Raw genomic sequence first — 112,627 nt, 5'->3', positions numbered from 1 at the left:
CCGTGATGGCGGTGCTCGCCACCCTCATCCCGGTGGCTTCCGTCAAGGGGTACGCCTTCCAGACCGCGGCCATCACCCCGGTCATCCTGCTGCTCTCCGACCTGCTCAACCACCAGGGCTTCCACCTGGTGCTGCCCCGGCTCTACGACTCGCTGATCGGCTGCGCCATCGCGCTGCTGGCCGGCTACCTGCTGTGGCCCGAGTCGTGGCACACCCGGATCGGCGACCGTTTGGCCGACGCCGTCCAGGACACCGCCTCCTACGTGTCGCTGGCCTTCACCACCGGGCCGGGGCGGGACGAACCGGCCCGCGCCCGCTACCGGCGGCGGCTGTACCGGGACCTCTCGGCGGTGCGCAGCGAGTTCCAGCGGGCGCTCACCGAGCCGCCGCCGGTCGGCACCCGGGCCGAGGCGTGGTGGCCGCTGGTGATCGCGGTGGAGCGGATCGTGGACACCACCACGGCGACCCGGGTGCGGATCGAGCACGGCGGGCCGGTGCCGACCGCGGCCGAGGTCCGCGCCGTCACCCGGGAGCTGACCGGGCTGGCCGAGGCGCTGCGGGCCGGCGCCCCGGCGCCCGGGGGCGACCCGGACGCGCTGCCGCCGGACTGCGCGCTGGCCCGGCTGCACCACGAGGTGCACGCGGCCCGGTCGGTGGCCTACCCGTGACGGCGGTGCCCGGAGTCAGTCCTGGATCCGGCGCCAGGGCCGGTCCGCCTCCAGGGCGAAGGCCAGCTCCAGCAGCACCCGCTCCTGCCCGTGCGCGGCCGACAGGTGCACCCCGATCGGCAGCCCGCTCGGGGCCGCCCCGGCGGGCAGCGAGATGCCCGGGCCGCCGGTCACGTTGTTGACCGGGGTGAAGGCGACGTAGCGCAGCAGCCGCTCGACCAGCTCGTCGAAGGCGACGTTCGGGCTGAGGTGCCCGATCGGCGGGGCGGTGTGGGCGAGCACCGGGGAGAGGATCGCGTCGTGCTCCCGGAAGATCCCCGCGTACACCGCCTCGGCCCGGCGCAGCCGCCGCAGCACGCCCGGGGTGCGCCGGAACTCGGCCCGGAAGCTGCGGCGCAGCCCGGTGGTCAGCCCGTCCAGCTTCCCGGCCCGGAAGCTCGGGTCGAGCACCAGCCGGCCGGTGACCGCGATCACCCAGGCGATGTAGCCCCAGTACGAGAGGAAGTCGCGGGAGAACTCCTCGCCGAACGGCAGGGTGGTGGGCACGACCCGGTGGCCCATCGCCTCCAGCCGGGCGGCGGTCTCCTCGACGGCCCGGCGGGTCGCCTCGTCGGTCTTGGCGATCGGCGAGTCGACGACCAGTCCGATCCGCAGCCCGCGCTCCCCGGGGCCCTCGACCAGGCCGAGCGGGGGCAGCTCCGGGTTGCGGTGGTGGCGTTCGGCGGCGGCGAAGAAGGCGGCGGTGTCGCGCACCGAGCGGGTCACCACCCCGTCGGTGACCAGGTCGATCGGCAGCTTTCCGCCCTGGGCGTTGGTCACCAGCCGGCCGCGGGTGGGCTTGAGGCCGACCAGTCCGCAGCAGGCCGCCGGGATGCGGATCGACCCGCCGCCGTCGTTCGCGTGCGCGATCGGCACCACGCCGGCCGCCACCAGGGCGGCCGCGCCGCCCGAGGAGGCGCCGGGCGAGTGCGAGGTCTTCCACGGGTTGCGCACCGGCTGGGCGGTGGCGAACTCGGTGGAGGCGTTCAGGCCGAACTCGGGCAGCCTGGTCTTGCCGAGCACCGCCAGGCCGGTGGACAGCAGCTGGTCGGTGAAGCGCGCGTTGCGGCGGGCCGGACGGGCGCGGAAGGCCTCGCTGCCCATGCCGGTGGGCAGGCCGCGCAGGTCGACGTTGTCCTTGAGGTAGGTCGGCACTCCCCAGAGCGGTCCGCCGATGCCCTCCCGGCTGATCCGGGGCCGGTCGTAGCAGGCGTGGGCGACGGGCATCAGCGCGCCGTCCATTCGTGCGGCACGGGCGGCGGCGGCCGCGACCAGCTCCCGGGGGTTGACCTCGCCGGCCCGGACCAGGGCGGCCAGTGCCACCGCGTCGTGCGCGCCGAGGGCGTCGTCGGTGAACGCGTGGGCCCGCTCGTCGGCCATCCCAACTCCCAACCGGTCGTAGCACGTCGCCGTACCGGCGGGTATACCGGCCGGTAATCGTACGGAGCTTCGCAGTGTAGGCGCGCGGCACCGCCCCCGGAAACCCCTGCGCCCGGCGGCCCCGGGCGAGCCGTCAGCCACCTTGGGGCGCACGGGCGTTCGGCACGCGCCCCCGCGTTCATCCCACCCGCCGGTCACACACCGTTTCGCCGCCGGGCGCCGGGAAAGATCCCGATCGCCCGATGAACCGGCCCATCCCAGAGGTGACGCCCGTGACCACCCAGTACCACCCGACCGCCCAGTACACCTCGGTCACCGCGCCCGGCGCGCTCCCCCTGCTCGGTCACGCCCCCGCCTTCATCCGCAGCCCGCTGGACTTCGTGGCCGGCCTCGCCGCCCACGGCGACCTGGTCCGGCTGCGGCTCGGCCCGCTCGACGCGTACGTCGCCTGCCACCCCGACCTGGTGCGCCGGCTGCTCACCGAGGACCGCACCTACGACAAGGGCGGCATCATCATCGAGAAGGCCCGCGAGGCCTTCGGCAACGGCCTCGCCACCTGCCCCGCCGCCGCCCACCGGCGCCAACGCCGCATGCTGCAGCCCGCGTTCCACCGCGACCGGCTGCCCGGCTACGCCGCCATGATGGCCGAGGAGATCGCCGGCACCACCGCCCGCTGGCGCGACGGCGACGTGGTCGACGTGCCCGCCGCGATGTACCGCCTCAGCACGGCCGTCACCGCCCGCTGCCTGTTCGCCGCGCACGAGCGGGCCGGCACCCTGCCCGTCCACGACTCCATGGACGTGGTCACCCGCGGCGTCGCCCGCCGGATGATGCTGCCGCTGCCCGGCGCCGACCGGATCCCCACCCCCGGCAACCGCCGCTTCCAACGCGCCCGGCGGGACCTGCGGGAGATCACCCGGCTCCTGATCGCCGACTACCGCGCGGCCGGCACCGACCACCAGGACCTGCTCTCCGTGCTGCTCAGCGCCCGCGACGAGCACGGCCGGGGCCTGTCCGACGGCGAGATCCACGACCAGGTGGTCACCTTCCTGCTGGCCGGCATGGAGACCAGCGCCGCCACCCTCTCCTGGGCCTGGACCCTGCTCGCCGCCAACCCCGCCGTCCGCGAGCGCCTGCACACCGAACTCGACACCGTCCTCGACGGCCGCCCCGCCCGCCACGAGGACCTGGCCTCGCTGCCGCTCACCGCCAGGATCGTCAGCGAGACCCTCCGGCTCTACCCGCCCGCCTGGATCCTCAGCCGAACCGTCACCGCCGACACCGAACTCGGCGGCCACCGCCTCCCGGCCGGCGCCACCGTCCTGTACAGCCCCTACCTGCTGCACCGCCGCGCCGATCTCTTCCCCTGCCCCGACCGCTTCGACCCCGACCGCTGGCTCACCACCGCCCGCCCCGCCCCCGGCACCTACACCCCCTTCGGCCTCGGCGCCCGCCGCTGCATCGGCGACGCCTTCGGCACCACCGAGGCCGCCCTCGCCCTCGCCACCATCGCCGCCCGCTGGACCGTCACCCCCACCCGCGGCCGCCCCATCCGCCCCCAGCGCAGCTCCTCGCTGTCCCCCCGCTCCTTCACCGCGACGCTCAACCGCCGCATCCGCTGACGGACACACCGAGCCGGCGCCCACCGGCGTTCGGTACTGTCCCGGGACGGGCGGTCGCATCCGGGCCGACCCGACCCTCCGCTCGACCGGGACACCATCAGCACATGAACCCTCGAAGCCCGTCGGGGCTCCTCACCGGGCCGCCGAACGCCCTTCGCACGTACCCGCGGCGCTCGCCGCTGACGCTCGTCTACGTCCTCCTGCTGCTGCTCGGACACGCCTGGGTCGAGTACGGCCTCTCCGGCCCGCAGGCCGACGACCTGCGCGGCTACATCAGCACCAACCTGGACAACCTGCACGACCACCCGGTCCGCGCCCTGATCGGCAGCGCCCTGCTGTACGACGGCACCCTCACCGACATCGCCTCCACCGGCTTCGGCGGCACCCTGATCACCCTCGGCCTCGGCATCGTCGTCGGCCTCGCCTGGGCCGAACGCCGCTACGGCACGCGCCGCGCCGCCGCGGTCTTCCTGGCCGGGCACGTCGGCGCCACCCTGATCACCGCCCCGGTGATCCTCCTCGCCCTCGACCAGGGCTGGTACCCGGCCGACGTACGGGAGGCCTCCGACTACGGCATCAGCTACGGCGCCCAGGCCGCCCTGGCCTTCGCGGTGCTCGCCCTCCCCCGCTGGGCCCGCCTGCCCTGGGCCGCCTTCGTCCTCGCCTGGCCCCTCGCCGGCAACCACGCATGGCCCGGCCCCATCCCCGGGTTCACCACCGTCGGCCACCTCCTCGCCGCCGCCCTCGGCTTCGCCCTCGCCGCCGCCACCGCCCACCGCCGCACCACCGCCCTCGCCCCCGCGAGCACCGGGGGGTGAACTCCCTCCGGGGCCGCCGGGAGGGTCACCGCGGGGGGCGGCGGTCGGCGGCGAGGGTGGTCAGCAGGTGCTCGATCGCCGCCAGGCGCTCCCGCAGCTCGTCGACATCGCCCTTGGTCGCGCTCTGTTCGGCCGCCTTGAGGGTGACCAGGAGCTGGCCGTCCGGCTCCAGGCGCGCCCGGGCGACGTCGCTGAGGTTGTCGCCGTTCTGCAGCCGGACGGCGTGCTCCAGCTCGGACGGGCGCAGCGAAAGCTCCCGCAGTGCGCCGGGCACCAGCTTGCCGTCGCGGACCACCGTGGTGGGCTCGCCCTCCAGGACACGGGCGGCGCGCGGGTCGCGGGCCAGCCAGCGGGTGACGCCGGAGTTCACCACGATCAGGGTGACGGCGCCGATGGCGCCGCCGAGCAGGCTGTTGTCGTTGCCGATGATCGCGTTCTGCACCACGTTGGAGAGCAGGAACACCACCACCATGTCGAAGGTGTTCAGCCCCGCCAGTCCGCGCTTCCCGGCGAGCCGGAACAGCGCCAGGATCAGCACGTAGACGGCGACCGTCCGGAGGATCTTCTCCACGATCGGAATCTGGACGACCACCAGGTCATGCCACACGGCCCCGCTCCTCCCACCACGACTTCCGGAACGGGGCCGACGCTACTCCGCGGTCCGCCTACGAGCGCCGCTTCGGCTTGCCCCGCCGGGCCGCGGCCGGGCCGCCACCCCGCCCCTTCTGCGGGCCCGCCTTCTGCGCACCGGCCTTCTGCCCGGCCGCCTTCTGGCCGCCCGCCTTCTGCCCGCCGGCCTTCTGCTGCTGGGGCTTGCGCGGCGCCGCCGCCTTCTTCGGCTGCGCCTCGGCCGCCTGCCCGGCCCCGCGGCCGCGCGAGCTGTTGACCGTGCGCCCGCGGACGATCCCGATGAACTCCTCCACCAGGTCCGTGGTCCGCTCCTGCGGCCAGGACAGCGCCACCTGCGACTGCGGCCCCTCCACCACCGGCCGGTAGGTGAGGTCCCGCCGGTGGTGGAGCCGGGCCAGCGACTGCGGGACGAGCAGCACGCCGACGTTGGCCGCCACCAGCTCGACCGCGTCCGCCGTGGTGTCCGGGCGGGCGATCGCCGGGCGCCCGGGCAGGGTGTCGGCGGTGAAGCCGAGGGTGTCGTCCAGCGGGTGGAAGACCACCTCCTCGGCCAGGTCGTCGAGGGCGACCTCCTCGGCGGCGGCGAGCCAGTGATCCTTGGGGAAGACCACGACGGTGGTCTCGGTGTACAGCGGGATCGCGCTGAGCACGTCCTTGTCGACCGGCAGCCGGACCAGTCCGGCGTCCACCCCGCCCTCGCGAACCGTCCGCTCGGCCTCGGTGGAGGGCACCGCGACCAGGTCGAGCGGGACGTCCGGGAGCCGCTCGACCCAGACCCGGGCCCATTTGCCGGGGGTCACGCCCGGGACGTACGCGAGCCGGAAGGACGGGTTCACCTGCATGTCTGTCACAGGGCAAGGCTACCGACCGTGACCGGAAGCGCCCGCGCACTCCCTTACCCTTGTCACCATGACATCGCTCAAGCAGAAGACCAGCCAGACCATGAAGCCGGCCACGGCGGCCAAGAAGCTGGGGATCTACCTCGCCGCGGCGCCGACCGACTTCCAGGAGGGCGTGGTCTCCCGCGAGGAGCTCAACGCGCTGCAGGCCTCGCCGCCGCAGTGGCTCCAGGAGCTGCGCAAGAACGGCCCGCACCCGCGCCCGGTGGTCGCCGCGAAGCTCGGCATCTCCATCTCGGGCCTGGCCCGCGGCGGCGTGACCGAGGCGCTCACCACCGCCGAGATCGACGCGATCAAGGCCGAGAACCCGCTGTGGCTCCAGCACGAGCGCGCCAACCAGGTCGACGTCCGCAAGGAGGAGGCCCGGATCAAGGCGAAGCACGAGAAGGAGGCCGCCGAGAAGGCCGCCAAGGAGTCCCAGGGCCGCTGAGCCCCCCGGAGTCCGGAATCCGGAGTCCGAAATCCTGAACATCGAATTCCGTTTCGGCGGCGGCGCGTTCACGACGAGCGGGCGGAACTCCTTTCCGCCCGCCGCGTATTGACCGCGCCGCCGCCGACTCCGAATAATCGCCCAATGACCGACCAGCCGGGCGACCGCCCGACCGCGCCCTCCGCCCAGGACGAACTCGCCGCCCTCGCCGAGGAGTTCTTCGCGGCCGAGAACGCCCACGACCCCTTCGAGGCCACCCTCAGCGGCACCGAGGGCCACGCCCGCGAGGTGCCCGACCCGTCGCGCGCGGCCGCGCTCCGCCACCGCGAGGTGCTCCGGGCCTTCGGCGCACGCCTGGCCGCGATCCCGCTGGACGGACTGACCGGCGAGGACCGCCTCACCCACCGGGTGCTCGCCCGGCTGATCGAGAACAACAGCGGCCGGATCGCCCACGGACTGGACGACTTCAGCGTCTCCGCGACCATCGTCGCCCCGCACAACACGGTCTTCGCCACCTTCGCCATGACCGCCGTCGACCAGGAAGGCACCGACGCCTACCTGGAGCGGCTGGCCGGACTGCCCGGCTACTTCGACGCCGTCCTGCAGCGCAGCCTGGACGCCGCCGCCGAGGGCCGGCTGCCGCTGCGCAGCGGGGTGGACGCCGCCGTGACCCAGTTGGACGGCTACCTGGCCGCCGACCCGACCGCCGACCAGCTGCTGCGCCCGCTCCAGGGCCGCCCGGAGTACGAGCGGGCCCGGGCGATCGTGCGCGAGGGCGTCCGGCCGGCGATGGCCCGCTACCGGGCCGGGCTGGCCCAGCGGCTGGCGCCGACCGCCCGTCCGGACACCGAGGCCGGGGTCTGCCACGTACCGGGCGGCACCGAGGGCTACGCCGACGCCGTGGCCCGCTTCACCAGGCCCGGGCTGGACCCGGAGGAGGTGCACCGGATCGGCCTGGAGGCGGTGGCGGCACTGCGCGAGGAGTTCGCCGAACTGGGCGCCAAGGTGCTGGGCACCGCCTCCCCGGACGCCGTGCTGACCGCGCTGCGCGAGGACCCCGCGCTGCGCTTCGGCAGCGCGGCCGAGCTGATCACCCTGGTCGACGACGCGCTGGAGCGGGCCCGCCGGGCCTCGGCCGACTGGTTCCGCACGTACCCGATCGCCGACTGCGTGACCCGGGAGATCGACCCGATCGAGGCGGAGACCGCGCCACTGGCGTACTACCAGCCGCCGGGCCCGGGCGGCCTGCCGGGCACCCACTGGATCAACACGCTGCGCCCGGAGACGCGGTTCACCTACGAGTACGAGGCGATCGCCTTCCACGAGAGCATCCCCGGCCACCACTTCCAGATCGCGGTCGCCCAGACCCTGCACCACCTGCCGCGGTTCCGGCAGCGGGCGACGGCCGCGCTGACCGCCCACGTCGAGGGCTGGGGCCTGTACACCGAGCGGCTGGCGGACGAGATGGGCCTGTACAGCTCGGAGCTGTCCCGCTTCGGCATGCTCTCGATGGACGCGCTGCGGGCGGTACGCCTGGTGGTGGACACCGGGATGCACCACTACGGCTGGTCCCGCGAGCGGGCCATGGCCTACCTGCGGGAGAACACCGCGACCCAGGAGTCCAACGTCCGCAACGAGATCGACCGCTACCTCGCCTGGCCGGGCCAGGCCACCGCCTACCTGATCGGCCGTCGGGAGATCGTCCGGCACCGCGAGCGGGCGCAGGCCGCGCTCGGCGGGCGCTTCGACGTCCGGGAGTTCCACCACGAGCTGATCGGGCACGGCAGCCTGCCGCTGGACGTGCTGGACGACGTGGTCACGGACTGGATAGCGGCCGCCCGGTAGCGGCTGCGGTGCCGGGGGGCCCACGCACCGGGTCGACGTGCCCGAGGTCAGGGAGAGGGTGTGCCCGTCCTGCCCGAGGAAGGCGTCGGTGACCGACGGCAGGCCGAAGTCGGTGACGGTCTCCCCGGGGACGGCCGAACCCGCCACCGCGTCCGTCGGGGCCCGGTGGATCGTTCGAACCCGGTCCGAACACGATTCCTTCACGGCTCGGACAGATCGGGAACCGGCCGCGCCGGGGCGGCGGCGAACCTGTCGGAGCGTCAAGGATGCGGAAACGATTCCGCGCGCCCGCCACAGTCCTCCAGCGCCGTACGTGGCGTCACCCGTTCGGCCCCGTCGACACGGTAGTGTCCGCTGACGCGGCCTCCGGCACCCTCGCCGGCGGGCCGCCCGTACCACCGCAACGACCTGGAGGAACTCCGTGCCGGCTCCCGCCCGAGGCGCCCTCGCCATAGCCGCGGCCGTCCTGCTCGCCGCAGCCGCCGCAGGCTGCTCGTCCGGCGGCGGCCACACCGCCAAGGACGGCGCCCACGGCACCGCCCCGGCGGCCGCGGGCGACGCCGCCCAGCCCGCCCCGGCCAAGATCGTGACCGGGCCCGGCCCGAAGAGCTCCTACGACGCCCAGCCGCAGCCTGCGGCGGGCAGCTGCCACTACCGCTACGCGGCGGACAAGCAGCCCCTGCCCGACCCCGCCTGCACCCCGGGCGCGATCAGCCCGGCCGTCAACCAGGGCAACATCAACGACACCATCTGCAAGCCGGGCGGCTACACCTCGACCATCCGCCCGCCGGCGAACGTCACCGGCAAGGAGAAGGCCGAGAACGCCAAGTCCTACGGCTACACCGGCCCGATGGGCGACGCCGAGTACGACCACCTGATCAGCCTGCAGCTCGGCGGCGATCCCAACGACCCGCGCAACCTGTGGATCCAGCCGCCCTCCCCCGGCCACGTCCCGGGCAAGGGCCCGAACAACCCCAAGGACTCGGTGGAGACCCACCTGCACACCGCGATCTGCAAGGGGCAGGTCACCCTGGCCGCCGCCCAGCAGGCGATCGCCACCGACTGGACGACGGCCGAGGTGAAGCTCGGCATCAGCAAGGGCGCCACCGCCGCGCCCACCGCGGAGGCGGACGCCGACGGGGACTGACCCGCCTGACGTCCTCCGGCCGGCTTCCCGCGGCGAACCGTTTCGGCCCTCGCGGCGGCCGGTCGGCCGGTGCGCCACCCGGTCGGGCGTCGCCGCCCCCGCTCAGCCGGTGCCGCGCCCCAGCGTTTCGACCAGCTCGGCGATGGTGTCGAACGGCCGGTACTCCGCGAACTCCGCGCCCAGCGCGCGGGCCCGCTCGCGGAACCGGCCCTCGCCCAGCACCCGCTCGACCGCCCGGCCGACCGCCTCCGGGGCCGGGCGGCCGGTGCGCAGGTCCAGCCCCACGCCGGCCCACTGCACCCGGGCCGCCACCTCCGGCTTGTCCTCGCTCGCCCCGGCCACCACCAGCGGCACCCCGTACCGCAGCGCGGTCTGCACCCCGCCGTAACCGCCGTTGCTCACCAGCACGTCGGTGTGCGGCAGCAGGCGGTCGAACGGGACGTACCCGGCGGCGCGGACGTTGGCCGGCAGGCTGCCGCCGAACAGTTCGGCCAGCACCCGCGGGCCGTCCGGACGGGCGGTGGCGGCCACCACCAGCACGTCCCGCTCGGCCAGGGCGCCGACCGTCGGCGCCACCAGCTCGCCCAGGTCGTCATTGGCCAGCGTCCCCTGGGTCACCACCACGACCGGACGCCCGCCGTCGGTGACCTCGTCCCACCACTCGGGCAGCGGCCGGTCCTCGTCGACGTTCCCGGGCAGCGCGCCGATCAGCCGGTACGAGGCGGGCGCGTCGCTGCGCGGGTACTCGAAGCCCGGCACGGTCAGCTGCAGGAACACGTCCGGCACCGACACCTGGGCCCGACCGCGCGGTCCCTCCGGCAGCCGGACGCCCACCTCCGCGAACACCTTCTCCGCGTACCGCTGCAGCGGCTCACCGCGCCGGTCCGCCTCCTCCCGCAGCTCCCGCAGCCGGGCCCGGCCCTCCTCGCCCGGCAGCGGCGGCACCCCGAGCCCGAACGGCGCGGTGTCCACGCTCGGCAGCATCGACGGGCTGATCCCGACCCCGATCAACGCCGGGCGCTCCGCCCGCGGGCGGCTCAGGGCCAGCGGCAGCGCGCCCTGGACGAAGGCGTCGGCGATCACCGCGTCGGCCGGGAACTCCTCCAACAGCGCGAGCAGCGCCCGGTACTGGTACGGGATCGGGTCGAGGAAGACGTGCTGCACGTCGAAGGCGATCCGGGCCGGCCCGGGCGGCAGGTCCGCCCGCCCCGGGAAGGACGCGTCGAGGTCGCGGTCGTCCCAGTCGGCCTCGGCGGGCAGCGCGGCGAAGCGCACCCCCGCCCGTTCGGCGGCGGGCGCGAAGCGCGCACCGCCGAGGAAGACCACCTCGTGGCCGCGCGCGGCGAGGTCGGCGGAGATCGCCAGCAGCGGGCTGACGTGCCCGTGCGCGGGCAGGGCGGTGGTGATGATCCTGGACATTCGGAGACTCCTGCGTTCGGGCCCGGTGCGTCCTGCTCCTTGCCGGAACTCACCGTGGGCGGGGGCGGTGGACAACCGATGAACGGCTCATCTGCCCAGAACCGCACCGCCGTTCAGACCGATCACCTGCCCGGTGAGGTAGCCGGCCGCCGGGGAGGCGATGTAGGCCACCGCCTCGGCCACATCGGCGGGGGTGCCGGCCCGGCCGACCAGGGTGTCGGCGACCTTCCGGGCGTGGAACTCCTCGTTCCGGTCCGCCCCGAAGATCTCGGTTCCCACCACGTATCCGGGCGCCAGCACGTTCACCGTGATCCCGTCCGGCCCCAACTGCCGGGCCAGGCCGAAGGCCCAGCCGTGCAGGGCCGCCTTCGCCGCCGCGTACGAACCCGCCGAGTGGGGCCCCGCGCCACCGCGCTGGGCGGCCGCCGAACTGATCATCACCAGTCGGCCGCCGGGACGGCGCAGCGCGCCCTGGAGCGCGGTGGTCAGCAGCACGGCGGTGAGCAGGTTGGTGTCCAGGTCCCGCCGCCAGGAGGCGGCCAGGGCGGCCAGACCGTCGTCCTCGGGCGGGGTGATGACGGCACCCGCGTTGTTCACCAGCACGTCCACCGGCCCGAGTTCACCGACCCGGGCGGCCACTCGCTCGACCGCCGCCGGGTCGGCCAGGTCCCCCGCCACCGGCACGACCGCCCCCGGCCCGGCGTCCCGCTCGATCTCTGCCCGGGCCTCCTCCAGCACCGCGGCGCGACGCCCGAGGACCGCCACCCGGTAGCCGTCCCGGGCCAGCCGCGCCGCGATCGCCCGCCCGATCCCGGTGCCCCCACCGGACACCACCGCGAGCCGCTCGCGCGTCACCGCTCGCCCCCGTCCTGGTAGGAGGAGCGCATCAGCCCGGTCGACCACGCGAGCCGGCGGACCTCGCCGCGCGGCCCGAACTCGGCCAGGTACGGGTTCTTGCCCCGCCGGGCGAAGATGCCCACCGGCGGCACGTCGGTGTGGCCTCGCGGGTGCCGGGCGCCGCTCTCGGCCTTCCCCTCCGGGGCGGGGTCGACGTGGTACACCACCTCCGGGTGCGAGAACTCCGCCGGCCCGTACGGCGCCTCCGCGGTGAACTGCCCGCCGTCCAGCCGGATCACGGCCGCGACGCTCCCCCCGCCGTCGCCGCGCACCTCCTCGCGCCCTCGACCACCCGGGTCCACCGGACGTACCGTCACTTCCCCCATGCCGCTTCCCCCTTCGACGTCGAACAGTTCACTCGGTACGGTAGCGATCCGAACACGCGGACGACCGAGGGGGGCGGGCCCGGGTGCCGGAAACCACGGTCGAGTCCACGCCGCACCGGCGCCGGCGTTGCGCGATGCTCGGCGCGCTGAGCTCGCACCTGCTGCTGCCGCAGGGCCGCCGGTTCCCCGCACCGGCGAGCCGCCGAGCGCCCCGACCCGCTTCAGACCGCCAACTTCCGGGCGATCCAGAGCAGTTCGGCCGCCCGCAGAACCCGGCCGCCGAACCCCGGCAGCGGTACGTGCAGCGGCCCGGTCCAGCGCGACGGGATGGCCGCCAGGCCGTAGCGGGCACCGGCCAGGCCGCCGGTGACGGCGGCGACGGTGTCGGTGTCCCCACCGAGGTCGACGGCGGCGCACAGCGCCTGCTCGAAGCCGTCGGTGGTGCGCAGGGCCCAGACCGCCGAGCCCAGACAGGGCCAGACGGCGCCGTTCGCCTCGGTGGCGCGGTCGGGGTGCCAGTCGGGGGCGAGGACGGTGGCGTAGCGCTCGCGGTGGTCGGGATGGACGGCGGCCAGCACGGCGGGGAGTTCGCCGAGCGGGTCGGTGCCGTCGAGGGCGACGCGGACCAGCTCGTGGAAGATCGCCGTCCCCTCCCAGGCGGCCCGGTCCCCGTGGGTGAGCGCGGCGATCCGGCGGGCGGCGTCCATGGTCGCCTGCCGTCCGGCGTGCGCGAAGGCGACGGCCGAGGTGGCGGCGCGCATCAGCGAGCCGTTGCCCGCGGCGCGCAGGGTGCTGTTGACGTGGATGGCGGCGGCGAGGTCCCAGGGGTCGCCGCTGGTGAGGACGGACTCGGTCTGGATCCCGATGTCCTTGGGCTCGGCGGCGGCCCAGCGGCGGAACCGGTCGAAGATGTCCGGGAGGTCCAACTCCCTGCGCTCGATGAGTGATTCGGCGACCAGGACGGCCATCTGGGTGTCGTCGGTGGCCTCACCGGGCTCCCAGCCCCCACCGGCGACCAACTCGGCGCTCCCCGCGGGGAAGCGGGCCGAGAGGCCGCCGGCCGGGCCGAACTCGTAGGGGGCGCCGAGGGCGTCGCCCACGGCTGCTCCGAGTACGGCACCGGCCGCGCGGCCGTCCCGGCCGTCCGGGTCCGCCAGGTCTGTCGGATCCGCCGGGCCTGTCGGGTCCGCCGGGTCGGCCGGGTCGGTCACACCTGGCCCGGGACGATGGGCAGGCCCCGCTTGTGCTCGGTGCGGCGGTAGTGGCCGACGACGGTGTCGAAGACCTGCTCGCTGACCTCGCGGCCCTCCAGGAAGTCGTCCAGGGCCTCGTACTCGACGCCGAGCGCGTCCTCGTCGGGCTTGCCGGGGGCCAGGTTCTCCAGGTCGGCCGTGGGAACCTTGCCGACCAGCTCCGCAGGAGCCCCCAAGTGGGCCGCCACCGAGCGGACCTGACGCTTCGTCAGACCGGAGAGCGGCATCACGTCGGCCGCGCCGTCGCCGAACTTGGTGAAGAAGCCGACGGCGGCCTCGGCCGCGTGGTCGGTACCGACGACCAGCCCGCCGGCGGCGCCCGCGGCCGCGTACTGGACGACCATCCGCTGGCGGGCCTTGATATTGCCGCGCACGAAGTCCTCGTGGGCGTGGTCACGGAAGGTGACACCGGCCGTCAGCAGGGCGTCGAAGGCCGCGTCGGTGGCGGGCTTGATGTCGACGGTGAGCACCTCGTCGGCCCGGATGAAGTCGAGCGCGCGCTGGGCGTCCGCCTCGTCCGCCTGGACGCCGTACGGCAGCCGCATCGCCGTGAAGGCCGCCCGGTACCCCTCGGCGCGCAGCCGCTCGACGGCGAGCTGGCAGAGCCGCCCGGTGGTGGTGGAGTCCACCCCGCCGCTGATGCCCAGCACCAGGCTGCGCGCGCCGGAGGCCCGCAGCTGTTCGGCGAGGAAGGCCACCCGGCGCTCGGCCTCCTTCGCGGGGTCGGCGACGGGCACCACCCCGAGGGCCAGGGCGATCTCGCGCTGGACGTCCGCGGGCAGGGTCTCGGTCATGGTCGGCTCCTTCAAGTCGGTACCACGACATCATCCACCCGGGCCGCGGCCGGGCCGTCGGCGCCCCCGGGTCCGCCGGGCCCCGGTCCGCCCCGGGCCTCAGCCCGCCGCCCCCGGGCCTCGGCCCGTCGTTCCCGGGGCCGGCTCCGCGGACGGACCCGTGACCCGACCGGCGTCCGGCTCCGCGCCCAGGACCCGTCCCGCCTCCGGTGCCGGGTGCCCGATGATGTCGAGCACCACGCGGCCGTCCACGGTCTCCTGGGCGACCAGCAGCGCCGCCAACTCGTCCAGGTGGTGCCGGTGTTCGTGCAGCAGCCCGACGGCCCGGCGCTCGGCCCCGCGCAGCAGGGCGGCCACCGCCTCGTCCACCGTGCGCTGGGTCTGCTCGGAGTAGGGGCGGCGCAGCAGGTCGTCCGGGTGGTCGCCGAGGTACTGCGGGGAGCCGCTGGAGTAGCCGACCGGTCCGAGGTCCGGGGAGAGGCCGAACTCGCGGACCATCCGGGTCGCGACCGAGGTGGCGTTGGCGAGGTCGTTGGCGGCGCCGGTCGAGCCCTCCCCGAAGACGACCAGTTCGGCGGCGCGTCCGCCGAGCTGGACGGTGAGCAGGTCGGTCAGGTAGCTCTCGCTGTACAGGTGCCGTTCGGCCTCGGGGAGTTGCTCGGTGGCGCCGAGGGCGACCCCGGCCGGGAGGATGGTCACCTTGGCGACCGGGTCGGCGTGCTCGCACAGCGCGGCCATCAGGGCGTGCCCGGATTCGTGCACGGCGACGGCGTGCCGCTCCTCGGGCAGCAGCGCGTTGGAGGACTCCCGGCGTCCGAGCAGCACCCGGTCGCGGGCCTCGTCGAGGTCGGCGGCGGTGATGGTGGCCCGTTCGGCGCGCACGGCGTTGATGGCGGCCTCGTTGACCAGATTGGCGAGGTCGGCGCCGGAGAAGCCGGGGGTGCCGCGGGCGATCCGGTCCAGGTCGGTGTCGGGGGCGAGGGTCTTGCCGCGGGTGTGGACGGAGAGGATGGCCGCCCGTTCGGCCTGGTTGGGCAGCGGCACGGTGACCTGCCGGTCGAAGCGGCCGGGGCGCAGCAGTGCCGGGTCGAGAGCGTCGGGCCGGTTGGTCGCGGCGATGACGACGATGCCGGTGCTCTGGTCGAAGCCGTCCATCTCGGAGAGCAGCTGGTTGAGGGTCTGCTCGCGCTCGTCGTTGCCGCCGATCCGGGTGCCGCCCGCGCGGCGGCCGCCGACGGCGTCGATCTCGTCGATGAAGATGATCGACGGCGCGCGCTTGCGGGCCTCCTCGAACAGGTCGCGGACCCGGGAGGCGCCGACGCCGACGAACATCTCGACGAAGCCGGAGCCGGTCACGGAGAGGAACGGTACCGAGGCCTCCCCGGCGACGGCCCGGGCGAGCAGCGTCTTGCCGGTGCCCGGCGGGCCGACCATGATCACCCCGCGCGGTCCCTTGGCCCCGGCGGCGGCGTAGCGCTCGGGGCTGCGCAGGAAGTCGACCACCTCACTGACCTCCTGTTTCACCCCCTCGTACCCGGCCACGTCGGCGAACCCGGTGGCGGGCCGCTCGGCCTCGATGATCTTCGCCCGGGAGCGGCCGATCGCGCTCAGCCCGCCGCCGAGCGAGCGGGCGGCCATCCGGCCCGACCAGAGGAACAGTCCGCCGAAGATCAGCAGCGGCAGGAACAGCAGCAGGGTGGACCAGATCGAGCTGCCGCCGCCGCTGCGGCTGCCGGTGACGTTCACGTGCTGGTCGGAGAGCGCGCGGCTGAGCTGGGAGGTGTCCAGGGCGGTCGGGATCTGGCTGGTGAAGTGGGTGCCGTCCTTGAGCGTGCCGGAGACGCCGCCGGTGTCGGTGACGTCCACGGTCTGCACCTGGCCGGTGTCGACCCGGTTCAGGAAGTCGGTGTAGCCGTAGCGCGGGCCGGTCGGGGGTGACTTGGCGAAAAGGACCAGGAGGAGCAGGGTCACCAGCACCGCGACGGGCAGCAGCCAGCGGCGCAGCGGGGGCGGGGGCGGCTTGGGCGGAGTGCCACCGGGGCCGGGCCCCCCGCCGGGGCCGGGGCGCGGCCCGCCCCAGGGGTCGCGGCCGGGGCCGGAACCCGGCGGGGTCGCGGGATGGCGGAGGGCGTGCAGCCGCGTTCGTCCGGTCATCCACGCTCACCGCCTCTCGGCACGCCGCCCGGGCCCTGCTCCGGGCCTTCCTCTCCATGGTCGACCCCTCGGGGCCAGGACGGGAGTCGAGCGGGCACCAGGTGGGCGCGGGGCCCGGTCCTCCCGCTCGGCTTCCGCCGCACCCTGCGGCTGCCCGGCCGGCGGGAAACCGCCCGGAACGCGGTGCGGCCGGCCGGGCGTCGGCAGGGGCCCCGGCGCGCCGGACGGGTGTCAGGAGAAGTCGAGCGACCCCGTCCGGGTCCGCTTGAGCTCGAAGAACTTCGGGTAGCCGGCCAGCAGCCGCACCCCCTCGAAGACCCGCAGCGCGTCCTCGCCGCGCGGGATCGCGCTCAGCACCGGGCCGAAGAAGGCGACGCCGTCCACGTGGATGGTCGGGGTGCCGACCTCCTCGCCGACCGGGTCCATGCCCTCGTGGTGGCTCTTGCGCAGCGCGATGTCGTACGCCGTGCTGTTGGCCGCCTCGGCCAGTTCCTCGGGCAGTCCGGCCGCCACCAGGGCCTCGCGGATGACGGTGTCGTCGGCCTCCCGGTCCTGGTCGTGCAGGCGGGTGCCGAGCTCGGTGTACAGGTCGCGCAGGACGTGCTCGCCGTGCTGCTCGGCGGCGGCGATGCAGACCCGGACGGGACCCCAGCCGGTGGTCATCAGGCGCTGGTAGCGCTCCGGCAGGTCGGTGCGGCCCTCGTTGAGGACGGACAGGCTCATCACCCGGAAGTTCAGGTCCAGCTCGCGCTGCTTCTCGACCTCCAGGATCCACCGGGAGGTGATCCAGGCGAAGGGGCAGACGGGGTCGAAGTAGAAGTCGACCTTGGTGGTGTTCTCGTTCGCTCGCGTGTTCACGTCGATGATCATAGGGCGCGATTGGACCACTCTCCAGAGCCAATCATCAGCCTCGGCCCTGGGCCACTTCTCAGCTCCAGGCGGCCCCGGCCGAAGGTGGTCCAGCCTCAGGGGCAGGTGGGCCGCCTCAGCCGCAGGGGCCCGGTCTCGGCCGCAGGGGCCCGGTCTCGGCCGTACGTGGCCGGTCTCAGCTGCAAGTGGTCCCGTCCGCAGGCACCGTGCCGTCCAGCAGATAGGCGTCCACGATCTTCTTCAGGCACGGGTTGCCGGTGTTGTAGCCGCCGTGGCCCTCGCCGTTCAGGGTGACGGTGACGCCCACGCCCGCGCCCAGCTGCTGCGCCATCGCGTGGGCGCCCTCGACCGGGGTGGCCGGGTCCCCCGTGGTGCCGACCACCAGGATCGGGGCGGCGCCCGCGGCGGAGACGTCCGGGTGGTCGGTCTTGCCCGGGACGGGCCAGCCGGTGCAGCCGGTCAGGCCCCAGGCGGTGAAGGCGCCGAACACCGGGGAGGCGTTGCGGAACTGCGGCAGCCGCTGCTCGACGTCCTGGTCGGAGTACCGCTGTCGGGCGTCCACGCAACTGATCGCCCGGTTGGCCGCGTTCAGGTTGTTGTAGTGCCCCTGCGGGTCGCGGCCGAGCAGCGAGTCGGCCAGCTGGAGCAGGGTGTCACCGGTGCCCTGCTGCATCGCCTGGGTGAGGCCGGAGGCCAGCGCGGGCCAGGTCTGCTGGCTGTACAGGCCGCCGGCGATGCCGGTGATGGCCAGGCTCTCGGTGAGCTTGCGGCCGCTGCTGGTGGGCAGCGGCGACTGCGAGAGCTTCTGCAGCAGGTCGGTGATCTTCGCCGTACCCGCGGCGCCGCCGGAGCCGGTCGGGCAGGTGGGGTCCTGGGTGGCGCAGGCCTTCATGAAGTCGTCGAGGGCCAGTTGGAAGCCCTGGGCCTGGCCGAGCGCGCTCTGCTCCGGGTCCTTGGTCGGATCGACCACCGAGTCCAGGACCATCCGGCCGACCTCCTGCGGGAACAGGTGCGCGTACACCCCGCCGAGTTCGGTGCCGTAACTGATGCCGAAGTAGGAGAGCTTCCGGTCGCCGACCACCTGCCGCATCAGGTCGAGGTCCCGCGCGGCGCTCTCGGTGTCCACATAGGGCAGCACCGGGCCGGAGTTGTGCTCGCAGGCGGAGGCGAACTGGGCGTTGCTGTCGTCCAGGGCCTTGACCTCGGCCGGGGTCTCCGGGGTGCTGTCGACGGCCGCGTTGGCGTCCATCGCCGGGTCGTCCAGGCACTTCACCCCGGCGCTGTCGCCGACCCCGCGCGGGTCGAAACTCACCAGGTCGTAGCGGGTGTTGAGGGAGGCGTAGGCCGGGGCCAGGGCGGGCAGGGTGGCCACGCCGGAGGCGCCGGGGCCGCCGAAGTTGAAGAACAGCGAGCCGATCCGGTGCTGTTCGTCCGTGGCCCTGCTGCGGATCAGCGCGAGGTCGATGGTCTTGCCGTCCGGCTTGGCGTAGTCCAGCGGGGCCTTGAGGGTGGCGCACTGCCAGTCGCCCGCGGGCGGGGTGCCGCCGCCCTGCGCTGCGCTCGGGGCCGGGCACGCACGCCAGTCCAGCGGCTGGCTGGCCAGGCCGGAGAGGCTCGCGCCGGGGGCCGCGGAGGTCGGCACGGGGTCGGCCACGGAGCGGCCCTCGCCCTGGCAGCCGGAGACGGGGGCGAGCAGCAGCGCGGTCAGGCCGAGCGCGCCGGCGCCGCGGACGACGGTGTGCATGGAGCGGTCCACCTCTCGTGTCTTCCGGACGCGCTTCCGGACTGGGGTTCCCGGACCCACCGGCGCTCGGCGGGACGGCGTGCGCCCCAGTGCGTCGGGACGGCGTGCGCCCCGGCGCTCGGCGCCGTCGGCGCACCACAGACCCTAGGGGCCACGGGGCGGCGGCGCCCGTCGGAATCCCCGGACGGGGGGATCGCGCCGAACGGACTGTCACCGGCCGACCGGGTGAGGGTTCAACCGGCCCACCGGGTGGCACCCTTACCGCCGGGCGCGGACGCGTCGTGGGGGCGGCTCCGAACTGGATGTGGCGAGCACGGAGTACAGGGAGCGCACGTTGAGCACCGTCACCGGAACCGATACCGGAACCGACAGCGACACCGACACCGACTTCGTCAGCGTGGACGTCTTCATCACCACCGGCCGGCAGGAGGTGCTGCTGCAACTGCGCGACGACCGGCCGGACATCCGGTGGCCCGCCTACTGGGTCGTCCCCGGCGGACACCGCGAGCCGGGCGAGACGCCGCACCAGACCGCCGTCCGCGAACTGCGCGAGGAGACCGGTCTCCACGTACCCGACCTGCGTCCCTTCCACCCGGTGCTGGCCGAGAGCGACCGGCGCGGCCCCCGGCGGCGCGCCTTCCACGCCCAGGTCGACGTCGACCCGGCCGAGCTGGTCCTCGGCGAGGGCCAGGAACTGCGGCTCGTCCCGTTCGCCGAGGCGCAGCGGATGAAGATGCCGCCCTCGCTCAAGGGCTACCTGCGCCAGCTGGAGGCCCGGCTGACCGCCGGGCGGACCCCGGACTGGGCCGTGGTCGACGACATCCACCGCCACATCTCGGCCCATCGGGCGGGGCTCGGACTGTCGCTGCTGCACCTCCAGGTGGTGAAGATCCAGGAGGAGGCGGGGGAGGTCGCCGAGGCCCTGCTCGGCGTGCTCGGCGCCAATCCGCGCAAGGGCGCCAGTCACACCATGGCGGACCTGCAGGGCGAGTTGTGCGACGTGATCACCGCCGCCATGGTCGCGCTGCGCGAGACCACGGCCGACCCGGGCGCCGTCCTCGCCGAACACCTGGCGCACTGGCGGCCGTCGCGACCGGACCGGGAGGAGTAGCCGCCGGCTCCGGCTCCTCCCTCGCAGTGGATCCGCCGTCATCTCCCTGGCCGGCCGATCGGCACACCTGTCGAGGGAATTGGAGGGTCGGAACCTCCCGATCGGCACATGTGGGGGTGGTGTGCGGCACACGAGGATGGCGGTCATCGGGGCCCCGCCGCTGGGCCCCCGGAAAGGAGAGCCCCGCCATGACCGCCGTCCTCGTCTCGTCCCCGAACCCGCCCCTGCTCCTGTCCCTGCACGTGCCCCTGATCTCGTCCCTGCTGCCCTCAGCGCGGTTCCAGCTCCGGCCGGCCGCGCACCACGTAGGCCGGCAACCGCAGCTCGCCCAGCACCGCCCGGGGCAGCCGCAGCCCGAAGCGCCGCCCGACCGCACCGAGGGTCCGCCGACGGACGCCCGGGTACGGCACGTCCCCGGCGGCGCAGCGGGTGACGCCGTCGGCCTCCAGGACGTTCGCGGCGACCAGTTCCGGCACGAGCAGGTCGGGCTCCTGCCCCCAGCGCCAGCGCTCCTCCCCCAGGCCGAAGCCGCACAGCACGGCGCCGTCCCGGGCGTAGTCAAGGAGGGCCTGAGGCTGCTCCGGCATCGGCCGGAAGTGGACGACCTCGACGCCGCCGCGCGCTATCTCGGTGAGCAGTTCGCCGCCGGTCGAGTCCCCGTACTCGATCGCGAAGGACCACCCGTCCGCCACGCCGACCCGGATCACACCGTCGCCGTCGTCACCCGGGCGGTAGACCTCGATCTCCAGGCCCCAGATCTCCCTCCCGCTGATCGGGCCGGTGGCGGCAGCAGGGTCGGCGCCCATCCGGCGGGCGAGTTCCTCGGGCGGGATCCCGCGCGCGAACACCACGCCGTCCACTTCCCTACCCGCGTCCGCCAGCCACTGGATGCCCTCACCGTCCTGATCCTCGGCCTCGCGCGAACCGTCACCGATGACGCCGATCATGACGCCCCTCCCCTCGCGCCGGCCCTGCGATGGCCAGGCGCAGCCGGTCCGCACCCTAACCGAGATCACCGACACACATCGCCGAAGCCGACCGGTCACCCTCCCAGGCCACCGCCTCACCTGGCCGCGCCTCGCCTCTCCCCGCCAACGTCGGCACAAAGTATGAGAGTTGACTCTCACACATTATGAGATAACACTCTCACAACATGGAGCACGGGAATCGCCTGGGCGATATCGAGATCACCGACCCGAAGGCCATGCGAGCGCTGGCGCACCCGGTGCGACTGGCCATCCTCGAACGGCTGCAACGGCACGGGCCGGCGACGGCTACCCAGCTGTCACCGGATGTCGGAGCCACCCCGTCCGTGACCAGCTGGCACCTGCGACACCTGGCGGGCTTCGGGCTGGTCCGCGACGCAGAGGCCGCGACGGACCGCCGGGAGCGACGGTGGGAAGCCGTGGCACGGGGCTTCCGCTTCGGGACGCCGGAGGACGAAGCGGGCCAGTCCGCCGCCCGGATGCTGTCCCGGGAGATGTTCGCCCGCTCCGCCGACCTGCCGCACCGGTGGGTGACCGAGACCGAGCCCGAACTCGATCCGGCGTGGCGCCGGCCCGCCGGGCTGGCGAACACCCGCGTGGTGGTGTCCCCGGAGGAACTCGCGGCCATCGAGGACGCGATCGAAGGCATCCTCGCGCCCTATGTGACGCGTGATCCGGCGCAGCGGCCGAGCGGAAGCCGTGGCGTCCGACTGCTGCGTTACGTCCTCCCGGAGGCCGGCGAGGACCGGGCGGGTGGGACGGCGTGAACTCCTTACGGGACACAGCCGCTCCGGTGTCGCTGTGGCGGAACGGCCACTTCGTCCGCTTCTGGGCCGGGCAGTCGGTCTCCCAGATCGGCGACCGGATCTCGGAACTGGCGCTACCCCTGATCGCCGTGGTGGCGTTGGACGCCTCGGCCGGCCAGGTCGCGTGGCTGACGGCGCTCGCGGGGATTCCGAACCTCCTCGCCATCGTGCTCGGGGCCTGGGTGGAGCACCGGCCCCACAAGCGCCGGCTGATGGTCGCGGCCGATCTGATCCGCGCGTGCGTGCTGCTCACCCTGCCCGCGGCCTACTTGTGGGGCGCGGTGACGCTCCTCCACCTGTACGCCGTCGCACTGCTGACCGGCGCCGCGACGGTGCTCTTCAATACCGCCTACCCGCCCTTCTTCGCCCACCTCGTGCCGCACTCCTCCTACGTCGACGCCAACAGCAAGCTCAGCGCCAGCCGTTCCGCCTCCTTCGTCGCCGGCCCCGCCCTCGGCGGCGCCCTCGTCCAGGCGTTGACGGCACCGGTCGCCGTGGTCGCCGATGCCCTGTCCTTCCTGGCCTCCGCCGCCCTGCTCGGGCCGAGCCGGGTCGACGAACCAGCCGTCCCCGCCGAGGGGACGGCGGAGCCCTCCCTACTCCGGCGGGCCGGCGAGGGGTTGGTCTTCGTCATCCGTCACCCGGTGCTGCGGGCCAGCCTCGGCTGCGCGACGACCCTCAACTTCTTCACCTTCATGTCCGGTTCCGGCCTGACCGTCCTGTTCGCCGAGCGGGAGCTCGGCCTTTCGGCCGGCACCATCGGGCTGGCCTTCGGCCTGGGATCCATCGGAGCCCTCGCAGGCGCGGTGATCGCTCCGAGGATCTCCCGACGCATCGGCGTGGGACGCAGCATCGCGGCGGGCGCCGTCCTGTTCCCGGCCCCCATCGCCATCGCCGCCGCCGCGAGCGGCCCCATCTGGGCCCGCGCCGGTGCCGTGGTGCTCACCGAGTTCCTCTCCGGAATCGGCGTGATGCTGTTCGACATCAACCTCAACTCTCTGCAAGCCGCCGTCATACCGGACGGCATGCGAAGCCGTGTGGCCGGTGCCTACAGCACAGTGAACTACGGCATCCGCCCCCTCGGCGCCCTCACCGGAGGCCTGCTCGCCACCTTCCTGGGCCTCAGACCCACCCTGCTCACAGCCGCCCTCGGAGGAACCCTCTCCCTCCTCTGGCTCCTCCCCTCCCCCATCCCGCACATCCGCTCCCTCACCCCAACCCCCGCCACCTCATAATCCCGACACGCCGCCGCCGCTCGCCACCTCAGCGCCGTTTCCGCCAACTGCTCGGCAAGCCGACGACACCCACCGACGGACACACCGCGCGCAGGAAGTCGGGCCCGCCGACTTCCAGCGCACGCCTCAACCACCCCCAGCACCAAGCCCCTTCCCGCCAGCCGCCCCCAACGGACACACCGCGCGCAGGAAATCGGGCCCGCCGACTTCCAGCGCACGCCTCAACCACCCCCAGCACCACACCCCCTCGCGCCAGCCACCCCCAACCCCACCGGCCACCCCAACACCACACCCCCCAGCGCACGCCTCAACCACCCCCAGCACCACACCCCTTCCCGCCAGCCACCCCCAACCCCACCGGCCACCTCAACACCACACCCACCAACGGACGAACCGCGCGTAGGAAGTCGGGCCCGCCGACTTCCAGCGCACGCCTCAACCAGCCCCAGCACCAAACCCTTTCGCGCCAGCCACCCCCAACCCCACCGGCCACCTCAACACCACACCCACCAACGGACGAACCGTGCGCTGGAAGTCGGGCCCGCCGACTTCCAGCGCACGGCTCACCCCCCCGGGGTCAGGCGCTGTCGCGGGCCGGCGCCGAGCGCCGCATCAGTGGGGCGTAGACGGCGGCGGATACCACGATGCCCACCGGCAGGGCCAGGTCGACGCCCGTCAGGGCGGCTACCGGGCCGGTGTAGAGGGTGTCGACGCAGAGCGCGGAGGCGGCCACGCCTGCGGCCAGAGCGAGGGCGCCGACCGGGTTGATGCCGGCGCGGTACCAGAAGGGGCTGTCCGGGGTTTCGTCGGTGAGGGCCCGGCCGTCGTAGTGGTTGCGGCGCAGCAGGATGTCGGTGGCGTAGATGGCGGTGCTGGGCCCGAGGAGGACGACGGTCAGCTGGAGCACGTTGCTGACGGTGTCGAGGAAGTTGGAGACCAGCAGGGCGTAGAGGGTCAGCGCGACCGCGACCGCACCGTCCACGAGCACGCTGAGCGTACGGCGGATGCGAATGCCGACGGCCTGGAGGGCGAGGCCGGCGCTGTAGGCGGTGAGGGCGTTGACAGCGATGGTGCCGACGACCAGGGAGAGCAGGAAGACCGGGTTGAACCAGCCGGGCAGGATCTTCTGGAGCGCGGCCTGCGGATCGGTCATGTCGACGGCACTGGCCCCGAGCACTCCGAGCCCGCCGACCACGACGCTGGGCATGAACCCGCCGAGGGCGGTCCAGCCGAGGACGGCGCGCGGGGAGGTGGTGACCGGCAGGTAGCGGGAGAAGTCGGCGCTGGTGGTGTACGAGAGCGGGCCGGAGGCGATCAGGGTGATGCCGGCCAGGACGGCCGCCCACAGTCCGCCGCCGGTGAGCGGTTGGGGCTGGCTCCAGCCGTAGTCGGCGTGCCGGAGGATCTCGTACCCGACGACGGCGAAGGCGGCGGCGAGGGCCAGGGTGATCGGCAGGTAGAGCCGCACGATCATGGCGTGCCCGTAGACGCTGATGGTGAGGGTGACCACCACGACCGCGATCACGATGGCGACCTTGATCGGGGTGTTCGGGGTGATCCCGACCTGTTCGGCGAGGGAGAAGGCCGCCACGGCCGCCGCCGCGAGGTTCAGCGCGAAGTAGCAGACGGAGATCATCCACCCGGTGACGGCGTTGTTCGCCCGGTTGCCCCGGACGCCGTACATCGTGCGGGTGATCACCTCGCTGGGTGCTCCGGCCGCCGGTCCGGACACGGCGAGCAGCCCGGTGCTCAGCCAGAACAGGTTGCCGACCACGACCACCGCGAACGCCTGCCAGAGGCTGAGGCCGGTCAGCACGAGGGCGCCGCCGACCACCAGGTTGAGGTAGTTGACGTTGGCCGCCGCCCAGACCGAGAAGAGTTCCCGGGCGCGGCCGCGGCGTTCGGTCTCGGGGATGTGGTCGATGCCGTGGACCTCGACCCGCCCGCTCCGCTCCTGCTGCGGCACAGAGGGCGGGGAGGGCGGGGAGGGCATGGAAAGCGAGGACAACGGGGGCTGCTGGGCCGGTGATCCGGCGGGGGAGTCGGACTGGGGATGGTCCGGGAGTGTGGACGCCATTGGGGGCCCTCCGTGGGGGTGTCGTGCCCACCTGCTTGCTTATTGGTCGCACACTCAATAGCATCCGGCACATGACGTCAAGCGTTCAGCGCAAACGGATCCGGAAGTCCCCCGACGACCGCCGGGCGGAGATCGTCGAGGCCGCGGCCGCCGTCGCCCTCACCGAGGGCCTGGAGTGCATCACCCTGCGCCGGATCGCCGAGCAGCTGGACGTCAGACCGGGCCTGATCAGCCACTACTTCCCGGCCGTGGAGGACCTGGTCGCCGAGGCCTTCGGCAGCGCCGCCACCGCCGAACTGGAGACCCTGCTGCCCGCCGACCCGCCGGACGGGTCCCCGCTGAACCACCTCGCCCGCTTCTTCGCCCGCGCCACCGGCCCGGCCTACGACGACATGAGCCGGCTCTGGCTCAACGCCCGCCACCTCAGCCGCTACCGACCCGTCCTGCGCGAGCGCGTCCTCGGCCAGGAGTCGCTGTGGCGGGGCCGCCTCACCGCCGTCGTCGGGGCGGGTGTCGAGCAGGGTGAGTTCCGCACCGAGGATGCCCAGCTGACGGCCGTCCGCATCCTGGTGGTGATCGACGGCCTCGCCTCCCACGCCAACACCGGTCTGGGCAACCACCCGGCGTCCGTCACCCGGCTAGCCGCCGCCACCGCCGAACGCGAACTCGGCCTGCCGGACGGCACCCTCGTCCCGACCTCCTGACCCGCCTCCCCGCCCCGACCTCCTGACCGCCTCCCCGCTCCCTCCCCGCTCCCTCCCCGGCCCCTCCCCCACCCGCTCGCCCGTCCCCCGGTCCCCGCCTCCCCACCCCCGCACCAGCGCTGGAGCCGAAGTGCGCACCTCCCTCGTCCTCCTCTCCGCCCGTCTGCTCGATCCCGCCTCCGGCGGCTTCCTCCCTCAGACCGCGCTCGCCGTGGTCGACGGCCGGATCGCCGCCCTCGGCGACGACCGGACGATCCGCGAACTCGCCGACGCCGCGACGACGGTGATCGACCTCAAGGGCGCCGTGGTCACCCCGGGCCTGGTCGACGGCCATCTGCACCCGGTCACCGGCGCCGAGCTCACCCACGGTCTGGACCTCTCCGGCTGCACCGACCTGCCCTCCGTCCGCGCCGCCCTCGCCGCCGAGGTCAAGACCCTCGCCCCGGGCGCCTGGCTGCACGCCTGGGGCCTGGACCCGAACGCCTTCGGCGACCGCCCGGTCGGGGCCGCCGCCCTCGCCCCCGTACTGGACGGCGTCCCGGCGCTGCTCCAGCTGTTCGACGCCCACTCCATGCTCGCCAGCCCGCGCGCCCTGGAGCTGGCCGGCGTCGACGGGCCGCGCACCTTCGCCCAGGCCGCCGAGGTGGTCTGCGACGCCGGGGGCCACCCGACCGGCCTGCTGCTGGAGGACGCGGCCTGCGAACTGGTGGAACGCGTCGCCCCGCAGCCCACCCGCACGGAGCGCCGCGAGCGCCTGGCCGCCGCCCTTCGCGCGATGGCCGCGAGCGGCCTCACCGGCGGCCACGCGATGGACGCGGGCGGCGACAGCCTCGACCTCTACACCGAGCTCGACCAGGCCGGCGAACTGCCGTTGCGGCTGCGCGTCGCCCCCTGGAGCCAGCCCGGAGTGGACCGGGACGGGCTGCGCGAGCTGGTCGAACTCCAGGGCCGGGGTGGGGAGTTGTGGCGGGTGGACGGCGTCAAGCTGTTCATGGACGGCACGATCGACAACGGCACCGCCTGGCTGGAACGCCCGGACTGCCACGGCGAGTCGACCCACGCCTTCTGGCCCGACCCGGCGCACTACACCCAGGTGATCGGGGACCTGCACCGGGCCGGGGTTCCCACCGCCACCCATGCGATCGGCGACGCAGCCGTCCGCCACGCCCTGGACTCCGTCGCCAGGGCCACCGCGAACGGAACCACCGCGAACGGAACCACCGCGAACGGAACCACCGCGTACGGAACCACCGCGTACGAAGCGAGCGGGACCACCCACCAGACCACCGACGGGTCCACCGTCAACGGGACGACACCCCCCGTCCGCCACCGGATCGAGCACATCGAGACCGTCCCGGACGACGTGGTGCGCCGCTTCGCCGAGCTCGGCGTGATCGCCTCCATGCAACCCACCCACTGCTGCGACTTCACCCGCGCCGACCACACCGACAACTGGTCCCGCCGCCTGGGCGAGGAGCGCGCCGACCGCGCCTGGCGCTGCCGCGACCTCTGGGACGCGGGCGCCACCGTCGTCCTCGGTTCCGACTGGCCGATCGCCCCCTACCCGCCGCTGGGCGTCATGGCGGGTGCCCGCCACCGCCGCCCCACCCGCGACCTCGCCCAGCCCCCGCACAACCCCGGCCAGGCACTCACCGCCCTGGAGGCGCTGCGCGCGATGACCGTCAACGCGGCCTTCGCGGCGGGCGAGGAGCACGTCGCGGGCCGGCTCGCCGTCGGCCACCGAGCCGACCTGACCGTCCTCGCGGCCGACCCGCTCTCCACCCCCGCCACCGAACTCGCCGGGGTCCCGGTCCTGCTCACCGTCCTGGACGGCCGCCCCACCCACCGCGCCGCCCGGCTCTCCTGACTCTGGCCGGCCGAAGCCCCGAAGCCCCGAACCCCCGGAGCACCCGGAGCACCCGAAGCACCCGCAGCACCCGGACAACGCGCCCGCTACCAGCATTCCGCCCAGCCGTCCAGGTGTCCCCAGGGGAACCGTCCCGGTGCCCCCAGGGGCCCGGGGCGAGTAGGGAAGCCCCCCGGGAAACCTGGCGGCCCGCCCCAGCGCGCCGCACCCCCTCCTCGGCGGAGGATTCTCTCACCGGCCCACTCAGCCGGACGAGTTGAACCGACGAGCCGAGGAGTGCCCATCATGACCGTGACCCAGGAGTCCACCCGGCGACGGACCCTGCTGCTCGCCACCGCCGGCAGCGCGGCCGCCGCGACCGCCGCCCTACTGCCCCCGGCCACCACAGCGACGGCCGCAACCGCCGCCACCGGCCCGCAGGCCACGAGCAGCCCACGGACGGTCCCACCAACCTTCACCGTGACCGAGGAACTGGACCGGATCGCCCACCCCCTGCGGTCCACCGAGCCCGACGCCCCGACCGGCGGCCTGCGGGCACTCGGCGCGATGATCGGCGACGCCCGGGTGGTCGGCCTCGGCGAGGCCACCCACGGGTCGCACGAGTTCTTCACCATGAAGCACCGGGTGTTCCGCTACCTGGTCGAGGAGAAGGGCTTCACCATCTTCGCCCTGGAGGCCAGTTGGTCGGCCGGCCTGCTGATCGACGCCTACGTCCAGGGCGAGGGCGAGGGCGACGCCCGTCGGCTGGTCCGCCGCACCCTGGCCGGATCGCCGTGGCAGCGACGGGAGTTCGCCGACCTCATCGACTGGATGCGCGCCCACAACCGCAGCCACCCGCAGCGCCGGGTCCACTTCGTGGGAACCGACCTCGGCCTTCCCGGCATCGGTGAGCAGCCCTTCGCCGAGGTCACCCGCTACGTGCGGAAGGCCGCGCCCGCCTCGCTGTCGAGCGTCGAGCAACTGTACGCCGGACTGCGGCCGTTCGACGACGCCATCGGCTACCTGACCCGGGTCCCGGTGGCCGAGCGGCAGCGCGACGCGGACCTGGCCCAGCAGGCGCTGGACCTGGTCGCCGCCGCCGGGAAGGACGGCGACGCGGAGTACGAGTGGGCCGTCCAGCACGCCCGGAACATCGCCCGGACCTTCGCCTTCGCCACCCTGCGGACCGACGACGCCCCCTCCGTCACCGCCGCGCAGCTGCTCCGCGACCGGGCGATGGCCGAGAACACCCTGTGGTGGCAGCGCCGTCTCGGCGGCAAGGTGCTGGTCTCGGCGCACAACGGCCACGTCGGCTACCGGTCCGGCAACCCGGCGCTCTACCCCACCACGCAGGGCGCCCACCTGCGCGACGCGCTCGGCGCCGGCTACGTCTCGATCGGCTTCACCTTCGGCGGCGGCTCCTTCCTCACCGGAACCGACCCGTTCGCCGGCAACTGGCGGAGCACCACGGTGCCCCCGGCCACCCTCGGCATGAACGAGTACCTCCTGGACCGGGTCCGCCCCCGCGACTACTACCTCGACCTGCGCCAGGCCCCGCCCGCGGCCCGCAGCTGGCTGGACACGGCCCGTCCGACGTACGACGCCGGGACCACCTTCAGCCGCGACCCGCTGCCCACCCTCGCCCTGGGCGCCGGCTACGACGTGCTCATCCACCTCCACCGGGTGCGCTCGGCCGAGAAGCTCTGACGGGCACTCTCCCGGTTCACACGCCGAGAACCACTCGTCCCCCTCACGGCCGGCTCCCCTTCACCCCCGCCTTCGGACTCACCCCCGCTTTCGGCCCCGAGCGCGCCGCCGCGGGCCGGCGCCTCACCCGCCACCCGACCTCCGACGCACCGCCGCACCGACGCACCGACGCACCGCCGCACCGACCCCCGCCGCACGCTGACCCCAAATGGCCACCGGCACACCGCACTTCGAACCGCAGCCGGCCACCCCCTCCCACCACCGCGGTCAACGAGCACCGGGCCAGGGCACGTCGGTCTCCACCGCGGCGGAGTAGTCGACCCCCGGCACCGAGAACCCGTACAGCCGCCGGACCTCGGCGCGGAACCAGTCGAGGTCGGCGAGACCGGCCACGGTGTCGGTCGTGGCCGCCTCCCAGCGCTCGGCGACGGCCGCCTGGACGTCGTCGGCGAGTTCCCAGGTGTCCAGCCGGATCCGGCCCTCGTCGTCCAGCACCAGCGGGGCGGAACCGGTGAGCTGGTCCCACAGGGAGGCGAGCTGACGCACCGGAGGGACCATGTCCTCGCCCAGGACGCCGCGCAGCAGGCCGGTGTACAGGGCGATCCCGGGGACGGCGGTGGAGGACTGGGTGACGGCCGCGCCGTTGACGGAGGTCACGGCCCGCCCGCCCACCGCCCGGCCGAGCCGCTCGTCCAGCGTCCGGGCGGTGGCCTCCAGGTGGACCTTGGCCGCGCCGATGGTGCCCTGCCGGTAGATCGCCGCGGTCAGCGGCGAGCCGATGTACGACAGCGCGGCCGTGGCGAAGCCCTCGCCGAGCAGGCCCCGACCCGCCAGGTGGTCGATCCAGCGCTCCCAGTCCGTGCCACCCATCACGGCCACGGTCTGCTCGACGTCGTCGCCCTCGGCCGGCCCGGTCTCCACCTCCCGCACCTCGGGAACGCCGTGGTCGTCGAAGAACAGTGTCCTGGTGCGGTTCGCCCGGCCGATCGGCTTGAGGACGGAGGCGTACGTGATGCCGGTGTCCGGGTCGGTGCGCCGGGGCGCGGCCACCGAGTAGACCAAGTAGTCCAGCCGGCCGCCGAACCGCTGCTCGATGAGCTCGGCGACCTGCTCCTTCATCGGGTCGGAGAACGCGTCGCCGTTGAGGAGGACCAGGTCACGGCCGGCGGTGCGGGCGAGTTCGGCGGTGGCCGCGCTGCGGTACCAGCCGGCCGTGGCGGTGCGCCGCCCGGAGGGGGCCTTCTCGTAGCAGACCGCGATTCCGCGGATGCCGGCCCGCTTGAGGCCGGCCACGGTGGCCGCCAGCCCGTACCCGGCCGAGGAGCCGATGATCAGCGCCACCGGCCCGTCCTCCTGCGGGAGTTCGGCGGGTCCGGGGCAGGCCTGCCACATGTCCGTGACCAGCCGCTCGCAGCCCGCCGGATGGGAGTCGAGGAAGAGGAAACCCCGGTGACGGGGGGTGAGAACGCGCTCGCTCACGATGGCAGTCCTTGGTTCCGGGCCGAGGCCGCGGCCACCGACCGGGCCGCGACACCTGAAAGTCTGTGCCAGGACGGCCGCGGCCCGTGGCCCCCGCCAGGAACAACGATCAAGGGCCGATCTTGGCGCCTTCCGCCACTTCCACCGCGACGGGGAGAAGGCTACGGCCGGCGGCGAGCACGCGGTGTGCACGCGTAGGTGCAGGGGTAGCCGTTCGCCGAGCAGCACCTCCTCGGCGAACGGCTCGACCGCTCACCACCGACGGGCCCCGAGCCCGAACGCACCGCCGGGGAAGGGGTTCAGCCGCCCAGGCCCGGCAGGCTGCGGAGTTCGCCGATGCGCAGCAGCCGGGCGAAGCCGAGGAACAGCAGGGCCATCACGATGCCGCCGGCGGCGAGGGAGACGGCCGGCGTCCAGACGGCCGGAGCCCAGGTGCCCGGGGCCGGCAGGCGGGCGCAGCCGCGGGCCACGACCCAGCCGGTGGCGGCGGCCGCGGTGGCGGCCGCGGTCAGCTTGGCGTAGGAGCGGCAGATGCGTCGCCCGTCGAGCAGGCCCCCGGTGCGGCGCCTGAGCCGCAGGGCCGTGAGCAGCAGGCCGACGGCGTAGGAGAGGGCGTAGGCGGCGGCCATGCCGGTCACCGCCCAGCGGGGGGACAACAGCAGGTGGCAGGCCACGGCCAGGGCGATGTCGACGGCACTGATCCACAGCGCCATGCGGAACGGCGTGCGGGTGTCCTCGAAGGCGTAGAAGCCGCGCAACAGGAGGTACTGGGCCGAGAACGGGACCAGCCCGAGGCCGAAAGCCTGCAGCATGTGACCGAGCGGAGCGGTGGTGGCGACGTCGGCGGCCCCGTGGGCGAACAGCAGTTGGGCGATCTGCGGGCCGAAGGCGGCGAAGAAGAAGGCCGCCGGGACGATGACGACGCCGCTGACCCGCAGCGCCCGGGAGAGGTCGGCGCGCAGCGCGTCGGGGCGGTGCTCGGCCACGGCCCGGCTCATCCGCGGCAGGAGCGCGGTGACGAGGGAGACCGTGACGATCGACTGGGGGAGCATCCAGATCTGCTGGGCGTAGCTGTAGGCGGTGTAGCCGACGCCGTCCTCGGGCAGGGCGGCGTCCGCGGCGGAGGCGAGCCGGGTGACCACGGTGCTGGCGACCAGGTTGACCAGGACGAACAGCAGGGTCCAGCGCGCCGCGCTCACGCTCCTGCGCAGGCCGACGCCCCGCCAGTCGAAGCGCGGTCGCAGCCGGAAGCCGGCGGCGTGGGCGTACGGGACCAGGGCGAGCGCCTGCAGGGCCAGGGCGAGGGTGGTTCCGATGCCGAGCAGCCTCACCTGGGCGTCGGTGATGTCCGCGACCTTCTCGGGGACGGTGACCAGGCAGAGGTAGAGGCCGAACATCGTGATCAGCACCAGGTTGTTCAGGACCGGGATCCACATCATCGCCCCGAAGCGGTTACGGGCGTTGAGTATCTGTCCGAAGATGCTGAACACGCCGTAGAAGAAGATCTGCGGGAGCAGGAAGCGGGCGAAGACCACGGTCAGCTCGAACGCCTCGTGGGTGGCGGGCGTGTCGCGCTGGTAGATGCCGATGATCTCGGGGGCGGCCCAGGTCGCCAGCGCGCTGCCGATGCCCAGGACGCACAGCACCAGCGTGACCAGGCGCTGTTCGAACCGGACCCCGCCGTCCGGGTCCTCCGCCCGGGCCCGGACCAGCTGGGGGACCAGGACGGAGTTCAGCGCGCCGCCGATCAGCAGGAAGTACAGGCTGGTGGGCACCGTGTTGGCCTGGTTGTAGGTGGTGGCCAGCAGTCCGGTGCCCAGCGCCATGGTCTGCAGCACCTGGCGGATCAGTCCGGTGGCGCGCGAGACCACCGTCCCGGCGGCCATCAGCGCGGACGACCGCAGCACGCCGCCGTCAGCGGCCCGCGTCGGGGCCGCGTGCCTCCTGCGCCGCACGGGCGATCGCTCCGACGTGCCGGACGAAGTCTCCTCGATCATGGAGTCAATCTACGGTCCAACGCTCGTCGGCGCTGCGAGAGTTCGAATACGACGGACGACGCGGTACGACTCAGAAGCAGCACCGGATGTTCGGATTGCAGCCGCCGCCCCCGCCGTCGGTGGCCTTCTGCTCCGGCGCGGCGTCGGCCGGTACGGTGACGTTCCGTCAAAGCGTCGGATCGCGCCGGTCGCACCCTCCGGCGTACGGCCGGTCGGCGCAGCGCCCGCCCGTGTGCTGCGGCCCGGCCGGACGACGCACCTATCGTGGACAGGTGACCGATCATCGGACCGCCCAGCCCGCACTCGCCCGAACCGGCTACCTCCTGGCCGCCTTCGCCTTCGCCGTCTGCATGGCCGGCACCACCCTGCCCACCCCGCTGTACGGGCTGTACCGGGAGCGGATCGGCTTCTCCGAACTGACCGTGACGGTCGTGTTCGCCGTCTACGCCTTCGCCGTCATCGGCGTCCTGCTGCTGGTCGGGAACGTCTCCGACGCGGTCGGGCGCCGTCCCGTCCTGCTCTGCGGACTGGTCTGCGCGGCCTGCAGCGCCGTGGTCTTCCTGGCTGCGGACAGCGTGCTGCTGCTCTGCCTCGGCCGACTGCTGTCCGGACTGTCGGCGGGCCTGTTCACCGGCACCGCGACCGCGTACGTCCTGGAGCTGGCCCCGCCGGAGCACCGCGGGCGGGCGAACTTCGTCGCGACCGCCGCCAACATGGGCGGCCTCGGCTGCGGGCCGCTGCTGTCCGGCGTGCTCGCCGAGTACGCGCCGCACCCCCTGCTGCTGCCCTTCGCCGCGCACCTGGCGCTGCTCGCCGTCTCCTTCGGGCTGCTCCTGCTGCTGCCGGAGACCGTCGCCGACGCCCGTCCGCTGCACACCGCCCGCCCCAACCTGCCCGAACTGCCGCCGGAGGTGCGCCAGGTGTTCCTGCCGGCCGGGATCGCCGCCTTCGCCGGGTTCTCCCTGCTGGGCCTGTTCACCTCGGTCAGCCCGGCCTTCCTCGCCGAGGGCCTGGACGTCCACAACCGCGCGGTCGTCGGCCTCGTCGTGTTCGCGGCCTTCTTCGCCTCCACCATCGGCCAGTTGCTCGTCCCCCGGCTGGGCAGCGCCCGGGCGATCCCGCTGGGCTGCCTGGTGCTGATCGCCGGACTGGCGCTGCTGGCGGGCTCACTCGCCTGGACCGTCCTGGCGCTCCTGGTGCTCGCCGCGCTGGTGGGCGGCACCGGGCAGGGCATGGGGCTGCGCGGCGCGGTGGGCGAGGTCGCCGACGCGAGCCCGGCCGAGCATCGCGGCGGCGCCCTCTCGGCGCTCTTCGTGGTCGCCTACTTCGGCATCTCGATCCCCGTCATCGGCGTCGGCCTGCTCACCGGTCCGCTCGGCCTCACCCACGCCGCCCTGGTCTTCGCCGCCTGCATGGCCCTGCTCGCCGCCACCTCCGGCCTCTATCTGCTGCGCCAGGCGAGCACCGAGTCCTGAACCCGCGGCGTACAGGCCCCGGTCACCCCCCGGCCGGCCGGGCGGCCGACCCCCGGGCGGCGCCCCCGGCGCGGATCCGCTGGCACAGGAAGAGGGCGGCCCGGTCCAGCGCCTCGTCCGCCTCGTCGAGGACGCCCGCGAACGCCTGGAACACGTGCGGCACATCGGCGGTGACGTCCAGGACGACGTCCACGCCCGCGGCCCTCGCCCGGGCCGCCAGGCGGACGGAGTCGTCCAGCAGCATCTCGTTGGCGCCGACCTGGAGCAGCATCGGCGGGAAGCCCGTGAGGTCGGCGTGGAGGGCCGGGCTGAGCAGCGGCTGGCGGGGGTCGGCTCCGCCGAGGTACATGGCCCCGGTGTGTTCGAGGGCCGCGCGGGTGAAGATCGGGTCGGCGTCCTCCTTGGTCGTCATGCTCTCGCCGGTCCTGGTCGCATCGAGGCCCGGCGAGAAGGCCAGGACGGCGGCGGGCAGCGGGAGGCCCGCGTCCCGGGCGGCGAGGCAGGTGGTGACGGCGAGGCCGCCACCGGCCGAGTCCCCCGCGAAGACGACGGCGGAGGGGTCCTCACCGCGGTCGAGCAGGTCGCGGTAGGCGCTCAGGGTGTCCTCGATCGCGGCCGGGAAGGGGTGTTCGGGGGCGAGCCGGTAGTCCACCGAGTAGGCCCCGAGGCCGGTCCTGGCCACCAGGTTCCCGGTCAGCGAGAGGGCGGTCCGGGGCGAGCCGAAGACCCAGCCGCCGCCGTGGAAGTACAGGATCGTCCCCGCACCTGGGCCGTCCTGCGCCTCCGTGTCCGGGCTGTCCTGTGCCCCCGCGTCCGGGCCGGTCCTCGGTTCGACGCGCAGGGCGGGGCGACCGCCGAGGGCGGTGTCGACGGTCCGGATTCGGCTGTGGGGCACGATCATCCGGGCCATCAGCTCCCGGAAGCCGGCCCGGATCTCCTCGACCGTCCTGGGTCCTTCCGGTTCCGCTCGGCGCAGGATTCCGTCGATCCGGATGCGCTGTTCCCTGCTCATGGGCACACTCCTGCCACAAGTAGCTTCCCGTACACTATATGCCGTGGAAGATACATTGAACGGGGGTCGCGCCGCAGCAGGGCTCCGCGACCTCTTCGCCGACCTGGTCAGGTGCGAGACCCGGCTGTACAACGCCCTCAACGACCGCCTGCGCGAACGGCACGGGATCGTCACCTCGCAGTACGAGTTCCTCGACTACCTGCGGCGCCACCCCGGCTGCCGGGTCGCGGACATCGCCGCCGAGTTCGCCATCGGCGTCGGGGCGACCAGCAAGGGCGTCGACCGCCTGGAGAAGCTGGGATGGGCCACCCGCCGGCCGAACCCCGCGGACCGCCGGTCCTCACTGCTGGCACTGTCCGCCGACGGTACCCGGCTCGCCGAGGAGGCGCAGCGGACCTTCACCGACGCCCTGACTGAACTCCTCACGGGACCCCTCGACGACGCCTCGCTCTCGGCGACCGCCCGGACCTTCGCGACCCTGCGCGCCGCCCTCGAACGCGACCGGATCGGCACTCCCACCGGCTGAGAGCCGCACCCTCCCCCATTCCGCTCCCGCCCGCTTGACCTCAAGTCGACTTCAACTTCTAGGGTCGGCCACACCGAAGTGATCGACGAGAAGGGGCGGATCGACCGTGGAGTACTCGCACAGTGACGACGAACTGGTCAAGCAGCCGATCGGATACTGGAGTTGGGCCGCGTACAAGGCCGTCGTGGGCCGGACCCGGGGCGCGCTGGCCGAGCTCGGCACCACCCAGCCGCAGTGGTGGGTGCTCGCCCAGCTCGCCCGCGCCGAGGAGCCGAGGACCCGCGACGACGTCTGCGCCGTCCTGCGCGGCTACCTCGACACCGGGCAGGACACCATGGAGACCGAGGTCGACGCGACCGTCGAGCGCGGCTGGGTCACCGAGTCCGCCGGGGGCCGGCTCGAACTGACCGCGGAGGGCCGGGCGTTCTTCGACAAGGTGGCGGCCGTCCAGGGCGAGCTGTGGGCCGAGCGCCACGCGGGCATCTCGGACGAGGAGTACCTGACCACGCTGAAGGTGCTGCAGCGGTTCGTCCACAACACCGGAGGCGCGGCCTGGCACCACTGAACACCCGTCGTGCCCTGCCCGCGCACGGCTTCTACGACCAGCCCGGCACCGGCGGCAACGGCCAGCCCGGCAGCAGCGGCAGCGGTCCGTCCGCGCGCAGTCCCGCCGCCGGGCCGCGTCCGGCGAACCAGGTGAGCAGTTCGCGCCCCGGGCCGCTCACCACCGGGCCCGCTCCGCCGACCACCCAGTCCCGGCCGAGGTCCTCCGCCTCGACCCGGGCCAGCGGAACCCCGCGCGCAGCCAGCGCCGCGGCCGTCTCCGCCAGGGCCGTCCGTACGAATTCCTCCGGCCAACTCGCCGTTGTGCGGCCGGTGTTCAGGTCGACGTGGTGTACCTCCAGCTCCCGCCAGGCCCGCCACAGCAGGTACCAGGCCGGGTGCCGCCAGCCCGCCAGCGCGGGGATCAGCACCGTCCTGCGTTCGACGGGCAGCGCCGCCGCGTCCCGCAGCAGCCCGTCCAGGCTGTCCCGCAGGTCCGCGGCCAGCACGCGAGCCTCACGCCCGGCGCCCTCGACCAACTGCCGTTCCAGCTCGGCGGCGTCCGCCCGCGGCCCGGGAGCGGTGCCGGTCCGGGCCAGGGCGAGCATCCACCGGTAGGCGTCGGCACTGCGCGCGAGGTGGGTCAGCACATGCCCTCGGCTCCAGCCGGGGAGCAGGGACGGCTCGCGGGCCTGCCGGTCGGTCAGCGCCTCCGCGTCCGCGCCGAGGAGCGCCGCTGACGCCCGGACCTGCCGGAGCAGCTCGTCGAACTCCATGGCGTGGGCTTCTAACTCGGTTTCTCAGCGAGCGACTTGACGCCCTCCAGGGTGGCCGTCATCCCGCTCCGCAGTTCCCCCAGCCGGAAGGCGACGATCTTCTCCTCGACCTCCGGCCGGGTCTCGATGGCCAGGGTCACGCCGCTGCGGCCCGGGCCGATGACCACCGAGTGGCGCAGCCGGGTGCCGCCGCCCTCGGGAATCAGGTCGAAGCGCCAACGGGCCAGTGCTCCGCCCACCTCCGACACCGGGTCGCCGAACCGGCCGTCCGCGTCCATGACGGCCCAGGCGAAGGCGCGGTGCTCGGCCAGTTCCACCACCTCGGAGACCGTCCGCCAGTCGCGCATGTCCGGCCGGCTGTTGAACCCCTCGAAGTGCGCTCCGAGGGCGGGGCCGTCCGCGCCGTCCAGCCAGGCAACCCGCTGGAGCTCCGGGCTGAGCCGGGCGGGCAACTCGATGTCCGTCACCAGCGCCCAGACGCGCTCCACCGGCGCCTCGACGAACACCTCGCACTGCGTACCCGGACCATCGGCGTACCGCATACCGCTCCCCCTCCACTGCCTGACGTACTCGTCCGTACGGGTCGACACCCGCCGCGCCCCCGCCTGAGCGTCCGGAACGCGCGAAGACAGCGGGCGGGTTGCCGCCCTTCTCGCGGGCCCTGCCACCGATGATCGATCCTGGCGAACATCCAAGTCAATCCACCGATTTGCTGGGAAACCTCCAAGCCCTGCCTTGGATCTGGGCCTCTGGGGTGCGAGCCCGGACGCGCGTACCCTGGGCGCTCGTGACCCTCGACGACCTCCGCATCTTCGCCGCCGTCTGCCGGGCCGGCTCGCTCAGCGCCGTCGCCCGCGAGCTGGCCTGCAGCCAGTCCGCCGTCAGCCAGCACGTGAAGCGGCTGGAACGCGAGCTGGGACTCACCCTGATCGAACGCCACCCGCGCGGCGTGGTGCCCACCAACGCCGGACGCCATCTGCAGACCGCCGTGGCCAACGGCCTGGGCGGCATCGACCACGCCCTGCGCACCATCGCCGAACTCGCCCGTGGCGAGGGCGGATCGGTGCGGATCACCACCGGCGCCACCAGCATCCGGCACTTCATGTCCGCGGCCGTGGTGGATTTCCGCGAGCGCCACCCGCAGGTCAACCTGGAGTTCCAGACCGGCGTGTCCAGCCGCAGCTGTCTGGAGGCGCTCACCGCCGGCCAGGTCGACCTGGCCTGGATCACCCTCGGCACGCCGGTCCGCGGCATCGAACAGCGACCGGTGGCCGACCTGCCCTGGGTCCTCGCCGTGGCGGCCGGCGACCCGCTCGCCGCCCGTTCCCGCATCGAACCCGCCGACCTGCAGGACGCCCGGCTCATCGGGCTGCCGCAGAACTCGGTGTCCCGCTCCCAACTCGACGACTGGCTGGGCAAGTCGGGCATCCGACCGGTCTTCGACACCAGCGTCACGGACTGGGACACCGCGATCCTGCTGGCCGAACTCGGCCTCGGCCACGCCGTGGTACCCGCGCTCCCCGAGTGGCAGGGACCCGGACACCCCGGCCTGCGGCTGGTCCCGCTGCCCGACCTGCCCGGCCTCACCGTCGGCTGGGCCGCCCGCGAGTGGGACACCCTGGGCCCGCTCGCCCGCGCCTTCGCGGACACCGTCGCCACCCACTGCGCGAGGCCGCTCCCGGCCGGTCCCGCGCCCGTTCCCGCTCCCACTGCCTGACCGGGGCCACCCCGCCCCACTCCAGCGACGCCACCGCCCCCGGCGCCACCGGGGCCACCCGGCGCGGAGCCCACCGGCAGGACGTCCAGCGAGCTCGGCGCCCAACTCGCCGACGGCCTCACCGCACCGGCCGGTTCGTCCGACCGATCCGTGCGGTCGGCCCCTGCGGTCAGCTCGTGTGGAAGGAGTGGCTGCGCCCGATCTCCGTGAAGCCCCGGCGCGTGTACCACTCGCGCGGCCAGCCGTCCGCCTCCGCGAGCAGGAACAGCTGCGGGATCCCGGCGGCCGCCGCCAGCGCCAGGCCGCTGCCGAGCAGGGTGTCCCCGTGGCCCGCGCCGCGGTGCGGGGCCGCGGTGACCAGGTCCTCCACCTGGGCCAGCCCGGCAGCCGGTTCGAGGTAGAGGTCCACCCAGGCCGCGACCTCGCCGTCCGCCGTCCGGGCGGTCAGGAAGTGCACCTGTTCGGCGCCGCGCAGCCGGGTCGGCCGGCGGTCGGTGAGCTGCCGGATCAGCTCCTCGCCCTCGTACCACTCCGCCTCCTGCCGCAGCACGGCCTCCCGCATGTCGGCGAACTCCGTGGGCAGCGCGGCCGGTTCGGGCAGTTCACAGCCCGCCGTGCCCCGGGCCAGGACCACGACGGTGCCCCGCTCGTACCCGGCCCCGGCCAGCACCGGCGCGGCCCGTTCGCCCCACTGCTCGTCCAGCACGGTGACCGCGTACCGCGTGCGCTGCCCGAGCCAGCGGGTGGCCAGACCGGGCAGCGCCGCCGGGTCGGTCCCGGGCCCGGTGACGATCAGCTGGTTGTGCTCGTGGGAGAGGACGTAGTCCGCGTTCCGGACCGCGAAGACCCCGGGGAACTCGGGCAGTTCGACGATCTCCGCCGCATGGCGGCGGGCGAAGGAGGCACGGAAGGCGTTCACGCGCTCAAGCAGATCGGACATCCCGCCATGATCGCCCGGATCCCGGCTCCGTCCAAGCGAATTCCGAGCTTCGAGCGGAGGTCGACGAGCCTGGGCCCGGGTACGGTCGATCGGGAAATGCGTGGCGTGTTGCCGAGGATGTCGGGATGCTGTCTCGGTGACCCGTGCTGAACTGCCTCAGCTGCTTCGACCTCGCGCCCTGGCACCCGGAGATCTTGTCGTCATCGCGTCGCTGTCCGGGCCGCTCCATGTCGGATACGCGCCCGATCTTGACCGGGCGGTGGCCGAGCTCGAACGCATGGGATTCCGCGTGCGTCTCGCGCCGCTGCTCGAAGCCGGGCGGCAGCACTGGTGGAGCGCGGCGCGGCCGGTGGAGATTGCCGAGGAGTTCAACTCTCTTCTGCGTGATCCCGAGGTGCGCGCGATCATCGCGCATGACGGTGGCCAGACGGCGCTCGGTTACCTCGATCTGATCGACGTCGAGGCGATCAGGGCCGACCCCAAGCCGATCCTCGGCTACAGCGACATCTCGCTGCTTCATCTGGTGCTCCACGCCCGCACGGGTCTGGTCGGGTTCCATGCCGACCTGGCCACACCCGGATTCGGCGGGCACTGGCAGACGGCGCCCGCGGCGCGCAGAGCGGAACTTGAGAAGCTGTACTCGACGCTGCTGACCGGCACGGAGCCGATCGGCGAGCTGCCCACCGGTCCGTCGTGGGAGTGCTGGCGGCCTGGTCGTGCCGAAGGCCGGCTGATCGGCGGGGTGATCAACCGCATCGTGCTGGCGCAGGCGACGCCTTACGCGCTGCCGATCGAATCCTTCGACGGCGCCGTGCTGTTCTGGGAGGAAATGGGCGGCCACGCCTCGTACGTGTGGAGCTACCTGCAGGTGATGCGGCACTGTGGCATCCTCGACCGGATCTCCGGGATGGTCGTGGGCGTTCCGCAGGCGATCGACGGACTCGACACGCCCGACGCGTCCCCGACCCTGGCCGAGATAGTCCTGGACGTCCTCGGGGACCGCGACATCCCGGTCCTGGGCAACGTCGAGTTCGGCCATGCCGGCCCGAATCTCCCGATGCCTGTCGGCATCCGCGCAGCCCTCGATGCGCAGCAGCGGAGTTTGTCGCTGCTCGAACCGGCGGTACGACCGCACATGCTGACCGGACCGGCCGGCTGAGCACTACTGGTCAGTGAGCCTTCGCCGTCTTCGAACGTGCTGTCCGGAGCTGCGCCCGGTCGAAAGCACTCCTGCTGGTGCGGAGTTCGGCGAGGACGCGCCAGGCCTTCAGGTGCGCGCAGCCGTGTCCGACGGGGGCGCGTCCGGCGGCCAGGAGCCGGTGGGCCTGAGCCGGGAACCGGGGGGCGGGCGGGGTGCCGGGAGGGGGTTCTACTGGGACGCGCGGGCGAAGCGGGTGGACCATTCGGCGATGAGGGTGCGGAGTTCGGGTGGGTGGATGACCTGGAACTCGGCGGCCAGGGAGCCGAGGGCCATGGCGGGCCAGTCGAGGGAGTCGGCGGTCATCCGGAGGCGGCAGTGGGTGGGGTCGACCTCCTCGACGTCGCCCCAGCGGCCGACGTGGGCGCGGACGCGGTCGGCCGGGGCTTCGACCAGGGCCTCGATGCGGGTGGACCGGGGCGTGGCGTTGAGGCCCGCGCGGACGTACTCGGCGGCGTCGGCGGCCGGGAGGGTGCGCGGCGCGAAGCGGGTGCCGGTGCCCTCGGCGGTGGTGAGGCGGTCGAGGCGGAAGGTGCGCCAGTCGCCGCGGTCGAGGTCGTACGCGACCAGGTACCACCGCCGGTCGAGGCAGACCAGCCGGTGCGGTTCGACGTGCCGTTCGGTGCGGGCCGAGGTGGCGGCAGTGTAGGAGAAGCGGAGCCGTTCGCTGTCACGGCAGGCGAGGGCGACGGCCGTGAGGGCGTCCGGGTCGACGCCGGAGCCGGCGGAGGCGCCCCAGTTGACGGGGACGGTGACCGCGCGCAGCGCCTCGACCCGGCGGCGCAGCCGGGCGGGCATCACCTGCACCACCTTGGCCAGGACCCGTACGGAGGCCTCGGCGACGCCCTCGACCGGGCTCTCGGCGGCCGCCTGCAGGCCCACGGCGAGGGCGACCGCCTCCTCGTCGTCGATGACCAGCGGCGGCAGGGCCGCGCCCGCCGCCAGTTGGTAGCCGCCGTCGACCCCGCGCTGGGCTTCGACGGGGTAGCCGAGTTCGCGCAGCCGGTCGATGTCGCGGCGCAGGGTGCGCACGGAGACGCCGAGCCGGTCGGCGAGTTCGTCGCCCGGCCAGTAGCGGTGGGTCTGGAGCAGGGAGAGCAGTCGCAGCGTTCGGGTGCTGGTGTTCGCCATGCCTCGATTCTGTCCTGAATTCAGGACAGAAAGTGGCCGCAATGGCCGTTAGCGTTGTTCTTGTCCAAGGGAGCAGGAACCGAACGGAAGGCCCGAGCCATGACCACGAGCACGACCACCACTGCCGACACCGCCGCCACCACCGCCCCCGTCACCGGCGAGCGCGCCGATCTGCTGGTGGCGCTGGAGAAGCAGCGGCACTTCCTGCGGTTCACCACCCGCGACCTCACCGACGAGCAGGCGGGCCTGCGGACCACCGCGAGCGAGCTGTGCCTCGGTGGCCTGGTCAAGCACGTGACCGCGGTCGAGCGGGTGTGGGCGAACTTCATCGTGGAGGGCGCGTCCGCGATGCCCGACTTCTCCACCTGGACCGAGGCCGACTTCGCCCGCCGGGCCGACGAGTTCCGGATGCTGCCCGGCGAGACGCTGGCCGGTGTCCTCGCCGAGTACGCCGAGGTCGCCCGCCGCACCGACGAGCTGGTGGCCACCCTGCCCGACCTGAACGCGACCCAGGCGCTGCCGAAGGCCCCTTGGTTCGAGCCCGAGGCCGAGTGGTCGGCCCGCCGGGTGCTGATGCACGTCGTCGCCGAGACCGCCCAGCACGCGGGCCACGCCGACATCATCCGCGAGGCCCTGGACGGTGCGAAGAGCATGGGCTGAGCCGACCGGGGGCTGCCTGCCGCGCCTGGGCCGGCAGCCCCCGTCACCGTCCGGATTCAGATCTCGCCGACGAGGGTGAACCCGGCTCCGTCCACCGCGCTGCGCACCGCCGCCGCCTCCAGCGGCCCGGCGGAGGCCACGGTGACCCGGCCGGTCGGCGCGTCCGCGACGACGTCGGTGACGCCGGGGATGGCGGCCAGCCCGGCGCTGACGGTCCGCTCGCAGTGGCCGCAGCTCATGCCGTCGACGGTGAGGACGGTGGTGATGGACATGGCGGTGCCTCCAATGGCGTGTCAGGGACGATCGGCCTGCCAGGGGTGATCGGCGAGCCGGGGTGATCGGCGAGCCGATCCGGAACCACCACCACAGCGGAATCCCGACGCCGCGCCCAGGGACACGCCGCCGGGATGGCACCATCGAGTGGTTCCGGGAACCGGCCGGGCCCCGCGCCCGACGGGGGGCCGTCGGTGGGTCCCGTCGGCCCGGGCTGGTGCCCGAACCCCCTCGCACTCGCCCCCGCCTGAACCGCCACCGCTTGAGCCACCCCCGCCTGAACCACCCCCGCCCACCTGCCCGTTCCTCCTGACGAACCCTTTCGCCCCACCGCAGGAGCTGTTCTGCCACCATGAAGCGCTGGAAGCCCTGGCACGGTGCCCTCGCCCTGGCCCTGGTCGGGACGGTGACCGCCGGACTGCTCCGGTGGCAGCCCTGGCACGACGAACCCGCGCCCCTGGCCTTCACCACCGCCCCCGGCGGCTCCGCCCGCTTCGGCACCGGCGAGCACCTGTACCGCTACAAGGTGCGGGTGGAGGACGGCATCCAGGAGAGCCCCGAGCAGTTCGCCGCCGAGGTGGACACGATCCTCGGCGACACCCGGCGCGGCTGGGCGGCCGGGAACACCGCGTCCTTCCAGCGGATGCCCGCCGACCCGGTGGACTTCACGGTCTACCTGGCGACCCCCGCCTCCACCGACCGGATCTGCGGCCAGTACGGCCTGGACACCGGCGGCTGGGTCAACTGCGGCGTCCAGCACCAGGTGGTGATCAACCTCAGGCGCTGGACGGAGCTGTCCGAGTTCTACCAGGGCCGCCCCGAGCTGTACCACGCGCTCGCGGTCAACCACGAGGTCGGCCACATCCTGGGCAACGGCCACGTCGACTGCCCGGGCCCGGGCGCCCCGGCGCCGGTGATGATGCAGCAGATCAAGGGCCTGCACGGCTGCGTCCCCAACGGCTGGCCCTACTCCGACACCGGCACCCTGCTCACCGGCCCGCCCGTCCAGGCGCCGAGCAACGCGCCGTAGGCCGGGTCGGCGCCCGCCGGACACGAGCACTCCCCCGAGCACGGATAATCACTGGTCGGACCGGGTGTCGCCGTACGACGGCCCCCGGTCCCGCTGGTGTCCGTACCCGTCCGTCCGTGCGTGGAGTGAAGAGCCTTGAACGATGTGGAGAACCTGGACTTCCCCGTCCTGCTGGAGGCCGCCGAGGCGGCCGCCCGGGCGACCACGGGCCGGGGCCACGTCGCCGACTACATCCCGGCCCTCGCCGAGGCCGACCCGGAGTCCTTCGGCATGGCCGTGGCCACCGTCGACGGCGAGCTGTACGGCGTCGGGGACTGGGAGCAGCCGTTCTCCGTCCAGAGCGTCTCCAAGCTGTTCTCGCTCGCCCTCGCCCTGGCCTACAGCAGCGACGGCGGCCAGGCGCTGTGGCGGGGCGTGGGCCGCGAGCCCTCCGGCAACCCGTTCAACTCGCTGGTGCAGCTGGAGACCGAGCACGGCATCCCGCGCAACCCCTTCATCAACGCGGGCGCCCTGGTGGTCACCGACCGCCTCCAGTCGCTGACCGGCGACGCCTCCGGCGCGGTACGGGAGTTCCTGCGCCGCGAGTCCGGCAACCCGCTGCTGGGCACCGACCCGGTGGTCGCCGCCTCCGAGGCGGCGCACGGCCACCGCAACGCCGCGCTCGCCCACTTCATCGCCAGCCACGGCAACCTGCAGAACCCGGTCGAGACCGTGTTGGAGCACTACTACGCCCACTGCGCCATCGCCGCCAGCTGCCGCGACCTCGTGCTGGCCGGCGCCTTCCTCGCCCGTTACGGCGTCCGCACCGACGGCACCCGTCTGATGACCCGCAGCGAGGCCAAGCGGATCAACGCCGTCCTGCTCACCTGCGGCACCTACGACGCGGCCGGCGAGTTCGCCTTCCGGGTCGGCCTGCCCGGCAAGAGCGGCGTGGGCGGCGGCATTCTGGCGATACTCCCCGGCCGGGCCGCGGTCTGCGCCTGGGGCCCCCGCCTCGACCAGGCCGGCAACTCCGTCGCCGCGGTGACCGCCCTGGACACCCTCACCACCCTCTCGGGCTGCTCGGTGTTCTGACGGCCGAGCGGGCCAGGTCGCGAACGTCGTCGCGACCTGGCCCGACTGCCCCACCCGGAGCGGGACTTACTCGACCGTCACGCTCTTCGCCAGGTTCCGCGGCCTGTCCACGTCCCGGCCGAGGGCGACCGCCGCGTGGTAGGCGAGCAGCTGGAGCGGGATGTTGAGGAGCAGCGGGTCCAGCTCGGGCTCGCTCTTGGGCACCAGGATGCAGTGGTCGACGAGCTTGTCCTCCGGTCGCCGGTGGGCGACGGCGATGACCCGGCCGGAGCGGGCCTTGATCTCGCCGAGGGTGGTGAGGTTCTTGTCGAGCAGCTCGTCGTCCGGAACCAGGGCCACGGTGGGCAGTTCGGGGCTGATCAGGGCCAGCGGGCCGTGCTTGAGCTCGCTCGCCGGGTAGGCCTCGGCGTGGACGTAGGAGATCTCCTTGAGCTTCTGCGCACCCTCGCGGGCCACCGGGTAGCCGCGGACCCGGCCGATGAACATCATGCCGGTGGAGTCGGCGTACTCGGCGGCCAGCTTCGCGATCGCCTCGCTCTGGTCGAGCACCTCGCGGATCTGGTCGGGCAGCGCCTGGAGGGCGGCGACGATCCGGCGGCCGTCGGCGGGCGAGAGGTCGTGGATGCGGCCGAAGTGCAGGGCGAGCAGGGCGAAGGCGACCACGGTGGAGGTGAACGCCTTGGTGGAGGCGACGGAGACCTCGGGCCCGGCGTGCAGGTAGATGCCGCCGTCGCACTCGCGGGCGATCGCGCTGCCCACGGTGTTGACGACGCCGAGCACCCGGCCGCCCTTGCGCTTGATCTCCTGGACGGCGGCAAGCGTGTCGTAGGTCTCGCCGGACTGGCTGACCGCGACGTACAGGGTGTCGGCCTCGATCACCGGGTTGCGGTAGCGGAACTCCGAGGCGGGCTCGCTGTGCGCGGGGATCCGGGCCAGCTCCTCGATCAGCTGGGCGCCCATCTCGCCCGCGTAGTAGGCGGAACCGCAGCCGAGGATCTTCACCCGGCGGATCTCCCGCAGCTCCCGGGCGTCCAGGTTGAGTCCGCCGAGGTGGGCGGTGCTGAAGCGCTCGTCGAGCCGGCCGCTGAGGGTGCGCTCGACCGAACCGGGCTGCTCGTGGATCTCCTTGAGCAGGTAGTGCTCGTAGCCGCCGGTGTCGAAGGAGTCGATCTCCCAGTCGACGGTGGACGGCTGGCGGTGGGTGGTGCGGGCGTCGGCGGTGAAGGTGCGGAAGCCGTCGGCCCGGACGGTGGCGAGCTCGCCGTCCTCCAGGTGCACGACCTGGCGGGTGTAGCGGACCAGCGCGGAGACGTCCGAGGCGGCGAACATCTCCTTCTCGCCGATGCCGAGGACGATCGGGCTGCCGTTGCGGGCGACCACGATCCGGTCCGGCTGCTCGGCGTCCAGCACGGCGATCCCGTAGGTGCCGACGACCAGGCCGAGCGCGGCGCGGACGGCGTCCTCCAGTTCGACGCCCTCGGCGGTGTGGGCGGCGATCAGGTGCGAGAGCACCTCGGTGTCGGTCTCGGAGCGGAACACGGCGCCGTCGGAGGACAGCCTGGCGCGCAGCTCGTCGGCGTTCTCGATGATGCCGTTGTGGACGACGGCGATCCGCTCGGCGTTGTCCAGGTGCGGATGGGCGTTGGCGTCACTGGGGACGCCGTGGGTGGCCCAGCGGGTGTGGCCGATGCCGGTGCCGCCCTTGAAGCGGGCCGGTACGGCGGCGGCGAGGTCGGCGACCCGGCCCTTGACCTTGCGGAGCTTGAGCCCGCCGGTGCGCCCGGCGACGGCGACGCCGGCCGAGTCGTAGCCGCGGTACTCCAGCCGGGCCAGTCCCTCCAGCAGGAAGGGGGTCGCGTCCTTGGGGCCGATGTAGGCCACGATTCCGCACATGCGTGGGCTCCTCCAGAAATAGGGACAGGGAACGCGCCGGGCTCAACCGCAGCCCGGACTCAGCCGGCCCGAACTCAGCCGGCCCGGACTCAACCGGCCCGGACTCAGCCGTAGACGATCCGGCGCAGCTGACGGGCCGAGAGTTCCGGCGCCGCGACGCGGCGGGCGGGCAGTTCCTCGGCGAGCCGGGCGAAGATCCGTTCGTTGGTGAGGCCTCGGGCCTGGAGCTCGCCGTGACGGCGACGGACGTACTCCTCGGTGGTCTCGGAGAAGTACGCCAGCACCTCCGCCACGACCCGCGCCGCTTCCCGGGGCCCGAGCGGGCTGGTCCGGGCGAGGTGGGCGAGGAGGTCTTCGTGGGGGTGGGGTGAGTTCGGCACGAAGGAAGACTCTAGGTCGCGCCGCTCACCGAAGCCAAAGATCCTGCCCGATATCGGGCAGACTTCACGACTTTCGGCCCAGATAACCCCCAGGACCCCCTCCCGCCACCTCCCCGACAGGCTCTTGATGCCGCGCCGACTCCGCCCTTAGCGTGATCTCCGGCACACCTCGCCGAAGACCGGAGGGCTTGCTGATGTGCGGGATCACCGGATGGGTCGCCTACGACCGCGACCTGACCGCCGAACGGAACGTCCTCGACACGATGACGGCCACCCAGGTCTGCCGCGGCCCCGACGCCGGGGGCGTCCGCCTGGAGCCGCACGCCGCGCTCGGCCACCGCCGGCTCGCGGTGATCGACATCGAGGGCGGCCTCCAGCCGATGGCCGTCGAGCACGACGGCCGCCCGCTGGCCGTGCTCAGCTACAGCGGCGAGGTCTACAACCACCGCGAGCTGCGCGCCGAACTGGAGGCGGCCGGGCACCGCTTCCGCACCCGCAGCGACACCGAGGTCGTGCTGCACGCCTACCTGGAGTGGGGCGAGGGCCTGGCCGAGCGGCTGAACGGCATGTTCGCCTTCGCGGTCTGGGACGCCCGGCGCGAGGAACTGCTGCTGGTGCGCGACCGGATGGGCGTCAAGCCGCTGTACTACCACCCCACCCCCGACGGCGTGGTTTTCGGCTCCGAGATGAAGGCGGTCCTGGCCCACCCCTCGGTCCGCGCCGTGGTCGACCTGGACGGGCTGCGCGAACTGCTCGCCCACACCCGCACCCCCGGCCTCACCCCGTACCGGGACGTCCTGGAGGTCCGGCCCGGGCACGTGGTGCGGGTGCGCCGCGGCGGCCTCTCGGTGCGCCGCTACTGGGCGCTGGAGGCGCGCGAGCACGCCGACAGCCTGGAGTCGACGATCGCCACCGTCCGGGCGCTGCTGGAAGACATCGTCCACCGCCAGCTGGACGCGGACGTGCCGCTCTGCTCACTGCTCTCCGGCGGCCTGGACTCCAGCGCCGTCACCGCCCTCGCCGCCGGGACGCTGGCCGCCGCCGGCGCCGGCCCGGTGCGCTCCTTCGCGGTGGGCTTCGCCGGGCAGCCGCAGGACGTCCACGCCGACCCGGTCCGGCAGTCCCAGGACGGCCCCTTCGCCCGGCTGCTCGCCGACCACGTCGGCGCCGACCACAGCGTGATCGAGCTGGACGCCGCCGAGCTCGCCGACCCGGCCCTGCGCACCGCGACGGTGCGCGCCCGCGACCTGCCCAACGGCGTCGGCGACATGGACGTCTCGCTGCTGCTGCTCTTCCGGTACGTGCGCCGCCACTCCACCGTCGCGCTGTCCGGCGAGTCCGCGGACGAACTCTTCGGCGGCTACCGCTGGTTCCACGATCCCATGACCGTCGCCACCGACGACTTCCCCTGGGCCGCCACCGTCGCCGCCATCGCCGGCTCCGGCTCCGCCCCGCGCGAGCGGCTGCTCGACGCCGACCTGCTGCGCAAGCTCGACCTGGAGGGCTACCGCCGGGCCCAGTACCGGGAGGCGCTCGCCGAGGTCCCGCACCTGGACACCGCCGACCCGCTGGAGCGGCGGATGCGCGAGATCTCGTACCTCAACCTGACCCGCTTCGTCTGCATCCTGCTCGACCGCAAGGACCGGATGAGCATGGCCAACGGCCTGGAGGTCCGGGTGCCCTTCTGCGACCACCGGCTGGTCCAGTACGTCTTCAACACGCCGTGGGCGATGAAGTCCTTCGACGGCCGGGAGAAGAGCCTGCTGCGCGCCGCCGTCCGGGACGTGCTGCCGGCCGAGGTCGCCGACCGGGTGAAGAGCCCGTACCCGGTGTCGATGGACCCGCTCTACCCGGCGCAGCTGCGCTCCGAACTCGCCCGGCTCGCCGCCGGGCGGAAGTCCCCGGCCCTCGACCTGCTCGACCGCCGGCGCCTCACCGACGCGCTGGCCCCGGACACCGACCCGCAGTCCGTGCGGCTGGCCGTCGACCTCGCGCTGGACCTCGACGCCTGGCTCACGGAGTACCCGGTGACCCTGGAGCTCTGACGCCCCGATCCGGACGGCGCAACGGCCCACCCGGGCGGGCCGTTGCGCCGTCCGGGTGAACGGCCGGAACCGGCGCCCCCGGCCGGCGGTCGGTCTCCCGGCACCGCCGCTGACGCACGATCACCCGGAACCGGCCCGGCGCGTCGGGGCGTACGGGCGATGCGGTAGCGTCGCCGACACCTCCCGAATGGCGGGCGAAAACGCGGAATCCCGCCTCCCGTGCCGTCAGGATGGGAGCGAACCGTTCACCTCGATCCGCCGGGGGATCCCGTCATGCAGCCGCGATTCTTCGCGATTCTCACCGCCCTGCTCCTGGGCGTCCTGGGCCTGTGCTCGGTGGCCGTCACCGACTGGTCGCCCGCGGCGGCCGACACGGCCCCGGCCTCCTCGACCGCGCCGGGAGGCGGTGCGAGCGCCCGGCCGGCCGTCGGCGGGGCGGGCGCCACCCCGACCGGGGACCCGGCGGTGTGGACCCGCTCGACGCTGCGCAACAAGATGATGGCCGAGATGGACGCCACCGACCCCGGCGTCGCCCTCGCCGACCTCGACAGGATCACCAAGGAGAAGCCGTACACCGTGCGCTTCTGCCACCCGATCGCGCACGAGCTCGGCCACGCGGCGGTCAAGCGCTACCACGAGGACTTCCAGAAGGTCATCTCCTTCCCGCACGAGACCTGCGCGGCCGGCTACCTGCACGGCGCGGTCGAGGAGATGCTCAACGCCTCCACCCAGCCCGAGGTGGACCTGCTCAAGCTGTGCGCGCCCAAGAACACCGGCCCCTGCATCCACGGCGTCGGCCACGGCACGATGTTCGTCGCCAAGCAGGACGTCGCCAAGGCCCGCGACCTGTGCAACAAGTTCACCACCGAACAGAACCGGATCCGCTGCTCCGAGGGCCTGTTCATGCAGCTCTTCGGCCCGGACGAGGAGGACGAGCAGGCCAAGGCCAACCTGCCCGCCGACAAGCTCGCCCAGGACCCGCTGTACCCGTGCAAGGACCAGCCGTCGCTGTTCCAGTCCGCCTGCTACTTCTACGCCCCGACCTTCTACCTGTCCTCGCACGACTACCCGAACCACCCCGAGGTCTACGCCGACGCCCTCAAGTGGTGCCTCAACGGCAAGGCCAACGGCGGGGCTGTGGACTGCAGCCGGGGCGTCGGCTCGCGGACCATGAAGTACAACCTGGACCGCGAGGACTGGGCCGCCCAGCAGTGCGCCACCGCCGCCGACGGCTGGCAGCGCAAGGCCTGCGCGGAGGGGCTGGTCAGCTACTACACGGTCAACTACACGGACGGCGGGGCGGCCGGGCGGCTCTGCGCGAAGATCACCAACAAGGAGATGCAGGGGTACTGCCGTTCGGCGGGCGGTCTGTCCGGCTCGCTGGACTGACCGCCGGACCGGTCGGCGAACCGGTCGTCCCCGTCCCAGCTGCTGGGCCCGCGCCGCACGGCGCGGGCCCGCTTGCGTAGGATCACCCGACCATCGCCCGATCAGGGTCGCGTCGAGGAAGCCGCGCCCGGCCCGGTCCCACCCACGGCCTCCCCGGAGCACGCCATGACCACCGAGGACTTCCGCAGCGCCGCCCGCGCCACCGCCGACCTGGTCTCCGACTACCTCGCCGAGCTGCCCGCCCGCCCGGTCTGGCAGCCGATGGGCGACGAGGCCCGGCAGGCCCTGCTCGACGCCCCGCTGCCCGCCGAGGGCCGCCCGCTCGGCGAACTGCTGGCCGCCGTCGAGCGGGACGTCCTCCCTCACCCCATGGGCAACGGCCACCCGCGTTTCTTCGGCTGGGTCAACTCCGCCCCGGCCCCCGCCGGGGTACTCGCCGCCCTCGCCGCCGCCGCGATGAACCCCAGCTCGGCCGGCGGCGACCACGCCGACGTCCACCTGGAACGCGCCGTCGTCCGCTGGATCGCCGAACTGGTCGGCTTCCCGCACCCGGCCGGCGGCGGGCTGCTCACCTCCGGCACCTCGATGGCGACCATCGTCTGCCTCGCCGCGGCCCGCAACCGGGCCGCCCGCCGGGCCGGGCACGACGTCCGCGAGGACGGCCTGGCCGGGCTGCCGCCGCTGGTCGGCTACGCCACCGGCGAGACCCACTCCTGCGTCCGCAAGGCCGCCGAACTCCTCGGCCTCGGCAGCAGGCACCTGCGCACCGTCGCCACCGGCCCCGACGGACGGCTCGACCCCGCCGAGCTGCGGGCGGCCGTCGAGCGCGACCGCGCGGCCGGACTGCTGCCCTTCCTGGTCGTCGCCTCGGCCGGCACCGTCGGCACCGGTGCCGTGGACGAGTTCGGCCCGATCGCCGACCTCTGCGAGGAGCAGGGCCTGTGGCTGCACGTGGACGGGGCGTACGGCGCCTTCGGCCGCCTCGACCCCGCGATCGCCCACCGCTACGCCGGGCTGGAGCGCGCCGACTCGCTCGCCCTGGACCCGCACAAGTGGCTCGGCGTCCCGGTCGACTGCGGCTGCGCGCTGGTCCGCGACGCCGGCGAACTGCGCGCCGCCTTCAGCCTCGTCCCGTCCTACCTGCGCGACGAGGCAGCCGGGGCGCTCGGCTGGTTCTCCGAGTACGGCACCGAGCAGACCCGCCCGTTCCGCGCCCTCAAGGTCTGGGCCACCATCGCCCACCGCGGCCGCACCGGCCTCGCCCGGGACATCGCCCGCTGCACCGCCCTCGCCCGACGGCTCGGTGAACTCGTCGAGGCCGACGAGGAGTTGGAGCTGCTGGCGGAGGTGCAGACCTCCATCGTCGCGTTCCGCCACCGGGCCCCCGGACTGGACGGGGCCGGACTGAACGCCCTCAACCGCGACCTGCCGGTCGCCGTCCAGCGGCGCGGCCGGGTCTTCGTCACCGGCGCCCGGTTCGACGGGCGGGAGATGCTCCGCGCCTGCCTGCTCAACGCCACGACCACCGAGGAGGACCTCCACCTCCTGCTCGCCGAGGTGAAGGCCGCCGCCCGCACGCTGCTGCCGTAACACACCGTGGTGGGTCTTAACCACCAGGTCACGGCCGCTTCGCGATCAGGAAACACCGCTCGGGCACGGTGGAGGCCATGGAGCACACGAAGCCTTCCCTCCACCGCGCCCGCCGCTGGCGCCGCGACACCGTCGAGCTCGCCGCCGCCTTCCTCTCCGTCACCGCGGCCGACCTGATCGCGAAGGTCGTCCTCCACGGTTCCGACGGCCCGGTCGTCCTCGCCGGCTCCGCCGTCGCGCTGCTCGCCGCCGCCCTGCTGCACGCCTGGTGGTCCCCGCACGCCCCTCCCCCGACCGTCCTGTGGCGGGTGCGCACCACGGCGCTCGCCCACACCGCCGCCACCCTCGCCGAGCACCGGATCACGCTGCTCTCGTTCCACCCCCACCCGGCGGCCGACGAACTCTTCCTCCGCACGCCGCACACCTTCACCCCGACCGCCCTGACCGCCCTCCTCACCAGCAGCGGCCACAGCCTCCAGGACGTCCCGACCCGGATCGCCTGACCCGGACGGGGCTCAGCCCTGGTCGGCCGGACGGCTGCTCGTTCTCCATGTCCGCCGTGTCGGCTCCTTCGCGCAGACAGATGTCCACCGGATCGCCGGATGACAGGTCGGCACCCGACTCGCCCGCGTCCATCACCGGGATCCGGCAGCAGCCGGGGGCCGAACACGACGGACCGGCGGCGGGTGCCTGAGCAGGCATCCGCCGCCGGTCCGTTCCCGTCCGCTCAGCCCCGGGTCGCGGGCTGGATCACGCACACCGCGTTGCCCAGCATGCTGCCGAAGCCCCCGAGCAGGGCGCCGGTCACGGCTCTGCAGGTGGCCGCCTCCTCGGGGGTCTTGGGGCCGTTGTTTCCGGTGTTGCTGGTGCTGTTGACGCTGGTGCCGGCGGCGGCCGACTGGGCGAGGGCCATCGGCGCGGCCAGCAGCAGGGCACAACAGACGGCGGCGAGTGCGGAGTTCTTCACGGACATCGGGGAGCCCCTTCGGATCGGGATGGGTTCGGCGGAGAAGCCGAGCCATCCCTATCCGAAGGGGCTCCCACGGTCACGGACCCTGGGCCATCCGTGAGCGTGTCCGGTCAAGACCCGGTCAGGCCGCGCTCCGTGCCACCGCCCGGATGGCGGCGGCGAGTTCGAGCACCCCGTGCTCCTTCAGCACCCCGTAGTGGTCCCCGGCCAGTTCCACCACGGTGGGCGGGGCGGCCGAGTAGCCGGTGCTGCCCTCGATGAACGAGTAGTCGTCGCCCGAGGCCTTGAAGACGGTCACCGGCGCCGCCAGCCGCCGCTCGGCCAGCTCGCGGAAGCTGTACTCGAACTCGTACGTCCCGCCCACGATCCGGGTGATCCGGCGGATCACCTCCTCGCCCAGCGCGGGCAGCATCCGGTGCACGCACGCCACGAAGGTGTCCTCGTCGACGGTCTCGGCCAGGCAGCGTTCCAGCTCGGGCCCGCTGATCGCGCCCGCGAACACCGAGAACAGGACGGTCACGTACCCGGGGTCGGCGTACGAGGCCTCGCGGCCGTGCCGCCGCCCGTCGGCCCGGCGGACCTCCGGGTTGCCCGGGCAGATCAGCAGGACGTCCGCGACCTCGTGGCCGGCCCGCTCCAGCTGCCAGGCCGCCTCGAAGGCGACCCGGGCGCCGAAGGAGTAGCCCCACAGCGTGTACGGGCCCTCCGGCTGCACCCGGCGCAGCTCGGCGACGTCGGCGGCGGCCGTCTCCCGGATGGTGGCGTACGGGGTCTCGCCCTCGTTGATGCCGTACGCCTGGACGCCGTAGAAGGCGCGCCCGTCGCTCGCCTCCCGGCCGAGCAGCCGCAGGTTCATCGGGTAGCCGCCCAGCCCGGGCCAGCAGAACACCGGCCGGCCCCGCTCCCCCGTCCGCAGCGGCACCAGCCGGGAGGCCCCGGCCGCGTCGGCGCCCGCGCCCGCGGCGGCGGCGTCCGCGATCCGCGCCGCCAGGTCGCCCAGCCGCGGACACTCGAACACCACCTGGAGCGGCAGCGAGGTCCCGAACTCGCGGTTGACCCGGTTGACCAGCGCGACGGCGATCAGCGAGTTGCCCCCGACGGCGAAGAACTCGTCCGCCACCGACACCTCCTCGTACTTCAGCGCCTGCCCCCAGACCTCGGCCAGCCGTCGCTCGTGCTCGGTGCGCGGGGCGACGTACTCGCTGCGGGCCCCGGCCGTGCGGACGGCCTCGGAGGCGGCGAGGACCTTGAGATCGACCTTGCCGTTCGCGGTGAGCGGCAGGGCGTCGACGATCAGCACCCGGTTGGGCAGCATGTAGTCGGGCAGCAGGTTGGCGAGCTCGTCCTTGATGATCTCGGCCGGTCCCTTCATGTGCACGGTGTCCTCGTGCATGCCCTCGCTGCGGATCTGCTCCTCGCTCACCCTGCCGCCGAGGAAGAAGTACGACGGGCCGGCGGCGATGCCGAGCGAGTCGAGGATCCCGTCGATCCGGCGCGCCGCGGGCAGCGGGTGGCCGGACCTGGAGCTGTAGCCGGAGGACATGAAGCCCAGACCGAGGCCGTTGCGCTGGAGGTGGTGCAGCTTGCTGCCGAGCGCGACGTACTCCAGCCAGTCGGCGCAGCCGCGGCTCACCGCGGTGATGCCGAACGCGGCCCGGGCGTACACCGCCTGGTTGATCGCGATGACCTGCCGGGACTCCACCACCTCGTCCGCGACCCGGGTCAACTCGCCGTCGGCGTACCGGTAGAGGCCGGCCGGCAGGCCGTCCACCCGGTCCTCGTGGGCCTGGACGTACAGCTCGGTGTGCTCCTGCGGCGCCCGGCCGCGGTTGCGGTCGACGGTGAAGCTGCCCAGGTAGTGGTCCTCCTCGGCGACGTCCAGCCGCCGCTTGACGGCCGGTTCGAAGCCGAGCGGGCGCACCTCCAGCCCGTACTGGGGCAGCACCTCCTCCAGGACGCCCAGCATGTGGCCGGTCTCGAACTCCAGCACCTCGCGGATGTTGTTCCGGTACACCGGCTCGATCGCGCCGGTCTTCCCGGAGAAGTGCAGCGTCAGGTACGGCTCCGCGCCGGTGGTGGCGTCCCCGATCCGGATCAGGCCGTGCTCGACCGGGTGGTAGTAGTACAGCCCGGCCGCCAGCCCGTCCAGGCCGCCGGTCTCCAGGTAGAGCTGGGTCGCGTACAGCGCGCCGGGCGAGGCGTAGGCGTACTTGGGCAGCAGCCGCTCCTCACTGTGGAACTGGCCGAACCAGCGCAGCAGGTGGCCGAGTTCGGGGAAGCTCAGCAGGCCGAGTGCGCGCCCGAAGGGGCCGGCCGGGCGGGGGGCGAGCAGCGCGGTGAGGTCCTCGCGGGTGACCGGGCCTCCGTCGTAGAAGCGGTAGGTCTTGCGGGCGAACACATCCCGGCGCTGGGCCTCGCCCTCGCGCCGGCCGGGCAGTTCGACCTTGGGCCGCCCGGCCAGCTGGGCCGGGTCGCGCACGCCGGGGTCGGACAGCTGGGCCCTGACCTGCAGCCGGCTGGCCTTGGACTGGTGGTGGCCGCCGTGGTTGCCCTGGTCCATCAGGGCGGCCTCGCGCGGGTTGAGCTCGACGCAGGCGACCAGGTCCTGGTGGCCGGTGCGCTCATCGCCGGTGACGACGGCGGCCGAGCGGCGGACCCAGGTGTGCTCCTCGATCGCCCGGGCGATCTCGTCCAGTTCGACCCGGTAGCCGCGCAGCTTGACCTGATTGTCGACCCGGCCGGCGAACTGGAGGGTGCCGTCCAGGTTCCAGTGCACCAGGTCGCCGGTGCGGTACAGCTTCTCGGCCGGGGCGAACGGGGACGGCACGAAGCGCTCGGCGGTCAGCTCGGGCCGGTGCAGGTAGCCGCGGGCCAGCTGGACGCCGCCGATGTACAGCTCGCCGACGTCCCCGAGGCCGACCGGGGCCAGCCGCTCGTCCAGGACGTAGCACTGGGTGTTGTCCACCGGCCGCCCGATCGGCACCGAGCCGGCGCCCTCGCCGAGCGCGGCCGGGTCGACCACGTGCGCGGTGGCGTTGATGGTGCACTCGGTCGGGCCGTAGAGGTTGACCAGCGAGGCCCAGGGCAGCGCGCCGCCCAGCTCCCGGGCCAGCCGCAGCGAGAGCGCCTCGCCGCCGGAGAACAGCCTGGTCAGGCCGGTGCAGTCGGTGAAGCCCTCGGTGTCCAGCAGGGCCTGCAGCAGGGTCGGCACGCACTGCAGCGCGCTCACCCCGTGCCGGCGGACGGCGGCGACCAGCGCCGCCGGGTCCCGGTACAGGCCGGGCGTGCCCGCCACCACCCGGGCGCCGACGGCCGGGGCGAGGATCTCCCACTGGGCGGCGTCGAAGCTCATCGGGGTCTTCTGCAGCACGGTGACCCCGGGGTCGAGGTGCCCGGCGGTGAGCATCCAGCGCAGCTGGGAGACCACCGCGCCGTGCTCGATCTGCACGCCCTTGGGGCGGCCGGTGCTGCCGGAGGTGTAGATCACGTAGGCCAGCGACTCCGGCACCGGACCGCTCCCGTCGGTGCGGTCGTGGACCGTCGGCGCCTCCTCGAAGGTGAGGATCGCGGTGCCGGCCGGGACCAGTGCGGCCAGCCGGTCGCGCAGGTGCTCCTGGGTGAGGACGATCCGGGTGTCGCTGTCCTCGATCATGTAGCGGAGCCGGTCCTCGGGGTACTCGGGCGACAGCGGCAGGTAGCCGGCCCCGGCGTACAGGACGCCCCAGGCCCCGGCGATCAGGTCGACGGAGGGTTCGACGTACAGGCCGACGCAGCCGTCCGGCCCGGCGCCGAGTTCGCGCAGCCCCGCGGCCAGGCCGCGGGCCCGCTCGGACAGCTCAAGGAAGGAGAGGTGGTCGTCCTCGCCCACCACGGCCGGGGAGGCGGGCCGGGTGCGGACCTGCCGGTCGAGCAGTCCGGTCAGCGCGGTGCCGGCCGGGGCCCGGCGGGCGTGCGGGAGGGTGGCGGCGTCGGCGGCGGCGGAGGTGGTGGGGACGGCGGTGGTGTCGCGCATGGGAAGGCCTCAGGTGCGTGGGATTCGTGGACGTACGGTCCCCGGCGGGCCTGCTCACCAGGAGCGCCGGGCACGGACTCCACCGTCGGCCGCCCGCTGTCCCGGCCGCATGAGGCACCGGTCTGGACCTGTGACGGGGTCGTCCCGGTGGGGCGGCCGCGCGCACCCGCGGGCATTCGTGCGTTCACGATCACGTAACCGGCCGGAAGCGAGCTCTCGGTAGCGTCGGCCCCATGACGGCATCCCGCACTCGCCTCGAACGGCTCTGGCACCGGCCCTTCCGCAGGTCGAACCGCAGGTGCGCGGCGCCCGAGACCCAGGGCGCCCGGCTGCCCGGGCCCGCCGGCGGTCCGTACCGGCCGGCCCGCCCGCACCCGGCCCCGGCCGCGCGGGCCGGGGAGGCGGCGTCCCGGCTGTCCCTGCCGGACGGGACCGGGCTGGTGCTGCGCCCGGCCGGACCGGCCGACAAGGCGGCGGCCCTGGCGATGCACCGCCGCTGCTCCCCCGCCGCGCTGCGGCTGCGCTACCACGGGCCGGTCCGGGACGCCGGCCGCTACCTGGACCACCTGCTGGACCCGCGGCACGGCCGCAGCCTGGTCGTGGCCGCCCCGGACGGGCAGGTCCTCGCGCTCGGGCACCTGATGTGGGACGACGGGGAGGCGGAGCTGGCCGTCCTGGTCGAGGACGCCTGGCAGCGGCGCGGGCTGGGCCTGGCCCTGCTGCGGCGGCTGACCGCGACGGCCCGGGCGACCGGGATCGGCACGGTGTACGCGGTGACCCAGGCCGCCAACGCCGGGCTGATCGCCGCGATGCGCCGGCTGGCGGCGCCGCTGGACTTCCGCGCCGAGGACGGCACCCTGGTGATCACCGCCACCCTGGCCGCCGGCGCCGCGGCCGCCCCCGCACCCTTCCCGGGCCGCTGATCATTTCTTCACCACATCCTCACCGGATGCCCCGGGAACCCGGGACCGGCGGCGGAGCGTCCCCGGGGGAACGAAGGTCCCTCCGTACACCGCCGTTCTTGACGGGCCGTCAGTGGCCCCCGCGGCCGCGTCGCAGCAGGCGGCGCGGGATCCGGATCGTCCGGTCGGGCGACGGAGTCGGTAGGCTGACCCCGTCCCCGCCGCCCGACGGCCCGTTATCCGGCCACCGGGCGGTGCCGCAGCAAGGAGGAACCACTGAGCATGGCAGGCACCGAATCGGAGCCCACAGGCGCACGCGACGCCTCGCTGCCGGCCCGCGCCAAGATCGCGGTCACGGCCGGCAAGGTCGCCGCCGCCGTGTCCCGCAAGGCCGGTCGCGGAAGCGGCTCGGTGATCGGCGGCAAGGTCGCCCTCAGGCTCGACCCCGATCTGCTCGCCACCCTCGCCGACCACCTCGACGTCGTCCTGGTCAGCGCGACCAACGGCAAGACCACCACCACCCGCCTGATCGCCGAGGCGCTGCGCGCCGCCGGCCCGGTGGTCTCCAACGCCCTGGGCGCCAACATGCCGGCCGGCATCACCTCCGCGCTGGCCGGTGGCACGGACGCCCGCTTCGGCGTGATCGAGGTCGACGAGAAGTACCTGGCGACGGTCGCCCGCGACACCCACCCCAAGGCGATCGCCCTGCTCAACCTCTCCCGCGACCAGCTCGACCGCGCCGCCGAGACCCGCATGATGGCGGAGAAGTGGCGCGAGGGCCTCCAGGACACCGAGGCCGTGGTCATCGCCAACGCCGACGACCCGCTGGTGACCTGGGCCGCCTCCTCCTGCAAGAAGGTGGTCTGGGTGGCCGCCGGACAGGCCTGGAAGGAGGACGCCTGGTCCTGCCCCGCGTGCGGCGGTGTGATGCAGCGCCCGGGCGACGACTGGTTCTGCCAGGAGTGCGGCTTCCGGCGCCCCAACCCGCACTGGGCGCTCCAGGGCACCCACGTGATCGACCCGCAGCGCGGCGCCTGGCCGATCCAGCTGCAGCTGCCCGGCCGGGCCAACCTGGCCAACGCCACCAGCTCGGCCGCCGTCGCCGCCGTGTTCGGCGTCTCCCCGCAGGTCGCGCTGGAGCGGATGCGTTCGGTGACCGCCGTGGCCGGCCGCTACGACGTGGTCCAGTACCAGGGCCGGGACATCCGACTGCTGCTCGCCAAGAACCCGGCCGGCTGGCTGGAGACGTTCTCGCTGATCGACGGCCCGCCGGCCCCGGTCCTGCTCTCGGTCAACGCCCTCGACGCCGACGGCACCGACACCTCCTGGCTGTGGGACGTCGACTACGAGCGCCTCGCCGGGCACCCCGTCTTCGTGATGGGCCAGCGCAAGCTGGACCTGGCCGTCCGCCTGGAGGTCGCCGGACTGCAGTTCCACGTGGTGGACACCCTGGAGCAGGCCGTCCGGATGGCCCCGCCCGGCCGGATCGAGGCCATCGCCAACTACACCGCCTTCCAGCAGCTGCGGAAGGTCGTGGCCGGCTGATGCCGCGCCCGCACACCAGTCTTTTCGTGACGGAAGGCCTTCGAGGATGAGTGAGAGCAGCCTGCGCGTGGTCTGGGTCTACCCCGACCTGCTCAGCACCTACGGCGACCGGGGCAACGCCCTGGTCGTGGAGCGCCGGGCCCGCCAGCGCCACCTCAACGTGACCCGGATCGACGTCCGGTCCGACCAGGCGATCCCCACCAGCGGGGACATCTACCTGATCGGCGGCGGCGAGGACCGTCCGCAGCGGCTGGCCGCCGAGCGGCTGCGCGCCGACAGCGGCCTGGTGCGGGCCGCCGAGAACGGCGCGATCATCTTCGGCGTCTGCGCCGGTTTCCAGATCATGGGCCACGAGTTCGTCAACGACCTCGGCGAGCGCGAGCAGGGCCTCGGCCTGCTGGACGTCTGGACCACCCGCGGCGAGGGCGCCCGCTGCGTCGGCGACGTGCTGGCCGACATCGACCCGCGCCTCGGACTGCCGCAGCTGACCGGCTTCGAGAACCACCAGGGCGTCACCCACCTCGGCCAGGGCGCCCAGCCGTTCGCGACCGTCACCGTCGGCCGGGGCAACGGCACCGGCGACGGCACCGAAGGCGCCTGGCGGGACACCGTCTTCGGCACCTACATGCACGGTCCGGTGCTGGCCCGCAATCCCGCCGTCGCCGACATGCTGATCCGGCTGGCGCTGGACGTCAACGCCCTGCCGCCGGCCGACACCACCTGGTACGACGCGCTGCGCGCCGAGCGCATCGCCGCCGCGACGCGCCCCGCGTAGTACCGGGCGGTAGCACGCGGTAGTACGCGGTGAGTACCGCGGTAGTACCCCAACGACGCACCCCGCGTCGTACGACCGGACGCCCGCCCGGGTGCCCGCGATGCGGTCACCCGGCCCGCGGGCGGCCCCGGACGTACGACAATGGGGCTGCCGGCTGCACACCCTCCTCGGCAGCAGGCCGCAATTCCGCGCGGGGGCGCCGACGGCGCCGCCCCCGCGTCGGCTCCTGCCCGGCCGGACCAGGGGCCGTATGCTCGACTTCACGGCCGTTTTCGGACCTTCTGTCCGGATCGGCCGGTCCTTCACCCCGCGGCCACCTCCCCGCCATCCCGGTGTGGGAACGCCTCGTTACGGTGTCGGCTCGTCGTCCCAGCCTGTGGTCCGGCCGTTCCTCGGTTCTGCTCGGGAGTTGCAAAGCTAATGCGTATCGGAGTGCTGACCAGTGGCGGTGACTGCCCCGGCCTGAACGCGGTGATCCGTTCCGTGGTGCACCGGGGGGTGGTCGACCACGGCGACGAGATCATCGGGTTCGAGGACGGTTGGCGCGGTTTCCTGGAAGGGCACCACCGCCCCCTGACCCTGGACTCGGTGAGCGGCATCCTCGCCCAGGGCGGCACCATCCTCGGCTCCTCCCGGGTGCAGCCGAGCCACCTGCGCGACGGCGTCGAGCGGGCCAAGAAGTACTGCTCGGACCTCGGCCTGGACGCGGTGATCCCGATCGGCGGCGAAGGCACCCTGAAGGCCGCCAAGCTGATGAGCGACGCGGGCCTGCCGATCGTCGGCGTGCCGAAGACCATCGACAACGACATCGCCGCCACCGACGTGACCTTCGGCTTCGACACCGCCGTGTCCGTCGCCACCGAGGCCCTGGACCGGCTGAAGACCACCGCGGAGTCCCACCAGCGGGTCATGGTCGTCGAGGTCATGGGCCGGCACACCGGCTGGATCGCGCTGAACGCGGGCATGGCGGCCGGCGCCCACGCCATCGTCGTCCCGGAGCGCCCGTTCCACATCGAGAAGCTCACCGCCGTCGTCCGCGAGCGCTTCGACCGGCAGAAGAAGTTCGCCATCGTGGTCTGCGCCGAGGGCGCCAAGCCCGAGCCCGGCACCATGCACTGGGAGGAGGGCACCAAGGACATCTACGGCCACGAGCGCTTCACCGGCATCGCCACCCAGCTCTCCCGCGAGCTGGAGCACCGCCTCGGCAAGGAGGCCCGCCCGGTGATCCTCGGTCACACCCAGCGCGGCGGCACTCCGACGGCCTACGACCGGGTGCTCGCCACCCGCTTCGGCTGGCACGCCGTCGAGGCCGTCCACAAGGGCGCCTTCGGACACATCACCGCTCTGCAGGGCACCAACATCAACCTGGTGCCGCTGGCCGAGGCGGTCGCCGAGCTGAAGACCGTCCCGCAGGAGCGCTACCAGGAGGCCGAGACGGTCCTCTGAGCGTCGGCCGTCCGCGTGCGGGAACCCCCGGTCGCCCGGCCGGGGGCTCCCGCACGCCCGGCGGGCGGTCCCGCCGCCCGCCGGTTAGCGTGGGCCGGGGCGCGTGCCACCCGCCCCGGGAGCCCACCGGAGGGACGACGGCCCATGGAGATCCTGGCGTACGGAGTGCAGGCCGACGAACGGCCGCTGCTGGAACGGGCCTTCGCCGGCCGGCACGGGCTGCGCTGCCTGGACGTGTTCCTCAACCGCGACACCGCCCCGCTCGCCGCCGGGGCCCCGGCCGTCAGCAGCAGCGTCAACGCCGTGCTGGACGCCGAGACGCTCACCCTGCTGGCCGCCGGCGGCACCAAGCTGATCGCCCAGCGTTCCACCGGCTTCAACAACATCGACCTGGAGGCCGCCGCCGACCTCGGCCTCACCGTCGCCCGGGTCTCCCACTACAGCCCGTACGCCGTCGCCGAGCACGCCTGGGCCCTCGCCCTCGCCGTCAACCGCCGCCTCACCCGTGCCGCCAACCGCACCCGCGAGTTCGACTTCCGCCTGGACGGACTGCTCGGCCGGGACGTCCACGGGATGACCGTCGGGGTGATCGGCACCGGCAAGATCGGCGAGTGCTTCACCCGGATCGCGGCCGGCTTCGGCACCGAACTGCTCGGCTGGGACATCGCCGAGAACCCGGCCTGCCGCCAACTCGGCATGCACTACACCGAGTTGCCCGAACTCCTGTCCCGCGCCGACCTGATCAGCCTGCACGTCCCCCTCGTCCCGGCCACCCACCACCTCATCGACACCGCCGCCCTCGCCCGGATGAAGGACGACGCCATCCTCATCAACTCCAGCCGCGGCGGCCTCATCGACAGCGCCGCCCTGGTCGAGACCCTGCGCGCCGGACGCCTCTCCGGCGTCGGCCTGGACGTCTACGAGGAGGAGACCGGGGTCTTCTTCACCGACCGCTCCATCCACGGCATCACCGACGACACCCTCGCCCGCCTGGTCACCTTCCCCCAGGTCCTGGTCACCAGCCACCAGGCCTACTTCACCCACACCGCCGTCGGCCAGATCATCGACGCCACCGCCCGCAACATCGACGACTTCGCCGCGGGCCGGCGCAGTGCGAACGTCCTGGTGCCGAAGGCATGAACGGATCCGGTGCACGGTCCGGGTGCGGGTGCGGGTGCGGGCGGCCGCGTATATCGGCTGTAGATCAGCACCTGGGAAGGTCCTTCCCGTCGGCCGAACGGATCCGACGGATCCAGGCAGGAGGACCCTCACCATGGACTCCCAGCTGCTCTCCCCCCGGGACCACCGACCCGGCCCCGGTGAGCGCGAACTCCCCGAGTACGCACCGGAGATCGCGTCCCTGCGCTACGCACCCGACTCCCCCGAACACCGCTTCCGGCGCTACCGCGACACCCGGGTGCGGCTGCTCGCCGACGAGCCGCTGCGCGTCGCGGTGCTGCGGGCGCTGCTGAGGACCGGCTGCCGGGACATCGAGGTGGTCGCCGAGCCGTCCCGGTTCGCCGAGCTGAGCCGGGCCGCGGAGCAGGAGCGGCGCGACCCGGACCAGTGGGTGCACCTGACGGACGGGGCCGACGCCCCCGACGTGCCGGGCGTGCCGCACACCGGGGCCGTGCTGCAGGTCCGCACGGTACGCGGGGACTTCGAGACCGCGCGCCGGGCGCTGATCGCGACCGCGGAGCACTGCGCCGCCGCCGGTCTGACGCCCGCCCAGCTGCTGGTGGCCGACGACGAGGTCTGGTACGGGCCCACCCGGGCCCGGGCCGCGGCGGCCGGCTGGCACCGGCTGCTGCCGCCCTCCGCGGACGCCCGGCCGGTGCCGCTGGGCGGTGCCGACCCCGGCCTGCTCGCCGACCGGCTGGTCCTCGGCCTGTTCCGCGCCCTGACCGGTCCGGACGACCCGCCGCCCGCGCCCGGCTCCTCCGCCGACCCCGTACTGTCCCGCACCGACCTGCACACCCTCGCCGACTCCCGGCACCCGGCCCTCCCCCACCCGGCGGCCGTCACCGCCGGCCTCCGTACCGGGGGCGCCGACCCGACGCCCTCCGGGGACCCCGGCGCGGACCTGCTCACCCGCGCGGCACGCGTCGTCGACGCCCGGACCGGCCTGCTCGGCGCGGTCGACGAGGCGGACTTCGCCCAGTCGCCGCTCCGGGTCTGCCGCGCCGTCCCGCACGGCTACCGGGGCGGACCGCTGGACGCGCCGGCCATCGGCTCGGGCCTGGAAGCGGACGAGGCCCGGCTCGCGGCCGTGCTGGCCGGCCTGGCGGCCTACGCGGCGGACGCCGCCGCCTGCCGGACCGCCGACGAGGGCCGGGCCGCCGTCGAGGGCGTGGACCTGGCCGACGGACGGACGGTGCTGATCCCGGCCTCCGCGGCGTTCCCGGAGCGCGCTCCCGGGACCCGGCTGCGCGGTGCGGCCGGCGGCCGGTCCCCCGCGGAGGCGCACTGGCACGGCCTCGCCGACCAGGTCGAGGCGCTGCTCGCGCTGCCCGCCCACCCGGCCGGGCGGATCACCGCACTGGACCCGACGGACTTCGCGGCCGACCCCCGCACCGGCCACCTGCTGCGGCTGCTCGAAACGGTCGGCGAGCCCGCGCTGTACGACCTCACGACGGTGACCGGCGTGCCTGCCTGCGCCACCCGGCTCGGGCCCGCCGGGCAGGGCCCCGGCGCCGAGACCGTCGCCGCCGCCGGACGCGACCTGGCCGAGGCGGTCGCCCGCTCGGCCGAACGCGCGCTGCTGGCCCGGCAGTCCAGGAGGGAGGGGCAGCCCGCGTACCGGCCCGGGACGGTGCCGGGGATCACCGCGCTCGTGCCCGTGGCCGCCGCCGCGCAGCGCTCGGACGCCCCGGGCGCCGACCCGGCGGCCCCGCGCACCGGCCTGGCGGCCCTGGCCGCCGCCCTGCGGGCCACCACCGGCCTGCGGGCCGTCGCCGTCCCGCTGGACCGCGATCCACTGGCGACCGCCGTCCTGCCCGACCTCACCCGGGTGGTGCTGCTCCGTGACTGACCGGGCCCGGCCGGTGCTCGGCCTCCCGGTGCGGCGGGGCGCGAACCGAAGGCGTTGATTGTTCGTCAACCGGCGCCTGGGAAGCTGAGCGGGCGCGCACACGCCGTGCGCCTCCCGACCGATCAGGAGCCCCGATGAGCCTCGTTCCGTCCGCCGCCAAGCGTGCCGCCGTTCTCCTGCTGGGCCTCGCCGCCGGTGCGGCCCTGTTCTCCGCCACGGCCGGCGCGGCCTCCCCCGCCCCGGCGTCCACCCACCAGGCCGGCGGCTCGAACACCAAGCCGAACCCCGCGGAGTGGAACACCATCGCCTCCGTGGTGGTGCCGCCCCAGCAGGCCTGATCCGTCCGGCGACAGCGCGAGCGGCGGAGGCCCTGAAGTCCCCGGGCCTCCGCCGCTCGCGCTGACCGGCCGCCCCGCGCTCAGCCCCCGGACCGCACCCGGTCGCGGAACTCCCGCAGCTCCGCCGCCTCCGGCAGCCCCAGCGCGCTCAGCAGCTCGTACGCCCGGGCGGCGTGCTCCCCGGCCGCCGCCCGGTCGCCGAGCTCGGCCTCCGTCCGGGCCAGCACCTCCAGGGCGTACGCCCGGTCGCGTTCGCCGTCGCGCGCGGACTCCAGGTGGGCCACCGCCGACCGCGCCTGCGCCAAGGCCTCGTCCAGCCGCCCGACCGCACGCAGGGTGTCGGCGCGCCGGTAGCGGGTCATCGCCTCCTGGCGGGGCAGCCGGGCGGTCCGGCACAGTTCCAGGCACTCCCCGTAGGTGGCCAACGCCTCGTCGTGGCGGCCGAGTTCGTGCAGCGCCCGGCCGCGCAGCCCGAGCGCGTGGGCGGCCCCGTGGCTGTCCGGCGCGTCCCGCAGGGCGCGCAGTTCCTCGTCGCAGATCGCCACCGCCTGCGCGGCGTCGCCGTTGCGCAGCCGGGCGAGGGCGGCGTTCAGAGCGGTGGCGAGCGCGCCGGAACGGTGGCCGAGGCTGCGGGCCAGCAGGAGCGCCCGGTCGAAGCTGCGCACCGCGTCGGCGTGACGCTGCTGGAACAGGGCGATGACGCCCAGGTCGTTCCAGGTCTGACGGAGGATCACGGTGTCGTCGGCCCGTCGGCACGCCTCCGCGGCCCGGGTGGTGTGCTCGCGGGCCTCGTCGAGCCGGGTGGCCTGGAGCGCCACGTTGCCGCAGACGAAGCGGGCCCGGCCGGCCGCCCGGTCGTCCCCCGCCGGTTCGGCGGCCTCGGCCACCTCCCGGGCCACCGAGCCGAGCCGGGCGGACGGGACGTCCCGTCCGAAGGCACTGCACGCGACCAGCAGGTCCGCGGCGACGCCCAGCAGGGCGGGATCGGCGGCGGACCGCACCGCGACCCCGATGGCGTGGGCGATGCCGTCGAACTCCCGGACCAGCCAGGCCCTGGCCTCGGCCAGGTCACTGAACCGGGCGGCGTCCTCGACGGCGAAGGTGGTGCCGACCGGGTCCCCCGGCACCCCCCACTGAAAGGCCGCGACGGCACCGGCCAGCAGGAAGCGGAGCAGCCGGGCGGCCACCTGCGTCCGCCCGCGGTCGGCCAGCCGCTGCTCGGCGTAGTTGCGCAGCAGTTCGTGGTAGCGGTAGCGGCCGGGCTGCGGCGACTCCAGCAGCGCGGCGTCCACCAGGGACTCCAGCACCTCCTCCGCGTCCTCCCGGCCCAGGCCGAGCGCGGCGGCCGCCGAGTCCAGCGCGATCGTGGGCCAGGTGAACGGCGCGAGGGTGCGGAAGGCGTACGCCTGGACTCCGTTCAACTGCCGGTAGCCGTGCTCGAACACGGTGGTCACGGCCAGGCCGCCGACCCGCAGCTGGTCGATCCGGTGGCGCTCGTCGGTGAGCGCGGCGACCAGCCGGGCGAGTGCCCAGCGTGGACGGGCCGCCAGGCGGGCGGCGACGATCCGTACGGCCAGCGGCAGTCCGCCGCAGAGCTCGACCAGCTCCACGGCGGCGGCGGGCTCGGCGGCGAGCCGGTCCTCGCCGACCACCTGCCGCAGCAGTTCGAGGGCCTCGTCGGCGGCGAAGACGTCCAGGTCGACGTGGGCGCGGGCGGACAGTCCGGGCACCCGGGTGCGGCTGGTGACGATCACCGCGCAGTCGGCGGAGCCCGGCAGCAGCGGCCGCAGCCGGTCGAAGTCCCGGGCGTCGTCGAGCAGGAGCAGCACCCGGCGGCCGTCGAGCAGGCTGCGCAGCAGCCGGGAGCGGTCCTCGACGGCTCGCGGCAGCTCGGCGGCGGCGACGCCGAGCGCGGCGAGGAAGCTGCCGAGGACGGCGCCGGCGTCGGCGGGTTCGCCGCTGCTGCCACGCAGGTCGGCGTGGAGCTGGCCGTCGGGGTAGTGGTCCCGGACGGAGTGGGCGACCCGGACGGCCAGCGTGCTCTTGCCGATACCGCCCATGCCGCTGATCGAGACCACCGCGAGGGCGGCCCGGCCGGCCCCGGTCAGGGCCTCGGCCAGCTGTCGGACGGCGTCCGCGCGGCCGCTGAAGTCCGATATGTCCGGAGGGAGTTGGGCGGGCCGGACACTGCCGTCCCGCACCGCCGACGGGGCGACGGCCGCCGACGGCAGCAGCCCGGGATCGCCCGCCAGGATCCGGCCGTGCAGCTCGCTCAGCTCCGGGCCGGGGGCGAGTCCCAGCTCCGCGTCCAGCGTCCGCCGGGCGCGGGCGAAGACGGCGAGCGCGTCCGCCTGGCGCCCGGCTGCGTACAGGGCCTGCATCAGGAAGCCGGAGGCCCGCTCGCGCAGCGGGTGCTCCCGGACGAACGCGGTGAGGTCGGCGACCAGCGCGTCATGCCGGCCGCGCGTGAGGTCGACGGCGAAGCGCTGCTCCGTCAGCGCCAACCGCAGCTCGGCGAGGCGGGAGCGCTCGGTCTCGGCGAGCGGCCCGGGCACTCCGGCCAGCGGCTCACCCTGCCACAGTGCCAGCGCGTCGGCGAGCAGCGCGGCGCACTCCTCCTGTTCCCCCTGTCGCCAGGCCCGGGCGGCCGCCTCACCCAGCCGTTCGGCCCGGTGGGCGTCCACGGACTCGGGCGGTACGGCCAGCCGGTAGCCGTCACCGATCGAGGCGAGCAGCTGCACCGCGGGATCGCCTCCGTCCGGGGCCGCCAGCCGCTGGCGGATCCGCCAGGCGTAGGTCCGCAGAATCGTCACGGCGGACGACGGCGGGTCCTCGCCCCACAGCGCCCCGAGGAGTTCGTACAGGGTGACGGCGCGGCCGGCCCGCAGCAGCAGTACGGCCAGCATGGCCTGTTGCTGCGGCGGCCCGGGCGGAACGGGCCGTCCCTCGTTCTCGATGCCGAGCGGCCCGAGCAGGCTGAACCGCAACCGCGGCGCCCCGCACTCCTGTAGCACGTCCGTTCCCCCTGCCCCCCGACAAAGTTCGTCCACCTTACACACGGCGGAACTTTCTGCCAGGAGCGCCACAACCTGGCCGGACCCGGCCTGCGGGGTCTGCTACCGTCCGCACATGGTCAAGATCGTGCCGTTCACCGGCGGTGAGAAGGAAAGCCTGTACACGGCTCTGGACCGGCACCGCGACGCGGTGCTGTGGAAGGTCCAGGGCCTGGACGACGAGCAGCTGCGCCGCCCCATGACGCCCTCGGGAACGAACCTGCTGGGCCTGGTCAAGCACCTCGGTGGCGCCGAACTCGGCTGGTTCCGCCAGACCTTCGGTCTGGAGACCGGCCCGATGCCGTTCGACCTCGACGCCGACGAGAGCTCCGACATGCGGATCGAACCGCACGAGTCGACGGCGGACGTGCTGGCCTTCTACGCCCGCGCCCGGGCCGCCGCCGACGAGGCGATCGACCAACTGGAGCTGGACTCCCTGGGCACATCCTGGTCGGGCCGGACGGTGTCGCTGCGCTGGGTGCTCATCCACATGGCCACCGAGACCGCCCGGCACGCCGGGCACATGGACATCCTGCGCGAGCTCACCGACGGGGCGACCGGGGACCACGACCGCAGCTAGGGCCTCACTCGGTCGGCGCGAGCTCGCCCGCCAGTTGGCGCAGCTCGTGCCCGAACTCGGGGTTGGCGAGCGCCGCGGCGAACTGGGCCCGCAGGTAGGCGGCGGGGTTGCCGGTGTCGTACCAGGTGCCGGCGATGACCTGCCCGTAGACGGCGCGGCGGGCCGCGTAGGCGTTGATGGCGTCGGTCAGGTAGACCTCGTCCTCCGGCTTCTCGTGCCAGCGGCGGGTGAGCTCGCGCAGCTCGTCGACGATGCCGGGAGTGATGACGTACCCGCCGATGGCGGCGTACGAGGACGGGGCGTCGGCCGGCTTGGGCTTCTCCACCAGGCCGGTGATCCGCAGCGATCCGCCCCCGAGGTCCTCCTTCACCACCGGCACGCCGTAGCGGTAGGAGTCCTCGGGGGCCATCGGCATCAGCGCCAGCACCGGCGCGTTGGTCTGCTCGTACGCCCTGATCAGCTGCTGCGCGCGGGGCACCTCGGCCACGAACACGTCGTCCGGCCACAGCACCAGGCAGGGCTCGTCCCCGAAGTGCCGGGCGGCGTTGAGCACCGGGGTGCCGTTGCCGTACGGGCCGTGCTGGTAAAGGTAGCTGATGTGCCCCCTGCGGGACAGCTCGCCGACCTCCTCGACGGCGTCCGCGAACGCCGCCTTGCCGTCCCGGCGCAGCTGGTCGACCAGCACCGGGTTGGGGCGGAAATGCTCCTGGATCAGCCCCTTGTCGCCGTTGACGACGATGGTGATGTCGGTGATGCCGCTCTCGATCAGCTCGCGCACGGTGTGCTCGATCACCGGCTTGTCACCGACCGGCAGCATCTCCTTCGGGGTGGCCTTGGTCAGCGGCAGCAGGCGGGAGCCGAGTCCGGCGGCGGGGATGACGGCTCGGCGGATCGTCCTGGGGGCCATGTGATGCTCTCTCACGTCGACGGTGCTGCGCCGCGGTTGAGCGGCGGCGCGACCGACGCTACCAAGGATGACGGCATGATCACCCACCGTGGGCGCGGGGAGTGGCGGCCTCCTCGCTGCTCATCGTTCCTTCCCCTCCGGTGGATGTCGCGTTCGTCGCGGCCCGAAGGCAGGACCTGACACGGGTGGCAGGTTCAAGCCCGTTCGTAGGCGGGCGCCTCCTTCTCCCGTTCCTCCTCCGCCTCGTTCCCGGCCGGCGCCGCGCCCTTCGCCGGGCGCATCGCCACCGTCAGCACGGCCAGCGCGCCGAACAGCGCGGCCGCGACCAGCCCGTTGACGTGCAGCGCTGCCGTGAACGCCGAACGAGCCCGGTGCAGCAGTTCGGCGCCCGGCCCGGCCGGCAGCTGCCGGGCCGCCTCGACCGCGCCCGCCAGCGAGTCGGAGCCGCCGCCGGTGCGGCCGCGGTAGACCACCGACGCGACGGTGCCCAGCAGGGCGAAGCCGAGCGAGCCGCCGAAGTAGTTGCCGGTCTCCGACATCGAGGCCGCCGAGCCCGCCCGCTCCGGCGGCACCGAGCCGAGGACCAGCCCGGTGCCCAGGGCGAACAGCGGCCCGGTGCCCAGCGCCAGCACCGCGATGCCGGTCATCACCAGCGGCAGCGAGCCCGCGTCCTGGTCCACGGCGACCAGCAGCAGGGCGCCCAACCCGGACAGCGCCAGCCCGCCCGCGATCGCGGTGGTCCGCTCGACCCGGCCGGCCAGCCGCGGCGCGGCCATCGTGCCGACCGCCACCGCCAGGCCCATCGGGGCGAACAGCACGGCCGAGGCGAACGGCGAGCGGCCCAGCACACTCTGCAGGTACTGGGTCACCAGCAGGCCGGTGCCGGCCATCGCGACCCCGGCCAGCACCAGCGAGACCAGCACCGCCGTGAACGGGCGGCCGCGCAGCAGGCGCAGGTCCAACAGCGGCCGCTCCGAGCGCAGTTGCCGCCGGACGAAGACGTACCCGACGCCGGTGCCCGCCAGCAGGGACGCCACCGGGACCAGCGGCGCACCCCCGAGCGGCAGCTGCTTGACGCCGTACAGCATCAGCAGCACCGCCACCAGCGACAGCCCGACCCCGGCCGGGTCCAGCCGCCCGGCCGTCCCGCCACGGAACTCCGGCAGCACGACCGGGCCGACCGCCAGCAGCAGCGCCATGGCCGGGACAGCGGCCAGGAACACCGAGCCCCACCAGAAGTGCTGGAGCAGGAACCCGGCCAGCACCGGGCCCAGCGCCCCGCCCGCGAACTGGCAGGTGGCCCAGACCGCGACGGCCCGACCGCGTTCGCGCTCGTCCCGGAACATGTTGGTGATCAGCGCGAGCGTGGACGGCGCCAGCGTCGCCCCGGCCACGCCCAGCAGGGCCCGTACGACGATCAGCATCAGCGGGTCGACCGCGAAGGCGGCGAGCACCGACAGCACGCCGAAGGCCGCAGCGCCGCAGAGCAGCAGGCGCCGGCGGCCGATCCGGTCGCCCAGCGTGCCCATGGTGATGACCAGCCCGGCCACCATCAGGCCGTAGCCGTCGCTGATCCACAGCTGCTGGACGCCGGAGGCGCCCAGGTCGGCGCTCAACCTCGGCAGGGCGAGCAGCAGCGCCGTCATGTCCATCGCGACCAGCAGGGTCGGCAGCATCAGCAGGGCCAGCCCCAGCCGTGCCCGGTTCACTCTCATCTCGGCGACTCCTCCGCCTCGGAAACCTTCCGCCGGGCGGTCGGAGCGGTCGCCGGATTCTTGACACCGGCTTCCCGGCGCCGGCTTCTCGGCGCCGGCTTCTCGGCACCGGCTTCTCGGCGCCGGCTTCGCGGCAGTGGTGAACGGTGCGACGCGAGCGGAGTCGTGGGAGATTTCTCCGGCGGGGATGTCAAGACGGCCGCACCGGCTCCGACCGTACGGTCGAGGGGCCCGACCGGGGCCCGACCACGACGAGGAGTACGCCATGAAGTTCCTGATCAGTCTGCACATCAACCCGGCCGTGCTGGACGCGCTGACCGACGAGGAGAAGGCGGCGATCGGCGCCGGGCACGGGAAGTTCATCGAGGCGCTGAAGTCCTCCGGCGAACTGATCGTCACCCAGGCTCTGGTCGACCCGTCCCAGGCCGCCGTGGTCACGGTGCGCGACGGCCAGCCGGCGGTCACCGACGGCCCGTTCCTGGAGGCCAAGGAGTTCCTGGGCGGCTTCTACCTGGTCGACTGCGAGGACAAGGAGCGGGCGATCGAGCTCGCCGCGCAGATCCCGGACGCCGCGATCGAGGGGCTGGGCGTCGAGGTACGCCAGGTGATGTTCTCCGACGGACACTTGGAGGCATGACAGCACCGGACTTCGAGGACCTGCTGCGTGATCTCACGCCGCAGGTCCTCGGCACCTTGGTACGACGGTACGGCCGCTTCGAGGGCTGCGAGGACGCCGTGCAGGAGGCCGTCCTCGCCGCGAGCGTGCAGTGGCCCGAGGAGGGCGTGCCGGACAACCCGCGCGGCTGGCTGGTCACGGTCGCCTCCCGGCGGCTGGTCGACCAGATCCGCAGCGACCACGCCCGCCGCGAGCGCGAGAACGCGACCACGGCCGCCGAGGTGGTGCCCGAGGACGTCCCGGACACCGACGACACCCTGCTGCTGCTCTTCCTGTGCTGCCACCCCTCGCTCACCGCCGCCTCCCAGACCGCGCTCACCCTGCGCGCGGTCGGCGGGCTGACCACCGCCGAGATCGCCCGGGCCTTCCTGGTGCCCGAGGCCACCATGGCGGCCCGGATCAGCCGGGCCAAGCAGCGGATCCGGGCGGCCGGCAGCTCCTTCACCCCGCCCGAGGGCGCCGAGCGGGAGGAACGGCTGCGAGTCGTCCTGCACGTGCTCTACCTGATCTTCAACGAGGGCTACACGGCCTCCTCGGGCAGCGAACTGCACCGCGCCGACCTCGCCCGGGAGGCGATCCGGCTGGCCCGGATGGTGCACGCCCAGCTGCCCGAGGACGGCGAGGTGACCGGCTTGCTCGCCCTGATGCTGCTCACCCACGCCCGGCGGGCGGCCCGGACGACGGCGGCGGGCGACCTGGTGCCGCTGGGCGAGCAGGACCGCAGCGCCTGGGACCGCGACCTGCTCGACGAGGGCACCGCGCTGGCCAAGGCCGCCCTGGCCGGCCCCGAGCTGGGCCCGTACCAGCTCCAGGCCGCCATCGCCGCCACCCACGCCGACGCCGTCACCGCCGAGGAGACCGACTGGGCGCAGGTGCACGCCCTGTACCTGATCCTGGAGCGGATCGCCCCCAATCCGATGGTCACCCTCAACCGCGCCGTCGCCCTCGCCGAGCGGGACGGCCCGGAGGCCGGGCTCGCCCTGCTCGCCACCCTGGACGGGAACCAGCGGATGGCCGGGCACCACCGGCTGCTCTCCGTCCGGGCGCACCTGCTGGAGCGGGCCGGTGACCGGACAGGCGCGTACGAGCACTACCGCCGCGCGGCGAAGGCCACGGCGAGCCTGGCGGAGCAGCGGTTCCTGGAGGCGCGAGCGCGGCGACTGCAGGCGTAGAAGCTACGGGCGCAGTGGCTACGGCGCAGCGGCTACGGGTTCCTGGACACGACAGCTGCGGTAACCACAGGCGCAGTGACTACAGGTGCAGTAACTACAGCCGTCGTAACTACAGATGCAGTAACTACAGCCGTAGTTAGTGGCGTCCGCAGTCGACGCCGCCCGGCTTTCAGCCCGCCCCCAGCGCCGTCCGGTACCAGGGTGCCGCCCCCGCCAGACGGGCCAACGGCCCCGGGCCGGGCGGGCAGGCGGCCAGCCGCCAGACCTCGTGGCTGCGGTACCAGTGATCGCGGGCGATCATCGCCAACTGGCGCTCGGAGACCTGCCCCGGCGTCTTCGCGAGCAGTCGGCGGCACTCCTCCCAGGACAGCGCCGGGCCGTCCAGGGCGGGCAGCAGGCCGAGCCCGGCCAGCGCGTCGAGCAGGTCACCGCTGCGGACCGGCTCCGGGTGGGCCGCGTGGTGGACGCCCGCCACCGGGGCCGGCGCGTCCAACGCGAGCGCGGTGATCAGCCGGGCCAGGTCCGTGCGGTCCACCAGGGAGATCCGGACGTCGCCGCCGGCCCAGCGGCCCGGTACCCGCCTGGCCAGCTCGGCCAGGCCGGGCACCACCCAGCGGTCACCCGTACCGGTGACCAGCGCGGGGCGCAGCACCACGGCACCCGCCGCCAGGGCGTGGCCCTCACCGACCAGCCTGGTGCGGCTGGCCTCGGACAGCGGCGCGGCGGGCACCTCGTCGACGCCGATGCCCGCGTGCGGGCCCTCGCCGTACACCGCCGTCGTCGACAGGTGGACGATCCGGCCGATCCCGGCCCGGCCGGCCGCCGCCATCACCGCCGCCGCGCCCCGGTCGTTGACCGCCGCGCACTCCTCGGCGCCGCCGCCGACCAGCGAGGCCAGGTGGAGCAGCACCCCGGCGCCCGCGCACAGCTCGGCCAGCGCCGCCCGGTCGGCGAGGTCGCCGCGCACCCAGGCGGTGTGCCCGTCCGCGACGGGCTCCCCGCGTACCAGCGCCCGCACCGGGACGCCGCGCGCCGCGAGGGCCGCCCGTACGGCCGAGCCGATGAAGCCGGTCGCCCCGGTGAGTGCGACCGTGGTCCGTGCCCCGGGCCGCTGCGTCGCCGCCATGGCTGATTCCTCCCTGCCGACCGGCCGGTCAGTCTAGTCACGACGCCGCGCACCGGAGAGCCGCCCGGGGAGCCGCCGGCGAGCCACCCGCGGCCGCTCGCACCGGGCTTGCGCGGATCCCGTACGGAGCCCGTACGGAGCCCGTACGGAGGGGGCGGCGGTACGGCCGAGGTAAGGCCCACCTAGGCTGTATGCCAAGCAAAACGGGCGAACCGGACCCCCAGCGGGGACCACGAGGACGGAAAGCGGGACCCGCCGATGGGCGACGGAATGTCAGGAATGCACCACCACGGCGGGATGACCCGACTAGGCCCGTTCAGCCTCTCCCCCGTGTGGACCTGGTCCCCGGACTGGGTGTTCCTGCTCGGCGGCCTGGTCGCGCTGGCGCTGTACCTGGTCGGCGTGGTCCGGCTGTACCGGCGCGGCGACCGCTGGCCGGTCGGCCGGGTCATCGGCTGGGTCGCGGGGATCGCCAGCATGCTGCTGGTCACCTGCAGCGGGCTGAACGACTACGGCATGGTGCTGTTCAGCGCGCACATGATCCAGCACATGGTGCTGTCCATGCTGACGCCGATCCTGCTGCTGCTCGGCGCCCCGATCACCCTCGCCCTGCGCGCGCTGCGCCCGACGGGCAAGGGGCGGCCGCGCGGGCCGCGCGAGCTGCTGGTGGCGCTGCTGCACAGCCGGTACGTCCGGGTGGTCTCGCACCCGGCGTTCACCATCCCGCTGTTCATCGCGAGCCTGTACGGGGTCTACTTCACCCCGGTGTTCGACATCCTGATGGAGTACCGCCTCGGGCACATCTTCATGATGGTCCACTTCCTCATGACCGGTCTGGCCTTCTTCTGGCCGATCATGGGCGTGGACCCGGGCCCGCACCGCCCCGGGCACGTGATGCGGATCATCGAGCTGTTCATGGGGATGCCGTTCCACGCCTTCTTCGGCGTGGCGGTGATGATGGCCAGCCACCCGCTGGTCTCCACCTTCACCGTCCAGGGCGCGCCACCCGGGACGGACCTGCTGGAGGACCAGAAGCTGGCCGGCGGCATCACCTGGGCGTTCGGCGAGATCCCGACCGCGCTCGTGCTGATCGCGCTGGTCTACCAGTGGATGGGCTCCGAGCAGCGGCAGGCCCGCCGCCGCGACCGCGCCGAGGACCGCAGCGGTGACGCCGAGCTGGAGGCGTACAACGCCTACCTGGCCTCGCTCCACAAGGGCGGCGGCCGACGCCCGGCGGCCCCCGCCACCCCGGCCGCCCCCGCCACCCCGGCCGCGCCCGCCACCCCGGCGGCCGACGCCGGCTGAGCCCCGCCGCCCGGAGCGCCCCGAACGTCCCGCCCCCTGGAGCCCACGTCCTCGCCGAGGACGTGGGCTCCGTCCTACCGCCCTCCCCCACGCCCCGGAACGGTGCCTCCACCGGCCGCGTTCGAGGGGTATGCGCGCCCTGCTCACACCCGCCGCCCTGCTCGGCGGGTACGTCCTGCTCTGGCTGCTCGGGTTCCTCGTCTGCGCGCTGCACCAACGCCTACGGCGGGTGCCGGTCGGCACCGACTACCTGGTCGTCCTGGGCGCCGCGCTGGACGGTTGCGTACCCGCGCCGACCCTGGCGGCCCGGCTGGACGCCGCGCTGGACCGCCTCGCCGCCGAGGAGGCCGCCGGGCACGCCCCGCTGCTGCTGGTGACCGGGGGCAAGGGCCCGCACGAGGAGTGCACCGAGGCCGGCGCGATGGCCCGCTACCTGGTCGTCCGGGGCGTCCCGGCCGAGCGGATCCGGCGCGAGGAGCGGGCTGTGAACACCGCCGAGAACCTGCGCTTCAGCGCCGCCCTGATGGCCGCCGAGCGCCCCGGCTACCGCTGCACCGTCGTCACCAGCGGCTTCCACACCGTCCGCTCCGCCGTGGCCGCCCGCCGGGCCGGCGCCCACGGCCGGGTGCTCGGCGCGGACGGGCCGCTCGCGCACGGCCCGTACCAGCTGCTGCGCGAGGCGGTCGGCACGGCCCTCGCGCTGCCGCGCGCCAACGGCGCGGCGCTCTTGCTGCTGACCGGTACCGGGGTGGTGCTGGGGCTGGCCTGAACGGGCCATTGGATCATGCCGCCCGGTCGGTCAGTATGAGGACGGAATCCGAGCGCGCAGGGGGCGGCCATGGCAGAACCGGAGAACGGCTGGAGCCCGCTCCAGCGGGTCGGCGGCGCGATCAGCGTACTGGCCTTCGCCACGGCGGTGGTGGTGGCGGCCATGGCCGCCCGGGACTGGACGGTGGACGACCCGGCCTGGCTCGGCGCACGCCTCTGGGTGGTCGGTCTGGCGCTGCTGGCGGGTGTGCTCGGCCTGGTCCCGGCGGTGGGCTGGTTCGAGGCGGGCACGGGCCTCGTGCTGTTCCTGTTCTTCGCGGTCCCGGCCGTCCTCGACACCGCGCTGACCACCAAGGTCGTCCAGGACGTCCGGCAGTGGCTGCGCACCGACCGGTCGGTCACGGTCACCCTCAACGGCTGCCACCACTCGGACACCCGGACGGACATGGTCGACAACTACCCGGTCACCAGCGAGGTCTACACCTGCACCTACTCCTGGACGACCGGCGGGCGGAGCTGGGAACAGGTCCGCCCGGCCGACGGGGACCACCGCGACGGCTACCGGACACGGATGTGGACGGACCCCTCGACCGGGGAGCTCGCCGACCACGACGCCCTCGACATCGCCGTCAAGGTCGTGCTGACCGGCATCGTCGCGGTGCCGGCCCTGGTCTTCGGCCCCGGAGCGGTCCTCGCGATGCACGAGTCCCGGCTGCTCCGCCGGCCCGCCCGGAAGGTCCGCGACGCGGCCTGACACGCGGGGAGGCCCCCGGATCCGCCGCAGCGGACCCGGGGGCCTCCCGGTGCTTCAACCCGCCCGGTGTCAGGCCAGGCTGGCGATCGCCTCGTTGAAGGTCTTCGACGGGCGCATCACCGCCGCGGCCTTGGCCGGGTCCGGCTGGTAGTAGCCACCGAGGTCGACGGCCGCACCCTGGACGGCGATCAGCTCGTCCACGATGGTCTTCTCCTGCTCGGTCAGCGCCTTGGCGAGGCCGTCGAAGGCCTTGGCCAGCTCGGCGTCGGCGGTCTGCTTGGCCAGCTCCTGGGCCCAGTACATGGCCAGGTAGAAGTGGCTGCCGCGGTTGTCGATGCCACCGAGGCGGCGGCTCGGCGACTTGTCCTCGTTGAGGAAGGTGCCGGTCGCGCGGTCCAGGGTGTCGGCCAGCACCTTGGCGCGGGCGTTGCCGGTGGTGGTGGCCAGGTGCTCGAAGCTGGCGGCCAGCGCGAAGAACTCGCCCAGGCTGTCCCAGCGCAGGTAGTTCTCCTTGACCAGCTGCTGGACGTGCTTCGGGGCGGAGCCGCCGGCGCCGGTCTCGAACAGGCCGCCGCCCGCCATCAGCGGGACGACCGACAGCATCTTGGCGCTGGTGCCCAGCTCCAGGATCGGGAACAGGTCGGTCAGGTAGTCGCGCAGCACGTTGCCGGTGACCGAGATGGTGTTCTCGCCGCGGCGGATGCGCTCCAGCGAGAACATGGTGGCCTCGACCGGGGACTTGATCTCGATCTGCAGGCCGGTCGTGTCGTGCTGCGGCAGGTAGGTCTTGACCTTCTCGATCAGCACGGCGTCGTGGGCGCGGTTCTCGTCCAGCCAGAACACCGCCGGGTCGCCGGTGGCGCGGGCGCGGGTGACGGCCAGCTTGACCCAGTCCTGGATCGGCAGGTCCTTGGTCTGGCAGGCGCGGAAGATGTCGCCCGGCTGCACGGCCTGCTCCAGCACCACGTTGCCCTCGGCGTCGACCAGCCGGACGGTGCCGGCCGCCTCGATCTCGAAGGTCTTGTCGTGGGAGCCGTACTCCTCGGCCTTCTGGGCCATCAGGCCGACGTTCGGGACCGAGCCGATGGTGGCCGGGTCCAGGGCGCCGTTGGCGCGGCAGTCGTCGATGACGGCCTGGTACACGCCGGAGTAGCTGTGGTCCGGCAGGACGGCGAGGGTGTCGGCCTCCTGGCCGTCCGGGCCCCACATGTGGCCGGAGGTGCGGATCATGGCCGGCATCGAGGCGTCGACGATGACGTCGCTCGGCACGTGCAGGTTGGTGATGCCCTTGTCGGAGTCGACCATGGCCAGGGCCGGGCCCTCGGCCAGCTCGGCGTCGAAGGAGGCCTTGATCTCGGCGCCGTTCGGCAGCTTGTCGAGGCCGGCCAGGATGCCGCCGAGGCCGTTGTTCGGGTTCAGACCGGCGGCGGCCAGCGCCTCGCCGTACGCGGCGAAGGTCTTCGGGAAGAAGGCGCGGACCACGTGGCCGAAGATGATCGGGTCGGAGACCTTCATCATGGTGGCCTTGAGGTGCACCGAGAACAGCACGCCCTCGGCCTTGGCGCGGGCGACCTGGGCGGCCAGGAACTCGTTCAGGGCGGCGGCGCGCATGACCGAGGCGTCGACGACCTCGCCGGCCAGCACCGGGACCTTCTCGCGCAGCACGGTGGTGGCGCCGTCCTGGGCGACCAGCTCGATGCGCAGGGCGCCGTCGGCGGCGATCACGGTGGACTTCTCGGTGCTCGCGAAGTCGTTCTCGCCCATGGTCGCGACGTTGGTCTTGGACTCGGCGGTCCAGGCGCCCATGCGGTGCGGGTGGGTCTTGGCGTAGTTCTTGACCGACTGCGGGGCGCGGCGGTCGGAGTTGCCCTCGCGCAGGACCGGGTTGACGGCGCTGCCCTTGACCTTGTCGTAGCGGGCGCGGACGTCCTTGTCCTCGTCGGTCTGCGGGTCGTCCGGGTAGTCCGGCAGGGCGTAGCCCTGAGCCTGCAGCTCGGCGATGGCGGCCTTCAGCTGCGGCACGGAGGCCGAGATGTTCGGCAGCTTGATGATGTTGGCGCTCGGGGTCTTGGCGAGCTCGCCCAGCTCGGCCAGGGCGTCGCCGATCCGCTGGGCCTCGGTCAGACGCTCCGGGAAGCTGGCGATGATCCGCCCGGCCAGGGAGATGTCACGGGTCTCCACCCGCACACCCGCCGTCGAGGCGTACGCCTGGACCACCGGCAGGAACGAGTAGGTCGCCAGGGCCGGAGCCTCGTCGGTGTGCGTATAGATGATGGTCGAGTCAGTCATCGGTACTCCGCTTCACGTCTCCAACGTCTTGACGTCAAGATATCTCGTCCCGGGCCCCTCGCTCCACCTCCCCCCGCCCCGGAGCGTGCGCCGGTCGGTTCCGGGGGCGCCGGGAGGGCCGACTCCACCGTCGTCCGCGAGCGCCCCGGGGGCAAGCGGAGGGCTCCTGGTACGTCCCGGTCAGGCGGCGGACGGCCGGCGTTCCGGAACCCGTCGGGTGATGTTCGGCTGCCCGGGACAGAGGCGTAGTCCAATCGAATGAGTCGGGTGTCAGGAGTGCGTCAATGCACCACGCCATTCGGTCAACGCTGCGTCAGGACCGGCGACGCGCGGCCCGACCCGACCTAGCGTCGGGACAGAACAGTTCCGGCAGCCACCACCACCCCACCCGGGAGCATCCGCATGGCCCGCGTCGTCTGGCACGTTCCGGTCACCACCAACGCCACCGGAAGCACCACCACCCTCCGCCTCTTCCGCACCCGCGACGGCCGCCGCTGCGCGGTGGGATTCAGCAGCCCCGAGGCCCTCGCCGCGCTCCTCGGGCCGGAGCAGGCCTACACCGAACTCGGCGAGCCCGCCCTGCGCACCCTCACCAGCCCGCTCGGCGTCGACACCCTGGTGCTCGACCCCCGCCTGGTCGCCCCGCCCGTCCCCGCCTCCGCCACGGCACCCGCCGCCGCACCCGCCCCGGCCCCGGCCACCCAGCTCCAGCCCCGGTGACCGCCCCCCTCCACCTCGTCCCGGACGGCTTCACCCCGGCCCCGGGACGCCCCGAGCAGGCCCGGGCCCTGCACGCCGTCGCCCGGATCAGCCACGGACCGGTCCCGCTCGACTTCGACCGCCTCGCGGCGGAGTTCCCCGCCGTGCAGAGCGGCCTCGCCCTCGCCGGCGACGCCGACCTGGAACTCCGCCTCGCCTGCTCCGGCCCCGATGAACTGCGGGCCGTCGCCGCCGCCCTCCACCGCGCGGGCGCCACCAAGGTCCGCATCGACCTGGTCCTGCGCGCCCTGACCCCGACCCCGGTAACCCTGCGGCCAGTGCCGTAGCCCGCCGCCCAGCCGCCCCCGCCCCTCACCGGAGAGGGCCGGGGGCGCTCACCACTTCCGCCCCGGCCCCTGTGGGGGCCCAGCGGCTCCACACCGGGCGGCGGTTCTCGGCGCGACCGGAGGCCGACTACCGCCGTGTGTCACTCGAAACCGGGGCGCGGGTCCGGGTTGACCGCCTGGCCGTCGATCTCCGCGCCCCAGGCGTCCTCGCCGCTCGCGTCCACGCAGTAGCCGCTGCCCTCCACATGGCCGCCTGCGGCCCGACAGGTGTCGGCGGTGACATCGCGCCGACCGCCCGCCGCCGCATACGCGGCCGGCGCTGCGGCGCCCACGGCGAGGAGGACGGCGATCGCGGTCGTGACGGCCACCCGGGCCGCGCGTGAGGTTTTCATGCCGCCACGACAGCACGGCACCCGGCGCCCGGCGACCACAGCTCGCCCGCCCGGGTGGACACCACGCCGGACCGGCGACGGACGACCGCACGGCCCCGAACCGCCCCGAGGGCCGGAAGCCCGGGTGCCCGTCGGCCGGGCCGCCGGGCAGCGCCGGCCCGGAGCCAGGAGGCCGCGAGCGAACGGGGCCGCAAGCCGGAAGGCACGACAGCCAAAGGCACGACAGCCGCAGGCACGCCGCCGGGGGCGTGCCTGCGGCTCCGCAGCCCGTCAGGGCCGGGTCAGCGCCGCGATCGCCGCCAGCAGCAGTGCGGAGCCTGCCGCCAGTCCCAGGGTGAAGGGCTCACCGAGGAAGAGGACGCCGATCACCGCCGCGGTGGCCGGCTCCAGCAGGACCAGTACCGAAGCGGTGGTGCCCGGTACGGTCGTCAGGCCGCTGAAGTACCAGCGGTAGGCGAGCAGCGTCGGCACGGTTCCGAGGAAGAGCAGGGCTCCCCCGGTCAGCGCCGGCCGGCCGAGGGTCGGCAGCAGGCCCTGGAGCGCCGCGAAGGGCAGCAGGCAGAGCAGTCCGGTGGTGAAGGCGCCCGTGCTCGCGCGGGCCGAGCCGCCGCCGCGGGCCCACAGGGTGAGCCCGCTCTGACCGGCGCCCGCGAGCACCGCCAGGGCGACGCCGAGTGCCGGGCGCGGTCCGGCGGCGGGTGCGGCGACGAGCAGGGCGAGCCCGCCGAGGGCGAGCACGACGGCGGCCGTCGACCGCCGGGTGAGGCGTTCGCCGAGCAGCAGGTGGGCGCCGAGGCTGGTGAGCACCGGTCCGGCGCCGATGGTGATCAGGGTGCCCAGCCCGAGGCCCGCGTAGTGGACGGAGCCGAAGTAGGCGCACTGGCTCACGGCCAGCCCGAGGCCGGTCAGCACGGTGGATCCGGGCTTCCCGGAAGGGCGTTCCGAGGGCAGCAGCGCCAGGCAGAGGGCCGCGACGCCGAAGCGCCAGCAGGAGACGGCCACCGGGCCGAGTCCGCTGGTGCGCATCAGCAGTGCGGCCACGGCTCCGCCCACCCCCCAGGCGACGGCGGCGGCGGAAATGGACAACAGGCCGTGCCGGAACGGCACGGCGGCGTGCGAGGTCATGCGTCGTACTCCACGATGGTTCGCCGGTTCTGGTCCGCGGGGTACGCGGGCGGCAGCCATCGCCCCGGGCACCGAGGGGGCTCTCCCGCTCGGCCGGGTCAGGTGGGTACGCCGCCCGCTAGCGGGCCGGCGGGGGGAGGATCACGAAACGCACGGGTCCAGGCTACGCCCGCCCGTCGGCGATCTTCTCGGGCCCCTTCCGCCGCACTACGGTCGGTCCGGACGACCGATCCGCACCCCACAGGCGAAGGAGCCGACGATGGAGCAGCTGACGTACGACGAGGTGGAGGCCGCCGGGCGGCGGATCGCCGGGCGGGTGCGGCCGGTCGCGGTGGCGCCGGGGGACGACGGCGGCAGGACGTGGCTGGCGCTGGAGTTCCTGCAGCACACCGGCAGCTTCAAGGCGCGCGGTGCGCAGAACTTCCTGCTCGCCCACGCCGAGGCGGGCACCCTGCCACCGGCCGGGGTGACCATCGCCTCGGGCGGCAACGCCGGGCTCGCGTGCGCCTGGGCCGCGCGTGAACTGGGCGTCCGGGCCACGGTGTTCCTGCCGGAGACGGCTTCGCCGGTGAAGCTGGACCGGCTGCGCTCGTACGGGGCGCAGGTGAGGCTGGTGGGCCGGGAGTACGCGGACGCGCTGGCGGCCTGCGAGGAATTCGCTTCCGGCAGTGGGGCGTTGGCCTCGCACGCGTACGACCACCCGCTGATCGCGGCGGGTGCGGGGACGGTCCTGGACGAGATCCGCGCCAGGGTCCCCGGCCTGGACACGGTGGTGGTGTCGGTGGGCGGCGGCGGGCTGTTCGCCGGGGTGGCGGTGGCGGCCCGCGAGCACGGGGTGCGGGTGGTCGCGGTGGAGCCGTCCGGGAGCCGGGCGCTGAACGCGGCGCTGGAGGCCGGTCGCCCGGTGGACGTCCCGGTGGCCTCGGTGGCCCAGGACGCGCTGGGCGCCCGCCGGGCCACCGCGCTCGCCGTGCAGGCGGCCGGGGCGTCGGCCGGGCATGCGGGGGTGCGCTCGGTCCTGGTGGAGGACGGGGACATCGTGGCGGCCCGCCGCCGGCTCTGGGAGGAGCGCCGGATCGCCGTGGAGTACGCGGCCTCCACCGCGCTGGCCGCCCTGGACCGGGTGGAGGGCGAGCGCATCGCCGTGCTGCTCTGCGGCGCCAACACCGACCCCTCGGACCTGCTGGATTGACACTCCGTCAGGGCGGAGCCCCGGGCGCCGGCGGATGACTATGCAGCGGCCGTCATTCTCATAAACGCCCGGGGTGGTCAATGGTGCATGATCGAATCGCGAAGCTCAATTCCCGCTCAGATGGCGGACCTACTGGCGAGTCACGTAACAGACAACTGAACAGAATGCCTCCTACCTGCGCGGATATCAGGCAAAGAAAGTAAACATTCAGTAATGAAATCTGTGCAGAGGTCTCTGAATAGCCCTACTGTGTGGCAACTCTCCGCGCTCCGACCCACTCCCCGGAGCCCCCACACACAGAGAGATCGCCCATGGCTTCCCTCAACCAGATCTCGCCGCCCGACCAGGGCTCCGGCACCGCCGGGACCGCACACCGGTCGCTCAAGCGCCACGTCGGGCTCGTCGGCCTCATGTGGGCCTCGGTCGGCTCGATCATCGGCTCCGGCTGGCTCTTCGGCGCCAAGAGCGCCGTCACCGCCGCCGGACCGGCAGCCGTCATCTCCTGGGGCATCGGCGCCGTCGGGATCGTACTGCTCGCACTCGTGCACGCCGAGCTCGGCGGGCTCTTCCCGGTCTCGGGTGGCACGGCCCGCTATCCGCACTACGCCTTCGGCGGCCTGGCCGGCATGTCCTTCGGCTGGTTCTCCTGGCTCCAGGCGGCCACCGTGGCACCGATCGAGGTCGAGGCCATGATCGGCTACGCCAAGGACGCGCCCTGGGCCAGCGGGCTGCAGAACGACAACGGCACCCTCACCACCAGCGGTTTCATCGTCGCGACCGCGCTGATGGCGGTATTCGTCGCGGTCAACTTCCTCGGCGTGAAGGTCCTCGCCCGGACCAACAGCATCGCCACCTGGCTGAAGATCTTCGTTCCTCTGCTCACGATCTTCATGCTGGCGATCACCAGCTTCCACAGCTCCAACTTCACCTCGCACGGCTTCGCCCCGTTCGGCGCCAAGGGCGTGCTCGCCGCGATCAGCACCAGCGGCATCATCTTCGCCCTGCTGGGCTTCGAGCAGGCCATCCAGATCGCCGGTGAGAGCCGCAACCCCAAGCGCGACATCCCCCGCGCCGTGCTCGGCTCGGTCGCCATCGGGACCCTGATCTACACCCTGCTGCAGGTCGTCTTCATCGGCGCGCTGCCGGTCACCGCCTTCGCCGACGGCTGGGCGAAGCTGGACTTCCCCGGCATCGACGGCCCCTTCGCCGGTCTGGCCACCCTGATCGGCCTCGGCTGGCTGTACTACGTGCTGAAGGTCGACGCGGTGATCTCCCCCGCCGGCACCGGCCTGATCTACACCACCTCCACCTCGCGCATCTCCTACGGCCTGAGCCGCAACGGCTACGCGCCGCAGAAGTTCGAGCAGCTGGACAAGAACGGTGTGCCCTGGTTCGGCCTGATCCTGTCCTTCGTGACCGGCGTGATCTGCTTCCTGCCCTTCCCGAGCTGGCAGCAGCTGGTCGGCTTCATCACCTCCGCCAGCGTGCTGATGTACGCCGGCGCCCCGCTGGCCTTCGGCGCCCTGCGCCGCCGGCTGCCCGACCGCGAGCGCTCCTACCGCCTGCCGCTGGGCAACGTGATCTCCCCGGCCTCGTTCGTGGTCGCCAGCCTGATCATCTACTGGGCCGGCTGGCAGACCCTGTCCCGCCTGGGCCTGGCCATCGTGCTCGGCTACGCCCTGCTCGGCGGCTACGCCGCGTACGCGATCAAGAAGGGCCTGCCGAACGCGCCGCGGCTCAACTGGAAGGCCGCCCAGTGGCTGCCGGTCTACCTGGTGGGCCTCGGCCTGATCTCCTGGCAGGGCGGCTTCGGCGACGGCACCGGCCGGATCCCGATGTGGTACGACATGGGTCTCGTGTCGGTGTTCTCGCTGGCCATCTACTACTGGGCGATCCGGGTCGCCCTGCCGGCCGAGGAGATCGAGCGCGAGGTCGCCGACGTCGAGGTGGTGGACGCCGGCGGGCACTGATCACCCGATCACCCGATCACGCCATCATGTGATCACCTGATCGACACCTGACGGGACGGGCCCGCCGGTCGCTGAGTCGACCGGCGGGCCCGTCCGCGTGCGCTTCCCTACAGGTCCAGGACCGCCCGGAGGGCGGCCTCCACCTCGGCCTCCGGGTCGGCGGCCGGCCCCGGCGAACGCCAGGCGACGAAGCCGTCCGGGCGCACCAGCAGCGCGCCGCCGGGGTCCAGGCCGTGCAGCGCGGCGAAGTCCGTACCGGGCTCCGGGGCCAGGTCGTCCTCGGCGCCGTCGCCGATCCGGTAGGCGTCCAGCGGGACGGCCAGCCGGTCGGCCGCCCGCCGGGCGCCCTGCTGCCAGGCCGTGCCCCCGGGGCCGGTGAGCAGCACCATCGCCTGCTCGTAGAGGTCCAGCGTGGACAGCCGTACGCCCGCGCGCAGCAGCCACTGGTGCGGGGCGCGGCTGCCGGGCTCGCCGTTCGACTCGAAGGTCTCCGGGACGACGGCGCCCGCCGGATCGGTGCCGAGCACCGCGCCGCGCGGATAGCGGTAGCCGAGCGCCACGGCCAGCACCCCGGCCTGGCGGCCGACGCCCGGGACCACCGCGTAGCCGGGGTGGCTGTGCTCGGCGGAGCGGGCCGAGGCGCGCTCGCTGGTGACCTCGGCGACCGGGCGGCGCTCCTGCCCGTACGTCTCCAGCAGGCCGGGCCCGGCCCAGCCGCACAGCACGGCGGCCAGCTTCCAGGCCAGGTTGTGGGCGTCCTGGATGCCGGTGTTGGAGCCGAAGGCGCCGGTCGGGGACATCTCGTGGGCGGAGTCCCCGGCGAGGAAGACCCGGCCGACGCCGTACCGTTCGGCGACCCGTTCGGCCGCGTGCCAGGGCGCCCGGCCGGTGACCTCGACGTCCAGTTCGGGCAGGCCGACGGCGGTGCGGATGTGCCGCTCGCAGCGCTCGTCGGTGAAGGCCTCCAGCGGCTCGCCGCGCTCGGGGTGCCAGGGCGCGTGGAAGACCCACTCGGTCTGGTTGTCCACCGGCAGCAGCGCGCCGTCCGCCTCCGGGTTGGTCAGGTAGCAGGCGATGAAGTGCCGGTCACCGACCACCTCGGCCAGCCGCTTGGCGCGGAAGGTGATGCTGACGTTGTGGAACAGCTCGCCCTTGCCGGTCTGGCCGATGCCGAGCCGGACCCGGGCCGGGCTGCGCGGGCCGTCCGCGGCGATCAGGTACTCCGAGCGCACCACCCGCTCCTCGCCGGTCTCCCTGCTGCGCAGCAGGGAGGTGACGCCGTCGGCGTCCTGCTCGAACGAGACCAGCTCGGTGCTGAAGCGCACGTCGCCGCCGAGCTCGCGGGCCGCCCGCAGCAGCACCGGCTCCAGGTCGTTCTGGCTGCACAGGCACCAGCCGCTGGGGCTGAACCGGGCGAGCCTGCCGCCCGGGTCGATCTCCCGGAACAGCCACTCCTGCTCCTCGCCGGTCAGCGAGGGTGCCTGGAGGATGCCGTGGTTCGGGGCGAGCACCGAGGCCGCCTCGCGGATCGCCGGCTCGATCCCGGCGACCCGGTACAGCTCCATCGTGCGGACGTTGTTGCCTCGCCCGCGCGGGTGATGCGAGGTGTCCGCGTGCTTCTCGACGAGCAGGTGCCTGACACCCAGTCGGCCGAGGAACAGCGAGGCCGACAGCCCGACCAGGGAGCCGCCCACGATCAGGACCGGCACCCGGTCGTCAACCTTCGGATTCATCAATTGCTCCACCCTGTAAGGGGATTCCGCGGCGCGGCAGCTGGAATCGGCGCCGCCCTCGACGGGCCCGCTCAGCCCGGGGCCCCTCTCTTCCATCCCCCACCCGAGGGGGGCTGTGCCGCCTCTTCGCCCGGATGGCCCGCAAATCTCGCGCCGCGCCCGGTGGGCCGCTCACGATCGACCTCAGGCCTGGCGCCCAGGGCCTGTCCTCGAACTCCTGTCGTCCGCCCGAAGCCCCGCAGACGGGAGTGAGAAGACAGGCCCTGGGCCCGGGCCGACCACCACCGCACCCCCTCCCCCAGGCCGGGAGCACCCGCCGGACGCGGCCGTCAAGGGCCCGCCGCGAGCGGCCGAGAGCAGAAAGTGGATCATGACAACTCTGTCCGAACCGCAGCCGAAGCAGCACGAAGAGTCCGACACCCGGCTGAGGGTGGTGCTGATGCTGGAGATCCAGGACGGCGCCCAGCAGCGTTTCCTCGATGTCTACGAGCAGCTGCGCCACCAGGTGGCCGCGGTGCCCGGCCACGTCAGCGACCAGCTGTGCCAGTCCATCAACGACCCCCGCCAGTGGCTGATCACCAGCGAGTGGGAGGACCAGGAGACCTTCCTGGAGTGGGTGGACAGCCCGGCCCACCGCGAGATGGTCAAGCCGATGCACGGCTGCGTCAGCGACAACTTCCGTTCGCTGCGCTACGCCGTCCTGCGCCAGACCTCCGCGGCCGGCTCCACCGGCGACCGGGCGCCGATCGAGGTGCCGCCGGGCATGCCGCGCAGCGAGCCCGCCGGACACGTCGGCCCGCCCAGGGCCGAGCCGGGCCCGGACGGCGTGGTGCGCCACGCGCTGACCTTCACGGTGAAGCCCGGCACCGAGGCCGAGGTCGCCCGCATCCTGTCGGCGTACGCCTCCCCCAAGGCCGAGGTCGACGAGCACACCCGGCTGCACCGCACCTCCCTGTTCATGCACGGCAACCGGGTGGTGCGGGCCGTCGAGGTGGTCGGCAACCTGGGCGACGCGCTGCGCCACGTGGCGATGCAGCCCGAGGTGCGGGCGGTCGAGGAGGAGCTCAACCCGTACCTGGAGGAGGCCCGGCAGTTGGGTGACCCGCAGGCCGCCCGCGCCTTCTTCGCCAAGGCGGCGCTGCCCGCCCGGCACCAGGCGATCGCCAGCTCCCCCACCTCCGGCCGGCTGCACCGGCACGCCGTGCTCTACCCGGTGCGCCCGGGCCGCGGGCAGGCCGTCGCCGAGCTGCTCTTCGACCACGACAACCTCGCCACCGCCGACCCGACCGGCCCGGTCGCGGCGGCCACCGTCTTCCAGCGTGACGACATCGTGGTGCGCCTGGTCGACCTGCGGGTGCCGGCCGAGGCCGACCCGGCCGCCGCGCTCGGAGTGGCGGGTGACCAGGAGGCGGCCGAGCTGGCCGGGATGCTGGAGCTCGGCCCGAACGGTGACCTGCGCACCGTCGCCGGTCTGAGCGCCTTCCTCGCCGCCCGGGCCATGAGCCCGGTCACCGACCGCAGCTCGCTGAGCGACTGACGCCCAGCCGACCCCACCGGAGGAACACCATCATGACCACGCAGTACCCGAGGATCATCAACGTCGACGAGGCCCCGGAGAACCGCCGCCACGGCGCCGAGCTGCGCACCATGCTCACCCCTCCCAGCTGCGGGGCGACCAGCGGCTTCATGGGCCTGGCCATCATCAAGCCCGGGGAGCAGATCAACGAGCACTACCACCCGTACTCCGAGGAGTTCGTGTTCGTCGTCTCCGGCGACCTGGAGGTGGACCTGGACGGGAAGGCGCACCCGCTCAAGCCGGACCAGGGCCTGATGATCCCGATCAACATGCGCCACCGCTTCCGCAACGTCGGCAAGACCGAGGCCCGGATGGTCTTCCACTGCGGCCCGCTCGCCCCGCGCCCCGACCTCGGCCACGTCAGCACCGAGGAGTCGGCGACCTCCGGTCCGCCGGAACACGCCAAGGTGGGCTCGTGACGCGGCGCGTCGCCGTCACGGGGATCGGTGTGGTCGCGCCCGGAGGGATCGGGATCCCGGCCTTCTGGGACCTCCTGACGGCCGGCCGCACCGCCACCCGGGGCATCACTCTCTTCGACCCGACCGGGTTCCGCTCCCGGATCGCGGCCGAGTGCGACTTCGACCCGCAGGCCCACGGGCTCGGCCCCGAGGACGTCCAACGGGCCGACCGCTACGTGCAGTTCGCGATGGTCGCGGCCGCCGAGGCGGTCGCCGACGCCGGGCTGGACCTGGCCGCCGAGGACCCGTGGCGGATCGCCGTCTCGCTCGGCACCGCCGTCGGCGGCACCACCCGGCTGGAGCACGACTACGCCCTGGTCAGCGCCGGCGGGGCGCGCTGGGACGTGGACCACCGGCAGGCCGAGCCGCAGCTGCACCGGGCCTTCGCGCCCAGCACGCTGGCCTCCGCGGTGGCGGAGCGGGTCGGCGCGCACGGCCCGGTGCAGACCGTCTCCACCGGCTGCACCTCCGGCCTGGACGCGATCGGCTACGGCTTCCAGGCGGTCGAGGAGGGGCGCGCCGACATCTGCGTCGCCGGCGCCTCCGACTCCCCGATCTCGCCGATCACCGTCGCCTGCTTCGACGCCATCAAGGCCACCAGCGAGCGCAACGACGATGCGGAGCACGCCTCCCGCCCCTTCGACGCCCACCGGGACGGCTTCGTCCTCGGCGAGGGCGGCGCCGTCCTGGTGCTGGAGGAGCTGGAGCACGCCCGCCGCCGTGGCGCCCGGATCTACGGCGAGGTCGGCGGCTTCGCCACCTTCGGCAACGCGTACCACATGACCGGCCTCACCAAGGAGGGGCTGGAGATGTCCCGGGCGATCGACCACGCGCTCGACCACGCCCGGGTCAACCGCACCGACGTCGACTACGTCAACGCGCACGGCTCGGGCACCAAGCAGAACGACCGGCACGAGACCGCGGCGGTCAAGCGCTCGCTGGGCGACCACGCCTTCGCGACGCCGATGAGCTCGATCAAGTCGATGGTCGGGCACTCGCTCGGCGCGATCGGCGCGATCGAGGTGGTCGCCTGCACCCTGGCGCTGGCCCACGGCGTGGTGCCGCCCACCGCCAACTACGAGACGCCGGACCCGGAGTGCGATCTCGACTACGTGCCGCGCACCGCGCGTGAGCTGCCGCTGAGCCACATCCTCTCGGTCGGCAGCGGATTCGGCGGATTCCAGTCCGCCGTCGTGCTCAACAGAACGGGGTGAATGCCATGACGTCACGTCAGCAGGGCCGCCGGGCGGTGGTCACCGGCCTCGGCGTGGTGGCGCCGAACGGCGTCGGTGCCGACGCCTTCTGGAAGGCCACCAGGCAGGGCGTGAGCGTCCTCGACCGGATATCCCGCGAGGGCTGCACCGACATGCCGCTCAGAGTCGCGGGCGAGGTGCGGGATTTCGATCCGCAGTCGGTGATCGACAGCCGCTTCCTCGTACAGACCGACCGCTTCACCCACTACGCGATGGCGGCCGCCGACCTGGCGGTGGCGGACGCCGGGTTCCGGCCTGATCCCGAACAGCCCTACGCGGTCGGCGTGGTGACCGCGGCCGGCTCCGGCGGCGGCGAGTTCGGCCAGCGCGAGCTCCAGCAACTCTGGGGCCAGGGGCCGCGGTTCGTCGGCCCGTACCAGTCCATCGCCTGGTTCTACGCGGCCAGCACCGGCCAGATCTCGATCCGCGGCGGCTACAAGGGCCCGTGCGGGGTGGTCGCCAGCGACGAGGCCGGCGGCCTGGACGCCGTCGCCCACGCCGCCCGCTCGGTCGAGCGCGGCACCGACGCCGTGGTGGTCGGCGCCGCCGAGGCCCCGTTGGCGCCGTACTCCATGGTCTGCCAGCTCGGCTACCCCGAGCTGAGCCTGGCCGACCGGCCGGAGGCGGCCTACCTGCCGTTCACCGCGCAGGCCTGCGGCTTCGCCCCCGCCGAGGGCGGCGCCATGCTGCTGCTGGAGGACGAGCAGGCGGCCCTGCGGCGCGGCGCCAACGTCCGGGCGTACCTGGCCGGGCACGGCGCCACCTTCACCGGCGCCTCCCGCTGGGAGGAGTCCCGGGAGGGGCTGGCCGCCGCGATCCGGACGGCGCTGGACGAGGCCCGGATCGCGGCGGAGGAGGTCGACGTGGTCTTCGCCGACGCGCTCGGCGTCCCCGCCGCCGACCGGGCCGAGGCCCTGGCGCTGGCCGACGCGCTCGGCCCGGCCGCCGAGCGCGTCCCGGTCACCGCTCCCAAGTCCGGCACCGGAAGGGCCTACTGCGGCGCCCCGATGCTGGACATCACCGCCGCCGTACTGGCCATGGAGGACGGCGTGCTGCCGCCCACCCCCAACGTCACCGAGGTCTGCCACGACCTCGCCCTGGTGACCGGCCGCGCCCGCCCGGCCGAACTGCGCACCGCGCTGGTGCTCAGCCGCGGGCTGATGGGCTCCAACTCCGCGCTGGTGCTCCGGCGTGCGGAGCCGTCCTGAACCCCCCGTACCCCCGATCCGCTGAACCCTGGAAGGGAAACCCGTGAGCAACACCCTCAGCTATCCCGAGCTGGCCGCCCTGCTCCAGGCCCGGGCCGGCGTCACCGTCGCCCCCGAGGACCTGGCGAAGCCGGGCGCCCAGTTCGACGAGTTCGGCGTCGACTCGCTCGGACTGCTCGGCGTCGTCGGCGAGTTGGAGAACCGCCACAGCCTCAAGGTCACCTCCGGCGCCGAATCCGCCAAGACCCCGGCCGAGTTCATGGAGCTGGTCAACAGCTCCCTTTCCGCGAAGGCAGGCGCCTGAGATGCCCGGACACACGGACAACGAGATCATCATCAACGCTCCGCTCGACCTGGTCTGGGAGATGACCAACGACCTGGAGAACTGGCCGGAGCTGTTCAGCGAGTACGCCTCGGTCGAGGTGCTGGAGCGCGACGGCGACCGGGTGCGGTTCCGGCTCACCATGCACCCGGACGAGAACGGCAAGGTGTGGAGCTGGGTCTCCGAGCGCACCACCGACCGATCCTCGCTCGCGGTCAAGGCCCGCCGGGTCGAGCCCGGCCCGTTCGAGTTCATGGACATCCGCTGGGAGTACGCGGAGGTCCCGGCCGGCACCAGGATGCGCTGGATCCAGGACTTCGCGATGAAGCCCACCGCCCCGGTGGACGACGACGGCATGACCGACCACATCAACAGGAACTCCCGGATCCAGATGCAGCTGATCCGCGAGAAGGTCGAGAAGCGGGCGGCCGAGCAGTGACCGACACCCACCGCGCCCTCATCGTCGCCCGGATGAAGCCCGGGGCCGCCCCGGACATCGCCGAGGTGTTCGCCGACTCCGACCGGGGCGAACTGCCGCACCTGATCGGCGTCACCGGCCGCAGCCTCTTCCAGTTCGGCGACGTCTACCTGCATCTGATCGAGGCCGACCGTCCGCCGGGCCCGGCCGTGGCCAAGGTCCTCGGCCATCCGGAGTTCCGGAGCGTCAGCGACCGCCTGACCGCATTCGTCCAGGCCTACGACCCGGCCACCTGGCGCGAGCCGAAGGACGCGATGGCACGAGAGTTCTACCGCTGGGACCGCTGAACCCGGTCCCGTCTGGGCCCGCCCCCGGCCGTGCGCCGGGGGCGGGCCCATGCGCGCGCCCGGGTACCGTCCCGGGCGGCTCAGCCGGGCGCGTACGGCCGGTTGTACGGCCGGGTACGGCGGGGTGCGCGCGGCCGGGTTCGGAGGCGTGGGCGCGGGCGGATCACCGGGGTTCGGCCCTTGGCGCCGCGCGGCCGGGCTCACCCGGGTGCGCACCCGTACCATCCGACACCGCCACGGGTTCACCCGGATCGCCGGGGCAGTCGGGTGAACACCGCCGCAGCACCACCCGAAGGGCTCACAATCCGTGCCCGCTCCGCCACTCTCCGGTGGCACGCGGCCCCGCGGTGGTTGACGGTGGATCAGGCGCCACTTTCCGCGACTCCCCTTGACCGGCACCGTGCCGGCGGTCGCGGTCCGCGCCGGAAGGAATCATCCTCATGCGTTCTGCACGCACGCTGCTCGCCGGAGCGGCTGTCGCCGCCGTCCTCACCGTCGGCGCCCCCATGGCCTTCGCCGACGGTTCCTCGGACCAGGGCAAGAACCTCACCTGGCAGGAGAAGCAGTCGGACAAGGGCGGCTCCGACAGCTCCAGGGGCTACGACGAGCACAAGGGCTCCGACGAGCACAAGGGCTCGGGCGAGCACAAGGGCTCCGACGACAAGGGCTACGAGCACAAGGGCTCGGACGACAAGGGCTACGAGCACAAGGGCGACGACAAGGGCTACGGGGGCAAGGAGGACGAGCACGGCCCGCACGGCGGCGTGCACACCGGCGGCGGCGGCCTGGCGCTGTCCGGCGGCGGCCTCGCCTCCGGCGCGGTGCTGCTGCTCGGCGGCCTCGGGGCGGGCGCGTACGCGCTGCGCCGCGGGCGCCGCACCTCCGGTGCCGCCGCGGTCTGACACCTGACACCGCCGCCTCTGGGCGCCCCCCTGGCGGGTGGGCGCACGGGGGCGGCGGGTCGTTGTGGAGAAAAGGCACGTGCCGAAGGACTTCGAGCGGAGGACAGGAAATGACCGGCGGTCCCGGCTCCGGGTGGACCCGGCTGCTGCGCGGCGGGATGGGCGCTGCGGCGGTCGGCCTGCTGCTGATCTACAACTCGGTGGACACCGGGCCGGGCGGCGGCCCGGTCTCGGGCCAGGCCGCTCCCCCGGCGGCCGTCGCGACCACCTCTCCGGGCCCGGCGGCCGCCGCCGGGCAGACGGCGCCCGCGGCCGCCTCGGGCGTACCGGCGCTCAAGCGTTCCCAGCCGACCCGGCTGCGGATCCCGCAGATCGCCGTGGACGCGCCGTTCACCGAGCTCACCCTCAACCCGGCCGGCCAGCTCAACGCCCCGCCGCCGGACGACAAGAACCTGGTCGGCTGGTACCGCGACGGCGCCTCCCCGGGCGAGCGCGGCAGCGCGGTCGTGGCCGGGCACGTGGACACCACCAAGGGCCCGGCGGTGTTCCTGCTGCTGAGCCTGCTGATCCCGGGCAACAAGGTCGAGGTGAGCCGCGCCGACGGCACCGTCGCGGTGTTCGCCGTCGACTCGGTGGAGACCTTCGCCAAGGACGCCTTCCCCGACAAGAAGGTGTACGGCAAGACGCCGGACGCCCAGCTGCGGCTGATCACCTGCGGCGGGACGTACGACAAGAAGAAGCGGGACTACCTGGACAACGTGGTGGTCTTCGCGCACCTGGAGTCCTCGCACAAGGCCTGAGGCCGGCACGTCGGACGGCCGCTGCTCCCCGGTGGGTCGGGGAGCAGCGGCCGTCGTCGTGTGCCCTCGCGGGCGGCGCCCGGGTCAGACCCGGACGGTGGCCTCGAAGGCGTGCAGGTAGGGGTTGACCGGGCGGACGGCGACGACGTCGAGGCCGGCCTCCTCCATCAGCTGGACCATGCTCTCCTCGGAGTGCTTGGCGCCGCCGACGTTGAGCATCAGCATCAGGTCCATGGCGGTGGTGAAGCGCATCGACGGGCTGTTGTCGACCAGGTTCTCCACCACCACGACCCGGGCGCCGGGACGGGCCACGGCGACCACGTTGGCGAGGGTGCGGCGGGTGCTGTCGTCGTCCCACTCCAGGATGTTCTTGATGATGTAGAGGTCGGCGCGGACCGGGATCGCCTGGCGGCAGTCGCCCGGGACGAGGCGGGCGCGGGCGGAGAAGGCGCCGCCGTCCTGGAGCCGGGGGTCGGCGCCGGCGACGACCTTGGGGAGGTCGAGCAGGGTGCCGTGCAGGGCCGGGTGCTTCTCCAGCAGGCTGGCCAGCACGTGGCCCTGGCCGCCGCCGATGTCGGCCACCGAGTCGATGCCGGTGAGGTCCAGGTACTCGGCGAAGTCCTGGGCGGACTGCCGGCTGGAGGTGGTCATCGCCTTGTCGAAGACCTTCGCCGAGTCGCCCGCGTCGCTGTGCAGGTAGTCGAAGAACTCCTTGCCGAACAGCTCGGGGAAGACGTTGCGCCCGGAGCGCACCGCCTCGTCCAGCTTCGGCCAGGCCTCCCAGGTCCACGGCTCGGTGCACCAGAGGGCGATGTGCCGCAGGGAGTTGGGGGCGTCCTCGCGCAGCAGGCGGGACATCTCGGTGTGCTCGAACTGGTCGTCGCCGGTCTCGGCGAAGAGCCCGTAGCAGGTGAGCGCGCGCAGCAGGCGGCGCAGCTGGCGGGGTTCGGTGTCGAGCCGGGCGGCGAGTTCGGTGACGCCGGCCGGGGTGTCGTCGAGGACGTCGGCGACCCCGAGCCGGGCGGCCGCGCGGACGGCTGCGGCGCAGGCCGCGCCGAAGACGAGCTCGCGCAGCCGCATCGCGGCCTGGGGGGTGGTGTTGACGGGGGCGGTGGTCATGGATGGTCCTTCCCGATCGGGGGCGTCAGCAACGGCCGGACGGCTCGGAGACCGCGCAGGTGTTGCGGGTGAAGGTGTTGGCGGTGCCGGTGTCGCGGTCGGCGAGGTCGGCCGGACCGTTGCCGCTCAGCTTGTTGTCGGCGACGGTCGCCCGGGTGTTGGGGATGCCGACGACGCTCTTGAACAGGACGATGCCGCCGGAGAAGTCCGTCGTGCCGACGTTGTCGCGGACCTCGTTGTCGGTGACCCGGGTGTCCTCGGTGCCGGTGAGCACGATGCCGGCGCCCTGGATGGCGCCGAGGCGCGGGTTGGCCGGGCAGAACTTGTTGTTGCCGACGACCCGGTTCTTCCGGACGTCGAGGTCCCCGGCGCGGGGCACGCCCTCGTCGCCGACCACGAAGACGCCGGCACAGTTGCCGCTGATCTCGTTGCCCTGGACGGTCAGCGCGCGCAGTCGGCGCACGGTGACGCCGACCCGGTTCCCGGAGAGCTCGTTGCCCTCGACGACGGTGCCCCCGGTGTCGGGCGCGCCGCCCTCGCGGTAGGCGTAGTTGGCGAGGAAGACGCCGGACTGGCCGTTGTCGGTCGCGCGGTTGCCGAGGATGGCGGCCTTGGTGGACATCTCCTGGCTGATGCCCTGCTGGCCGTTGTCGTGGACGTAGGTGGCGCGGACGGTCAGACCGGTGGTGCCGCCGGCGTCGATGCCGTTCTTGGCGAAGCCGGTGACGGCGAGGGCCTCGATGGTGACGTCGGACAGCGGGGCCGCCTCGGTGCCGACCACGCAGACGCCGTGGCCGGCGGTGGCGCAGGCGTTCTCGGTGCCGGTCCCGGGGGTGATCACGCTGGCCGGTCCGGCGCCGCGCAGGGTGAGGCCGGGGGTGGTGATGCGGACGCTGCCGCGGTAGGTGCCTGGGAGCAGTTCGACGGTGTCGCCGGGCTTGGCGGCGTCGACGGCCCGCTGGATCGAGTCGCCCGGCCGGACGAGGTGCATGGTGCCGCCGGCGGCGTGGGCCGCGGGTGCGACGGCCAGGGTGGTGAGGGCGGTGGTCAGGGCGGTGGCGGCGGCGGTGGCCGCGGCGAGGTGGTGGACCCGACACATGGACATGAGTGGTGACCTGTCTTTCGGCGTGCGCGTTGGGGCGGCTTGGCGGTTCGGCGGGTGGGACGGGTGAAGCGGTGGGACGGATGGGACAGGTGGGACGGGTGGTGACGATCTTCTGGCTGTTCGGGGAATCGGTCCGACCCGCTGTGCGCGGGTGGTGACGGACGGTGAGTGCGACCGAGTCGACGGTACGGGCGCCCCGCAGGGGCCGCCACCAGGGCTGGGCTGCCGGACTGACGGGGCGTCGGCCGCTGGTGGGACGGCCCGGCGTGGCGTACCCGTCCGCCGGGACGACGGGCCCGCGCGCCGTCGCCGACTCGGCCCGTGGCATCCTCGGGGGCATGAGCACCGCGCCCGCCCCGTCCGCCGCCGCCCGCCGCAACCCGATCGGGGCCCACGTCCCGGTGGCCGGCCGCGGCCTGGCCGGGACGGGTCTGGCGTACGCGGCGAAGGTCGGCGCCGAGACGGTGCAGGTGTTCGTGGCCAACCCGCGCGGCTGGGCCACTCCGGCCGGCAGTCCGGCGCAGGACGAGGCGTTCCGCTCGGCCTGTGCCGAGCTGGGCATCCCGGCCTGGGTGCACGCGCCATACCTGATCAACTTCGGCTCGGACAATCCGGCCACCCGGGAGCGCTCGGCCGACTCGCTGCGGCACTCGCTGCACCGCGGCCACGCGATCGGCGCGCTCGGCGTCGTGCTGCACACCGGCTCGGCCGTCGGCACGGCCCCCGGCGGCGGCTCGCGGCGGGCCGAGGCGATGGCCCAGGTGCGCGCCGACGTCCGGCCGCTGCTGGACGAACTGGACGCGCTCGGCGACGACGCGCCCTGGCTGCTGCTGGAGCCGACCGCCGGCCAGGGCAGCTCGCTCTGCTCGCGGCTGGAACAGCTGGCCGAGTACGTGGAGGCGCTGGACGGGCACCCCAAGGTGGGCGTCTGCCTGGACACCTGCCACGCCTTCGCCGCCGGGCACGACCTGGCCGCGCCCGGCGGGGTGACGGCCGCGCTGGACGCGCTGGCCTCGGCGGCCGGCCCGGGCCGGCTGCGGCTGATCCACGCCAACGACTCGGAGGACGTGGTCGGCGCCCGCAAGGACCGGCACGCCAACATCGGTGCCGGGATGATCGGCGCGGAGCCGTTCCGCGAGCTGTTCGAACACCCGGAGACGGCCGGGGTGCCGCTGCTGGTGGAGACCCCGGACCGCAAGCACGGCGGGGACGGCACCGGACACGCGATGGACATCGCGGTGCTGCGGGAGCTGCGCGAGCGGGCGGCCGTTCCGGCCTGAGACCGCTCCCGGCACCGCAGCGGCGGCCTCCGGGGCGGGCGGGCAGCGCCGAGCCCGGGGGCCGACGGGCGGCCTCCGGGCTCGGGGTGCGGGCGGGGATCAGCAGCCGCAGTCGCTCTCGCTCTCGCTGTGCTCGTGGAAGTTGAACCAGTTGGCGTGCGGGCCGAACAGGCCGACGCCCGCGGAGCCGGACTCCAGGCTCTGGCCGGACTCCTGCGACTGCATCGGCGTGTGGCCCCCCGCCATCGCCGAGGTCGGGACCGCCACGACGGCACCGGCCACGGCAACGATCACGGCGAGCTTGCGGATGTTCCCACGAAGCGACATCTGATGTCCTTTTGGTTCGTCTCTGTGGTCCTCAACCCGGGCCCCCGGACGGCCAGTTCGAGCCGAATCGACGGGGCCGGGCGGCGCCCCACCGGGGAGGCGCCGCGCCAAGGCTGGCACACGGACGCGCAGCCGGGACGCGCGCCGCAACCGGGCTGGGGCATCCGGGTGACACATCTCCCCCGGCCGGAGGAACGCGCCGGACGAAAGCGGTCGTAGGCCGTCGTTCCGGGTCGAACGGCGGCTCGGAGTGCGCCGGACGAGTGCCCGTCCGACCGGCGTGCGACCGCAAGTCTTGCGGTGATCCGCCGGGCTGGATGAACAAATCCCGTCGATTTGGTGCAAGGTACCGCCCGGTCCGAGCATGAACGGTCGCTCCACCGAGCACGAGCAGGACCACGAAAGGCGCACCACCCTCATGCAGACCAGCCCCGCCGCGACCCGGCAGGCGACCCAGCAGGCGGCCCGACCGGGCGGCCCGACCGGTGCGGCCCCGGTCACCCCCGACCCCGCTCCCGCTCCCGCCCCCGTGAAGGGCCGCCGCTTCGGACTGCCGACCGCCACCGCCCTGGTGATGGGCAACATCATCGGCGGCGGCATCTTCATGATCCCGGCCGCCGTGGCGCCGTTCGGGACGGTCAGCCTGCTCGCCTTCGCCGTCCTCACCGTGGGCGCGATCGCGCTGGCGCTGGTCTTCGGACAGCTCGCCCGCCGCAACCCGCGCACCGGCGGGCCGTACGTCTACGCCCGCGAGGCCTTCGGGGACTTCGCCGGATTCCTGTCGGCCTGGTCGTACTGGATCACCACCTGGGTCAGCAACGCCGCGCTCGCCGTGGCCGCCGTCGGCTACCTGGACGTGCTGGTGCCGATCGGCCACAACCGCGTGCTGGAGATCACCACCGCGCTGGCCTTCCAGTGGCTGCCCGCGCTGGCCAACCTGGCCGGCACCCGCTTCGTCGGCGCGGTCCAACTCGTGTCCACCGTCCTGAAGTTCATCCCCCTGCTGCTGGTCTCGGTGGGCGGACTGTGCTTCTTCGACCCGAAGAACATCGGGCCCTTCGACGGCAGCGGCCAGGGCTGGATGGGCGGGATGACGGCCTCCGCGGCGATCCTGCTGTTCAGTTACCTGGGCGTGGAGTCGGCCGCGATGAGCGCCGGGCAGGTCCGCGACCCCGAGCACAACGTCGGACGGGCCAGCGTGCTCGGCACCAGCGGCGCCGCCGTGGTCTACCTGCTCGGCACCCTCGCGGTGTTCGGCACCGTCGCGCACCAGCGACTGGTCGACTCCAGCGCGCCGTTCTCGGACGCCATGAACGCGGTGTTCGGCGGCACCTGGGGCGGCACGGTGATCGCCGTCGCCGCGCTGATCTCGATGACCGGCGCGCTCAACGGCTGGACCCTGCTGGCCGCCCAGGCGCCGTACGCGGCCGCCCGGGACGGGCTGTTCCCGGCCGCCTTCGGCAAGGAGAGGCGCGGCGTGCCGACCTTCGGCGTGATCGTCAGCGTGGCCCTGGCCTCGGTGCTGACCGTCGCCAACTTCGCCAGCGGCGCCAAGGGCGCGTTCGACATGCTGGTGCTGGTCACCACCTTCACCGCCGTCGTGCCCTATCTGCTGTCCACCGCCGCCCGGTTGTACTGGCTGGTCCGCGGCGCCACCGAGAAGGTCGACGGCCCGCACCTGGTGCGCGACGCCGTCCTCGGCCTCGGCGCCTTCGCCTTCTCGCTCTGGCTCCTCGCCGGCGCGGGCTACGCGGCCGTCTACCAGGGCGTGCTGTTCCTGTTCGCCGGCATCCTGGTCTACGTCTGGATGGCCGGCCGCCGCCGGACCCGGCCGGAGGGCGACGCCCGCTGAGCTCCCTGCGGAAGTGGCCCCGGAGCGCGGTGTACCGCGCACCGGGGCCACTTCTCGTGTGCCGGGTGGCGGAGGGGCCCAGGCCGCCGCCGGCGCCCCAGATCCTCGTTCACGCCTGTGCGGCCGTCTGCTTCGCACCCGGCGTGGCGGAGCCCGGAAGGAGCATGAGGCGACTGGCGGTCCGGTTGATGTCGATGGGCAGGGCGTCGCCCCGCAGGCAGTCCGCCAGCGGGCCGTCGGCGACGAGGTAGAGCTTCGCGTCCCGGTCGCACAGGACGTCGACCAGGTTGGCGAAGCGCTGCGCCGCGTCCCTGCTGCCGGACGTCAGCTCCGGCAGTCCGGAGAGCACCCAGGTGCCGAACCGGTCGGCCAGGCCCAGGTAGTCGATGGTGGAGGTGCGCTCGTCGCACAGCTCGTGGAAGTCGAACCAGACGAGGTCGTCGCGCACGGCGCGGGCCACGAGGTCCCGGCCGCCGATGTCGATGCGCTGCCGCTCACCGTCGGTAGGCGGTTCGAGCCCGGCCTCGCGCAGCTGCTGGTCGGTGCCGGGCCAGATGTAGGCCCCGCGCTGGAACTGCGAGCGGGCCGCTCCGGTGGTGCTCTCCGCACGGTAGTCCTGCGGGCCGGCGACCTCCAGGACGTCCAGGTTGCCTTCGAGCAGCTTGATGGTCGGCTCGAACATGTGGTGGTGGACCGGGTTCGGCAGCAGCCCGTCGGGCGGGTAGTTCGAGGTGGTCACCAGGGTGACCTTCTGGTCGAACAGTGAGGTCAGGACGCGGCCCATCATCATGGCGTCGCCCGGGTCGTGCACGTGGAACTCGTCGAAGAACAGCAGCCGGCAGTCGCTCAGCAGCTCGGCGACGGCCAGGTCGCACGCGTTCCGGTCCTTGCGGTGCAGGGCGTAGACGGTGTGGAACTCGCGGAAGAACTCGTGGAAGTGCACCCGGCGCTTGTTCCGCACCGGCAGCGCTTCGTAGAAGACTCCGGTCAGCCAGCTCTTGCCGCGCCCGACCGGCCCCCACACGTAGAGGCCGCGCGGCTGCTTCCCGCCGAAGAAGCGGCGTCGGCCGGACAGCTCGGCGGCGAGCACGGAAAGCCGCTCGGCCGCGGCTTTCTGCGAGGCGTCGAGAACGAAACCCGCTTCCTCGGCTGCGCGCTCGAACTTCTCGATCAACTGACGGCCCCCCGGTTCCGGTCTGAACAATGCCGAAGCCGGTGACGGTTTCTCATCGGCGAGCGGTCGTGATCCTGCCAGATGCCCACGCCCTGCGACAATGCCCTCCCGGGGAGTGATGATCGCCACCGTCGTCGGCCAACCTCGCAGGTGGAACACTGTGCGCCATGGAAGAGCTCGACGAGCGACAGTTGGGCGTCGACGAGATCACGTCGCCCGCACCGACCGGTCACGGGCATCACAACCAGGTGCGTCAAGGGCGGCACAATTCGCGGGCCCGGGCTGCATGTCGTACGGCCGACGCGGAACTTCCGAACCATGTTCGGCACCGAACTGAACCTGGATCAGTTGAGTCAAGCACTGTTCTTCACAGTTGACCTGACGGCCAACCATGCTGTCGCCACGCGGGCCGCATCGGTCGGCCGACCCGACGCGGGTCGACCCGGGCGGCTTCGGCCCGGACGGCCTGTCGAGGCACCGGGCGTCCGGGGGTGTGGTCCGGTGCCCGGTGCCTCGTGTGTCGCCGTTCGGGGCGTCAGTCCGTCGCCGCGGCGCGGCGGCGACGGCGCACGCCGAGACCGGCGGCGCCGGCGGCCAGCAGTGCGGCTCCGAGCGCCGGCAGCTGCCAGGACGTCCAGGGCGACTGCTCGCCCGGGGCGGCGGCCGACGAGGCCGTCGGTGTCTGCGTCCCGGCTCGCGCTTCGGGCTGGGCCTGGGGCGGTGTCCCGGCCTCGGATCCGGCCGTGGATCCGGCCGTGGATCCGGCCGTGGACCCTGTGCCGTCGAACAGACCGAACCCTCCGGCGAGCCCGTTTCGGTCGTAGCCGGACCCGGGGAGCTTGTCCGCGTAGCGGCCGGCCACCAGCTTCTGGTAGGCGGCCAGCGGGAGGCTCTGTTTGCCGCCGAGACCCGTGGTGGCCTCGGTGTTGAGCGGTTCGACGTCGGCGCTCGCGGTGAGGCGGTACCAGGCGTGGATCTGCGGCTCGGTGAAGGTGCGGGCACCGGCCGTGGCCCGTTCGGCGAGCGTGAGCTCGTTGTCGCCGTCCCGGATGCCGGCGATCCGCCAGCCCCCGCGGTTGTCCGGCGGGGCGAGCAGGACCGCGGCCTGGTGACCGTCGGCAGCGCTCACCCGCGAAGCGAGGTAGGACAGCCTGAGCGCGTTCTGCGGTGTCGGCTGGGCCTTGCCCTTCACGAAGTCCACCGACAGCTCGTACATCGGAACCGGGTCCTTGAGCTCGAACGACGGTGGCGCGGCCACCGCGTTCGGGGTGTTCGGCCGACCGCCCGTACTGCCGCCGTCGGCACCGGTCGCGGCACCGGTCCCGGTGCCGGGACCGCCGCCGGGCGAGACCGCGGTCCTCGCGGCGCCGAGGAAGCGGGAGACGGTGTCGTGCGTCCGGCCGGAGTGCAGCAGCTGCTGGGCGGCGCCGTAGTCGGGGGCATCGCCCCCGCTGTCGGCCCGGGCTGTCGTGGTGGCGGCGCCGACGCTCACGAGCGCGGCGGTGGTGAGGGCAACCGCCTTCAGTGTCCTCATGGTTGGTTGTCTCCTCACGCGTGGATGCCGACCCGGGAGTGGGTCCACCGGAACGAGCCGTTGCTGACGTAGGTGTCGAAGTTCCACCAGGTGTACGTCTGCGTGCTGGGCCACGGGTCTCCCACGGCGATCATGTTGCTGGTGCTGTCGTAGCCGTAGATGACGTTCATGTGCCCGCCGCCCGAGGTCCAGCCGATGCGCACCGCGAACGGCCGCCCGTTGGCTATCTCGTTGGTGACCTCGCTGAACGAGGCGTTGCGGTTCAGGTCGTAGCCGCTGTTGCGGAAGCCCATGGCGGACAGGCCGTTGGCCATGTCGTCGAGCGTGGCGGGCCGGTCGTTGCAGTCCAGCCAGCGGCCCTGCTGGGCGAGGCGGCAGAAGTCGTACTGGTTGTACTGGTGGTAACCCCAGTAGGTGGCGACCGTCAGGCCGGACGCGTCCCAGCACCACTGGTCCTGGACCTGCTTCTGCATGGTGATGTCGAGCGCCGTCCAGCTGGTGGGCCGGGTGGAGCCGCAGACCGGCAGGTTCCCGGTGTCCTCGCTGATGAAGGCGTCGGCGACGTAGTAGCCGCCGGACCAGATCCAGCGGTTGTCGTTCTCGACGGTGTCCCCCGTGGTACGGCAGATCATCGGGATGCGGTCGCCCGGCGCGGCCTGACCGGAGACCCGGGCCGAAAGCGAGGGGAGCACACGCTCGTTGACGGTGCTGTAGTTCCCCTGCCCCCCGATGACGGTTCCCTTGACCAGGCCCGCCTGGGCCACGGCGCCGATACCCAGCGCGGCCGCACCGGCCAGCACGGCGCCGGTTGCTGCCACGGCCCATCGGCGTGATTTCCTGCGGTGTCTGCTCATGCGTCAGATCTCACTCCCCGTTAGGTGAAACCGAATGCGGGGGAGTCTGGCAGAGCCGCGTCAGAACCGGAACAAAGGAGTCCGGGGCGCCTTGCGGCCACGCACAGGGACGGCGAGGAGTCATGGGCCAACGGATGCTGCACGAAGGCGACTTGGCGGGCGCCGAGCCAATTGGTCCAGTCCACTGTTATTTTATCGTTATTGTTCCTGAGAAGTCCTTCAGGCTGTGAAATTTCACAGCGTGAGTGCAATGTTACTCACGATGAGGGTTTCAGAAGCGGGGATTCGGAAGTCCGAAGAAGCGCTTATGCGAAGCGAGCGGCGGGACGACCCGACCCGAATAACCCCCCACGAACGGGCCGCCGCCGGGCCCGTCCGTGGTCCTGCCGCACGGGCCCGGCCGGCCACGCGGGCGAGCGGGACGCGCCGGCCGGGCCCTGAGCGACCGCTACCGGGTGGTCGCCGTCGACCAGCGCGGCAACGCCGCCCCGTCAGACCGCCGCGTTACCCGTCAGGGGCGCGGAGGGAGCCGCAGAAGGCCCCGCTGCGGCAGATGACACGACCCTGCGGCCACCAGGATCAGTACCAGTGGTGGTTCTGCCAGAACACCCACGCCTGGTTCGGGCTGCCGTAGCGGCCGTTCATGTACTTCAGCGCCCAGCGCAGCTGGGTGCTGGGGTTGGTTCGCCAGTCGGACCCCTCCGACGCCATCTTGCTGGCGGGCAGCGCCTGCGGCAGGCCGTAGGAGCCGGAGCTGGGGTTGGTGGCGTTGACCCTCCAGCCGCTCTCGTGAGCGATGATCTGGTCGAACGAGGCCAGCTGGTTGGCCGGCACGATCTGCGCGGCCAGCTTCTGCAGGGCGGCGGGGCTGTTGGCGGTGGCGGCCTCCGCCGAGCCGGCGGAGACGGCGGGGACGGCGAGGGTGACGCCGGCCATGACGGCGGCGGCGACGACGCCCTTGAACCGGCGGGTGATCGGGCTGGACAGGCCGAATCGGCTGTTCGCAGACATGCGGTGTTTCCTCTCCCACGCCTACGAGGTGAGCTGTCGGGTTCGGGCTGGAGTTGCCCGGCCGCGCCGAGCGCGGCCTCACCCCTAGCGCTGCCCGGACCGGTCCGGGCAGCGCGACTTACCTGTGGTTCCCCCGCTCCTGCCGCTGATGCTGGTGTTGCGCGTGCCCGCTCGGTCCGGCGACAGGATTCGGCGTTCCGGAGAGTGGGGTTCGTGTGGGGACGAACGAGAGGAAACGTAAACAAACCATCACACGTACGGCAAGGCGGTGTGATGCGTCTCACGCCCAGGCCGAACTCGCAGGCCCGCCCGGCCGGCCGATGGCGGCGGCTCGCGCTCGAACCTGATGCTCCGACACTTCCCCGGGGTCGTACGGAGCGAGGCCGTGCCGGGCCCGGGTGAAGGAATGCCCGGAGATGGAGCAGACCCCTGCCCCCGACCGGAACGGAGTGATCCGTGTCTCTGATCCGAGGGCGTCGGCGTGGCAGCTGGTCCGCTACCGCCGGACATCTGTTGAGGTGGGCTCGATCTCCATAACATCTCGCCATGGAGCTCGAATTCCGGCACCTCCGGATCATCTGCAGCATCGCGGACTGCGGCAGTCTGACGCGGGCCGCCGCGTCCTTGCGGCTGACCCAGCCCGGCCTCAGTGCGCAGTTGGCGCGGATCGAGCGGGCGCTCGGAGCGGAGCTGTTCAGCCGCGCGCAGTCGGGCGTCATTCCGACCGCGTTCGGGGAGGAGGTCCTCAGCCGGGCACGGGCGGTGCTGCCGACCGTCGACGAACTGCTGGAGGTCTCCGCCCTCGCCGCGAGGACGGGCTGGTCGCAGCACCGTTTCCGGCTCGGCTCGGTCAACGCTCCGCTGCTCGGCGGGTTGATCACCGCGATCAGGTCGCACCATCCGGAGGCCGAGATCAGTTCGCGGGGCCAGGGATGCCCCGTCCCGCTCGTCGAGGCCGTCGCGGGCGGCCGGCTCGAAGCGGCCGTGGTGGGCGACAGCCCCGGGTACGAGCTCGCGCTCCCCGCAGGAGTCGCCGGCGAGCCGATAGCCACCGAACCGCTCTTCGTGGCCCTGCCCGCGGCTCATCCGCTCGCGTCGCTGGAGGAGGTCGCGCTGGAGGATCTCGGAGGCGAGGACTGGGCCGCTCCTCGGCCGGACAACGACCGGATCCGTGAGTACTGGTCCAGGACCCTGCTCGTCCTGGGCCATCGCCTTCGTGTCGTCCACGAGGTGGAAGGTCGGCTCGTCCTGGACCTCGTCCGCAGCGGCCACGCGGTGAGCTTCTGCCAGGCCACCTTCGAGGAGGTGCCGGGCATCGCCGTACGGCCGATCGTCGGCGATCCGCTCTGGTACCGGCATGTGCTCGCCTGGCACGAGGAGGGACCGCTCGCGTCGCTGCGTCCTTCGCTCGTGCGGACCGTCACCGAGGCGTACTGGACGGCAGCCGCTCGCAGCACGGTCTACCGGAGCTGGCTTGAGCGCCAGGGGGCCACGGCGCCGGCCACGGGTACGGCTGCCTGTCGAAGGGTGATCTCCGCTCCCTCCGGATGACGTGCCCGGCCCCCGGCACGATCCGTGCGGTGTGGCACCGTGGCGGTGCGGTCGAGGCGATGTCGTGTCGGCCGCACCGCTCGCGAGCCGTTCCGGTGCTACGCGGTCACCACCGGTCGGTCCGGACGATGTCGGTGGACGCGTCGGAGGCGATGACGTGGATCCGGATGCGGGCCGTGTCGTCCTGGAACCACTGGCCGGGCTGCCAGGTCTGCATGTCCGGCGCGGTGCAGTTCCCGGTGGGTGCGGCGGCGTCGGGGTTGGTGACCACCCGGATCGGCCCGTTGCCGGTGGTGGTGGAGGTGTCGACCTTGTAGATGAGGACGCCGGTGGCGCAGGCGTTGCCGTCCGCGCCGACGGATCGGCGGGACTCGGCGACGTAGGCCGTCGTGTCGCCGGTCCTCACCACGGCGATCTTGGTGCCGCCGGGGCGTTCGACGGCCTTCAGGCGGACGGTCCGGCCGCCGGCGGCGGGAAGGCAGGCGACCTGGTGGTCGTCGATCCAGCCGAACTTCCAGCGCTCCCAGCCGGTGTGCTGCGGGGCCGGGCCGGCGATGTTCCCCATCAGGTCCCAGCCGCCGACGTAGCGGTGCACGTCGGTGCCGGCGAAGGCGTACAGGTCGGGCAGGCCGAAGGTGTGGGAGGTCTCGTGGTCGGCGACCTTGTAGCCCCAGTGGTACATGTCCTGGCCGAAGGTGATCGCCCACTTGATCCGCGTGCCGTTGACGGTGATGCCGGCGGTGGTCGGGTCGTAGAGGTAGGTGGGCGAGAAGCTGATCGCGGAGGCGGACCTGGTGGGGACGATGTAGAGCATGTCGTACTTCGAGAAGTCCGTGTACGGGGCGGCGGCCTGGACGGCCTGCTTCACGTAGAGCTCCTGCTGCTCGAAGGTGATGCCGCGCTGGAAGCCGTACGAGGCCGATGTCTGCGGCATGGTGATCCACCGCTTCAGCGGATCGATGTCGAGCCCGACCCGGCCGTAGGAGTCCTGCTTCATCCACTCCTGCGCGGGGGCGAGTACGCGGTAGTAGTCGTCCGGGGATCCGGTGGCCGGGGCGTCGGGGAAGTCGACGAAGAGCATCAGCACGTGCTTGGTGCCGAGCGGCCGCTGGAACTGCGTGTAGTCGGTGTCGTGGCCCTCGTCCGTCCAGCCGGTCCTCCCGGGCAGGGCGCAGCCGGAGGCCGGCGCGGTGGTGGGCTGGGCGGTGTCCGCCAGGGCCGGGGTGCCGGCGACCAGCGGGAGCGCCGCGGCCAGTGCGGCGGCGAGGGGGGTGAGTCTCATCTCTTCGTTCCTTTCCCTACGGCAGGGGGTGGGGTGGTGGGGGTATCAGGCGCGGTCGGCGGCGAGGTCCATCAGGCGGGCGAGGACGCGGTCGCCGGAGGCGGTGACCCCGTCGTGCTGCCACTCGTTGGTGACCCAGGCGCGCAGGGATCCGACCGCGCGGGCGGTGCGCAGGGAGAGGCCGGCATCGACGTACATGTCGTCGTGGTAGACGGCCGCGGCGATCGGGATCCGGTTGGCGGCGAGCCGGGCCGGGTCGTACAGGGCGGGCCAGTCGGTGCGCTCGGCGAGCAGGTGGACGGCCTCGGCGAACGGGCGCAGCCCGGCGATCTCCTCGAACATCCACGGGTAGAACATCTCGCCGGTGAACAGCAGCGGGTCGGCGTCCTCGGCGAACTCGGGGCGGTCGGCCGTGGCCCGGGCGGCGGCCCAGCCGGTGGCTGCGCCCGGGCGGCCGTAGATCGACTCCTGGAGGACGGCGAAGAGCGGGTTGTCCGTGAAGCCGGTCAGGTTCGCCACCTGGTGCAGGAAGGTGGCCGAGGGCGCGCCGTCCGGTTCGAGGGCCTCGTCGAGGAGCCAGTGCAGGCGTTCGAAGCCGTCGCCCATGCCGAGCAGCAGACCCAGCGTGCGCAGTCGCCGGACTGTCAGCCGGTCGCCGTCGGGCAGTTGGGCGGGGCGCCGGGCGAGCCGGTCGGCGATCCGGCGGACGAGCGACCGGTCCTGCGGGTAGCGCTCGTAGTAGGCGTTCACCTTGTCGCGCACGCGAGGACAGGTGGCGGCGTAGACGTCATCGGCGGCGGCGTCGAGGCCGGGCAGGCCGCCGGTGACGTAGCAGGCGCGCAGGCCTTCGGGGGCGAAGGAGAGGTAGCTGAGGGTGACGAATCCGCCGTAGCTCTGCCCGAGGGTCTCCCAGGGTTCGCCCTCGCCGCACAGCCGGCGGCGCATCAGTTCGGCGTCGGCGACGATCGAATCGGTGCGGAAGTGGGCGAGATGGTGGGCCAGTTCACGGGCGGAGCCGAACCGTTCCGCCGCGCGGGCGGTGACCGGGGTGGAGCGGCCGGTGCCACGCTGGTCCAGCAGCAGCACCCGGTGAGTCCTGAGCGCGTGGCCCAGCCAGCCGGCCGTGGCGTTCAGCGGGCGGGGGGACTTGCCACCCGGCCCGCCCTGGAGGTAGAGCAGCCAGGGCAGCCGTTCGCCGGCCCGCACCGGGTCGACGACCTCCCGGGCGAACACCTCGATCGTTCCCTGTGCGGGGTCGCCGTGGTCGAGCGGCACGTCGAAGACGTGGTCGGTCACGGCGAGCCCGGGCAACCGGTACTGGGCGCGGATCACGGTGTCCTCTCCGGGTAGTGGCAGGCGACCTGCTGTCCGAGCGCGATCGTCCGCAGGTGCGGGCGTTCGGCGGCGCAGCGTTCCCCGGCCTTGGGGCAACGGGTGCGGAAGCGGCAGCCGCTGGGCGGGTCCAGCGGGCTGGGCAGGTCGCCGTGGAGCACGATCCGCTCCCGGGAGGCCTCCAGGTCCGGGTCGGGCAGGGGCACGGCGGACAGCAGGGCGTGGGTGTAGGGGTGGGCGGGTCGGGCGAACAGGGTGTCGCGGTCGGCGGTTTCGACGACCGCGCCGAGGTACATCACGGCGATCCTGGTGCTGATCTGGCGGACGGCGCCGAGGTCGTGGGCGATGAACAGGTAGCTCAGCCCGTACTCGTCCTGGAGGTCCTTGAGCAGGTTGAGGATCTGCGCCTGGACGGAGACGTCGAGTGCCGAGACCGGTTCGTCGCACACCACCAGCTTCGGCCGCAGGGCCAACGCCCTTGCGATTCCGATGCGTTGGGCCTGACCACCGGAGAACTCATGGGGGTGCCGGTCGGCGTGCTCGACCGTCAACCCGACCCGGGCGAGCAGTTCCTCGACCGGTTGGTCGGGCTCCAGACCCTGGTAGCGGTAGGCGCCGGTGAGGATCCGGCGAACGGTGTGCCGGGGGTTGAGTGAGGAGAAGGGGTCCTGGAAGACCATCTGCAGGTCGCGGCGGAGCGGTCGCAGGGCCGTCTCGTCCAGTCCGGCGAGGTCACGCCCGGCGAAGTGGATACTGCCCGAGGTGGGCCGCTCCAGGCGGGTGATCAGTTTGGCGACGGTGGACTTGCCACAGCCGGATTCGCCGACCAGGCCGAGGGTTTCACCGGGCCCGACGGTCAGGGAGACTCCGTCGACGGCCGTGACGTGGCCGGCCGACCGCCGGGTCAGGCCGTGTCGTACCGGGAACCGCTTGACCAGGTCCCGCACCTCCAACAGGGCGCTGCGGGCGGCTGCCTGCTCGTCACGCCGGTCGTCCTCGTCCACGGTGTCCCTCCTGATGGCTCGCTCCTTCATGTGATCGCCCCGAGGGTGGGCAGCCGGTCCGGCAGGGGTCCGTCGATGCGCGGCACGCAGGCCAGCAGGCCACGGGTGTACGGCTCCTGTGGGCGGTGGAAGACGTCCCGTACCGGGCCGCGCTCGACCGCGCGTCCCTGGTGCATCACCACGACCTGGTCGGCCAGTCCGGCGACCACTCCCATGTCGTGGGTGATCAGCATGATCGCCGTGCCGGCCTCCTCCCGCAGCTCGCGCAGCAGTTGGAGGATCTGTGCCTGCACGGTGACGTCCAGCGCGGTGGTCGGTTCGTCGGCGATCAGCAGGTCCGGTTCCAGGCAGAGCGCCATCGCGATCATCACCCGCTGGCGCATGCCGCCGGAGAACTCGTGCGGGTAGCAGCGGGCGCGCCGCTCCGGTTCGGGGATGCCGACCCGGTCCAGCATGCGCACCGCGACCTGGTGCGCCTGTTTGCGACCGGCACGGCGGTGGGCGCGGTACGCCTCGGCGATCTGGAAGGCGACCGAGTAGTACGGGTTGAGGCAGGACAGCGGGTCCTGGAAGACCATGGCGATCCGGTGGCCGCGCAGCCGGCGCAGCGCGCGCTGGTCGAGAGCGGTCAGCTCCCGTCCGTCGAAGCGGATCTCGCCGCCGACCCGGGCGTCGCGCAGCAGGCCGAGGACGGCGAGGCTGGTGACGGACTTGCCGCTGCCGGACTCGCCGACCACGCCGAGTACGTGGCCGGCGTCCAGGTCGAGGTCGAGGCCGTCCACGGCGCGGACGCCGGAGCGGAACTCCACGGCCAGGTCACGTACGGTCAGCAGGGTCATCCGAGGGCCCTCACTCTCGGGTCGAGGACGGCGTAGACCAGGTCCACCAGCAGGTTCGCGAGCACCACGAAGGAGGCCGCGAACAGCGTCACGCCGAGGATCACGGGCTGGTCGGCGGAGGCGATGGCATCGGCCGCGAGCTTGCCGACGCCCGGCAGGCCGAAGACGGACTCGGTGATCAGCGCGCCGCCGAGCAGTGCGCCCAGGTCCATGCCGAAGATCGTCACGATCGGCATCAGGGCGGGTCGCAGGGCATGCCGCCGCACCACCGTGATCTCGGACAGGCCCTTGGCCCGGGCGGTGCGCACGTAGTTCTGGCCCAGGCTCTCCAGCATCTCGCCGCGGGTGACCCTGGCGTAGATCCCGGCGTACAACATGGCCAGCGTGACCCAGGGCATCACCATCGACTGCGCCCAGCCCACCGGGTCGGCGGTGAACGGCACGACCTGCGGGTACGGCAGCAGGTCGAGTCGCACCACCAGCAGGTACTGCAACACCAGGGCGGTGAGGTAGATCGGCAACGACACCCCGCCGAGGGCAGCCGTCATCGCGGCCCGGTCCCACAGACTGCCGCGCCGAAGCGCCGACACCACGCCGGCCACCACGCCGACGGCCAGCCACAGCACGGCGGCACCGACGGCGATCGAGAAGCTCACCGGCAGCCGGCTGGTCAGCATCCGCCACACCGGCTGGTTGGTCTGGAAGCTGAAGCCCAGGCACGGAAAAGGACAGTTGACGGCGTGCTCACCGGTACCGTAGGTGCGCCCCGAGACGATGCCGGCCAGGTAGTCGCCGAACTGGGCGGGCGGCGACTGGTCCAGCCCGAGGGTGGCGCGGATCCCGGCGATCCGCTCCGGGCTGCACGCCTTGCCGCAGGCGCCCTGCGCCGGGTCCGCCGGCATCAGGTAGAAGACGGCGAAGGTGGCGGCGCAGATCACCACCAGGATGGCCGCCGTGACGGCCAGTCTGCGCAGCAGGTAGAGGATCATCGTCGTCGGCTCCGGGGGTCGAGCGCGTCGCGGACGGCGTCGCCGAGCACGTTGAAGGCGAGCACGGTGACGAACAGGAAGACGCCGGGGATCAGGAAGTAGGCGGGGTCGGAGGCGTACCAGGGCACGGCGGTGGCGATCATCTGCCCCCAGGACGGGGTGGGGGCCCGGACACCCACGCCGAGGAAGGACAGCCCGGCCTCAGTGGCGATGCAGCCGGGGATCGACATGGTGGCCACCACCAGCACCGGGCCGGTCAGGTTCGGTAGCACCTCGCGCACCAGCAGCGCCCGACGGGAGGCGCCGAGCACCCGGGCCGCCGCCACGAACTCGCCCCGCGCGAGCACCATCGCCTGCCCGCGCACGATCCGCCCGACGTACGGCCAGCCGAAGAACCCGAGCACCACCACCAGCAGCAGCCGGCGGTCCACCCCGGGCGCCGCCGAGATCAGCGCGATCATGAAAATCAGGCTGGGGAAGGACAGCAGCAGGTCCATGGTCCGGCCGATCACGGTGTCGACCCATCCGCCGAAGAACCCGGCGACCAGGCCGAGCGCCGTTCCCAGCACTACCGACAGCACCGTGGCGAGCACCGCGATCAGCAGTGACACCTGCGCGCCGTACACCACCCGGGCGAGCACGTCCCGTCCGTTGACCGGCTCCACGCCCAGCCAGTGCCGGGCGCTGATGCCGCCTGCCGCGCCGCGCGGCAGGCCGCCGAGCGCCGGGTCCA

General features: G+C 73.5%; 99 protein-coding genes and 1 riboswitch (2 of these 100 cut by a window edge). Of the genes, 53 read left to right on the top strand and 46 right to left on the bottom strand.

Translation table 11 applies throughout. From position 1 onward, the window contains the following. Positions 1-668: the final stretch of an FUSC family protein gene (locus tag ACZ6Z8_RS21405; protein WP_465611619.1), read on the top strand. 1,285 nt of this gene lie to the left of the window's left edge; the window shows 668 of its 1,953 coding nt (coding positions 1,286-1,953); its start codon lies beyond the left edge, outside the window; it ends in the stop codon at positions 666-668. Positions 669-683: 15 nt separating this feature from the next. Here ACZ6Z8_RS21405 and ACZ6Z8_RS21400 read toward each other — a convergent pair whose 3' ends face one another. Further along, positions 684-2,087, bottom strand: coding sequence for an amidase (locus ACZ6Z8_RS21400; protein WP_465611618.1), 1,404 nt, complete (start codon positions 2,085-2,087; stop codon positions 684-686). Positions 2,088-2,359: 272 nt separating this feature from the next. On the opposite strand from ACZ6Z8_RS21400, the gene ACZ6Z8_RS21395 reads away from it, so the two are divergent. After that, positions 2,360-3,709, top strand: a complete 1,350-nt coding sequence (locus tag ACZ6Z8_RS21395) for a cytochrome P450 (protein ID WP_465611617.1) — start codon at positions 2,360-2,362, stop codon at positions 3,707-3,709. 104 nt (positions 3,710-3,813) lie between these two features. Next, on the top strand, positions 3,814-4,527 hold the full coding sequence (locus tag ACZ6Z8_RS21390; protein WP_465611616.1) for a rhomboid-like protein: 714 nt from the start codon (positions 3,814-3,816) through the stop codon (positions 4,525-4,527). A gap of 25 nt (positions 4,528-4,552) precedes the next feature. Here ACZ6Z8_RS21390 and ACZ6Z8_RS21385 read toward each other — a convergent pair whose 3' ends face one another. Continuing rightward, positions 4,553-5,134: a DUF421 domain-containing protein gene (locus ACZ6Z8_RS21385; protein WP_465611615.1), complete on the bottom strand. Its 582-nt coding sequence runs from the start codon at positions 5,132-5,134 to the stop codon at positions 4,553-4,555. A gap of 58 nt (positions 5,135-5,192) precedes the next feature. Further along, on the bottom strand, positions 5,193-6,008 hold the full coding sequence (locus ACZ6Z8_RS21380; protein WP_465611614.1) for a LysR family substrate-binding domain-containing protein: 816 nt from the start codon (positions 6,006-6,008) through the stop codon (positions 5,193-5,195). A 58-nt stretch (positions 6,009-6,066) separates the two neighbouring features. On the opposite strand from ACZ6Z8_RS21380, the gene ACZ6Z8_RS21375 reads away from it, so the two are divergent. The 3 genes from ACZ6Z8_RS21375 to ACZ6Z8_RS21365 all read left to right on the top strand — a co-directional run bounded on the left by ACZ6Z8_RS21375 (position 6,067) and on the right by ACZ6Z8_RS21365 (position 9,478). Next, positions 6,067-6,486: a DUF5997 family protein gene (locus ACZ6Z8_RS21375; RefSeq protein WP_402823269.1), complete on the top strand. Its 420-nt coding sequence runs from the start codon at positions 6,067-6,069 to the stop codon at positions 6,484-6,486. Between the two features lie 144 nt (positions 6,487-6,630). After that, entirely contained in the window at positions 6,631-8,331 is a 1,701-nt protein-coding gene (locus tag ACZ6Z8_RS21370; protein ID WP_465611613.1) for a DUF885 domain-containing protein, read from the top strand. 421 nt (positions 8,332-8,752) lie between these two features. Further along, positions 8,753-9,478: a hypothetical protein gene (locus tag ACZ6Z8_RS21365; RefSeq protein WP_465611612.1), complete on the top strand. Its 726-nt coding sequence runs from the start codon at positions 8,753-8,755 to the stop codon at positions 9,476-9,478. Positions 9,479-9,580: 102 nt separating this feature from the next. Here the strand turns inward: ACZ6Z8_RS21365 and ACZ6Z8_RS21360 are convergent, their stop codons facing one another. The 8 genes from ACZ6Z8_RS21360 to ACZ6Z8_RS21325 form a co-directional block, all read right to left on the bottom strand. Then, a complete protein-coding gene (locus tag ACZ6Z8_RS21360; RefSeq protein WP_465611611.1) occupies positions 9,581-10,897 on the bottom strand; it encodes a glycosyltransferase in 1,317 nt (438 codons plus the stop codon). Between the two features lie 87 nt (positions 10,898-10,984). Next, entirely contained in the window at positions 10,985-11,752 is a 768-nt protein-coding gene (locus tag ACZ6Z8_RS21355; protein ID WP_465611610.1) for an SDR family NAD(P)-dependent oxidoreductase, read from the bottom strand. Continuing rightward, positions 11,749-12,120 carry a tRNA (N6-threonylcarbamoyladenosine(37)-N6)-methyltransferase TrmO gene (locus tag ACZ6Z8_RS21350; protein WP_465611609.1) on the bottom strand — a complete coding sequence of 124 codons (372 nt, stop codon included), beginning with the start codon at positions 12,118-12,120 and terminating at the stop codon, positions 11,749-11,751. Before ACZ6Z8_RS21350 ends, ACZ6Z8_RS21355 begins: the two co-directional genes overlap by 4 nt. Before the next feature lie 221 nt (positions 12,121-12,341). Further along, positions 12,342-13,277 (bottom strand): ADP-ribosylglycohydrolase family protein, encoded by a 936-nt coding sequence (locus tag ACZ6Z8_RS21345; protein ID WP_465611694.1) that lies wholly within the window; start codon positions 13,275-13,277, stop codon positions 12,342-12,344. Between the two features lie 50 nt (positions 13,278-13,327). Next, complete coding sequence (gene nadE, locus ACZ6Z8_RS21340; protein WP_465611608.1) at positions 13,328-14,167, bottom strand: ammonia-dependent NAD(+) synthetase; 840 nt, start codon at positions 14,165-14,167, stop codon at positions 13,328-13,330. A gap of 99 nt (positions 14,168-14,266) precedes the next feature. Beyond that, complete coding sequence (gene ftsH, locus ACZ6Z8_RS21335; RefSeq protein WP_465611607.1) at positions 14,267-16,321, bottom strand: ATP-dependent zinc metalloprotease FtsH; 2,055 nt, start codon at positions 16,319-16,321, stop codon at positions 14,267-14,269. A gap of 231 nt (positions 16,322-16,552) precedes the next feature. After that, positions 16,553-17,191, bottom strand: coding sequence for a mycothiol-dependent nitroreductase Rv2466c family protein (locus ACZ6Z8_RS21330; protein WP_465611606.1), 639 nt, complete (start codon positions 17,189-17,191; stop codon positions 16,553-16,555). A gap of 175 nt (positions 17,192-17,366) precedes the next feature. Continuing rightward, positions 17,367-18,935 carry an alpha/beta hydrolase gene (locus ACZ6Z8_RS21325; protein ID WP_465611605.1) on the bottom strand — a complete coding sequence of 523 codons (1,569 nt, stop codon included), beginning with the start codon at positions 18,933-18,935 and terminating at the stop codon, positions 17,367-17,369. Between the two features lie 334 nt (positions 18,936-19,269). Between ACZ6Z8_RS21325 and ACZ6Z8_RS21320 the strand changes: the two genes are divergently transcribed. After that, positions 19,270-20,046, top strand: a complete 777-nt coding sequence (locus tag ACZ6Z8_RS21320) for an NUDIX domain-containing protein (protein ID WP_465611604.1) — start codon at positions 19,270-19,272, stop codon at positions 20,044-20,046. A gap of 269 nt (positions 20,047-20,315) precedes the next feature. Here ACZ6Z8_RS21320 and ACZ6Z8_RS21315 read toward each other — a convergent pair whose 3' ends face one another. After that, complete coding sequence (locus ACZ6Z8_RS21315; protein WP_465611603.1) at positions 20,316-20,993, bottom strand: DUF6461 domain-containing protein; 678 nt, start codon at positions 20,991-20,993, stop codon at positions 20,316-20,318. Between the two features lie 206 nt (positions 20,994-21,199). Between ACZ6Z8_RS21315 and ACZ6Z8_RS21310 the strand changes: the two genes are divergently transcribed. Further along, entirely contained in the window at positions 21,200-21,799 is a 600-nt protein-coding gene (locus ACZ6Z8_RS21310) for an ArsR/SmtB family transcription factor (protein ID WP_465611602.1), read from the top strand. A gap of 26 nt (positions 21,800-21,825) precedes the next feature. After that, positions 21,826-23,073 carry an MFS transporter gene (locus tag ACZ6Z8_RS21305; RefSeq protein WP_465611601.1) on the top strand — a complete coding sequence of 416 codons (1,248 nt, stop codon included), beginning with the start codon at positions 21,826-21,828 and terminating at the stop codon, positions 23,071-23,073. Between the two features lie 577 nt (positions 23,074-23,650). Here the strand turns inward: ACZ6Z8_RS21305 and ACZ6Z8_RS21300 are convergent. After that, positions 23,651-25,150, bottom strand: a complete 1,500-nt coding sequence (locus tag ACZ6Z8_RS21300; protein ID WP_465611600.1) for a purine-cytosine permease family protein — start codon at positions 25,148-25,150, stop codon at positions 23,651-23,653. Between the two features lie 71 nt (positions 25,151-25,221). Between ACZ6Z8_RS21300 and ACZ6Z8_RS21295 the strand changes: the two genes are divergently transcribed. The 3 genes from ACZ6Z8_RS21295 (at position 25,222) to ACZ6Z8_RS21285 (ending at position 29,407) form a co-directional block, all read left to right on the top strand. Next, entirely contained in the window at positions 25,222-25,854 is a 633-nt protein-coding gene (locus tag ACZ6Z8_RS21295; protein WP_465611599.1) for a TetR/AcrR family transcriptional regulator, read from the top strand. Between the two features lie 130 nt (positions 25,855-25,984). Continuing rightward, the gene (locus tag ACZ6Z8_RS21290; RefSeq protein ID WP_465611598.1) at positions 25,985-27,721 is read left to right on the top strand and encodes an amidohydrolase; all 1,737 of its coding nucleotides are present in this window, start codon (positions 25,985-25,987) and stop codon (positions 27,719-27,721) included. 285 nt (positions 27,722-28,006) lie between these two features. Beyond that, the gene (locus ACZ6Z8_RS21285) at positions 28,007-29,407 is read left to right on the top strand and encodes an erythromycin esterase family protein (RefSeq protein ID WP_465611597.1); all 1,401 of its coding nucleotides are present in this window, start codon (positions 28,007-28,009) and stop codon (positions 29,405-29,407) included. A 267-nt stretch (positions 29,408-29,674) separates the two neighbouring features. Here the strand turns inward: ACZ6Z8_RS21285 and fabV are convergent, their stop codons facing one another. Together fabV and murJ are read right to left on the bottom strand one after the other, a co-directional pair. Then, positions 29,675-30,886, bottom strand: a complete 1,212-nt coding sequence (fabV, locus tag ACZ6Z8_RS21280; protein ID WP_465611596.1) for an enoyl-[acyl-carrier-protein] reductase FabV — start codon at positions 30,884-30,886, stop codon at positions 29,675-29,677. Between the two features lie 299 nt (positions 30,887-31,185). After that, entirely contained in the window at positions 31,186-32,883 is a 1,698-nt protein-coding gene (murJ, locus tag ACZ6Z8_RS21275) for a murein biosynthesis integral membrane protein MurJ (protein ID WP_465611595.1), read from the bottom strand. Between the two features lie 350 nt (positions 32,884-33,233). On the opposite strand from murJ, the gene ACZ6Z8_RS21270 reads away from it, so the two are divergent. Continuing rightward, positions 33,234-34,358, top strand: a complete 1,125-nt coding sequence (locus ACZ6Z8_RS21270) for an MFS transporter (protein ID WP_465611693.1) — start codon at positions 33,234-33,236, stop codon at positions 34,356-34,358. Positions 34,359-34,380: 22 nt separating this feature from the next. Here the strand turns inward: ACZ6Z8_RS21270 and ACZ6Z8_RS21265 are convergent, their stop codons facing one another. Beyond that, the gene (locus tag ACZ6Z8_RS21265) at positions 34,381-35,370 is read right to left on the bottom strand and encodes an alpha/beta hydrolase (protein ID WP_465611594.1); all 990 of its coding nucleotides are present in this window, start codon (positions 35,368-35,370) and stop codon (positions 34,381-34,383) included. A gap of 43 nt (positions 35,371-35,413) precedes the next feature. On the opposite strand from ACZ6Z8_RS21265, the gene ACZ6Z8_RS21260 reads away from it, so the two are divergent. Continuing rightward, positions 35,414-35,896, top strand: coding sequence for a MarR family winged helix-turn-helix transcriptional regulator (locus ACZ6Z8_RS21260; RefSeq protein WP_465611593.1), 483 nt, complete (start codon positions 35,414-35,416; stop codon positions 35,894-35,896). A 106-nt stretch (positions 35,897-36,002) separates the two neighbouring features. Beyond that, the gene (locus ACZ6Z8_RS21255; protein ID WP_465611592.1) at positions 36,003-36,461 is read left to right on the top strand and encodes a MarR family winged helix-turn-helix transcriptional regulator; all 459 of its coding nucleotides are present in this window, start codon (positions 36,003-36,005) and stop codon (positions 36,459-36,461) included. A 31-nt stretch (positions 36,462-36,492) separates the two neighbouring features. On the opposite strand, the gene ACZ6Z8_RS21250 is transcribed toward ACZ6Z8_RS21255, so the two are convergent. Together ACZ6Z8_RS21250 and ACZ6Z8_RS21245 are read right to left on the bottom strand one after the other, a co-directional pair. After that, complete coding sequence (locus tag ACZ6Z8_RS21250) at positions 36,493-37,215, bottom strand: maleylpyruvate isomerase family mycothiol-dependent enzyme (RefSeq protein WP_465611591.1); 723 nt, start codon at positions 37,213-37,215, stop codon at positions 36,493-36,495. A gap of 11 nt (positions 37,216-37,226) precedes the next feature. Continuing rightward, positions 37,227-37,757: an SRPBCC family protein gene (locus ACZ6Z8_RS21245; RefSeq protein ID WP_465611590.1), complete on the bottom strand. Its 531-nt coding sequence runs from the start codon at positions 37,755-37,757 to the stop codon at positions 37,227-37,229. Positions 37,758-38,002: 245 nt separating this feature from the next. Here ACZ6Z8_RS21245 and ACZ6Z8_RS21240 point away from each other — a divergent pair, with 245 nt between their 5' ends. Beyond that, positions 38,003-38,932, top strand: a complete 930-nt coding sequence (locus ACZ6Z8_RS21240) for a LysR family transcriptional regulator (protein WP_465611589.1) — start codon at positions 38,003-38,005, stop codon at positions 38,930-38,932. A gap of 169 nt (positions 38,933-39,101) precedes the next feature. Here ACZ6Z8_RS21240 and ACZ6Z8_RS21235 read toward each other — a convergent pair whose 3' ends face one another. After that, positions 39,102-39,872: a GNAT family N-acetyltransferase gene (locus ACZ6Z8_RS21235; protein ID WP_465611588.1), complete on the bottom strand. Its 771-nt coding sequence runs from the start codon at positions 39,870-39,872 to the stop codon at positions 39,102-39,104. A 136-nt stretch (positions 39,873-40,008) separates the two neighbouring features. Here ACZ6Z8_RS21235 and ACZ6Z8_RS21230 point away from each other — a divergent pair, with 136 nt between their 5' ends. Next, complete coding sequence (locus ACZ6Z8_RS21230) at positions 40,009-41,031, top strand: S66 peptidase family protein (protein WP_465611587.1); 1,023 nt, start codon at positions 40,009-40,011, stop codon at positions 41,029-41,031. A gap of 210 nt (positions 41,032-41,241) precedes the next feature. On the opposite strand, the gene ACZ6Z8_RS21225 is transcribed toward ACZ6Z8_RS21230, so the two are convergent. Further along, positions 41,242-42,201: a helix-turn-helix transcriptional regulator gene (locus ACZ6Z8_RS21225; protein WP_465611586.1), complete on the bottom strand. Its 960-nt coding sequence runs from the start codon at positions 42,199-42,201 to the stop codon at positions 41,242-41,244. A 99-nt stretch (positions 42,202-42,300) separates the two neighbouring features. Between ACZ6Z8_RS21225 and ACZ6Z8_RS21220 the strand changes: the two genes are divergently transcribed. Next, on the top strand, positions 42,301-42,861 hold the full coding sequence (locus ACZ6Z8_RS21220) for a DinB family protein (RefSeq protein ID WP_465611585.1): 561 nt from the start codon (positions 42,301-42,303) through the stop codon (positions 42,859-42,861). Between the two features lie 56 nt (positions 42,862-42,917). Here ACZ6Z8_RS21220 and ACZ6Z8_RS21215 read toward each other — a convergent pair whose 3' ends face one another. After that, positions 42,918-43,133 (bottom strand): heavy-metal-associated domain-containing protein, encoded by a 216-nt coding sequence (locus ACZ6Z8_RS21215; RefSeq protein ID WP_465611584.1) that lies wholly within the window; start codon positions 43,131-43,133, stop codon positions 42,918-42,920. Positions 43,134-43,486: 353 nt separating this feature from the next. Here ACZ6Z8_RS21215 and ACZ6Z8_RS21210 point away from each other — a divergent pair, with 353 nt between their 5' ends. Further along, the gene (locus ACZ6Z8_RS21210; protein ID WP_465611583.1) at positions 43,487-44,164 is read left to right on the top strand and encodes a DUF3152 domain-containing protein; all 678 of its coding nucleotides are present in this window, start codon (positions 43,487-43,489) and stop codon (positions 44,162-44,164) included. A 153-nt stretch (positions 44,165-44,317) separates the two neighbouring features. After that, positions 44,318-45,238, top strand: coding sequence for a glutaminase (locus ACZ6Z8_RS21205; protein ID WP_465611692.1), 921 nt, complete (start codon positions 44,318-44,320; stop codon positions 45,236-45,238). 66 nt (positions 45,239-45,304) lie between these two features. Here ACZ6Z8_RS21205 and glmS read toward each other — a convergent pair whose 3' ends face one another. Continuing rightward, positions 45,305-47,131, bottom strand: coding sequence for a glutamine--fructose-6-phosphate transaminase (isomerizing) (gene glmS, locus ACZ6Z8_RS21200; protein ID WP_465611582.1), 1,827 nt, complete (start codon positions 47,129-47,131; stop codon positions 45,305-45,307). Between the two features lie 104 nt (positions 47,132-47,235). Next, positions 47,236-47,511, bottom strand: a complete 276-nt coding sequence (locus tag ACZ6Z8_RS21195) for a hypothetical protein (RefSeq protein WP_465611581.1) — start codon at positions 47,509-47,511, stop codon at positions 47,236-47,238. A 194-nt stretch (positions 47,512-47,705) separates the two neighbouring features. Between ACZ6Z8_RS21195 and asnB the strand changes: the two genes are divergently transcribed. The 4 genes from asnB to ACZ6Z8_RS21175 all read left to right on the top strand — a co-directional run bounded on the left by asnB (position 47,706) and on the right by ACZ6Z8_RS21175 (position 53,038). Further along, positions 47,706-49,556 (top strand): asparagine synthase (glutamine-hydrolyzing), encoded by a 1,851-nt coding sequence (asnB, locus tag ACZ6Z8_RS21190; RefSeq protein WP_465611580.1) that lies wholly within the window; start codon positions 47,706-47,708, stop codon positions 49,554-49,556. A gap of 273 nt (positions 49,557-49,829) precedes the next feature. After that, on the top strand, positions 49,830-50,945 hold the full coding sequence (locus ACZ6Z8_RS21185; RefSeq protein ID WP_465611579.1) for a hypothetical protein: 1,116 nt from the start codon (positions 49,830-49,832) through the stop codon (positions 50,943-50,945). 165 nt (positions 50,946-51,110) lie between these two features. Next, positions 51,111-52,535, top strand: coding sequence for a pyridoxal phosphate-dependent decarboxylase family protein (locus ACZ6Z8_RS21180; protein ID WP_465611578.1), 1,425 nt, complete (start codon positions 51,111-51,113; stop codon positions 52,533-52,535). A 77-nt stretch (positions 52,536-52,612) separates the two neighbouring features. Then, positions 52,613-53,038 (top strand): hypothetical protein, encoded by a 426-nt coding sequence (locus ACZ6Z8_RS21175; RefSeq protein WP_465611577.1) that lies wholly within the window; start codon positions 52,613-52,615, stop codon positions 53,036-53,038. A gap of 224 nt (positions 53,039-53,262) precedes the next feature. On the opposite strand, the gene ACZ6Z8_RS21170 is transcribed toward ACZ6Z8_RS21175, so the two are convergent. Both ACZ6Z8_RS21170 and ACZ6Z8_RS21165 read right to left on the bottom strand, forming a co-directional pair. Further along, complete coding sequence (locus ACZ6Z8_RS21170; protein ID WP_465611576.1) at positions 53,263-53,508, bottom strand: hypothetical protein; 246 nt, start codon at positions 53,506-53,508, stop codon at positions 53,263-53,265. Positions 53,509-53,626: 118 nt separating this feature from the next. Next, positions 53,627-57,517, bottom strand: coding sequence for a non-ribosomal peptide synthetase family protein (locus ACZ6Z8_RS21165; RefSeq protein WP_465611575.1), 3,891 nt, complete (start codon positions 57,515-57,517; stop codon positions 53,627-53,629). 233 nt (positions 57,518-57,750) lie between these two features. Here ACZ6Z8_RS21165 and ACZ6Z8_RS21160 point away from each other — a divergent pair, with 233 nt between their 5' ends. From ACZ6Z8_RS21160 to ACZ6Z8_RS21130, 7 genes are all read left to right on the top strand, one after another. Further along, entirely contained in the window at positions 57,751-58,440 is a 690-nt protein-coding gene (locus ACZ6Z8_RS21160; RefSeq protein ID WP_465611574.1) for a GNAT family N-acetyltransferase, read from the top strand. Between the two features lie 261 nt (positions 58,441-58,701). Then, entirely contained in the window at positions 58,702-59,964 is a 1,263-nt protein-coding gene (locus ACZ6Z8_RS21155; protein ID WP_380413930.1) for a MurT ligase domain-containing protein, read from the top strand. A gap of 46 nt (positions 59,965-60,010) precedes the next feature. Continuing rightward, positions 60,011-60,739 carry a type 1 glutamine amidotransferase gene (locus ACZ6Z8_RS21150; RefSeq protein ID WP_465611573.1) on the top strand — a complete coding sequence of 243 codons (729 nt, stop codon included), beginning with the start codon at positions 60,011-60,013 and terminating at the stop codon, positions 60,737-60,739. A 420-nt stretch (positions 60,740-61,159) separates the two neighbouring features. Beyond that, the gene (locus ACZ6Z8_RS21145; protein ID WP_360237049.1) at positions 61,160-62,185 is read left to right on the top strand and encodes a 6-phosphofructokinase; all 1,026 of its coding nucleotides are present in this window, start codon (positions 61,160-61,162) and stop codon (positions 62,183-62,185) included. A gap of 144 nt (positions 62,186-62,329) precedes the next feature. Then, entirely contained in the window at positions 62,330-63,325 is a 996-nt protein-coding gene (locus tag ACZ6Z8_RS21140) for a 2-hydroxyacid dehydrogenase (protein WP_465611572.1), read from the top strand. Positions 63,326-63,458: 133 nt separating this feature from the next. Then, entirely contained in the window at positions 63,459-65,216 is a 1,758-nt protein-coding gene (locus ACZ6Z8_RS21135) for a hypothetical protein (RefSeq protein ID WP_465611571.1), read from the top strand. A gap of 134 nt (positions 65,217-65,350) precedes the next feature. Next, positions 65,351-65,554, top strand: coding sequence for a hypothetical protein (locus ACZ6Z8_RS21130; protein WP_465611570.1), 204 nt, complete (start codon positions 65,351-65,353; stop codon positions 65,552-65,554). Between the two features lie 80 nt (positions 65,555-65,634). Here ACZ6Z8_RS21130 and ACZ6Z8_RS21125 read toward each other — a convergent pair whose 3' ends face one another. Next, on the bottom strand, positions 65,635-68,568 hold the full coding sequence (locus ACZ6Z8_RS21125; RefSeq protein WP_465611569.1) for an AfsR/SARP family transcriptional regulator: 2,934 nt from the start codon (positions 68,566-68,568) through the stop codon (positions 65,635-65,637). A gap of 115 nt (positions 68,569-68,683) precedes the next feature. On the opposite strand from ACZ6Z8_RS21125, the gene ACZ6Z8_RS21120 reads away from it, so the two are divergent. Beyond that, a complete protein-coding gene (locus ACZ6Z8_RS21120; RefSeq protein ID WP_465611568.1) occupies positions 68,684-69,187 on the top strand; it encodes a DinB family protein in 504 nt (167 codons plus the stop codon). Between the two features lie 4 nt (positions 69,188-69,191). On the opposite strand, the gene ACZ6Z8_RS21115 is transcribed toward ACZ6Z8_RS21120, so the two are convergent. Beyond that, complete coding sequence (locus ACZ6Z8_RS21115; protein ID WP_465611567.1) at positions 69,192-70,094, bottom strand: UTP--glucose-1-phosphate uridylyltransferase; 903 nt, start codon at positions 70,092-70,094, stop codon at positions 69,192-69,194. A 194-nt stretch (positions 70,095-70,288) separates the two neighbouring features. Beyond that, positions 70,289-71,809 (bottom strand): MFS transporter, encoded by a 1,521-nt coding sequence (locus ACZ6Z8_RS21110; protein WP_465611566.1) that lies wholly within the window; start codon positions 71,807-71,809, stop codon positions 70,289-70,291. A 265-nt stretch (positions 71,810-72,074) separates the two neighbouring features. Between ACZ6Z8_RS21110 and ACZ6Z8_RS21105 the strand changes: the two genes are divergently transcribed. Together ACZ6Z8_RS21105 and ACZ6Z8_RS21100 are read left to right on the top strand one after the other, a co-directional pair. Continuing rightward, positions 72,075-72,446, top strand: a complete 372-nt coding sequence (locus tag ACZ6Z8_RS21105) for a YciI family protein (protein ID WP_465611565.1) — start codon at positions 72,075-72,077, stop codon at positions 72,444-72,446. Beyond that, entirely contained in the window at positions 72,443-73,657 is a 1,215-nt protein-coding gene (locus tag ACZ6Z8_RS21100; protein ID WP_465611564.1) for an RNA polymerase sigma factor, read from the top strand. Before ACZ6Z8_RS21105 ends, ACZ6Z8_RS21100 begins: the two co-directional genes overlap by 4 nt. Positions 73,658-73,826: 169 nt before the next feature. On the opposite strand, the gene ACZ6Z8_RS21095 is transcribed toward ACZ6Z8_RS21100, so the two are convergent. Beyond that, positions 73,827-74,783 carry an NAD-dependent epimerase/dehydratase family protein gene (locus tag ACZ6Z8_RS21095; RefSeq protein ID WP_465611563.1) on the bottom strand — a complete coding sequence of 319 codons (957 nt, stop codon included), beginning with the start codon at positions 74,781-74,783 and terminating at the stop codon, positions 73,827-73,829. A 279-nt stretch (positions 74,784-75,062) separates the two neighbouring features. Here ACZ6Z8_RS21095 and ACZ6Z8_RS21090 point away from each other — a divergent pair, with 279 nt between their 5' ends. The 3 genes from ACZ6Z8_RS21090 to ACZ6Z8_RS21080 all read left to right on the top strand — a co-directional run bounded on the left by ACZ6Z8_RS21090 (position 75,063) and on the right by ACZ6Z8_RS21080 (position 77,610). Then, positions 75,063-76,088, top strand: a complete 1,026-nt coding sequence (locus tag ACZ6Z8_RS21090) for a cytochrome c oxidase assembly protein (protein ID WP_465611562.1) — start codon at positions 75,063-75,065, stop codon at positions 76,086-76,088. 130 nt (positions 76,089-76,218) lie between these two features. Then, positions 76,219-76,857, top strand: coding sequence for a YdcF family protein (locus ACZ6Z8_RS21085; RefSeq protein WP_465611561.1), 639 nt, complete (start codon positions 76,219-76,221; stop codon positions 76,855-76,857). Between the two features lie 69 nt (positions 76,858-76,926). Beyond that, entirely contained in the window at positions 76,927-77,610 is a 684-nt protein-coding gene (locus tag ACZ6Z8_RS21080; protein WP_465611560.1) for a hypothetical protein, read from the top strand. Positions 77,611-77,679: 69 nt separating this feature from the next. On the opposite strand, the gene ACZ6Z8_RS21075 is transcribed toward ACZ6Z8_RS21080, so the two are convergent. After that, complete coding sequence (locus ACZ6Z8_RS21075; protein ID WP_465611559.1) at positions 77,680-79,899, bottom strand: NADP-dependent isocitrate dehydrogenase; 2,220 nt, start codon at positions 79,897-79,899, stop codon at positions 77,680-77,682. A 402-nt stretch (positions 79,900-80,301) separates the two neighbouring features. On the opposite strand from ACZ6Z8_RS21075, the gene ACZ6Z8_RS21070 reads away from it, so the two are divergent. Then, entirely contained in the window at positions 80,302-80,619 is a 318-nt protein-coding gene (locus ACZ6Z8_RS21070; RefSeq protein ID WP_465611558.1) for an SAV_915 family protein, read from the top strand. Further along, positions 80,616-80,945 carry a hypothetical protein gene (locus ACZ6Z8_RS21065; RefSeq protein WP_465611557.1) on the top strand — a complete coding sequence of 110 codons (330 nt, stop codon included), beginning with the start codon at positions 80,616-80,618 and terminating at the stop codon, positions 80,943-80,945. Before ACZ6Z8_RS21070 ends, ACZ6Z8_RS21065 begins: the two co-directional genes overlap by 4 nt. Before the next feature lie 140 nt (positions 80,946-81,085). Here the strand turns inward: ACZ6Z8_RS21065 and ACZ6Z8_RS21060 are convergent, their stop codons facing one another. Both ACZ6Z8_RS21060 and ACZ6Z8_RS21055 read right to left on the bottom strand, forming a co-directional pair. Next, a complete protein-coding gene (locus ACZ6Z8_RS21060) occupies positions 81,086-81,337 on the bottom strand; it encodes a hypothetical protein (RefSeq protein WP_465611556.1) in 252 nt (83 codons plus the stop codon). 270 nt (positions 81,338-81,607) lie between these two features. Further along, positions 81,608-82,462: a DMT family transporter gene (locus ACZ6Z8_RS21055; RefSeq protein ID WP_465611555.1), complete on the bottom strand. Its 855-nt coding sequence runs from the start codon at positions 82,460-82,462 to the stop codon at positions 81,608-81,610. 259 nt (positions 82,463-82,721) lie between these two features. Between ACZ6Z8_RS21055 and ACZ6Z8_RS21050 the strand changes: the two genes are divergently transcribed. Then, the gene (locus ACZ6Z8_RS21050) at positions 82,722-83,654 is read left to right on the top strand and encodes a serine/threonine dehydratase (protein WP_465611554.1); all 933 of its coding nucleotides are present in this window, start codon (positions 82,722-82,724) and stop codon (positions 83,652-83,654) included. A 311-nt stretch (positions 83,655-83,965) separates the two neighbouring features. Continuing rightward, the gene (locus tag ACZ6Z8_RS21045) at positions 83,966-85,624 is read left to right on the top strand and encodes an APC family permease (protein ID WP_465611553.1); all 1,659 of its coding nucleotides are present in this window, start codon (positions 83,966-83,968) and stop codon (positions 85,622-85,624) included. A gap of 107 nt (positions 85,625-85,731) precedes the next feature. Here ACZ6Z8_RS21045 and ACZ6Z8_RS21040 read toward each other — a convergent pair whose 3' ends face one another. Continuing rightward, complete coding sequence (locus ACZ6Z8_RS21040; RefSeq protein ID WP_465611552.1) at positions 85,732-87,357, bottom strand: FAD-dependent oxidoreductase; 1,626 nt, start codon at positions 87,355-87,357, stop codon at positions 85,732-85,734. A 370-nt stretch (positions 87,358-87,727) separates the two neighbouring features. Here ACZ6Z8_RS21040 and ACZ6Z8_RS21035 point away from each other — a divergent pair, with 370 nt between their 5' ends. The 9 genes from ACZ6Z8_RS21035 (at position 87,728) to ACZ6Z8_RS20995 (ending at position 94,641) form a co-directional block, all read left to right on the top strand. Beyond that, entirely contained in the window at positions 87,728-88,894 is a 1,167-nt protein-coding gene (locus tag ACZ6Z8_RS21035) for a SchA/CurD-like domain-containing protein (protein ID WP_465611551.1), read from the top strand. 32 nt (positions 88,895-88,926) lie between these two features. After that, on the top strand, positions 88,927-89,352 hold the full coding sequence (locus ACZ6Z8_RS21030; RefSeq protein WP_465611550.1) for a cupin domain-containing protein: 426 nt from the start codon (positions 88,927-88,929) through the stop codon (positions 89,350-89,352). Continuing rightward, on the top strand, positions 89,349-90,605 hold the full coding sequence (locus ACZ6Z8_RS21025; RefSeq protein ID WP_465611549.1) for a beta-ketoacyl-[acyl-carrier-protein] synthase family protein: 1,257 nt from the start codon (positions 89,349-89,351) through the stop codon (positions 90,603-90,605). Before ACZ6Z8_RS21030 ends, ACZ6Z8_RS21025 begins: the two co-directional genes overlap by 4 nt. Before the next feature lie 5 nt (positions 90,606-90,610). Continuing rightward, complete coding sequence (locus ACZ6Z8_RS21020) at positions 90,611-91,852, top strand: beta-ketoacyl synthase N-terminal-like domain-containing protein (RefSeq protein WP_465611548.1); 1,242 nt, start codon at positions 90,611-90,613, stop codon at positions 91,850-91,852. Positions 91,853-91,895: 43 nt separating this feature from the next. Next, complete coding sequence (locus ACZ6Z8_RS21015) at positions 91,896-92,156, top strand: acyl carrier protein (protein ID WP_465611547.1); 261 nt, start codon at positions 91,896-91,898, stop codon at positions 92,154-92,156. Between the two features lies 1 nt (position 92,157). Beyond that, positions 92,158-92,613 carry an SRPBCC family protein gene (locus ACZ6Z8_RS21010; protein WP_465611546.1) on the top strand — a complete coding sequence of 152 codons (456 nt, stop codon included), beginning with the start codon at positions 92,158-92,160 and terminating at the stop codon, positions 92,611-92,613. Between the two features lie 32 nt (positions 92,614-92,645). Beyond that, entirely contained in the window at positions 92,646-92,939 is a 294-nt protein-coding gene (locus ACZ6Z8_RS21005; protein WP_465611691.1) for a TcmI family type II polyketide cyclase, read from the top strand. A gap of 440 nt (positions 92,940-93,379) precedes the next feature. After that, positions 93,380-93,841: a hypothetical protein gene (locus ACZ6Z8_RS21000; protein ID WP_465611545.1), complete on the top strand. Its 462-nt coding sequence runs from the start codon at positions 93,380-93,382 to the stop codon at positions 93,839-93,841. A 110-nt stretch (positions 93,842-93,951) separates the two neighbouring features. Next, a complete protein-coding gene (locus ACZ6Z8_RS20995; protein ID WP_465611544.1) occupies positions 93,952-94,641 on the top strand; it encodes a class F sortase in 690 nt (229 codons plus the stop codon). Between the two features lie 84 nt (positions 94,642-94,725). Here the strand turns inward: ACZ6Z8_RS20995 and ACZ6Z8_RS20990 are convergent, their stop codons facing one another. Continuing rightward, positions 94,726-95,760 (bottom strand): methyltransferase, encoded by a 1,035-nt coding sequence (locus tag ACZ6Z8_RS20990; protein WP_465611543.1) that lies wholly within the window; start codon positions 95,758-95,760, stop codon positions 94,726-94,728. Between the two features lie 25 nt (positions 95,761-95,785). After that, positions 95,786-96,865 carry a right-handed parallel beta-helix repeat-containing protein gene (locus ACZ6Z8_RS20985; RefSeq protein ID WP_465611542.1) on the bottom strand — a complete coding sequence of 360 codons (1,080 nt, stop codon included), beginning with the start codon at positions 96,863-96,865 and terminating at the stop codon, positions 95,786-95,788. Between the two features lie 338 nt (positions 96,866-97,203). Here ACZ6Z8_RS20985 and ACZ6Z8_RS20980 point away from each other — a divergent pair, with 338 nt between their 5' ends. Continuing rightward, a complete protein-coding gene (locus ACZ6Z8_RS20980; RefSeq protein WP_465611541.1) occupies positions 97,204-98,145 on the top strand; it encodes a deoxyribonuclease IV in 942 nt (313 codons plus the stop codon). Positions 98,146-98,244: 99 nt separating this feature from the next. Here the strand turns inward: ACZ6Z8_RS20980 and ACZ6Z8_RS20975 are convergent, their stop codons facing one another. Next, positions 98,245-98,472: a hypothetical protein gene (locus ACZ6Z8_RS20975; RefSeq protein ID WP_465611540.1), complete on the bottom strand. Its 228-nt coding sequence runs from the start codon at positions 98,470-98,472 to the stop codon at positions 98,245-98,247. A gap of 418 nt (positions 98,473-98,890) precedes the next feature. Here ACZ6Z8_RS20975 and ACZ6Z8_RS20970 point away from each other — a divergent pair, with 418 nt between their 5' ends. Continuing rightward, on the top strand, positions 98,891-100,324 hold the full coding sequence (locus tag ACZ6Z8_RS20970) for an amino acid permease (RefSeq protein WP_465611690.1): 1,434 nt from the start codon (positions 98,891-98,893) through the stop codon (positions 100,322-100,324). A gap of 109 nt (positions 100,325-100,433) precedes the next feature. Here ACZ6Z8_RS20970 and zapE read toward each other — a convergent pair whose 3' ends face one another. The 4 genes from zapE to ACZ6Z8_RS20950 form a co-directional block, all read right to left on the bottom strand. Beyond that, entirely contained in the window at positions 100,434-101,498 is a 1,065-nt protein-coding gene (gene zapE / locus ACZ6Z8_RS20965; RefSeq protein ID WP_465611539.1) for a cell division protein ZapE, read from the bottom strand. 535 nt (positions 101,499-102,033) lie between these two features. Next, positions 102,034-103,032, bottom strand: coding sequence for a hypothetical protein (locus ACZ6Z8_RS20960; RefSeq protein WP_465611538.1), 999 nt, complete (start codon positions 103,030-103,032; stop codon positions 102,034-102,036). 14 nt (positions 103,033-103,046) lie between these two features. After that, entirely contained in the window at positions 103,047-103,850 is an 804-nt protein-coding gene (locus tag ACZ6Z8_RS20955) for a papain-like cysteine protease family protein (RefSeq protein WP_465611537.1), read from the bottom strand. A 615-nt stretch (positions 103,851-104,465) separates the two neighbouring features. Beyond that, a complete protein-coding gene (locus ACZ6Z8_RS20950; protein WP_465611536.1) occupies positions 104,466-104,897 on the bottom strand; it encodes an aggregation-promoting factor C-terminal-like domain-containing protein in 432 nt (143 codons plus the stop codon). A 3-nt stretch (positions 104,898-104,900) separates the two neighbouring features. Then, positions 104,901-105,064, bottom strand: a riboswitch (cyclic di-AMP (ydaO/yuaA leader). Positions 105,065-105,443: 379 nt separating this feature from the next. On the opposite strand from ACZ6Z8_RS20950, the gene ACZ6Z8_RS20945 reads away from it, so the two are divergent. Beyond that, positions 105,444-106,448: a LysR family transcriptional regulator gene (locus tag ACZ6Z8_RS20945; protein ID WP_465611535.1), complete on the top strand. Its 1,005-nt coding sequence runs from the start codon at positions 105,444-105,446 to the stop codon at positions 106,446-106,448. Positions 106,449-106,554: 106 nt separating this feature from the next. Here ACZ6Z8_RS20945 and ACZ6Z8_RS20940 read toward each other — a convergent pair whose 3' ends face one another. The 6 genes in view from ACZ6Z8_RS20940 to ACZ6Z8_RS20915 are tightly spaced (at most 45 nt apart) and all read right to left on the bottom strand, a layout consistent with a single transcriptional unit that may run on beyond the window. Next, positions 106,555-107,730, bottom strand: coding sequence for a M6 family metalloprotease domain-containing protein (locus tag ACZ6Z8_RS20940; RefSeq protein WP_465611534.1), 1,176 nt, complete (start codon positions 107,728-107,730; stop codon positions 106,555-106,557). Positions 107,731-107,775: 45 nt separating this feature from the next. Continuing rightward, positions 107,776-109,059, bottom strand: coding sequence for an alpha/beta fold hydrolase (locus ACZ6Z8_RS20935; protein ID WP_465611689.1), 1,284 nt, complete (start codon positions 109,057-109,059; stop codon positions 107,776-107,778). After that, positions 109,059-110,066, bottom strand: coding sequence for an ABC transporter ATP-binding protein (locus tag ACZ6Z8_RS20930; protein ID WP_465611533.1), 1,008 nt, complete (start codon positions 110,064-110,066; stop codon positions 109,059-109,061). The genes ACZ6Z8_RS20935 and ACZ6Z8_RS20930 overlap by 1 nt, the downstream gene beginning before the upstream one ends. Before the next feature lie 26 nt (positions 110,067-110,092). Next, positions 110,093-110,905 carry an ABC transporter ATP-binding protein gene (locus ACZ6Z8_RS20925; RefSeq protein ID WP_465611532.1) on the bottom strand — a complete coding sequence of 271 codons (813 nt, stop codon included), beginning with the start codon at positions 110,903-110,905 and terminating at the stop codon, positions 110,093-110,095. Further along, entirely contained in the window at positions 110,902-111,894 is a 993-nt protein-coding gene (locus tag ACZ6Z8_RS20920) for an ABC transporter permease (RefSeq protein WP_465611531.1), read from the bottom strand. Before ACZ6Z8_RS20920 ends, ACZ6Z8_RS20925 begins: the two co-directional genes overlap by 4 nt. Continuing rightward, positions 111,891-112,627: the 3' portion of an ABC transporter permease gene (locus ACZ6Z8_RS20915; protein ID WP_465611530.1), read on the bottom strand. 145 nt of this gene lie beyond the right edge of the window; the window shows 737 of its 882 coding nt (coding positions 146-882); its start codon lies beyond the right edge, outside the window; its stop codon occupies positions 111,891-111,893. Before ACZ6Z8_RS20915 ends, ACZ6Z8_RS20920 begins: the two co-directional genes overlap by 4 nt.

The organism is Kitasatospora sp. NPDC101108 (genome assembly GCF_055584725.1).
The sequence above is the reverse complement of the archived record's forward strand: the minus strand, read 5'-3'. Positions and strand labels throughout refer to the sequence as shown.

Excerpts from the sequence above, each read along its gene's own strand:
- ACZ6Z8_RS21130 (WP_465611570.1), top strand. The coding sequence starts at position 65,351 with ATGAGCCTCGTTCCGTCCGCCGCCAAGCGTGCCGCCGTTCTCCTGCTG.
- ACZ6Z8_RS21030 (WP_465611550.1), top strand. The coding sequence starts at position 88,927 with ATGACCACGCAGTACCCGAGGATCATCAACGTCGACGAGGCCCCGGAG.
- ACZ6Z8_RS21115 (WP_465611567.1), bottom strand. The coding sequence starts at position 70,094 with ATGGCCCCCAGGACGATCCGCCGAGCCGTCATCCCCGCCGCCGGACTC.
- ACZ6Z8_RS21325 (WP_465611605.1), bottom strand. The coding sequence starts at position 18,935 with ATGCACACCGTCGTCCGCGGCGCCGGCGCGCTCGGCCTGACCGCGCTG.
- ACZ6Z8_RS21110 (WP_465611566.1), bottom strand. The coding sequence starts at position 71,809 with ATGAGAGTGAACCGGGCACGGCTGGGGCTGGCCCTGCTGATGCTGCCG.
- ACZ6Z8_RS21245 (WP_465611590.1), bottom strand. The coding sequence starts at position 37,757 with ATGCGGTACGCCGATGGTCCGGGTACGCAGTGCGAGGTGTTCGTCGAG.
- ACZ6Z8_RS21120 (WP_465611568.1), top strand. The coding sequence starts at position 68,684 with ATGGTCAAGATCGTGCCGTTCACCGGCGGTGAGAAGGAAAGCCTGTAC.
- ACZ6Z8_RS20950 (WP_465611536.1), bottom strand. The coding sequence starts at position 104,897 with ATGTCTGCGAACAGCCGATTCGGCCTGTCCAGCCCGATCACCCGCCGG.
- ACZ6Z8_RS21400 (WP_465611618.1), bottom strand. The coding sequence starts at position 2,087 with ATGGCCGACGAGCGGGCCCACGCGTTCACCGACGACGCCCTCGGCGCG.
- ACZ6Z8_RS20975 (WP_465611540.1), bottom strand. The coding sequence starts at position 98,472 with ATGTCGCTTCGTGGGAACATCCGCAAGCTCGCCGTGATCGTTGCCGTG.
- ACZ6Z8_RS21175 (WP_465611577.1), top strand. The coding sequence starts at position 52,613 with ATGGAGCACACGAAGCCTTCCCTCCACCGCGCCCGCCGCTGGCGCCGC.
- ACZ6Z8_RS21170 (WP_465611576.1), bottom strand. The coding sequence starts at position 53,508 with ATGTCCGTGAAGAACTCCGCACTCGCCGCCGTCTGTTGTGCCCTGCTG.
- ACZ6Z8_RS21265 (WP_465611594.1), bottom strand. The coding sequence starts at position 35,370 with ATGAGCAGGGAACAGCGCATCCGGATCGACGGAATCCTGCGCCGAGCG.
- ACZ6Z8_RS21055 (WP_465611555.1), bottom strand. The coding sequence starts at position 82,462 with ATGACCTCGCACGCCGCCGTGCCGTTCCGGCACGGCCTGTTGTCCATT.
- nadE (WP_465611608.1), bottom strand. The coding sequence starts at position 14,167 with ATGACCGAGACCCTGCCCGCGGACGTCCAGCGCGAGATCGCCCTGGCC.
- ACZ6Z8_RS21220 (WP_465611585.1), top strand. The coding sequence starts at position 42,301 with ATGACCACGAGCACGACCACCACTGCCGACACCGCCGCCACCACCGCC.
- ACZ6Z8_RS21270 (WP_465611693.1), top strand. The coding sequence starts at position 33,234 with ATGGCCGGCACCACCCTGCCCACCCCGCTGTACGGGCTGTACCGGGAG.
- murJ (WP_465611595.1), bottom strand. The coding sequence starts at position 32,883 with ATGATCGAGGAGACTTCGTCCGGCACGTCGGAGCGATCGCCCGTGCGG.
- ACZ6Z8_RS21040 (WP_465611552.1), bottom strand. The coding sequence starts at position 87,357 with ATGAATCCGAAGGTTGACGACCGGGTGCCGGTCCTGATCGTGGGCGGC.
- ACZ6Z8_RS20920 (WP_465611531.1), bottom strand. The coding sequence starts at position 111,894 with ATGATCCTCTACCTGCTGCGCAGACTGGCCGTCACGGCGGCCATCCTG.
- ACZ6Z8_RS21295 (WP_465611599.1), top strand. The coding sequence starts at position 25,222 with ATGACGTCAAGCGTTCAGCGCAAACGGATCCGGAAGTCCCCCGACGAC.
- ACZ6Z8_RS21160 (WP_465611574.1), top strand. The coding sequence starts at position 57,751 with ATGACGGCATCCCGCACTCGCCTCGAACGGCTCTGGCACCGGCCCTTC.
- glmS (WP_465611582.1), bottom strand. The coding sequence starts at position 47,131 with ATGTGCGGAATCGTGGCCTACATCGGCCCCAAGGACGCGACCCCCTTC.
- ACZ6Z8_RS21360 (WP_465611611.1), bottom strand. The coding sequence starts at position 10,897 with ATGTCCAGGATCATCACCACCGCCCTGCCCGCGCACGGGCACGTCAGC.
- ACZ6Z8_RS21390 (WP_465611616.1), top strand. The coding sequence starts at position 3,814 with ATGAACCCTCGAAGCCCGTCGGGGCTCCTCACCGGGCCGCCGAACGCC.
- ACZ6Z8_RS21285 (WP_465611597.1), top strand. The coding sequence starts at position 28,007 with ATGACCGTGACCCAGGAGTCCACCCGGCGACGGACCCTGCTGCTCGCC.
- ACZ6Z8_RS20970 (WP_465611690.1), top strand. The coding sequence starts at position 98,891 with ATGCAGACCAGCCCCGCCGCGACCCGGCAGGCGACCCAGCAGGCGGCC.
- ACZ6Z8_RS21370 (WP_465611613.1), top strand. The coding sequence starts at position 6,631 with ATGACCGACCAGCCGGGCGACCGCCCGACCGCGCCCTCCGCCCAGGAC.
- ACZ6Z8_RS21310 (WP_465611602.1), top strand. The coding sequence starts at position 21,200 with ATGGAGCACGGGAATCGCCTGGGCGATATCGAGATCACCGACCCGAAG.
- ACZ6Z8_RS21105 (WP_465611565.1), top strand. The coding sequence starts at position 72,075 with ATGAAGTTCCTGATCAGTCTGCACATCAACCCGGCCGTGCTGGACGCG.
- ACZ6Z8_RS21045 (WP_465611553.1), top strand. The coding sequence starts at position 83,966 with ATGGCTTCCCTCAACCAGATCTCGCCGCCCGACCAGGGCTCCGGCACC.
- ACZ6Z8_RS21085 (WP_465611561.1), top strand. The coding sequence starts at position 76,219 with ATGCGCGCCCTGCTCACACCCGCCGCCCTGCTCGGCGGGTACGTCCTG.
- ACZ6Z8_RS21225 (WP_465611586.1), bottom strand. The coding sequence starts at position 42,201 with ATGGCGAACACCAGCACCCGAACGCTGCGACTGCTCTCCCTGCTCCAG.
- ACZ6Z8_RS21090 (WP_465611562.1), top strand. The coding sequence starts at position 75,063 with ATGCACCACCACGGCGGGATGACCCGACTAGGCCCGTTCAGCCTCTCC.
- ACZ6Z8_RS21020 (WP_465611548.1), top strand. The coding sequence starts at position 90,611 with ATGACGTCACGTCAGCAGGGCCGCCGGGCGGTGGTCACCGGCCTCGGC.
- ACZ6Z8_RS21180 (WP_465611578.1), top strand. The coding sequence starts at position 51,111 with ATGACCACCGAGGACTTCCGCAGCGCCGCCCGCGCCACCGCCGACCTG.
- ACZ6Z8_RS21075 (WP_465611559.1), bottom strand. The coding sequence starts at position 79,899 with ATGACTGACTCGACCATCATCTATACGCACACCGACGAGGCTCCGGCC.
- ACZ6Z8_RS21100 (WP_465611564.1), top strand. The coding sequence starts at position 72,443 with ATGACAGCACCGGACTTCGAGGACCTGCTGCGTGATCTCACGCCGCAG.
- ACZ6Z8_RS21035 (WP_465611551.1), top strand. The coding sequence starts at position 87,728 with ATGACAACTCTGTCCGAACCGCAGCCGAAGCAGCACGAAGAGTCCGAC.
- ACZ6Z8_RS21080 (WP_465611560.1), top strand. The coding sequence starts at position 76,927 with ATGGCAGAACCGGAGAACGGCTGGAGCCCGCTCCAGCGGGTCGGCGGC.
- ACZ6Z8_RS21060 (WP_465611556.1), bottom strand. The coding sequence starts at position 81,337 with ATGAAAACCTCACGCGCGGCCCGGGTGGCCGTCACGACCGCGATCGCC.
- ACZ6Z8_RS21145 (WP_360237049.1), top strand. The coding sequence starts at position 61,160 with ATGCGTATCGGAGTGCTGACCAGTGGCGGTGACTGCCCCGGCCTGAAC.
- ACZ6Z8_RS21315 (WP_465611603.1), bottom strand. The coding sequence starts at position 20,993 with ATGATCGGCGTCATCGGTGACGGTTCGCGCGAGGCCGAGGATCAGGAC.
- ACZ6Z8_RS20980 (WP_465611541.1), top strand. The coding sequence starts at position 97,204 with ATGAGCACCGCGCCCGCCCCGTCCGCCGCCGCCCGCCGCAACCCGATC.
- ACZ6Z8_RS21155 (WP_380413930.1), top strand. The coding sequence starts at position 58,702 with ATGGCAGGCACCGAATCGGAGCCCACAGGCGCACGCGACGCCTCGCTG.
- ACZ6Z8_RS20995 (WP_465611544.1), top strand. The coding sequence starts at position 93,952 with ATGACCGGCGGTCCCGGCTCCGGGTGGACCCGGCTGCTGCGCGGCGGG.
- asnB (WP_465611580.1), top strand. The coding sequence starts at position 47,706 with ATGTGCGGGATCACCGGATGGGTCGCCTACGACCGCGACCTGACCGCC.
- ACZ6Z8_RS20945 (WP_465611535.1), top strand. The coding sequence starts at position 105,444 with ATGGAGCTCGAATTCCGGCACCTCCGGATCATCTGCAGCATCGCGGAC.
- ACZ6Z8_RS21095 (WP_465611563.1), bottom strand. The coding sequence starts at position 74,783 with ATGGCGGCGACGCAGCGGCCCGGGGCACGGACCACGGTCGCACTCACC.
- ACZ6Z8_RS21140 (WP_465611572.1), top strand. The coding sequence starts at position 62,330 with ATGGAGATCCTGGCGTACGGAGTGCAGGCCGACGAACGGCCGCTGCTG.
- ACZ6Z8_RS21150 (WP_465611573.1), top strand. The coding sequence starts at position 60,011 with ATGAGTGAGAGCAGCCTGCGCGTGGTCTGGGTCTACCCCGACCTGCTC.
- ACZ6Z8_RS21300 (WP_465611600.1), bottom strand. The coding sequence starts at position 25,150 with ATGGCGTCCACACTCCCGGACCATCCCCAGTCCGACTCCCCCGCCGGA.
- ACZ6Z8_RS21375 (WP_402823269.1), top strand. The coding sequence starts at position 6,067 with ATGACATCGCTCAAGCAGAAGACCAGCCAGACCATGAAGCCGGCCACG.
- ACZ6Z8_RS21235 (WP_465611588.1), bottom strand. The coding sequence starts at position 39,872 with ATGTCCGATCTGCTTGAGCGCGTGAACGCCTTCCGTGCCTCCTTCGCC.
- ACZ6Z8_RS21215 (WP_465611584.1), bottom strand. The coding sequence starts at position 43,133 with ATGTCCATCACCACCGTCCTCACCGTCGACGGCATGAGCTGCGGCCAC.
- ftsH (WP_465611607.1), bottom strand. The coding sequence starts at position 16,321 with ATGACCGGACGAACGCGGCTGCACGCCCTCCGCCATCCCGCGACCCCG.
- ACZ6Z8_RS21350 (WP_465611609.1), bottom strand. The coding sequence starts at position 12,120 with ATGGGGGAAGTGACGGTACGTCCGGTGGACCCGGGTGGTCGAGGGCGC.
- ACZ6Z8_RS21000 (WP_465611545.1), top strand. The coding sequence starts at position 93,380 with ATGCGTTCTGCACGCACGCTGCTCGCCGGAGCGGCTGTCGCCGCCGTC.
- ACZ6Z8_RS21005 (WP_465611691.1), top strand. The coding sequence starts at position 92,646 with ATGAAGCCCGGGGCCGCCCCGGACATCGCCGAGGTGTTCGCCGACTCC.
- ACZ6Z8_RS21010 (WP_465611546.1), top strand. The coding sequence starts at position 92,158 with ATGCCCGGACACACGGACAACGAGATCATCATCAACGCTCCGCTCGAC.
- ACZ6Z8_RS21250 (WP_465611591.1), bottom strand. The coding sequence starts at position 37,215 with ATGGAGTTCGACGAGCTGCTCCGGCAGGTCCGGGCGTCAGCGGCGCTC.
- ACZ6Z8_RS20985 (WP_465611542.1), bottom strand. The coding sequence starts at position 96,865 with ATGTCCATGTGTCGGGTCCACCACCTCGCCGCGGCCACCGCCGCCGCC.
- ACZ6Z8_RS20960 (WP_465611538.1), bottom strand. The coding sequence starts at position 103,032 with ATGAGGACACTGAAGGCGGTTGCCCTCACCACCGCCGCGCTCGTGAGC.
- ACZ6Z8_RS21185 (WP_465611579.1), top strand. The coding sequence starts at position 49,830 with ATGCAGCCGCGATTCTTCGCGATTCTCACCGCCCTGCTCCTGGGCGTC.
- ACZ6Z8_RS20925 (WP_465611532.1), bottom strand. The coding sequence starts at position 110,905 with ATGACCCTGCTGACCGTACGTGACCTGGCCGTGGAGTTCCGCTCCGGC.
- ACZ6Z8_RS20940 (WP_465611534.1), bottom strand. The coding sequence starts at position 107,730 with ATGAGACTCACCCCCCTCGCCGCCGCACTGGCCGCGGCGCTCCCGCTG.
- ACZ6Z8_RS20990 (WP_465611543.1), bottom strand. The coding sequence starts at position 95,760 with ATGACCACCGCCCCCGTCAACACCACCCCCCAGGCCGCGATGCGGCTG.
- ACZ6Z8_RS21210 (WP_465611583.1), top strand. The coding sequence starts at position 43,487 with ATGAAGCGCTGGAAGCCCTGGCACGGTGCCCTCGCCCTGGCCCTGGTC.
- ACZ6Z8_RS21070 (WP_465611558.1), top strand. The coding sequence starts at position 80,302 with ATGGCCCGCGTCGTCTGGCACGTTCCGGTCACCACCAACGCCACCGGA.
- ACZ6Z8_RS21330 (WP_465611606.1), bottom strand. The coding sequence starts at position 17,191 with ATGATCATCGACGTGAACACGCGAGCGAACGAGAACACCACCAAGGTC.
- ACZ6Z8_RS21050 (WP_465611554.1), top strand. The coding sequence starts at position 82,722 with ATGGAGCAGCTGACGTACGACGAGGTGGAGGCCGCCGGGCGGCGGATC.
- ACZ6Z8_RS21165 (WP_465611575.1), bottom strand. The coding sequence starts at position 57,517 with ATGCGCGACACCACCGCCGTCCCCACCACCTCCGCCGCCGCCGACGCC.
- ACZ6Z8_RS21135 (WP_465611571.1), top strand. The coding sequence starts at position 63,459 with ATGGACTCCCAGCTGCTCTCCCCCCGGGACCACCGACCCGGCCCCGGT.